Source organism: Allobosea sp. Root381, assembly GCF_001429395.1.
Taxonomy (GTDB): Bacteria; Pseudomonadota; Alphaproteobacteria; order Rhizobiales; family Beijerinckiaceae; genus Allobosea.
Genome location: NZ_LMJT01000009.1, coordinates 293 through 111,235, shown reverse-complemented (window position 1 = coordinate 111,235; position 110,943 = coordinate 293). Strand labels below are relative to the sequence as shown.

The following is a 110,943-nucleotide window of genomic DNA, read 5'->3' as shown; positions in this document are numbered from 1 at the left end:
GTCTTCCGCCAAGGCACTGAAGCTTCGCAAGCTCCCCTCCAGGCCCTCACGACGGGATGCTCAAAAAGCGTATCGATCGATGCAATCGACGCATCGTGAAGGGCCGCATCGGCAAACGAAAACGCTGCCGCACCGATGGGTGCGGCAGCGTCGAGGGTTCGCGGTGGTGACGCTCAGGCGGCGGCGCGCTCGCGCGTCGCGAATTCGCTCTTGTCCAGCTTTGCGACGAGGGCGGCGAGTTCCGCCGTCTCGCTCTCGGTGAGATCGGTCAGCGGGGTCCGCACCGGGCCGGAATCGCGCCCGATCACCTTCATGCCCGCCTTGATGATCGAGACGGCGTAGCCGCGCTTGCGGTTTCGGATCGCGATCAGCGGCAGGATGAAGTCGCGCAGGCCCGCTTGCACCATGTCGCGGTCGCGACGCCGCACGGCGGAATAGAATCTGGTCGAGAACTGCGGGACGAAGTTGAACACCGCCGAGGAATAGGTGGTCACGCCCATTTCGAGATAGGGCAAAGCGAAGGTCTCGGCCGTGGGCAGGCCGCCGATATAGGTCAGGCGGTCGCCCATGCGCAGATGGATGCGCGTCATCAGCTCGATGTCGCCGATGCCGTCCTTGTAGCCGACGAGGTTGGGATTGCGCTCGCAGAGCTTCGCCAGCGTCTCTTCGGTGATGATGGCGTTGTCGCGGTTGTAGACGATGACGCCGAGCTTCGTTGCCTTGCAGACCGCCTCGATATGGGCGGCGAGACCTTCCTGCTCGGAGAAGACGAGATAGGGCGGCAGCAGCAGGATGCCGTCAGCGCCGGCCTGCTCGACCCCGGCTGCCAATTCCGTCGCGATCTGGGTGCCATGGCCGACACCGGCGAGCACCGGCACGCGGCCTCGAGTCTCAGCCACGGCGGTTGCCACCACCTTCACGACCTCGGCAGGCGAAAGCGAGAAGAACTCGCCCGTGCCGCCGGCGGCGAAGAGGCCGGCGACCTCGTAGCCGCAGAGCCAGTCGAGATTGGAGCGGTAGCGCGCCTCGTCGAAGCTGTTGCCTGCCGTGAAGGGCGTGACGGGGAAGGAGAGCAGGCCGTTGCCGATATGGCGCGCCATCTCCTGCGGGGTCATCTTGCTCATGATCGGCTCCTTCGCTGAATTCCCCAGAGCAGTAGATCAAGAACGATGCCGAAAGTGACCAAATACTGTATCGGGCGATCCATTGATTGGATCGCTCTGCCGGAGCTTCACCGGGTCCTGCGCCACGCGTTTCGCCAGCGCGGCGACGATCGGGAGGAGCGGGTTGTCGTTGTCCTGGCGGCTGACGAAGAAGAGTTCGGCGGGGCGCTGCCGCGGCAGATCGACGGGGCGCAGCGCGACGCCGCTGAAATGCAGGTTCATCGCGGCTTCCGGCACCAGCGCGACGCCGACGCCGGAATGAACCATGGCCAGGATTGAATGGATTTGGGCGAGGTGCTGGACATAGTTCGGCACCAGTCCGGCGCGGGAAAACAGCTCGACCAGCAGATCGTGAAAGTAGCGGGCCTCGTAGGGCGCGTACATGATGAAGGGTTCGCTCGCGAGGTCCTCGATTGCGATCGTCGCGCAACGCGCCAGCGCGTGTCCGGCATTCACCGCCGCGATGAGCGGCTCGGCCGTGACGCGAAAGATGCTCAAGCCCGTGCGCGGAATCGGCGGCCGCAGCAGCCCGATGTCGATCTCGCCCGAATCTAGCCGCTTGAGCTGATCGCCGCTGACCATCTCCTTCAGCGAGATCTCGACATCGGGCATTTCGCGGCGGCAGGCCGCCACCAGCTCCGGCACATAGGAATAGGCAGAGGTCGCGGTGAAGCCGATATTGATCGAGCCCGCCTTGCCGTTGGCGACCCGCTTGGCCAACAGCGCCGCACTCTCGGCGAGCTTGAGCAGGCGGCGCGCCTCGGCCAGGAAGCTCTGGCCGGCCGGCGTCAGCTTCACCGTCCGGTTGCTGCGCTCCAGCAGCACAACGTCGAGAACCCGCTCGAGGATCTGGATCTGCCGGCTGAGCGGCGGCTGCGTCATGTTCAGACGCAGCGCCGCCCGGCCGAAATGCAGCTCCTCCGCGACGGCGACGAAGCAGCGTAGCTGGCTCAGCTCGAACATCCCCGGCCTTCCCTCACGCCGCCCTTGCTCCGATCCTGCCGAGGCAGGGCCTCAGTTCTGGATGGTGATCCCGGCCTTGTCGATGATGCTCTTGAACTTGGCGATCTCGCTCTGCGCTTTCGCCTTCGCCTCCGCCCCGGTGGAGGGCGTCGCCGCGGCGCCGAGTTCCTCGAAGCGCGCGACCACCGCCGGGTCCTTCAACACGGCCTGCATCTCGCCGGTGAGCCTGTCGCAGATCTCCTTCGGCGTCCCCCTGGGTGCGAGGAAACCGTTCCACGAGCTGATGTCGAAACCCGGCAACGTTTCGGCCAGGGCCGGAATCTCCGGGGCGATCTTGGCCCGCTCCGTCGAGGTGACCGCGAGCCCGCGCAGCGTGCCGGCCTTGTAGTGCGGATAGGGCGAGGTGAAGTTGTCAAAGGAGACCTTGACGTTGCCCGCGACCAGATCCTGCACCAGCGCACCCGAAGAGCGATAGGTGACGTGTTGCATCTTCACGCCGGCGAGCTGCATGAACAGCTCCCCGGAGAGGTGGATCGAGGTGCCGATGCCCGACGAGCCAAAATTCTCCTTGCCCGGATTGGCCTTCAGATAGGCGATGAATTCGGTGACGTTCTGCGCCGGGATCGAGGGGTGGATGCAGAGAAAGTTCGGCTGTGACGAGGCCAGCGAGAGGAACTCGAAATCCTCGAACGGCTTGAAGGGCAGCCTCTCCCTGTAGAGGTTGGGATTGATCCCGTGTGTCGAGGGCGTGGTCATGCCGATGGTATAGCCGTCGGGCGTGGCATGGGAGAGCGCGGCCACCCCCGTATTGCCGCCGGCCCCGGCGCGGTTCTCGATGATGAAGGCCTTCCCCATTTTCTGCGTCAGCTTCTCGCAGATGATGCGGCCGACGAGATCGGTCGTACCGCCGGCGCCGAAGGGAACGATGACCGTCACGGGCTTGACCGGATAGGCCTGGGCGAAGCTACCACGCGAAACCAGCGGTGCGGCGAGCGCGCCACCGGCAAGACTGAGCGCCGCACGGCGCGTGATCGATCGGCTCATCGTTTCCCTCCCAGGATCAAGGCGCGGCTTTTGCCGTCTGACCGTCAGAGTAGGCGGGAGCGGGATCCGGGCAAGTCCATTGGCGCTATCATGTGATCCAAAAAAGGTATGGTTCCATTGCCAATCTAACTCACCGGCGCATCGTGCCTGACCTATCCTGCGATGGACAAGGCAGCTTCCAAGACTGTCTGCGACCTCGGCCAGCGGGCCGGTCCGCACCCCACAGGAGGACACAGCATGAGCCCAACCCGTTTCCCGTTCCGTCTTGCCGCAGGTTCGCTGAAGGGCCTCGCCTTCGCGATGCTCGCCGGCGCCACGCTCGCCGCCCAGCCGGCCACGGCCCAGAATTTCGAGCGCCCCGTGCGCCTCGTCGTGCCGTTCGCGCCGGGCGGCACCTCCGACATCCTTGCCCGCTTGATCGGCCCCAAGCTCTCGGCCGCGATCGGCCAGCCCGTGGTGATCGAGAACAAGCCGGGCGCGGCCGGCAACCTCGGCGCCGATGCGGTCGCCAAGGCGCCGGCGGATGGCCACACTCTGCTGCTGATGGATGTCGGCTCGCTGGCGACCGCGCCCAGCCTGTTCTCGGACCTGACCTATGATCCGGCCAAGGACCTCGCGCCGGTGTCGATGGTGATGTTCGGCCCCTATGTGCTCGCCGTGCATGAATCCGTCCCGGCCAAGACGGCGCAGGAGCTGATCGCCTACGCCAAGGCCAACCCCAACAAGCTCGCCGTCGCCAACTCCGGCGTCGGCGCGGCCAACCACATCACGGCCGTGCAGATGGCCAAGGAACTCGGCATCCAGTGGAAGAACGTGCCCTACAAGGGCGGTGCGGCCGCCTCCCGGGCGGTCGTCTCGGGCGAGAGCGGGGTCATCATCAACGGCTCGACCGCGACGCTGCCCTTCGTCTCCAACAAGCAACTCGTCGGCTTGGCCGTCACCGGCGAGGAACGCGTCGCGGGGCTGCCGACCTTCAAGGAGGCCGGACTGCCCGGCGGTGACGCCGGCACCTGGCAGGGCATCCTGACCCGCGCCGGCACGCCACCCGCCATGATCACGCGCCTCAATGCCGAAATCGCCAAGATTCTGGAGACGCCCGACATCAAGGCGAAGATCGCCGAGCAGGGTGGCGTCGTGCGTCCCGGCACGCCGGCCGAATTCTCGACCTGGCTGCAGGACGCCACCACGCGCTGGGGTGGCATCATCCGCGAGGCCGGCATCAAGGGCAGCTAGGTGAGCCGCCCGATGACCCGTTCGCGGATCGACTGGCGGGATCTGCTGTTCGGCCTGTTCCTCGTCGCGGTCGCGGCGGGCACCCTGGTCGCGACCCGCAATCTCAATGTCGGCCATGCCGCCGATATGGGGGCCGGCTACATGCCGCGCGTCGTCTCGCTGGCGCTGCTCGCCTTCGGCCTGTTCTTCTGCGCGCGCAGCTTCTGGCGCGCAGGCCTGCTGCGGGCGAGACCGGTGCAAGCGATGCTGCCGATCGAGCCGGTGCAGTTGCGCCCGCTGCTCGCGGTGCTCGGCGCGGTCGGCGTCTTCGCGCTGACCGCGGAAAAGCTGGGGCTCGCCATCGCCTCGGTCGTCACCGTCATTCTCGCCAGCTACGCCACCCGTGAAGGGCGCCTGCGGGAAACGGTCCCGTTCGCGCTGCTGCTCTCGGGCGCCGCCGTCCTTCTCTTCATCAAGGTCCTGGCTCTGCCGGTGCCCGTCTGGCCGCGCTGAAAGCTGTCCGCCATGGACCTGTTCGACAATCTGCTGCTGGGGCTCTCGACGGCCCTCGAACTCAACAATCTCGGGCTCTGCCTGCTCGGGGTGCTGATCGGCACGGCCATCGGCGTGCTGCCGGGCATCGGGCCGATCCCGACGGTGGCGCTGCTGCTGCCCTTCACCTTCGGGCTGTCGCCGCCGGGCGCGATGATCATGCTCGCCGGCATCTTCTACGGCGCGCAATATGGCGGCTCGACCACCGCCATCCTGGTCAATGTGCCCGGAGAGACCTCGTCGGTCGTGACCTGTCTCGACGGCCATGAGATGGCCAAGCAGGGCAAGGCCGGCACCGCGCTCGCCATCGCCGCGATCGCCTCCTTCTTCGCCGGGACGATGGCGACCGTCGTGATCGCGCTGCTCAGCGTGCCGCTCTCGGTGCTCGCCCTCAAATTCACCGCGGTCGAGTATTTCAGCCTGCTCGTGCTCGGCCTGATCGCGGCCGTCGTGCTGGCGCATGGGTCGGTCGCGAAGTCGCTGGCGATGGTGCTGCTTGGGCTGCTGCTCGGCCTCGTCGGCATCGATGTCAGCTCTGGCGCGGCGCGCATGACCTTCGGCATCCCCGAGCTTTCGGACGGGCTCGATTTCGTGCCCATCGCGATGGGCCTGTTCGGGCTCGGAGAGATCATCGCCAATCTCGAGCGCCCGGCGGAACGGCGCGTCGTCAGCCAGAAGGTCCGCGATCTGATTCCCAGCCGGGTCGATCTCCGCGCCGCCTTCCCGGCCGTGCTGCGCGGCACCGCGCTGGGCTCGGTGCTGGGCGTGCTGCCCGGCGGCGGTGCCGCCCTGCCACCCTTCTCCTCCTACGCGCTGGAAAAGAAGCTGGCGAAGGATCCCTCCCGCTTCGGCAAGGGCGCGATCGAGGGCGTGGCCGGCCCGGAAGCCGCCAACAATGCCGGCGCGCAGACGAGCTTCATCCCCCTGCTGACGCTGGGCATCCCCGCCAACGCGCTGATGGCGCTGATGATCGGCGCGCTGATGATGCAGGGCATCCAGCCCGGACCTCAGATCATGACCGAACAGCCGAAACTGGTCTGGGGCGTGATCGCCTCGATGTGGGTCGGCAACCTGATGCTGCTGGTGATCAACCTGCCGCTGATCGGGCTCTGGGTCTCGATGCTGAAGATCCCCTATCGCCTGCTCTTCCCGGCGATCGTGCTGTTCTGCTGCATCGGCACCTATGGCATCGCCAACAACCTGTTCAATGTCTGGCTGATGCTGGGTTGCGCGGGGATCGGCTACTTCTTCATCAAGATCGGCGTCGAGCCGGCACCGCTGCTACTCGGCCTCGTGCTCGGGCCGCAACTGGAGGAGAATTTCCGCCGCGCCATGCTGCTCTCGGACGGCAATTTCGCGGTCTTCCTGTCGCGCCCGATCAGCGCCATCTTGCTGGGGGTCACCGCGGTGATGCTGCTCGCGATGCTGTCGCCCACGATTTTGCGAAGCCGCAAGGTGGCTCTCGCGGAGGAAAGCTGAGTCCCATTTCGCGTTTCGAATAACGTCGACAGGGAGGCCGATATCGTAGGTTAGCTGCGCCTGTCCTTCGGCGAAGCACGGTGTCGGCCAGTAGCCTGAATAAGGCGATTCAGCCGATCAGTCGCGGCTACCTTCCACCGCCGTCGCGGTCATGGCATCGGCCCCGCAATGCGGTTCATCCCGGCTCCGCGCGAAAATCGAAGAGCCGGACATGGTCGAGGAATGCCGCCATGGCTGCGCTGGGATGGCGACGGTTGGGGTAGTACAGAAACCAGCTCGGCAGGTCCGGCGACCAATCGCGAAGCAGTTCGACGAGGCGTCCCCGGTCGCAATGGGGCTTTGCATAGCTGTCGAAGACGTGCGCGATGCCCTGTCCCGCCAAGGCCGCCTGAAGCTCCTGATGGGCCGAGCTCAGCGTCAGCCGGCCTCCAGGCTTGATCTCCAGCGTCTCGCCGTCCTTCTCGAACTCCCATGACACCGTCGTCCCGCCGGGAAAACGTCGCCGGATGCAATCATGGTCGATCAGGTCCTGGGGCGTCGAGGGCTCACCTCTCGACGCCAGATAGCTCGGCGCGGCCACGATCGCATAGCGCAGCGGCGGGCCCAGCGGCAGCGCGATCATGTCCTGCTCGATCTGCCGGCCGAAGCGGACACCGGCGTCGAACCCCTGCGCCACGATGTCGATGATGGCGGCGTCGCTGACCAAATCGACCCTGACCTCCGGATAGACGCGCATGAAGTCGAAGGCCAGCGGGCACAGGATGTGATCGACAGCTGGCCCCGGCGCGTTGATCCGAAGCGTGCCCGACGGCTTCTGCCGCAGCTGGTCGAGATCAGCGATCGCCGCCCTGATGTCCTTCAAGGCGGGCGCAAGCCGTTCCAGGAGGCGCGCTCCGGCCTCTGTCGGCGCCACGCTTCGCGTCGTCCTGTTCAGCAGGCGGATTCCGAGCGTCGCCTCCAGGGCGCCGACGCTCTGGCTCAGCGCCGATGACGAAACGCCGCGCTCGATCGCGGCCGCGCGAAAGCCGCCGCACCGCACGATCGCGGCGAAGATGTCGAGGCTGTCGAGGCGCAGTCCATTCATTGCGAAGTCCAGCTTATCAAGTTGTCCGCCTTTGAATGACTTATCCGAGCGATGACGCGCTGTCATGGTGTTGCGACCCGACCGCACCGGTCTTTTGAAAGGTCTTGCTCATGGCTTTCCCGACAGCGACGCGCCGCAGGATCATGCTTGCGGCCACCATGGGCGGCGGCCTTCTGTTGGGACATGGCGGTTTCGGCAGCGCATTCGCGCAGACACAGGTGCCGGCCCCGGCGCCAAAGACAGGCAGCGGCAATGCCGGCCATTACCGCTTTCGCGTCGGCGAGATCGTCGCGACGGTGCTGAGCGATGGCGTCATCGGCGGGCCGCCGCGGATCTACGCCGGTGACGCGCCGGAGGTCGAGCTAGAGGAGGTTCTGAGGCGCGCCTTCCTGCCGACCGACCACCTGACGCTAAACCTGAACACCCTACTGATCGAGACAGGCGGGCGACGGATTCTGCTGGAAGCGGGAGCCGGGCAGACGATGGGCCCCCATGGTGGGCGCGTCTTCGCCAATCTGGCCGCGATCGGCCTCGACGCGAGCGATATCGACGTCATCGTCGTGTCGCATACCCATCCGGACCATGTCGGCAACCTCAGGGACGCCGCCGGCGCCAAGGCCTTTCCACGCGCGACGGTGTTCGCGCCGAAGGCGGACTGGGACTTCTTCGTGCGCGGCGAGCCCGATCTGTCCTACATGCCGGTGCCCGAGGCATTCCGGCGGCGATTCGGCGCCTCCATCAAGCGCAGCCTCGAGCCCGTGGCCGAAAGCGTCGAGCTCTACGAGGCCGGCAGGGAGATCGTGCCCGGCCTCACGACCATCGCCGCATCCGGCCATACGCCCGGCATGGTGAGTTTCCTCGTCCATTCGGGGAGCGACCAGCTGCTGCTGACCGCCGATCTCGCCTATCACCCGGTCGTCAACATAGACCGGCCGTGGCTGCCCGGCCCCGACCGTGACAAGGAGGCCGCCCTGGCCGCGCGCCGCCGGATCTTCGACCGCGCAGCGACCAACAGGATCCCGGTGCTGGGCTTCCACTACCCGTTCCCAGGCATCGGCCATCTCCTCAGGAACGGCCCGAACTACGCCTGGGTGCCGTCCGGCTGGCAATTCTGAAGTCCATCGGCCGCCAACGCGGGAGAGCGATGTCAGACCACTCGCCCTTCATCGATCGCCTCAGCTTCCTCGCAGCAGTCGGCGCCGCGACTCGCGATCTTAGGTGGAGCGCCCGATAAGCCTATCCTCGACATTCTGAAGGTGGCGGCGCACCGCATCGGCTGCTCCGGCAGGTTCACGGTGGGCTATGGCGTCGACGATGCGGGCATGGTCTTCGAAACTGTGGTGATCGGCAGGCGGGCTGCCCTGGCTCGGCCGGGGCCGCCCCCAGGTGACGGCGCGGCGCACGGCGTTCAGCGTATCGAACAGCGCAAGCAGGATCGGGTTGTGGGCGGCCTCGGCGATCTCATGGTGAAAGCGCGCGTCATAGGCCTCGTATTCGCGCCAGGTGGTCGAGGCGCGGCAGGCCGCGTTCAGCTCGGCTAGGGTGCTGATTTCGGCCGCCGTGGCATTGATCGCGGCCAGGCGGGCGAGCTCAGGCTCTATACCGATGCGCGCCTTCATCACCTGGATCGGGTTGCTGCGCTGCGCGAGGTCCGAGATATCCACCAGCTGCGGTGGCTTGGGCCCGACAAAGGTGCCCTTGCCGACATGACGCCAGACCTGGCCTTCGCGCTCGAGCACGGCCAGCCCCTTGCGTAGTTCGGCGCGTTTGACGCCGAGCAGTTCCGCGAGTTCCCGCTCCGGCGGCAGGCGCCCGTCATCGGGCAGCCGTGCCGCGGCCAGGAAGCCGTAGAGCTGCGTCAGCACCCCCGAGAAGGCGGCATCGGTAGTGGCGACGACTTTCTGATCCATCATATGGCGACTTGCAGCAGTTGACGGCGCCTTCATTCCACGGATCGCCGGCCGACGCAACCATTTATAATATTGGTTGAATCAATGCGATATCGACGTTGGAATTTCGGCTAATTTCGAAGGCAGAAGCGGCCTTGACAAGATCAAAGCTGAGATTGACATTGACCAAACTAAAATTGGTTGCGACCAGATTACAAAAACAAGCAAACAGAACTCTGGGAGGAGTCGAACCATGAAGCCCTTGGGAAGAAGGCTGTCCATTGTGCTCGCCGCCGCCTTTGCGGCCGCTGTCGCCATGATGTTCGGGAGCGTCGCCGCGCAGGCGCAAGGCAAGGTCCGCGTGGCGCTTGGCGACGTGCTGTCGACCGAAACGCTCGCCATGGTCATCGCGCTCGAACGCGCCAAGGAGAAGGGCGTCGACTATCAGGTGACGCATTTCTCGAAGGAGGACCTCGCCATCCAGGCCGTGATCAACGGCCAGGCGGATCTCGGCATCGGCACGCCCTATGCCGTCGTCCAGAAGAGCAAGGCGCCGCTGCGCGTGCTCTTCCAGGGCACGCGTCTGGTCTTCTTCCCGGTCGCCGACAAATCCTACAAGAGCTGGAAGGACATGAACGGGCAGCCGATCACTTTCCATGCCCGGGCGACCGGAACGGAGGCGATCGGCAACATCATCGCCAAGCGCGAAGGCATCCAGTTCGGCGAGCGCAGCTATGTGCCGGGGTCCGAGAACCGGATCATCGGGATGATGAAGGGCCAGATCAAGGCGACCGTCGTCGATCTCGCCAACAAGAACCTGCTGCTCGAGAAGGCGGGCGACCGCTTCCACGTCCTGCCCGGCGTCACCGCGCCCGCCTCCGACGAAACCTTGTTCGGGAACATCGAATGGATCCAGAAGAACGAGAAGCAGGTCGATGTCATCGTCACCGAATTCCTGCGGCTCTGGCAGGAGATGGCCGCCAACCCGGCGGTCGTCGAGCAAGAGCGCGTCAAGCGCAAGCTGATGGCCGACCAGCCGAAGGAGGTGCTCGAGGGCATCACCAGGTTCTACACCATGGCGACCAAGGAAGGCGTCTATGCGCCGGCCGGCGGCAGCGCCGAGATCGCGAAGGCCGATTTCGAGTTCTACACCGAGGCCGGGCAGATGCAGGGGCCGGTCGCGGAGCTGAAGGTCGAGGATTTCTGGTATCTCGCGCCGCTCGAGCGGGCACGCAAGGCGCTCGGCAGCTAGCGCCGAGCGCGCTCGCCAGCCGACCGGCATGCCGGTCGGCTGGCGACCCGGCATGCGCCCAGGATTTTTGCGTACCCAGGCTCTGGCCTCAAGCGGAGTGAACTCCCTTGCCGATTTCCGATCTTGCTACGGCTCTGCCCCGCCTTCGCGAAGCTCCGGCCCGGCGCTGGCGCGATGTGCTGATCCACCCGCTCGTCCTGCGCCTGCTCTCCTTCGCAGCGGTGTTCGCGCTCTGGGAATATGCCGGCCGGATTCCCTTGAGCCCGGCCTTCCCGACCTTTCTCGAAACGCTCGGTGGCCTCGGGGCGATCATCGCGGACGGGTCGCTCTTCAAGGCCTTCCTGATCACGCTTTATCCCCTCGTCATCGGCCTGGCCGTCTCGGTCCTGCTCGGCGTCGGCCTCGGGGTGCTGATGGGCCTGCACGAGCCCTCGGAATGGCTGATCGCGCCGGTCTTCATCATCGCGCAAGCCGCGCCGCTCGCCGCGCTGATCCCGATCCTGACCTTCGCCTATGGCATTGGGCTCACCGCCAAGATCATGACGGTCTGCATCATGGCGATGCCGGTCATCGTGCTGAACACACTCGGCGCGGTCCGCAACACGCCGAAATCGCTTCTGGAAATGGGCCGGTCCTTCCTCGCCAGCCGCAGCCAGAGCATCCGCCTCGTCATCCTGCCCGCGGCGAGCCCGATGATCTTCGCGGGCCTGCGGCTCGGCTGCGCGGCCGCCTTCATCGGCGTCATCCTCGCCGAACTGCTGATCACGCCGACAGGCATCGGCGACGTGATTTCCTACAACCAGTCGGTCGCCGATTATCCGAAGATGTACGCGGCGATTCTTTCCATCATCGCCTTCTCGGTCCTGTTCATCGAAGCGCTCGAAAGGATCGAGGTCACGCTGTTCCGGCCGGAGGCACGCGCATGACGCCTAACCTTGCAGCCGCCGCGCCGCGGCACATGACCGACCTCCCGTCGCCGCTTCTCACTGCCCGGCCGATCGTCGAGGTGAAGAGTGTCTCGAAGACCTATCCCGGCGGCATCGAAGCGCTCAGCGGCATCTCGCTGGATTTCCCGGAGGGCCGGCTGACGACCCTGCTGGGACCGTCCGGCTGCGGCAAGACCACGCTTCTCAAGATCATCGCCGGCCTGATCCCGGCCAGCGGCGGCCAGGTCTTCGTCGATGGCCGCGAGGTGAAGGGCCCCGGCCCCGAGCGTGCCTTCGTCTTCCAGGATTTCGCGCTGATGCCCTGGGCGAGCGTCATCCGCAACGTCGCCTTCGGGCTCGAACTGCGCGGCGTCGCCCATAGCGAGCGCGAGGCGATCGCCGAACGCCACATTGCGCGCGTCGGCCTCAAGGGCTTCGAGCGGAAATACCCGCACGAACTCTCGGGCGGCATGCGCCAGCGCGTCGGGCTGGCCCGCGCGCTCGCGGTCGATGCCAAGGTCGTGCTGATGGACGAGCCGTTCTCGGCCGTGGACGAACAGACGCGCCGCAAGTTCCAGGAAGAGCTGCTCGAACTCGTCGCCAACGAAGGCAAGTCCTTCATCTTCGTGACGCACAGCATCGAGGAGGCGGTCTATGTCTCGGACCGGATCGCGCTGCTCTCGCGCCGGCCGAGCCGCGTCTCGGCGATCATCGAGCCGAAGATCGCGCGCGACGACGACCCCGACAGGATCAGGCGCGACAGCGCCTATCTCGATGTCGTCGAAGAGATCTGGCAGCAACTCAAGCATTATCTGGACTAGGGGGCAGGCATGGTCATTTCCGGCATTCGCCTTCCCTTGATGACGTCGCTGATCGTCTGGGCCGTGATCTGGGAGATCGTCGGCCATACGGATGCCGGCTTCATCCTGCCGCCGCTGTCCAGCATCGTCGGGCGCGTCTTCGAGATCGTGCCGACGGCGTCCTTCCGCGACGCGCTGCTGATCACCGGCCGCGCCTTCCTGTTCGGCAACCTGATCGCGATCGGCATCGGCGTACCGCTCGGAATCCTGCTCGGCCGCTCCGTCATCGCGGATCGGCTTCTGCTGCCCTGGGTAAACCTCTTCCTATCCGCCCCGCTCAGCGCACTGGTGCCGGTGATCATGGTGCTGTTCGGCCTCGGCGAGACGACGATCGTGCTGACCGTCGTGCTGTTCTCGATGTGGATCGTCGTCCTCAACACGCGCGCCGGTATCCGGGCGATTTCGCCCTCGCTGGTCGAAATGGCACGCAGCTTCGGCGCCAGCCGCTGGCAGGCCTTCAGCCGGATCTATGTCTGGGCGGCTCTGCCGGAAATCCTTGCGGGAATCCGTCTCGGCATGATCCGCGCCGTCAAGGGCGTGGTCATCGGGCAGTTGCTGGTCTCGGTCGTCGGCTTCGGGACGCTGTTCGAGATCTACCAGTCGCACTTCCTGATGGAGCATTTCTGGGCGCTGCTGCTCGTGCTCTTCGCCTTCGCCTTCACCCTCAACGAATTGCTGGCCGGGCTCGAACGTCGGTTCGCCTATTACGCCGCCTCGCGCTGACCCAGCCTCTTGCCAACGCATCAACTTGCCAACGAAGGACGCCGCAAGATGAACATCGCCACGCCTCAGAACCATGTCATCCAGGCTCCGGCCCCGGTCTCGCTGCCGGTGCAGGGGACGCAAAGCCGCTTTCCCGTCCACCGCATCTATTGCGTCGGCCGCAACTATGCCGCCCACACCATCGAGATGGGCGGCGACCCGAACCGCGAGGCGCCCTTCTTCTTCCAGAAGAACCCCGACAACGTCGTCCTCGACGGCGCCGATTTCCCTTATCCGCCGCGCAGCAACAACGTTCACCACGAGATCGAAATGGTCGTCGCCATCGCCAAGGGCGGCAAGGACATTGCCCTCGAAAGCGCCCTCGATCATGTCTACGGCTATGCCGTCGGCCTCGACATGACCCGGCGCGACCTGCAGGACGAATGCAAGAAGGCGGGCCGGCCGTGGGAGATCGGCAAGGCCTTCGAGCACTCCGCCCCGATCGGCGAGATCGTTCCGGCCAGCGCGATCGGCCACCCCGCGAACGGCGCGATCTGGCTGAAGGTCAACGGCGAAATCCGCCAGCAGGGCGACCTCAACCACATGATCTGGAAGGTGCCGGAGATGATCTCCTATCTCTCCGGCCTGTTCGAACTCCATCCGGGCGACCTGATCATGTCGGGCACCCCGTCAGGCGTCGGCGCGATCGTGCGGGGCGACGTGATGGAAGGCTATGTCGAGGGCATCGGCACGCTGCAAGCCAAGGTGGCGTGACCGTCGACGGGGCGCGGGCTCGTCAAACGGCCCCGCCTGAGTAAACGTGATCACAGCCGGTGGGCCCGGTTCCGGCCGCCCATCGGCGAGGTGAAGCTTCGTCACATCCGCGATTTCTCTCTGCTGACCGATCTTCGCAGCATAGAGGCGACGGTCTCGTTCGTTCGGATGAGCAATCAATCGCGCAGGGCTGCCTTATCCTGCTCGGCAACCAGAAGGGCTGCGCCACGCAGCAACCTCGAGCGCCTCGCGCCGGCCGCGACGAACGACACCAGGCTGCGTTGGTTATGCCCTAGCGACGGGCCCCGGCGAGTGCGGAACTCGTTCAAAGCACGCAATCAGCATTTCCGTGAGGACCCGTATCTTGCGCGCGGGATGCTGGCCTGGTGGGCGGATGAGATAGACACCCGCCGGAGGTGGCGGATGGCGTGTCATGACCGGAACAAGCGCGCCGGATGCCACATACTCCTCCGTCACGCCGTCGGGGAGAAAACCTATTCCGAGCCCTGCCAGAGCGGCGGCAACCAAAGCCAGAGCGTTGTCGGCCTTGAAACGCCCCTGCGGACGGACCGTGACGAGCTTGTCGCCATCCATGAACTGCCAAGCTTCAGTTCCCTGCATGAGGGCCTGATGAGCACCGAGTTCCTCTGGCGTTTCGGGCGACCCATGCATCCTGATGTATTCAGGACTCGCGACCAGCCTCCCATAGATCGGTCCGACGCGTCTCGCGATAAGGGTTGAGTCCTGAATATAGCCAACCCGGATCGCGCAATCGTAACCCTCGGTGACGAGATCGACGAACCGATCACTGTAGCAGGTGTGGATGTGGAGCTGCGGGTGCCTTCGCGCCATTTCCGCTAGCACGGGCGCGAAATGCTTCGGGCCGAACGAAAGCGGCGCAGCAATGCGCAAGCGACCGCGAAGCTCCCCCGCGGGCAGGATCGTTTCCCTGGCAGCGTCGATCTCGGCGGAGGCTCTCGCTGCATAGTCTCGGAACAAGGCTCCGGCTTCCGTCAGGGCGGCCCCGCGGGTGGTGCGTGCGAGAAGCTGGACGCCGAGCGCCGCCTCGAGCCGGACGAGCCTGCGACTGACGATGGACTTGGAGACACCGAGCCGGCGCGCTGCGGGCGAAACGCCCCCGGCATCCGCAACCTCCACGAACGTCTGCAGATCCTCGAGCTCCAATTGGGCGTTCCTCATTCTGCGACACAGCTTCGCGCTCTGCGGCGCTACCGTAACGCTCAAAGGAACGTCAGAACAAGGCGGCGTGGCCGGGGAATCGCCCTGGAACACGCTCACGTTCCTGACGACATCAGAATAGGATAGTCATGACCTTTCGCAACGGCCTGAAGTCGCTTCTTCGCCCGGAAGACTCCGTCCTCGTCCTGATCGACCACCAGCCCTTCCAGCTCACCAACCTGAACAGCCACGACCCGCACATGGCGGTCAACAATGCAGCGGCTCTGGCAAAGGCCGCCAAGGCCTTTCGCGTCCCGACCATTCTCACGAGCGTCATCGCTGATCGAGGCGGGTTCATCTTCCCGCAGATCACCGATGTCTTCCCGGGCCAGGAGGTGATCGACCGGACGCTCATCAACACATGGGAGGACCGGAAGGTTGTGGACGCGGTCAAGGAGACCGGCCGCAAGCAGTTGATTATCGCAGGTCTGTACACGGAGATCTGCGTTGCAATGCCAGCGATTCAGGCTGCCGGCGAAGGCTGGGACGTGACGGTGATCACGGACGCCTGCGGCGCTGTGTCGGTCGAAGCCCATCAGGTGGCGATCCAGCGCATGATCGCGGCTGGCTGCAACATGATGACATGGCTGGCGCTTGCGTCCGAATGGCAGCGCGACCATGCGCGGACCGAGACCGGCCCTGCGTTCATCCAGATCCTCAAGGACCACATGGCCGGCAGCGGCATCGCGTTCCTGTGGGAGCAGCAGTTGCTCAACACGCCGGTGCCGCCCGCCGCTGGCTGATCGAGGCGGGATGGCGAGAAGCGGCAAGATGTGTTGCGAAACGCCGGGCCTGGTGTCGCGGCTCGCCATCCCCTTTGCGCCGACTGTAGCGAAGGCGATTTAGCCGGTGCTTTCGCGGACGTCTGCAACAGCTGTCGGCGCGGAAGAGGACCATCGCTTTCGCGGCGGCAGCGATGTCCCGCAGGCCTTCGATGGCTTCGATGCGAATGTGTCCGGCGGGCTCCGTCAGCGGATGGCGCTGTGTTTGCGTCCAGTCGATGCCGGCTGCACGATTTGATGGTCGGATCTCGCGCTGGAACCCGCTCTGGAACGTCAACGCAACGCGGTGGCTGAGCGCGACCCGCGCGATCGGCTTCGCATGGCGAAACATCGGTTCGGAGCGTGCGATCGTCCGTAGCTGAGAATCCCGCAACCGAGCACCCGGTGGGCGAATGGCTGCGAGCGCAGCTGCCCGGATCTCAGCCATCACCCCGCGCCGCCCAACGCGCCTGCAGGAGCACCCATGGAAATCGGCATCGACAGTTTTGCGGCCATCCTTCCCGATCCGGCGACGGGCAAGCTACCTTCGGCAACCGATCGCATGGCCGATCTCCTCGACGAAGTCGAGGTCGCCGACCGCGTCGGGCTCGATGTCTTCGGCATCGGCGAGCACCATCGCGCCGAGTTTCTCGATTCCGCGCCGGCGATCATTCTGGCCGCAGCCGCGGCCCGCACCAGCCAGATCCGATTGACGAGCGCGGTGACGGTGCTGAGCGCCGCCGATCCGGTACGGATCTTTCAGGGGTTCGCGACCCTCGATCTGATCGCCAAGGGGCGTGCCGAGATCATCGTCGGCCGAGGCTCGTTCGGCGAGGCCTATCCGCTGTTTGGTCTGGCCCCGCGGGACTATGACGAACTCTTCGCGGAGAAGCTTGATCTGCTCCTGAGGCTCAACGAGACGACCTACCCGATCTGGAAGGGTCGCTTCCGTGCGGCGCTGGAGGGTCAGGGTGTCTATCCGCGTCCCCATCAGCCGCGCCTGCCACTCTGGATCGGTGTCGGCGGCACGCCGCAATCCTTCGCTCGCGCCGGCACGCTCGGCCTGCCGCTGATGGTGGCGATCATCGGTGGCACCTTTGAGCGGTTCCGCCCGCTCGTCGATCTCTATCGCGAATCCGGCACGAGCGCCGGGCATAGCCCTGAACAGCTCAAGGTGGGCATCCACGCGATGGGCTTCGTCGGCGAGACCGACACGGCGGCCAGGGACGCGTTCTTCCCCGGCTGGGCGCATCTGACGGCGAGGATCGGCCGTGAACGCGGCTGGCCGCCGCCGACGCGCCAGCAGTTCGACGCCATGGCGAGCCCCGAGGGCGCGTTCCTGATCGGCGATCCGGCGACGGTCGCAGCCAAGATGCTCCAAGCCAGCGAGGCGCTCGGCGGCGTCTCGCGCATCACCTTCCAGATGAGCACCGCCTCGCTCGAAACAGCAGCGATGAAGCGGTCGATCGAACTGCTGGGAAGCGAGGTCGCGCCGATCGTGCGGGCGGCTCGGACAACGCCGCGAAAAGACTCTGCTCTTTGAGAAAGGACCACGGTGATGTCGTTGGAACATGTCCCCGTTGGACAACATCCTGAAGGACCGCGCTGACGATTCCCGAGCTGATACTGCGCGCACCGAATCTCAGAGGCAATCGCGCGGGCGCTCCGGCCGCTCACCTCTTGCCCGCGTAAGCCTGCTGCGCAACATGGAACGAGCGAAACGCCTCGATGTTGGCGCGACCGAAAGGAACCGCCTTCTCCAAGCGCTTCATGTCGTCGTTTTCGCGGAGCGTATCGATGACGCAGCCATTGGTCTTCGTGCCGGAGAGCGCGGTATTTGACCGGCCGAGACGCTAACCACGGGGCGGCCGCTACTGTTCAAACAAGCATCCACCTGATCATGTCTTGAACTCCCGATCGGAACACTTCACCGCTGTCGTCGGGGTGGTTCCAACGCCAAACACGGCCTTCCCCCTGACTGCTTCGGCGCTCAAGCGATTCCAATCATAGCCGTTGCGCGTGAGAGGGACTTGTCCTCAGGGACAATACGTCTGCCACGCGGCTTGTGTTGAACTTCAGCAGCGATGCACGCGTATCCGCGAACGCGACGATGTGCCCGCAGGCGTACCCGAAAGGCCTTACGGACGCAGGAAGGGATTTCGAGATGGACTCCATGGTTCGGGAATCGCGCTCGATCGACCACTTCTTTTCGGCACCTTCCGGCCGCACAGATCGCTGGCGGGAACTCCACGCAGTCGCTCGCTCCTGGGCCAAGGGCGACCAGGCCCGCGGCAAGGTCGAGACGGCCCTCGACGAGCTCGGCGCGATCGAAGAGTTTCACGCATTTCCGGGCCTCGAACTGATCGGCGCCCTGCGCGAACGCCTGCAGAACGACGATACCAGCGGCTTCCTCGCTCTCGCCAAGCGGATCTCGCTCGCGATCATCACGAGCAACTACAAGCATGACGCAAAGGAATGGCAGTCGGTCGACCTCTCACTGGCGGATCCGGTGGACGCGTTGCCCTCCTCGCTGGGGGACACGCATGCGCACCGCCCCTATTTCGAGATGCTGGCGGTGACGCCGGCACCGGCGGGACGCTGGCCGCATATGGCCGCCGAGTTCCGCAGGTTGCGGCGGTCGGAAGACGCCTTCGTCTACGAGACGGTCCTGGCCGGCAGCCTGGAGGATGCGGTCTGCGCCGCCGTACTTAACCCCGACATCGCCGCCGTCGTCATCTATGAGGGCTTCGCCCTGAAGTCGCGGCATGATGCTCCGGTCCTGCGCAGCGTGCTGGCCGCGCAGCAGCCGCTGCTAGACAAGGCTGACGAGGCCGATCTGGCGCTGCGCCTCGCGGCCGGGTTGAAGGCGATCCGGCCCGAGCTCGACATCTACCTGTTGTCGGACCGGCGCGTCGAGAAGCTTGCCGGCGATCCGAGGGCGGCCATGATCCGGCGCGTCATGTACCAGATCGAGGAGCCGCTCGAACTGCATCTCTCGGTGCTCGAGGGCATCAAGGCGCGCTACGAGACGCCGTTCTTCGACAATCTCAAGCTCTACGCGCAGCGACCCGTCGGCACCTTCCACGCGCTGCCGATCGCGCGCGGCAAATCCGTCTTCCGCTCGCCCTGGATCCGCGACATGGGCCATTTCTACGGCATCAACCTCTTCCTGGCCGAGAGCAGCGCCACGACCGGCGGCCTCGACAGCCTGCTGGAGCCCACGGGCAACATCAAGCGGGCACAGGAGATGGCTGCACGCGCCTTCGGCGCCGACCACGTCTTCTTCGTGACCAACGGCACCAGCACCTCGAACAAGATGGTGCTGCAGGCGCTGATCGCGCCCGGCGACATCGTCATTCTCGACCGGAACTGCCACAAATCGCACCATTACGGCCTGGTGCTGAGCGGCGCCCAGCCCTTCTATGTCGAAGCCTTCCCGATGCCGGAGCTCTCGATGTACGGGGCGGTGCCGCTGAGGACCATCAAGAAGGCACTGCTCGACCTCAAGGCCGAGGGCCGCCTCGACCGCGTCAAGATGGTCGACCTGACCAATTGCACCTTCGACGGCCACATCTACAACACCCGGCGCGTGATGGAAGAATGCCTCGCCATCAAGCCGGACCTCATCTTCCTGTGGGACGAGGCCTGGTTCGGCTTCGCGCGCTGGTCGCCCTTCCTGCGGCCTCGGACCGCGATGGGTGCGGCGGCTGACATCGAAGCCTCGATGGAGGAGCCGGACGCCATTGCGCACTTCGAAAAGCAGCAGAAGGAACTCGGCGCCGCGCCCTCCGTCGACAAGCTTCTGAACACGCGCCTCCTGCCCGATCCGCGCGCCGTCCGGCTGCGCGTCTACCAGACGAACTCGACCCACAAGTCGATGTCGGCGATCCGGCAGGGCTCGATGGTGCTCGTCAGGGACGTCGACTTCCACAAGGTCGAGGCGCAGTTCCACGAGGCGGTCTTCACCCATGCCTCGACCAGCCCGAACCAGCAATTGATCGCCAGCCTCGACGTCGCCCGCCGGCAGATGGAACTCGAGGGCTACGGGCTGGTGATGAACGCCATCGAGGTCGCGCTCGACATCAGGCGCGAGGTCGCGACTCATCCGGTCATCTCGAAATACTTCAGGGTCGTCGGTGCGGACGGGATGGTGCCGCAAAAGTACCGCAGCAGCGGCTTCGTCGACTTCCTGGCGCCGGATACGCGCTGGGACGACCAGTTGCGCAGCATGCGCGAGGACGAGTTCTGCCTCGACCCCACCCGGATGACGCTGGTCTGCGGCACGGCCGGCTTCGACGGCACCTCCTTCAAGGGCCTGCTCGCGTCGCAATACAACATTCAGGTCAACAAGACCTCGCGCAATTCGGTGCTGCTGCAATCCAACATCAACAACACCCGCAGCGACGTCGCGCTGCTGATCAGCGTCCTGCTCAAGATCAGCAACGAGATCGAGACGCGCCTGCGCCAGGGCGGCGAAGCCGAGCGCAAGGCCTTCGAGGCGCGCGTGCACAGCCTGATGAACGATGTGCCGGACCTGCCGGATTTCAGCCGCTTCGACGAGGCTTTCCGCGGCGACGCCGGCAAGACGACTCCGGAGGGCGACATGCGCACGGCCTTCTTCACAGCCTATGACGCCGAGAAGTGCGAGTACCTGCCGATCCACGGCGCCGAATGCGACCGCCGCCTGGAGAAGGGCCCGGCGCTGATCTCGGCCAATTTCGTCATCCCCTACCCGCCCGGCTTCCCCATCCTGGTGCCCGGTCAGGTCGTGACCCACGAGACGATCACCTTCATGCGCAAGCTCGATGTGAAGGAAATCCATGGCTACGAGAAGGCGAAGGGCCTGAAGTTGCTGAGGCGGGACGCCCTTGCCCGGAAGAAGAAATGACAACAGAGCGGCGGCCCGAGATTTCCCGGACCGGGCCGCAGGCAGGCGACACGCGAACACAAGACGGAGGGGATCTAAATGTTCGACTGGTTCGTCACGACGCTACGCAGCTACCCCGAGATCTCGCTCTTTCTCTCGCTGGCGATCGGATACTATGTCGGCGGCTTCTCCTATAAGGGCTTCAGCCTCGGCGCCGTGACCTCGACGCTGATCGCGGCGGTCGTCATCGGCCAGCTCGGCATCACCATCTCGCCGAATGTGAAGTCGACCTTCTTCCTCCTCTTCCTGTTCGCTGTCGGCTATGGCGTCGGACCGCAGTTCGTTCGAGGCATCGCCAAGGACGGCGCGCCACAGGCGATCTTCGCGGCGCTCGTCTGCGTCTTCTGCCTGGGTTCGGCGGTCGTGATCGCCAAAGTGGCCGGCTATCATCCGGGCTATGCCGCTGGTCTCTATGCGGGATCGCAGACGATCTCGGCCTCGATGGGGCTGGCGACCGACGCCATCAACCGTCTCGGCCTCTCCCCCGAGCAGACCAAGGAATATCTCGACGCGATGCCGGTCGCCTACGCCGTGACCTACATCTTCGGCACCGTCGGCTCGGCCGTGATCCTCGCCCAGCTCGGTCCCAAGCTGCTGGGGATCGACCTCGCCCAGGCCTGCAAGGATTACGAGGCCAAGCTCGGCGGGGGCAAGGAAATCGGTGGCCCCGGCTCGGTCTGGCGGCGGTTCGAACTGCGTGCCTTCCGGCTGCGAAGCGGCGCCAAGGTCGATGGCATGCGCGCTGTGGAAGCCGAGGCCCTGATTCCCGATGCGCGCGTCTTCGTCGAGCGCATTCGCCGCAACGGCGTCATCGAGGATGCCACGACGGATACGATCCTGCGGGAGGGCGACATCATCGCTGTCGCCGGGCCGCGCGAGACACTGGTCAACCTCATCGGCCACAATGCTGAGGAGGTCGAGGACCCCGAGCTTCTCGACCTGAAGGCAGAGGGCGTCGACGTCTACGTCACCAGCAAGGAGGTCGACGGCAAGACGCTGACGGAACTCTCTCGCATGCCGACGGCCCGCGGCGTCTTCCTGCGCAAGATCGTCCGAGGCGCGACGGCGGTCAACATCCCGATCCTGCCGGAGACGATCATCCATCGCGGCGACATCCTGACCATCGTCGGCCGCACTCAGGACATCGCTGCCGTCGCCAAGACTCTCGGCCATCCCGACCGCCCCAGCGATGTCGCCGACGTCGCTTTCATCGGTGGCGCGATCACGCTTGGCGCTCTGATCGGTGCTCTCGTGTTCAAGGTCGGCGGCGTCCCGCTGACGCTATCGACCGCTGGCGGCGCGTTGATCTCGGGCCTGGTCTTCGGCTGGCTCCGTTCCGTGCGGCCCGTCTTCGGCCGCATTCCGAGCTCGACCGTCTGGTTCATGAACTCGGTCGGCCTCAACATGTTCATCGCGGTCGTTGGCATCTCTGCGGGACCGGGCTTCGTCAAAGGACTGCAGACGCAAGGTGTCGGGCTCTTCCTGTGGGGCGCATTGGCCACGGCGATCCCGCTGATCCTCGCCATGTTCGCCGGCAAGTACATCTTCCGCTTCGACCCGGCGATCCTGCTCGGGGCTTGCGCCGGCGCGCGCACCACGACGGCAGCGCTGGGCATGATCTGCGAGACCGCCAAGAGTCAGGTGCCGGCGCTGGGCTACACCGTGACCTATGCGGTCGGGAACACGCTTCTGACGATCTGGGGCATGGTGATCATCATTCTGCTGACCTAGCGCATTCGCCTGGGGAGCAAAGTGCTCATTCCAGGAAATCATTGCGAAACAATCGTTTAGATCATCGGATGTGGCATCTATCCGATGATCCAACCCGCCGAACAGGTTTCGATTTTCAATTCTGGTTGGGAGAGCATCATGGATCCGGTCACCCTGCGCAGTTTCGAAAAACTCAGCCCCTTCGAGATCAAGGACGAACTCATCCGCCTCGCCAAGCTGACGGCGCAGAACTCCTCGATATCGATGTTGAACGCTGGCCGGGGCAACCCGAACTGGGTGGCGATGACGCCGCGGGAGGGCTTCTTCCTGCTCGGTCAGTTCGCGATCACCGAAAGTCGGCGGGTGATGAACAAGCCGGCGGGCATCGGTGGCATGCCTAAGGCCGACGGCATCGCCGCGCGGCTGGACGACTGGCTCGCGGAGCATAAGGATGCTCCCGGTGCTGGCTTCCTAAAGGACATGGTCGCCTTCGCGGTGAAGAAGTTCGACTTCAAGCCCGACGCCTTCGTCCATGAACTCGTCGACTCGATCATCGGCGACAACTATCCGGTGCCGGACCGCATGCTCGTCCACAACGAGCGCATCGTGCATGAATACCTGATGTGGGCGATGTGCGGCGAGCCGCGCCCCTCCGGCCAGTTCGATCTCTACGCCGTCGAGGGCGGCACGGCGGCGATGTGCTATCTCTTCAAGTCGCTCAAGGCCAACCGGCTGCTCAATGCCGGCGACACCATCGCGCTGGCGACGCCTATCTTCACGCCGTATCTGGAAATGCCGCATCTCGAGGATTACGGCCTCGACGTGATCTCGATCGCGGCCCCGCAAGAGAACCGCTTCCAATTCACCGACGCGGAGTTGAAGAAGCTCGAAGACCCGAAGGTGAAGGCCTTCTTCGTGGTCAACCCGGGTAACCCTTACGCGGTTGCGCTGAGCGAGGAGACCATCGCCAAGATCGTCAAGCTGGTCGAGACCAAGCGGCCCGACCTCCTGATCCTGACCGACGACGTCTACGGCACCTTCGTGCCGGGCTTCCGCAGCCTGCTCGGCGCCCTGCCCCGCAACACCATCGGCGTCTACTCCTACTCAAAGTATTTCGGCTGCACCGGCTGGCGACTCGGCGTCATTGCAATTCATCGCGAAAACATCTTCGACAAGGCGATCGCCGCCCATCCGGAAAAGACGCAGGCACTGCTCGACAAGCGCTACGGACCGCTGACACTGAAGCCGCGCGAGATGAAACTGATCGATCGCATCGTCGCCGACAGCCGCGACATCGCGCTCAACCACACCGCCGGGCTCTCCCTGCCGCAGCAGGTGATGATGTCGCTGTTCTCACTGTCCGAGTTGATGGACGAGGCCAAGCTCTATCAGAAGACCTGCATGGGGATCGTCAGAGCGAGAGCCGAGCGGATGATCGAGGGCCTCGGCATCGAGGTACCCGAGAACATGCTTCACGATCGCTATTATGGGCTCGTCGATTTCGAATTCTGGGCCAACAAATACGTCGGCCCGGAGGTCGTGGCCTATATGAAGGAGCACGTCCACCCGCTCGACATCGTGTTCCGGCTGGCCGAGGATCACGGCATCGTGCTGCTCAACGGCGGCGGATTCCATGCGCCCGACTGGTCGGTGCGAGTCTCCTTCGCCAATCTCGACGACGAGGTCTATGGGCAGATCGGCCGGGCGACGCGCGCCGTGGCACGCGGCTATCGCCAGGCCTTCGATGCCTACAACATGGCTCTGGGGACGAAGGCGCGGCCGACGGCGACCGTCGGCGAATAGGCGTTCGCGGCGGACGGACCACAACCTGATCCTCGGCCGCCCGCCGTATCGTCTGCCCAACCTTGCGCCGGCCCGAACGCCCGCAGCCCGGCGAGCGAGACCAGCCATGACATTCGTTATCGAAGCCCTGCGCAACAACCCGGAACTGGCCGTATTCCTGACGATAGCGCTCGGCTTTCTGATCGGCCGGGTCAAGTTCGGGAGTTTCAGCCTCGGCGTGGTCGTGGGTTGCCTGCTGGCAGGCGTTCTGGTGGGCCAACTGGACATCAAGGTTCCAACGGTCCTCAAGGCGGTGTTCTTCGATCTCTTCCTGTTCACGACCGGCTACAAGGTGGGCCCGCAGTTCTTTCGCGCCCTGAAGAAGGATGCCTTACCGCAAGTGGCACTGACGGTGGTCCTGTGTGTGACCTGCCTGCTCACGGCGTTGACCTTCGCAAAACTGCTGAACTACGACATGGGCACTGCGGCGGGACTGCTGGCAGGAGCCTTTTCGGAATCGACCGTCATCGGCACGGCCGGCGAGGCGATCCAGCGGCTCGACCTCCCCCAGGCGGAACGCACGGCTCTCGTCAACAACATCCCCGTGGCCTATGCCGTCACCTATCTGATCGGCACGGCTGCCCTGGTCTGGTTCCTGCCGAAGATCGGACCCAAGCTGATGGGGATCGACCTGCGCCAGGTCGCGGCCGCCCGGCGCGCAGAGGACGCCCGATCAGTCGCGGAGACGGAAGGGGTCGTCTCCGCCGCCCGCCTGTTCGACGTTCGCGCCTACCGGGTCGAGAATCCGCTCCTGCTCGGCAAAACGATCGCCGAACTGGAGGCGCTGCCAAAGCGGTCCCGTGTCTTCGTCCTGCGTGGGCGCAGCGGCGAAGTCCTGTTCGATCAGGCCTCGGAGCATCGGGTTCGGGCGGGGGACATCATCGCAGTCATGGCACGCTTCGAGGTGCATGCCGCGCGCGGCGATCTCATTGGCCCCGAGGTGAGCGACCCGGAGCTCCTGGACATTCCACTCGAAGCGCTCGACGTGATCGTGACCAGCCGCAGGATCGACGGCAAGTCACTGGCGGAGTTGGCCGAAGGCCAGTTTGCGCGGGGGGTCTTTCTCGCCAAGCTGACGCGTTCGGGCATCGCCATGCCGCTGCTCCCGACGACGCGCCTCGACCGGGGGGATGTCCTGTCCCTGATGGGGCCGATGGCGGAGGTCGAACGCGTCGCCATGGAGGTCGGCTACCCCGACAGGCGCACAGCGGCGACCGACATGGTCTTCGTCGGTCTGGGCATTTTCCTGGGCGGGCTCTTCGGTCTGCTTTCGGTCAACCTTTGGGGGATTCCGCTGACGCTGACCGCCAGCGGCGGAGCCCTGTTCATGGGGCTTCTCTTCGGATGGCTACGCTCTGCCTATCCGTTCTTCGGCCGAATTCCCGAACCCGCGATCTGGATCTTCGACACGGTCGGCCTGTGCATGTTCATCGGCATTGTCGGCCTCGGTGCGGGCCCGAGCTTCGTCGCCGGCCTGAAGGCGACGGGCATCAGCCTCGTCGCCGTCGGGCTGGTCTCCGCCCTGCTTCCGCACGTCGTCGGCATTCTGTTTGGTCGCTACGTCCTGAGGATGGACCCGCTGATCGTGCTGGGAGCGTGCGCCGGGGCCGGCACGATCACGGCGGCCTTGCGATCCGTTCAGGACGAGGCCCAAAGCAGCATCCCGGCACTCGGATACACCGTCCCCTACGCGATCGGAAACATTCTCCTGACGGCCTGGGGGCCGGTCCTGGTCGCCCTGATGGCCATGTGAGTCAGGCCAACGTTGAACGAAGCTCAGCTTGGCAACATTGCCCCCCCGGGGCAACGCGTCGCCCCCGCTTCAGCCACTGCATCAATTCCCGACCGGCCTTCCGAAAAGCGGACCTCGGCAGAATCAGTTTTTGGCTGGATCCGCCCGAAAGCGGAAATTTGCGGCCTGTCGATAAGCAGACATTCTCATGATCTGCGTGCTCGCGCGCTGTTCAAAGTCCCCAGGCGCGTGTGACTGACGTCCTGTTACGGATCGCGCAAAGGAGGGCGCAGCAGGTACAGCAAATCTTTTGTGAGACAGCGGCGTTCCTTTACGCTCTGGCACCCTCGACAATGCTCGCTCCAACGTTCATGCCTCTGCACTCGCTGGCAAGGCTTCAACGGGTATTCGTATGTCCACGACGACCCGCCATTCGATCCAACTCGCCGACGGGGATGCGCAATACAGGCTCGCTGCGTGGCAAGAGGTGATGAGCCCTTCCGGCGAAATCCGGATGACCTCGGAGGAAGCGGAACGTTTCACGACCACCGGCCGCTGGCGGCAGATCGGCCCGCTTCTGGTAGGGCATGTACAAGCGGGCGATTTCAGGCTCGTTCGCACAAAGGCGATGGCCAGGCGTATCGGCCTCGACCACGTCTTCATCAACGTCTTTCTGGCCGGCCGGGGCGAAGGCATCTGCGGACGCAGGCGCATGCATTTCGTGCCGGGCGCGATGTCGATCACCAAATTGTCGAGCCCGGCCGACTACCGGCTCGAAGGTATCACCCTCACGGCCCTGGTCGTTTCGCGTCGGCTCCTCGAGACCGCCATCGGAGCCGTCGCTCCTTTCGACGGGCGAGTATACGCCGCGACCTCGGTCGAGGCCCTTCTGGTAGGTGCGCATATCGATGCGCTCCTCGCTCTGCCGGATCCGCTGCCTTTCGCAAAGGGCTCGATCGCAAGCCGTAGCACCCTCATGCTGCTCGCCGCCTGTTTCGGCGGCGCATCCGTGCAGGACGCGGCGAAGACCGTCGACCTGCCGGATCCGGATGTCGAGCTCACGAAGGCCATCCGGCGCTACATCAAAGAACGACTGGGCGATCCCGATCTTGGCCCGGCCCTGATCTGCAGGGAGTTCGGGCTCTCCCGCGCCCGCCTCTATCGCCTCATGCATGACAGCGCGACGATTGCAACGGCCATTCGCCGGCTGCGCCTGGCGCGCGCCCATGGAGAGATTGCTGCGGGTGGCTATCCGAGTTCCACCGCGGCCGTGATTGCAGCCAAGCATGGCTTCCGACAGGAGCGCAGCTTTCGCCGCGCATTCGTTCAGGAATTCGGCATCTCGCCGGCCGCGCTACAAGCGCAAGCTCGAACGGGGCTGCGTATCCCGCTGCCCGCAGCCGGCCTGGTGATTGCTGAATGGTTCAACGAGCTTTGACTGAGGTTCGGAGCAGGTAGCGGCTGCCTTCAAGCATCGGCGACGCTCCGTTCTCGGGATCTTGACCATCAACTGCGGACAACCTGTTTCAAACGCATGCGTTAGGCGCAACAGATTGTCCGGGTGCGCTATGTCCCGTTGACGTTCTCTCATACTGCGCACAAGGCAGGCTTCAGAGCCGCTATCGCAAGGTCTGTGCGGGGCGAGCGACATCGAGAAACACGACACAGGCAACTCGATGCCCATCGGCCTCGGGCGGCCCATTTTGTCTGACGAAACATCTCACAGGACAGGAGTCCGGCAGGCATTTGCCTCGCCGGCGGCTCGGAGCACGGACATGGCACGTTTCGGCATCATAACGGCATTCGCCTTGCTCGCCGGCCCAGCCTTCGCGGCAGGCGAGATTCCTTTTGAGAAGGCCGGCGGCTGGGACGTCGAGCGCACCGCCAACGGCGCCGCCTGTCTGATGAGCAAGTCCTACAAAGACGCCGACGACGACAACGCCGAGAATGCTCTGGTCTTCGCCCTTGTGGGTGACAAGGCCGTGATGACGTTCGTCTATGAGCACTGGACCTGGGACAAGGACGAGAAGATCCGGGTTCCCCTCGTTCTGGACAAGGTGGTCGCCATCCCGAAGTCGCTTTGGATCGGCGACGGCCAGACGCTGACCGCCGAACTTCCGGAGAGCCTCGTGCCGGGGCTGCTGGCCGCCAAGATAATGGTTCTGAAGCTCGACGGCGCCGATGCGGATTTCAACCTTGCCGGCTTCCCGCAGGCCTACGAATCCCTGCGGCGATGCGAGAACACCCTCAAAGCGGCAGCGCCGGCGTCGGCGGCGGCCTCTACCCATATCGTACAGGCGATGACCTTTCCAGGCGACGGCGACGTCCCGCCTCGATCGACGTTCTCCGCCGACACACCGAAGATCGTGCTCGGCATCCAGATCCGCGGCCTCAAGCCGGGCGACAAGCTCACGGCGACCTGGGTAGCGGAGAAGACGGACGCCTCCGCATCGAATTTCGAGATCGTGACGAGCTCGATCCCATTGGGAGCCAGCGAGCTCGTATCCGCCAGCCTGACCAAGCCAAATGCAGGCTGGCCGCCCGGTCGGTATCGGGTCGACCTGCGCGTCAACGACGGCCCGGTCGAATTCCGCCACAACTTCGAGATCGAGGGATCAAAATGAACACGACTATATCGCGACTGACGGTTGCCGCCGTTCTCTTGCTCGGTGCTGCAGGTCCCTCGCAGGCGGCCGATTACCAGCGCCTCACGACGCAATGGAAGGGCGCCGGGATGTCGTTGGACATCGTCAACGGCGGCGCCCGGAACAACTTCGCACAGTTGGCGAAGACCGACGACGTTACCGGTCAGATGTGGAAGGTCACGGCCAACGATGGCTGGCTCAATCTGACGACGGAATTCCGTGGAGCCAAAATGTGCCTCGACGTCGAGAACGGCGGGAGCATGAACAATTTCGTCAGGCTCACGCCCTGCGAGAACAATTCCGGTCAATCTTGGAAGATGACGAAATCCAGCGAAGCCGGATTCGTCAAATTCACGACCGAGTTCCGCGGACCGAACATGTGCCTCGACATTGTGAACGGCGGCTCCCGCAACGGGATGGCGCAATTGATCAAATGCGAGGACGTGTCCGGGCAGCTCTGGAAGGTCGACTAGAACCCCGACGCTGCCATCCAGTCCTAAGCCGCGAACACGCGGCAAGCGCCGTGTCGCACCTCGCCGCGACCGGGCGGACCGCACAGACATTGGTCTTCGCAAGCAAGCCGTCGATCTCAGCCGCACAGGTAAGAAACGGGACCGGTTCGGAACAGGAATACGACGCGGCGAGAGATCGCCGCGTCGCCACGTTCAAAGGCCCGTCTGCTCCGAGATAATGAGAGCATCATCGACCTCGATACCCAGATAGCGCACGGTGCTCTCCAGCTTCGAGTGATCAAGCAGTAACTGGCGGGCTCGAAGATTTCCTGTGCGCTCGTAGGCGACCTTCGTTCTTCTCAAGCTGTGCGTCCCGTAGAGCCGGATCGAGACCGATCAGTGCAACCCAGTCGTCCAACGGACGTCCTTATCGACGTGTGGTGACATGATCGCCTGGCCGACTGCGGCTCGGAAAAAGCCACTCGCCCCTCTCACCTGGTCGCTTCTTTAGCCAGACCGTCAGCGCCTCGCGAGTCGGATCGGTCAGCTCGAAACGGGACCCTCATTTCTGTGAGATTCGAGCCTGCCTCAGTCTCATCGGGAATGAGACCCGACACCCTCACTGCCACTTCATCACCTGGATCGCCGCCGGCGTCATGATGACCACGAACAGCACGGGCAGGAAGAACAGGATCATCGGGACGGTCAGCTTCGGCGGCAGCGCCGCCGCCTTCTTCTCGGCTTCCATCATGCGCCGGTCGCGGCTCTCCTGCGCCAATGTCCGCAGCGCGGTGCCCAGCGGCGTGCCATAGCGCTCGGCCTGGATCAACGCGGTCGAGACCGATTTGACGCCTTCGAGCCCGGTGCGCGCGGAGAGGTTCTCGTAGGCCTGGCGGCGCTCCGAGAGATAGGACAGCTCGGCCGTGCAGAGCGCGAACTCTTCGGCCAGGGCAACCGACTGGCCGCCGATCTCGGTCGAAACCTTGCGGAAGGCGTGCTCGATCGACATGCCGGATTCGACGCAGATCAAAAGCAGGTCGAGCGCATCCGGGAAGGCCAGATTCATCGAGGCCTGGCGCTTCTGGATCTGGTTCGAGAGAAACAGCTCCGGCGCCTTAATGCCGAGATAGGCGCCGCCGACCGCCATGCCGATCCTGACGATCGCCGACTGGCCGAAATCCTTGACGAAGAAGACGTAGAACAGCGTGAACAGGAAGAGGCCGACGGGCATCACCAACCGGAAGAAGAGGAAGGCGATCTCTGCGTGCTGGCCGCGATAGCCGGCCATTGCCAGTTGCTTCTTCGCCGTCTCGGTGCCCAGCCAGTCACCCAGCTTGAACTGGTCGACGATGCGCCGCATGAACTCCTTCGGTTCCTGGCGCAGCGAGACCCGCTCGCTCTGGCGGTTCAGCCGCTCGCGCTCGCGGGCGCGGATCTTCTCGCGCTCGGTGGCGACGCTCTTCATGCGCTTCTGGAGATTCGAGCCCTCCGTCAGCGGAATTGCGATGGTCAGCACGGTCGCGGCCGCGGCGACCGCCACGAGAAGCGACAGCAGGAACTGGCTGTCGACGGCCTTTTCCGCGATCAAGGAGATCATCGCCGCGCCTCAGATATTGAAGTTGATCATCTTACGCATGATCAGGACGCCGATCAGCATCCAGACGGCGCTGGCGACGAGCGCGAACTTGCCCGCCTGGGTGAGCCAGAGCAGTTCGATGTAGCGCGGGCTCGTCAGGTAGACCATTCCGGCGACGGAGGGCGGCAGGCAGGCGATGATCGCCGCCGAGGCCTTGGCTTCCATCGAGACGGCGTTGATCTTGTCGCGCATCTTGCGGCGGTCGCGGATGACGCGGGACAGGTTGCCGAGCGTCTCCGAGAGATTGCCGCCGGTCTTCTGCTGGATCGCCAGGACGATGCCGAAGAAATTGGATTCCGCGCAGGGCATGCGCTCATAGAGCTTGGCCACCGCGTCGGTCAGTGGCAGCCCGAGCGCCTGGCTCTCGATGATCAGGCGGAACTCGGTCTTGACCGGCTCGGCCGCCTCGCTCGCGATGATGCGCAGGCAGTCGTTCAGCGGCAGGCCCGCCTTGATGCCGCGGGTGATGACGTCGATCGCGTTCGGAAATTCGTTGCCGAAGCGCTTGAGCCGGCGGTTCCGACAGGACTGCAGGAACCAGAGCGGCATGCCGAGCGCACCGATGAACAGCCCGACCAGGCCGAGCAGCATGCTGCCGCTCATCGCGAGCAGAAGGAGCCCGGTGCCGGCCGCCATGGCCGCGCTGACGAGGTAGTATTTCCGGCGGTCCCAGTTCAGCCCCGCCTGCGAGATGCGCTGCTCCAGGGTCAGCTTGTTGCGCGCGTTCTCGCGATTCTCGATCTCCTTCAGGCTCTGCGCGATCTGGCCACGCTTGGCCCTCGCCTGCGCCTCGCGGTCGAAGGTCCGGGCCGCGACGGGCGATGCGAATTCCTTGCGACGCTTCTCGGCCCGACTCTGCCCGCTGAGCGCCGGATAGAACAGCGCATAGGCGACGCCGCCCGCGGCCAGCGTCGCCAGCACGATGACGGCGATGAAGCTCAGATCCATGGCCGCCGACCCAGAGCATTGCGCGAAAACGTGGGAACCGGTTTTTCGCCGAAGCAATGCTCTAAAATTATAGAATCGATCACGTTTTTCGCATTCGGACGTTTCCGTCCGAATGCGACGTGATCGAGCCGCTCGACACCGTCAGGCCGCATTGGCGTTGCCCAGCTCGAGTTCGTCGATGGCGCCGGCAAGCCGCTGTTCCTCGCCGAAATAGCGCGCACGCTCCCAGAAGCGCGGCCGGCCGATTCCGGTGGCGCGGTGACGGCCGATCAGCTTGCCATGGGCGTCCTCGCCGAGGATGTCGTAGTTGACGATGTCCTGGGTGATGATGACGTCGCCTTCCATGCCCATCACCTCGGTGATGTGGGTGATGCGGCGCGAGCCGTCGCGCAGACGCTGCGCCTGGATGATCACGTCGATCGAAGAACAGATCATCTCGCGCAGCGTCTTCGAGGGCAGCGAGAAGCCGCCCATCGTGATCATCGACTCGATACGGCTGAGGCATTCGCGCGGCGTGTTGGCGTGAAGCGTGCCCATCGAGCCGTCATGGCCAGTGTTCATCGCCTGCAGCAGGTCGAAGGCCTCGGGTCCCCGCACCTCGCCGACGATGATCCGCTCGGGGCGCATGCGCAGGCAGTTCTTGACGAGATCGCGCATCGTAACCGCGCCGGTGCCTTCGAGATTGGGCGGGCGGGTTTCGAGGCGCACGACATGGGGCTGCTGGAGCTGGAGCTCGGCCGCGTCCTCGCAGGTGATGACGCGCTCGTCGTGGTCGATGTAGTTCGTCAGGCAATTGAGCAGCGTCGTCTTGCCGGAGCCCGTGCCGCCGGAAATCACGATGTTGCAGCGGACCCGGCCGATGATCTTCAGGATCTCGGCGCCCGGCGGCGAGATCGCGCCGAACCGCACCAGCTGATCGAGGGTCAGCTTGTCCTTCCTGAACTTGCGGATCGTCAGCGCGGGGCCGTCGATCGCCAGCGGCGGTGCGATGACGTTGACGCGCGAGCCGTCGGCGAGGCGCGCATCGCAGATCGGCGAGCTCTCGTCGACGCGCCGGCCGACCTGGCTGACGATGCGCTGGCAAATGTTCATCAGCTGCGCATTGTCGCGGAAGCGGATGTTGGTGAGCTGGATCTTGCCGCCGGTCTCGATGAAGGTCCGGCCGGCGCCGTTGACCATGATGTCGGCGATGTCGTCACGGGCCAGCAGCGGCTCGAGCGGGCCGTAGCCGAGCACGTCGTTGCAGATGTCGTCGAGCAGTTCCTCCTGCTCGGAGATGGAGAGCACGACGTTCTTCAGCGAGATGATCTCGTTGATGATGTCGCGGATTTCCTCGCGCGCCGACTCGCCGTCGAGCTTTGCGAGCTGCGAGAGGTCGATCGCCTCGATGAGAGCACCGAAGATCATGCTCTTCATCTGGTAATAATCTTCGGAGCGCGGCTGCTCGGCCGGTGCGGCCGGCGGCGGCGGGCGGCGCGCCTCGGCGGCGAGCGGCTCGGGCTGCCGCACCGGAGTGGCGGCCGCGCCCGGCGCCTTCAAGGCCGGAGCCGGAGCGGCCGCTGCGGAAGATCGCTTTCCGAACATCTCAACCCTCTTTCGCGCCGGCCTCAGGCTCTCCGCCGCAGCTTGGCGACGAGCGGCTCGAACAGACTGCGCTTGCCCCGCTTGGCTTCGCCGCGGCCCGTCAGGGCGCTGGCAATCTGGATGAACGCCTCGGTGACCTTGCCGCCTGGCTGGACCTCCGCGATCATCTGGCCGTTGTTCGCCGCCGTGCCGAAGAGCTGGGCGTCGAACGGGACAGAGGTCAGCACCTCGACGCCGAGTGCCTTGGCGAACTCGGACGCATCGATCTCCGGCCGCTTGGGCATGCCGACCTGGTTCAGCACCAGCCGCGCGCCGGAATCATTGGGGCGGCTCGCACGGGCGAGGTCGACCAGGTTCTTGGCGTTGCGCAGGGAGGCGAGTTCCGGGCCGGCGACCACGACGATCTCGTCCGCGCTCATCAGGACGCGCCTGGTCCAGCCGCTCCAGACATGCGGAACGTCGAGTACGACGCAGGGCACGCTGGCGCGCAGCAGGTCGAAGAGCGGCTCGAAGGCATCTTCCGACAGGTCGAGGGTGCGGTCGAGCACCGCCGGAGCGGCCAGCAGGGCGAGATTGTCGCTGCAGCGGGAGAGCAGCCGGTCGAGCAGGTTGGCGTCGAGACGCTCCGGGGCGAAGACGGCCTCGGCGATGCCCTGCGGCGGATCCTGGTTGAAGTCGAGCCCGGCCGTGCCGAAGGCGATGTCGAGATCGACGATGACGGTGGAAGCGTCGAGGTTGCGGGCGATCGACCAGGCGACGTTGTGCGCGACGGTCGAGGCGCCGACGCCGCCCTTGGCGCCCATCACCGCGATGATGCGGCCGAGATTGCGCGCGCCCGGCGCGACATAGAGCTCCGACAGCGTCCGCAGCACGTCGCGTGTCTCGAGCGGCGCGATCAGGTATTCGCTGACGCCGCGGCGGATCAGGTCGCGATAGAGCTGGACGTCGTTGACATGGCCGATGACGACGACCTTGGTGCCGGCGTCGCAACTCTCCGAGAGCAGGTCGAGATGGCCGATAAGGGCCGCCGGATCGGACACCGTCTCGAGCACGATGACGTTCGGGGTCGGCGCGGTGCGAAAGGCTTCGACCGCTGCCGCCGGGCCGCCCATCTGGATGCGTGCATGCGCCTTGTCCATGCGCCGGTCGGCGATCGCGGCCTGCATCGTCGCCGCGACGGCGGGCGTTTCGCAGAAGGCCTGCAAGGTGATGCGCGGCAGCGGCGCCACGACCTCCTCGCCCGCCACGTCGCCCGGCTGCGCCTCGAAATCCTGAACGGCGCTCATCAGCGACCTCCGACCGCGGAATTGATCTGCGGCGTTTCCTGGCGGTACTGGGTCGAGGGATCCCTGCCTTCGCGGATCTTGGCGATGGCGCCCATGCGCTTGGCGATGTCGGGGCGGCCCTCGCTGCGGGCGCGGACAAGATCGATCGGATCGGCCACCTGGGCGGCGAGCGTCGCCTGGCTGGAGCAGCCGAAGTTCCAGTAGGGTTCGTTCGCCATGTCGCCCTTCATGCTGGAAACCCCGAGATCGGCCGGCCACTGCCCGCAATCATGCGGCAGGCCCGCCTGCAGCGAGGCGAAGGTCAGACGGATCGGCGATGCCAGCTCCGGATCCTCGGCCTGATAGGTCCTGACCGAGAGCACCGCTCCCGGCACGCCGCCGCGGGCGAGCGCCGAGCGGATGCCGTTCAGCGTGTCGTGCGCCGCCAGCTCGCGCCGGGTTCCGGTCGGCACCTGGGCGACGAGGCCGCCCTTGCCCGAGCGCCGGTACTCCCTGGCGAAATCGGCGACATCTTCCGCCTGACGGGCGTCGAGGGCGCCGCCCGAGCGGCCGACGAAGACATCGAGCGAGCGGGGCGCGTCGCGCAGCACGATCGGGTGGCGCTCGCGCACATCGATGGGTGTGCCCGAATTGGCGAGATCGCCCTTGTTCGCGCAGGCGCCGAGCATCGTCGCCGCGGCGAGGAGGAGGCCGAGGCCGGCAGGACGAAGGCTGGTGGTCTGCAGTGATCGAGCCGTCATGGTCTCGCCATCCCTTGCGCGTGCGGCCTTGGCCATAAAATCTTGGCCATCAATCGGCGATGAAGCCGACGCGGCCCTTGTAGGCCTGCGGCACCGGCCCGCCGCTGGTTCCGTAGATCTTGTTCAGGCGCCCGAGCAGCACGGCCTGGGCGTCATGGGCCTCGACGAAACCGTCATCCGGCCGCTGGACCTGGTTGGGCTCCATCGGCCTGGCGATATAGGGCGTCGCCGTGATCATCAGCTCGGTCTCCTCGCGCTGGTAGTCGCGCGAACGGAAGAGCACGCCGATGATCGGCAGGTTCATCAGCCCGGGGAAGCCGTTGAGCGAGGATTTGGAGACGCGCTGGATCAGACCTGCCGTCGCCAGCGTGCCGCCGGAGGGCAGCTCGACCGTGGTGTCCGACTTGCGGACACGGAAGGCCGGCGCGTTGACGACCTGCTGGCCGCTGACGCGCGTGTCGCTGAGGCGCAGCTGGTTCTCGAAATCGAGTTCCGTGACCTCGGTGGCGATCCGCATGCTGATCTTGTTGTCGGACAGCACGATCGGCGTGAAGTTCAGCGCCACGCCGATCGCGCGGTACTGGATGCCGAGCGTACAAACATTGGCGCCGTCGCAGGTATAGCCGCTTGGAACCGGAACCTCGCCGCCGGCGGTGAACTTGGCGCTCTCGCCCGAGATCGCGGTGACCGTCGGCTCGGCGAGGACGCGGGAGAGGCCGGCGCGCTCCAGCGCGCGCAGGGTGAAATTCGTCGAGTTGCCGATGCCGGCCGTCACGGCCGTCGCCGCGAGCGCCTGCGGCTGCAGCGGCAACGGGTTGTCGATGGTCGGCATGATCGAGAAATTGCCGAGCTTCCACTCGCCGGTCGAGTTGATGCCGAGCTGCTTGATCGCCTTGCGCGAGACCTCGGAGACCACGACCTTGACCATCACCTGGTCGCGTCCGCGGATCGAGAGCGAGTTGATGACCGCGCCCTTGGAGCTGCTGAAGAGGCCGCCAGAAACGCCGACGAAGGCGTTGGCGATGTCGACGGCCTGTGTCGCCTCGGAGGCGTTCGAAACGTTGCCGACGAGCAGGATCGAATTGCCGGCCGGCTTGACCTCGATCTGCGCCTTGGGAAGCGCGGTCCGCAGCGTCTGGCGCAGCACGTTGAGGTCTCGCCCGACCGTTATCTCGAGCGCGGAGATCTGCCGGCCCTCGGCGTCGATCACGAACATCGAGGTCGAACCGTCGGCGATGCCGATGATGAAGAGCTTGCGCGCCGAGCGGACGACCGCGTTTGCGACCTTCGGATTGGCGACGAAGACCTCCTTCGCATCGCGCGGCAGCTCGACGATCAACGATCGGCCGATCGACAGGTCGAGCTTGCGAGCTATCGCATGCTCGCTCGTGCCGACGTTCAGCACCGGTGCTGGGGCGGCGGACTGCGCCACCGCCACGCCGGCCGGGAGCAGCGCCGAGGCGACCAGGAGGGCGACGGCGGGGAAGAGGTTAGCTTGCCGGCTCACTGGTTCGCACTCCTCATCGTGACGCCAAATTTGACGATCGTCATTGCGCCTTCGGCCAAGGGGCCCGCGGCGACCTCCCCGGCATCCTTGAGGCTGCGCAGCGCGAGCGACAGCGTCCCCATCTTCTGGGCGCGGAACAGCGTCTCGACTTGCGCGGGCTCGACCTCGAGCGTCGCGGTCTCGCCGATCACCACCTTCTCGCCGTTGCGCTCCTGAACGTTCTGGCCGATGGCGAGGACGCGCAGGTTCCGCAGGATCGTCTCGCTCAGGAAGGCTTCGCCCTCGCCCTCTGCCGCGTTCCCCTTCATGGTCACGACGACGTCGACGCGGTCGTTCGGCAAGATGAAGCCACCGGCCGTATTGGCGCCTCGGCTGTCGGTCGAGATCGCGACGGCGCGCATGCCCGAAGGCAGCACCGCCGAGAGAAAGCCGGTGCCGTCGGTCTTGATCAGCTTCTCACGCCTGACGGGCTCGGAAGCGAGGATGCCGAAGCGGGCGACCTGGCCTGTGAGCTCCTGCTCCGCCTGCGGGGTCTCGTCCCTGCGGATCACGCCGGCGGGCACGCTGGCCTTCGGCCAGTCGAGCCAGCGCAGATCGGCGGCGGCGACGACGTTGCCGACCGGAATGTCGGCGGCCGCGACCAGCACGGGAACCGTCGGGGCTGCCTCGACACGGGCGACCGGGGCAGGTCCCTGCGCCGGCTTCCTGATCAACAGGGCAGCGCCGACGCCGGCGACCAGCGCGACCAGGAGAATGATGATACGGGCGGGACTCATGGTGGCTGACCCTCAGCCAACCGAGTTGGCTCTCGGCAAGGATCGTGCCGCGGCATTCGTCAAATTATGGTTAACCGGACGTGTCTTTTTTGAATCCGGCTCAGACCGGCGGAAATATGCGCCAGCAACCCGCACCCGGAAGGCACTGCATCGAGACAATAGCCGCCGTGTTTCCGTAAGGACGCTGTTAGAGACCGACGGCGGCGCGCCAAAGCGTGGTGTCGGGCAAAACGAGAAGGGCCGCGAACGCCAGCGCGATGCCGTAAGGTACGCCCTCCTTCGGCGAATGCAGGCGGCGCGCCCAAGACCATTCGCTTGCGACCTGAGGCAGCGGGCCCGAGCGGAGCTTGAGCAAGACGAAGGTCAGGATGCCACCGCCGAGCGCGGCCCAGACGAGATAGGGCATCAACTGGTCGAAGCCGAACCAGAGCGCCGTCACGGCTGCGAGCTTGGCGTCGCCGCCGCCGATCCAGCCGGCGGCGAACATGCCGAAGCAGATCGTCAGGACCAGCCCGCCCGCGGCCAGATGCCAGCCGATCTGGTCCCAGCCCAGTCCAAGCGCCGCGGCGCAGACCGCGAAGGCTGCCAGCAGGACGAGGCAGAGCCGGTTCGAGATCGTCATCGAGACGAGGTCGCTCGCCGCCGCATAGGCCATGGCGGCCGGGAAGACGAAGAGCATGGCAATGAGCGGAAGCGACATAGAGGTGCCCTCGGGCTCGGCGGCGTGTCCGGCGATACTGGCGCGGGCGCCTCACCAAAACATTACTGCGATCAACACTGTTCCGGAGAGCGCCGCTTGCTGCCGAAAGCAGAACGCCCCGAACGAGCCGGGGCGTTTTGTTGTTGAGATCTGGAGCGCCTCGGCGCTCGCACCAGTCTTACTGCAGAGCAGCGTCGATCTCGGTGAAACGGGCGATGAGGCTCGAGCCGACCGTGCCCCAGATCGTGATACAAGCCACGGCGATCAGGGCGGCGATCAGGCCGTATTCGATGGCGGTCGCGCCGGACTCGTCCTTGGCGAAGCGAGCGAAAAGCTTGGACATGTTGAACTCCTATTGCACCACGGTTTGACTGCTGCCTTCGCTCTAGGTGGCTTCGGTCAGCGACAAATGGACATTACCCCGCCCCCCTTGCCGATCAGTTAAGGCGATCAAAGAATTCGCGCGTCGATACGGACATTTATCCGATGGTTACTCGATTTTTAAAGGACGAATTCAAGAGAAACTATCGACACCGTGTCAACAACAGAGATTAAATTCTAATTACTTCTATATGCAACACGCAGATTAACTGAATTTCCCCGCCGTTTCCGCGCCCGAAGGGCAACCCGCTGGCCAGATCTCTCCTTACGGCATCGACGCGAATGCAGAATCAATTCGGCCGCAAGCGCGGGATTAGGGATTGGTTCATCATTTTGCGCTTTTCTGGCGGCCTCGGAAATCTTGAGGCGCCGCCATGACGACTCTCTCGGCCGCTGCACGGCTTTGCCGCCCTCGCTCGCCCTGGGCAGGCCGGGCTCTCGCTGCAGCGGCGATGGGGACGATGCTGGCCGTCTCCGCACTGCCTGCCTCCGCCGCACCGCAGGCGGCGAAGGCCGACAGCGTCCTGGTCATGGTCGACCACGCCAAGGTCGTCAGGCTGCCTGAAAAGGCTCAGACCGTGATCGTCGGCAACCCCGCCATCGCCGATGTCGCGATCCAGAAGAACGGCGTGATGATCGTCACCGGCAAGAGCTTCGGCGTCACCAACCTGATCGCGCTCGATGCCAGCGGCACGCTTCTGGCGGAATCCCTCGTGCGCGTGGGCGCGGATTCCGATTCCGTGCTGACGGTGCAGCGCGGGCTCGAGCGGGAAAGCTACTCCTGCACCCCTGTCTGTCAGCCCTCGGCCCAGCTCGGCGACGCACAGAAATACTTCGGCGAGGTCGGCGGCCAGGCCTCAGCCCGCAGCGCCTCGGCCATGGGCGCCAGCAAGCGCTGAGCGACACCTCCCGCGCTTCTGCCGGGCGATAGATCGAATTGCCGCGCTGTTCCGTCATTCGGAGCGCTCCGGAACTCCGGCTGCGGTTCCTTCGCCACAAGGCAGCGCGCCACCTCCCAAGGTGAACGATCCGCTAACGCCCGCCCGACCGAGCCGCGACCGCCCCTAACGGATCGGAAATTCTTTGCCACTATGAGTTTTCCCGTCACCGGGGCCGACGCCGCGACCGGCGATGGCTGTCTCGACCGCCCGGCGGCGCGGATCTGCAAAGCGACAACGGACGCCCGACGTCATGCCCCCCGTCCCGATCGAAACCCTTGCGAAGGCGCCTGCTGAGGCGAGCCCACGGCGCCGTGGCCGGCTGATCTCGCGCTTCCGGCGCTCGCAGGACGGCGCCACCGCCGTCGAGTTCGCCTTCATCGCCTTTCCGTTCCTGTTCGTGCTCGCCGCGATCTTCGAGACGGCCCTGATGTTCTGGACCAGCCAGGTGCTCGACGAGGCGGTGTCGCGGACCTCGCGCCAGTTGCTCACCGGCGAGGCGAACAACCGCTTCACCGGCAACCCAGCTGCCAATACTGCCGCCTTCCGCAACGAGATCTGCGCGGAGGCGCGGATCCTGGTCGACTGCTCCAAGGTGACGATCGACGTCCGCAGCTTCTCCTCCTTCGGCGATGCCAAGAGCGGGGTCGACGCCAGCAACCCGATCTCCGCCGGCGGCCTCAACACGACCGGCTTCGGCTTCAACCAGCCGCAGGCCGAGCAGATCGTCGTGGTCCGCGCGGTGCTCGAATATCGGCTGATCTTCACCCTGTGGAGCGAAAGCCTGGTCAATATCGGCTCGGGCCGGCGCGGCATCGTCGCGACCACGGCCTTCCGAACCGAGCCCTTCGGGACATGAGGCCGGCGATGACGCGCGCGTTCTCGCTGAAACGCAACCGGGCCGCGCTGCGCGGCCTCGTCAGGCGGCTTCGCCGCAACCGCCGCGGCGTCGCAGCCGTCGAATTCGCGATGATCCTTCCTGTGATGTTGACGATCTATTTCGGCATCGTCGAGGTCGGGCAGGCTGTGATGATCGATCGCAAGGTCACGCAGCTGACGCGGACGCTGGCCGACCTTGCGTCACAATCCAAGGCAGCCATCGGCAATGCCGAGATCCAAAACATCTTCAACGCCGCACAGACCGTGATGATGCCCTACAACCGCGTGGCCCCGAAGATGTCGATCCATCACATCGTGATCGATGGCGCCGGCCTCGCGCGCGTCTGCTGGAGCGACGAAGACAATTCCACCAAGCTCGCCCGCGGCACGACCGTCAACTTGCCGGCCGATCTGCGCGTCCCGAACACTTCGCTGATCATGGCCCAGGCCAGCTATGCTTTCACGCCGGTCGTCGGCGAGATCATCAAGGACGGTGCGATCACGCTCGGCGACTCGCCGCTCTACATGCGCCCGCGGCTCGGCAAGGCCGGCGGCTCGGCCAGCATCGAGCAGATCGAGCGCACCGGCGTCGGGATGTGCCCCGGCTTCAACTAAGGCGTGACCTCGCCGTTCACGGTCTGGTTGCGCAAATGAGCAGGCTCTAGAGAAAGGCGTCTCCGACCAGCGCCTCGATCGCATCGCGGTGGGGAATGCTGGGTTGCGCGCCGGCCATCGTGCAGGCGAGCGAGCCGGCGGCGAGTCCGCGCTGCAGCGCCGCCGAGAAGCCGTAGCCGGCCGATAGGGCGGCGGCGAAGGCGCCGGTGAAACTGTCGCCGGCCGCGACCGTATCGACCACCGAAATGGCAGGGGCCGGGAGGCCGCGGCGGACGCCGCCATACCAGCCGATAGCGCCTTCCGCGCCGAGCGTGGCGATGCAGGCGATACCGCGTTCGGCATCGCAGCGGCGGGCGATCTCACCGGGCTCGCGCTCCGGCCAGCCGAGCGATTGCGCCAGGATCAGCGCCTCATGCTCGTTGACGACGAGGATATCGACACAGGCCAGCAGATCCTCGGCCGGTGGGCCTGCGGGGGCGAGGTTCAGGACAACCCTCCCGCCGGCGCGCTTCATCGCCCGGGCGGCGGCGATGCATTCGGCCTCGGGCACCTCGCGCTGCAGCAGCAGGATGTCCTTCTCGCCGAGTAGCAGCCTGCCGACCGCCTCGGCCCGGGCGAATGCGTTGGCGCCAGCCGCGACGACGATCTGGTTGTGGCCTGCCGCATCGACGGCAATGAAAGCTGCCCCCGTCGGAGCCTCGACCTCGCCGACATGGGAGAGTTCAACGCCGTCCGCTGCCAGCAACGACAGAGCTGCTTCGGCGAAGGCGTCACGACCCACGGCCCCGACCAGAACGACGTCGGCCCCGGCGCGGCGAGCGGCGAGCGCCTGGTTGGCGCCCTTGCCACCCGGATGCAGCGCATAGGCCGGGCCGATCACGGTCTCGCCGACGCCGGGCAGGCGCTCCACGGCTACGACCAGATCGACATTAAGCGAGCCGAAGACGACGATCATGCCGCGACGCGCTCCGCGAGACGGCGGACGCCTGCCACGAAGGCGGCTTCCGGCGTCGTCAGTGTCGCCTCGAGGCCGGCGGCGGCCAGCGCCGCTCCATAGCTTTGCGCCAGAACGCCGTCGGCGACGAGATGCACGCGCTGGCCGCGGCCGAACAGCGCCTGCGCGCCGGCAATCTCATGGCCGACGAGCAGTGCCGAGAGATAGGGACCAACGGCGCCGCCCGGCATGCGCCCGGCCAGCACCTCGGAGCGCGAGGCGAAGGCGGTGTTGAGCAACCCACCCGGCCGCGCCGCCGCGGCGAGGCCCAGCGCCGCCCCGCGAGGGGTATCGTCGCCCGAAGGTTCCTCGGCGAGGCGCGACAGGATCGAATGCTCCCGCAGCAGTCCGTAGATCTCGCCGGTCATGAAGCTCGCGAAGCGCACGATGCTGCCGTGCTCGACCAGCGCCCATTTGGAATGGGTTCCGGGAAGACAGGCGATGCCGTCATCGATGCGCAGGCCGACGATCAGCGTCTCCTCGCCGCGCATCACATCGAAGGCGCCCTCGTCGCAGGACAGGCCGGGCAGGATCGTCGCGGGCGTGCCATCCGCGAGCGTCGCGGTCATGCCGGCTGCGGCGATCGCGTCAGGCGAGGCCGGGCATGGCACGTAATGCGCCTCGATCCAGCCATTGCGGCTGCCGACCATGCCGGCCAGCACGATCGCGGCATCGGGCGCGGCCCGGCGCAGTTCGCCCGCGATCGTCTCGAAAGCCGCCGGAAACCCGCCGACGGGCACCGACTGGATGCCCTGATCGGCGCTGCGGCGCTCCAGCACTTCGCCGGCCGCCGAAATCAGGAAGGCGCGGGCGCGGGTCGTGCCCCAGTCGAGGGCAATGAGGGGTCTCGGCATGGACGGCTCCGGCAGAGGCTTCGTCATTCCCGGAGCGAAGCGGAGCCCAAGAATCCTCCGTGGTCGAGCCTTCGGTCAAGCCCGGACAACGCCGGCCGCGTCGATCTTGACACCTGAGCAGCCCATGCGCTTGTCGCTGGCGGGACGAACACCCGTCACCGACCTCCCGAAGGCCAAGGCAGTCATGCTCGAACTCCAGTCCGGCAACCTGACCGCGCGCATCCATCCTGAAATCGGGGGGATCATCGCCGCGCTGGAATGGCGCGGGCCGGACGAGCGGCGCCATCGGCTGCTGCGCTCGCCGGACGGGCTCGTGCCGAGCACGACCGCTCCCAACAAGATGGGCAGTTGGACGATGGTGCCTTTCGCCAACCGCGCCTTCGGCGGCATCGTCGACGATGGCCGCGAGCGCTTTCTCGTGCCGGACAACAATCCCTCGGGCGCCGGCAACATCCATGGCTTCGGCTGGCAGTCCGCCTGGGCCATACTCGGTCAGACCGCCAGGCATACCGTGCTGGAACACCGTCGCAGCGACGGCCCGGACCCTTATCGCTACCGGATCATCCAGGAAATTCGCCTCGACGAGGCGGGTATGACCGTCTCGCTTACGCTGACCAACGAGGCGTACCGGGCACTACCCTATGGTTTCGGCCAGCATCCCTGGTTCCCCTGCGCCGGCGATACGCGCCTCGAAATGCGCGCGGAGGGGGCGCTGATCCTCGGCGAAGGCTATCGCGCGACGGGATCGCAGCCGCTCGAAGGCGGCGGTCCCTATGCCGGAAAGCCGGTCTTCGCCCATGGGCGGGAGACCGCCTGGAGCTTCCTCGGCTGGGACGGCACCGCGCGGATCGAGACCCCCTCCACCGGTCTCGCCATCACCTTGACCGCGAGCGAAAGCCTGCGCTGCCCGGTCGTCTGGGCGCCGGCGGGAGCGGATTTCCTCTGCGTCGAGCCGCAGAGCCACGCGATCGGCTCGCCGAGCGAGCCGGCGGCGCGGAAGGTTGCGCCGCTCAGGCGATTGGAGCCCGGCGAGACGATGACCGGCTGGCTGCGGATCGCGCCGGAGGCGATTTGATCCCGATGGGATGAGGGCTCAGCGCCAGTAGCCGCCGCCGACCACGGGAGGCTGGTAGCTGCTGGGGTAATAGGGTTGATAGCCATAGGCCCCGGCTGGCAGCGCGGGACGCAGCAGGATCTGGTCGCGTGCCGAGTCCCAGTTCGGCGCCTTGCGGTTCTGGGCCACCGCTGCGCCGGGCTTCGTCTTGGCCTTGGCGATTTTCGTCTTCGCGCCACCGGAGGCCTTCGCGAATTTCGAGAGATTGTCCGGCGCCGCGCCGTTCAGCGCGATGCTCGTCTGGCCGGCGCCGTGCTTCCTGACCAGCGCGAAGAGCTTGGCGGCGTTGGCCGGATGCAGACGGATGCAGCCATGCGAGGCCGGTCGCCCGAGCGCGCCGACAGCGGCCGTGCCGTGGATGGCATAGCCGCCCCGGAAGAACACGGCGTTCGGCATCGCGCCGCCATATTTGCGCGAATACCAGTTCTTCTCGAGCCGCGTCGGCCGATAGAGGCCGTTCGGCGAGCGAAAGCCCTTTCGGCCGGACGAGATCGCCCAGTTATAGCTTTCGCCGTCAGTCGTGGTGACCTGCATGCGCTGACTGGCGATGTCGACCCGGACATTGACGCCCGCCTGGGCTGCCGCGATGCCGATGAAGGACAGGATGAAGGCGGCCAGGAGGCCGGACAAGCGACGCATCACACCACTCCACGACGCAAAACCGTTGCACGATGTGGCGTTGTCGAGCTTCGGCCCGGTCTTGCGCCCGAGCCCCAGCCGCCGCCATTCCCCTAGAGAATGCCCTTGGGGCAGCGCTTGTAAAGCGGCAAAGGCGAATTTCGGGTTCGTGCTCGCCCCTTGAGCCAAATGTCATGCTCGTTGCGAGCGACCCATGCGGAGGGAACACGGCGAAAGCGCGGCTGCAAAGGTGACGAAGCCGGCAAAATCCGGCATAGGCTGCCGGCTCTACGCACCGGGAACGGCCAACCCATGCTCAAGACCCGCATCATCCCCTGCCTCGACGTCAAGGACGGCCGCGTCGTCAAGGGCGTGAAGTTCCTCGACCTCGTCGATGCGGGCGACCCCGTCGAGGCCGCCAAGGCCTATGATGCGGCCGGCGCCGACGAACTCTGCTTCCTCGACATCACGGCGAGCCATGAGGATCGCGGCACGCTGCTCGACGTCGTCACCCGCACGGCTGCCGCCTGCTTCATGCCGCTGACCGTCGGCGGCGGCGTGCGCAAGGTCGAGGACATCCGCGCGCTGCTGCTGGCGGGCGCCGACAAGGTCTCGATCAACACCGCGGCCGTGACCAACCGGCAATTCGTCAAAGAGGCAGCGGAGAAGTTCGGCGACCAGTGCATCGTCGTCGCCATCGACGCCAAGGAGGTCTCAGCCAAGCGCTGGGAGATCTTCACCCATGGCGGGCGCAACCCGACCGGGATCGAAGCCGTCGCCTTCGCGCGCGAGGTCGTGTCGCTGGGCGCGGGCGAGTTGCTGGTCACCTCGATGGATCGGGACGGCACCAAGGTCGGCTACGATCTCGGCCTGACGCGGGCCATCGCGGACGCGGTCCAAGTACCGGTCATCGCGTCCGGCGGCGTCGGCGACCTCGACGACCTCGTCAACGGCGTGAAGGAGGGGCACGCCTCCGCCGTGCTTGCCGCCTCGATCTTCCATTTCGGCACCTATACGATCGGCCAGGCCAAGGCGCATATGGCGGAGGCGGGCCTCAGGATGAGGCTGGACTAAGCCGTGGTGCGGCTCCTTCCGCCTGTTATTCCGGGGCCACGCGTAGCGAAGGACCGGGAACCCACGACCGGGCGAACCGCCCTCGACCGGGCACGGGATGCCTCACCAAGTCGTGGGTTCCGGGTTCGCACCCAGGGCGCGCCCCGGAGTGACAGGAGTTCGTCATGACCTTCACCCTCGCCGATCTCGAAGCCCGCATCGCCGAACGCGCGGCGGCTTCCCCCGACGAATCCTGGACGGCGAAGCTCATCGCCGCCGGGCCCGAGCGTGCCGCCAAGAAGTTCGGCGAAGAAGCGATCGAGGCCGTCATCGCGGCGGTGAAGGGCGACCGCGACGAGCTGATCGCCGAAAGCGCCGACGTGCTTTATCATCTGCTCGTCATGCTGAAGTCGCGCGATATTGCATTGCAGGACATCTTGAGCCAGCTTGAGGCTCGCACCGTGCGCTCCGGCCTGGCGGAGAAAGCCGCACGACCCCGTTGAGGCTAGTCCTGCGTTGAACCTCGAAGCCTGGAATGCGGGCCGCCCCATGGACCAGCGTGTGATGCCGGCTCCGGTCAATCTGCCGCCCTCGCCCTATCGCAGCTTCACGCGCGACGAGTGGGCGCATCTGCGCGCCGATACGCCGCTGACGCTGGCCGTCGACGACCTCACCAAGCTGCAATCGATCAACGACCCGATCTCGCTCGACGAGATCGTCGCGATCTATCTGCCGCTCTCGCGCCTGCTCTCGCTCTATGTCGCGGCCACGCAGGGGCTGTTCAAGGCGACGCAGCGCTTCCTGCTGGCCGAATCCGAGGTCAAGGTTCCCTATATCATCGGCGTTGCGGGCTCGGTCGCGGTGGGCAAGTCGACGACGGCGCGCGTGCTGAAGGCGCTGCTCTCGCGCTGGCCGAACACGCCGAAGGTCGAGCTCGTCACCACCGACGGCTTCCTCCTGCCCAATGCCGAGCTGGAGCGCCGCGGGCTGATGCAGCGCAAGGGCTTTCCCGAGAGCTATGACGGCGCCGCGATCCTGCGCTTCCTCTCCGACGTCAAGGCCGGCAAGTCGCAGGTCACGGCGCCGGTCTATTCGCACCTGGTCTACGACGTCATGCCGGGCGAAACGGTCACGGTGGAGCGGCCCGACATCCTGATCCTGGAAGGGCTCAACGTGCTGCAGCCGGGGCGGATGCCCAAGGACGGCACGGTCATTCCCTTCGTCTCGGATTATTTCGACTTCTCCGTCTATCTCGATGCCGACGAGAACGACCTGCATCGCTGGTACGTCAACCGCTTCATGACGCTGCGCCAGACGGCCTTCCGCGACCCGCGCTCCTTCTTCCGCAAATATGCCGAGATCGGCGAGGAGGAGGCGCTTTCGATCGCGCAGGACCTTTGGACCGGCATCAATCTGCCGAACCTGCAGGAGAACATCCTGCCGACACGCCAGCGCGCCAGCCTGATCCTGACCAAGGGCGCGAGCCACCGCATCCAGCAGGTTGCGCTGCGCAGGCTTTGATGGCGCAGGAGGCTTTTTTCCGCCACGCCCCGCCTGCGCGCGAGCCATAACCGCATGGAAGCATTCTGGTCGCTCGCCGGGATGGCGAGCGCGGCCTTCGTCGCAGCGACGCTGCTGCCGGCCCAGTCGGAAGCGATCTTCCTCGGACTGCTGGCCGCCGGCACGGTCGATCCCGCCCTGCTCTTTCTCATCGCGAGCCTCGCCAATACCGCAGGCTCCGTGATGAACTGGTGGCTCGGCCGGCTGATCGCGCTGCATGGCATCGAAAGACTGCCGCGCAGGCTGCGGCCCGATCCGCGCCGGCTGGGGCAGGCGCAAGGCTGGTTCGCGCGCTTCGGCTGGCCCTCGCTGCTCTTCGCCTGGTTGCCGATCGCCGGCGACCCCCTGACCTTTGTCGCCGGGACGATGAACTATCCGCTCCGGCGTTTCGTGCTGCTGGTCCTGCTCGGCAAGGGCGCGCGCTATGCGATGCTCTGGGCCGGCTGGGCGGCGATCGCCTGACGCCGGAGCAGCCGGGCGCGGGCGGTTTCAGGGTTTGCGAAACGCTTCGGCTCGGGCTACCAGCTAACGCCCTTCTGCAGGAGATTTGATCATGAGCATTCAGCGTATCGGCGTGGGTCCGCGCATGTCCAAGGCCGTTGTCCATGGCGACACCGTCTATCTGGCCGGCCAGGTCGCAGACAAGGCCGCCGGCAAGAGCGTCGGCGAGCAGACCGCCGATATCCTCGGCATCATCGACGGGCTCCTGGCCGAGGCCGGCACCGACAAGACGAAGCTGCTGATGGTCAATATCTGGCTGTCCGACATGTCGACCTTCGCCGAGATGAACGCCGTCTGGGACAAGTGGATCGTCGCCGGCCAGACGCCGGGCCGCGCCACGGTCGAGGCGAAGCTCGCCGCGCCGCAGTTCACCGTCGAAATCGCGGTCATCGCGGCCAAGTAAGCCCTCTCGGTCGTTTCCGCGTTTCTCCGAAGCGCGGAAACGATCCGGCTATTTGTTATGACGCATTTTCTTCACGCGAACCGGCACCCACTTCGCTCGAAAATGCTTTAGGCCAGCCGGAGCAGGAGGCAGCCATCAGCCCCTCGGACGAGATTGCTCCGCTTCTGGCGCGCGTTTCCTTGCGCCACGGCATGCCGCCAGCCGCGCTGGCGGCGATGATCGCAGACTGGCTGCGCCGCCCCGACCCGACCTCCCCCGAGGAGGCCCTTCTCGACCGCAAGGCGGTCGATTTCCTCGCCCTGACCGACCGGCTCGCGCTGCCGCTGGGCGAGGAAGACATCCGGCGACTGCGCGCCACCGCGCTGGCCGCGCTCGTCGCCGGCCGGCTTGCCGATGCCGACAAGGCGCTCGCTCAGGCCGAGTTGCAGGCGATCGGCAAGGCGACCGATCTATCCACCCTTCCGGCCGAGCGCCGCCTGCTGATCGGCGAGAACCGCGCCGACCGGGCAGCCGTGAGCTTCCTGCGCACGACGGCCACCTCCTATCGCGAGGCCGCTTCCCGCTATGGCGAGGCTTCCGCCCTGATCGGCCTCGCCGCGATCGAACGCAGCCGTGCGACGGCGCTCGACCAGGCGGTGGCACTGGCCCGTATCAGCACCGATTTCGGCGGGCGCGACGGCTATGACACCGCCATCGCCGCGCTACGCCGCTTGCTCGAAGGGTTGGATGGCCTGACCGACGCGGTGGCCTATGCCGGCGTCCAGGACGCGCTTGCGGCTGCGCTGGAGGGCGTTGCCACCGTCAGCGGCGAGGCCAAGCGGCTGAACGAGGCCCTGACGCATTGCCGCGCCGGGCTGGAGGATCTGCGACGCGAGGCAGCACCCGCGCTCTGGCGGTCGCTGAAGCTGCGCTTCGGCCGGTTGGCGGTGACGCTCGGAGTCGCTCGAAAGGACGACGAACTGCTCGAGGAAGCGATCGCCGCCCACGCCAATGTCCTCTCCGTCTGGGATCGCGGCGACGACGAATCGCGCTGGCTCGAGGCCGAGCACATGATCTCGCGGGCACGGGCCACGCTCGGCCGGCGCCGGAGCGACCTGTCCCTGCTGGAACGCGCCTTCAATGGCATCAATCGCGTCGCAGCGGCGACGGACCGGGCCCGCGAACCGCTGCGCTGGGCCGAGCTTCAGGACCAGATGGGCGGCGTGCTCTCGGCGATGGGCGAGCGCTACAGCGAGCCGGTCGTGCTGGAGGAGGCGATCGCCTATTACGCCACCGCTCTGGAAGAGCGCCGGGTGGACAGGGCGCCGCTGCTGCGGGCGCGAACGCTCGCCAACCAGGCCGAGGCGATGCTGCAGCTGGCGCGGCGCACCAAGGACAAGGACCTCGCGCAGCAGGCCCTGGCGCAGCTGATGACCGCGATGGACACCGCCCGCACATCGCCGGATGGCGGCCCAACCACCGCCGAGTTGCAACAGCGGCTCGTTGCCGCCGGCGCCGTCGCGACCCAGCTGATCGGCAGCTGACCCCTCGCGTCAGCGCGGGCGGCGGCCCGTCAGTCGCTCCAGAGCGGCATCGAGGGTTGCGTCGCGCTTGGCGAAGCAGAACCGCACCACCGTCTTGACCGCGCCCTCGGCGTAGAAGGCACTGACGGGGATCGCGGCCACGCCGTTCTCCATCACCAGCCGCCTGCAGAAATCGACGTCGTCGCTCTCCCCGAGCGGGGCGATGTCGACATTGAGGAAATAGGTCCCGACGCTGGGCAGGACCTCGAAGCCCAGCCCCTTCAACCCTTCCGCGAAGCGATCGCGCGAGCGCTGGAAATCGGCCCGCATTCCCTCGAAATAGCCGTCCTCCTTGCCGAGCCCGTAGGCGACGGCCGCCTGCAGGTTCGGCGGGGTGGTGAAGGTGATGTATTGATGCGCCTTGGACAGCACCTTCATCAGCGGTGGGGCGGCCATGACGAGCCCGACCTTCCAGCCGGTGAGCGAGAAGATTTTGCCCGCGGAGGAAATCTTGACCGTGCGCTCGCGCATGTTGGGACGTCCGAGCACCGGAAGGTGGCGACGGCCGTCGAAGACGACATGCTCCCAGACCTCGTCGCAGATCGCGACGGCGTCGTGGCGCACGCAGAAATCGGCGAGGAGGTCGAGATCGGCCTCGCTGAAGATCGTCGCGGTCGGATTCAGCGGGTTGTTGAACAGGACCACTTTGGTCTTCGGCGAGAACGCCTTCGCCAGCGCTTCCTCGCTCAGCCCGAAATGTGGCGGCGTCAGCGTGACGAATTTCGGAATCCCGCCCGCGCGGCGCACCAGCGGGACATAGGCGTCGTACATCGGCTCGAACAGCACGACCTCGTCTCCCGGCGAGACCAGTGCCATGAGCGCGCCGGCGATCGCCTCGGTCGCGCCCGAGGTCACCATGATCTCGCTGTCGGGATCGAGATCGAGCCCCTGCCAGCGCTTGTAATGCGCGGCGGTGGCCTGGCGCAGCTCGGGCAGGCCCATCATTGGCGGATACTGGTTCCAGCCGTTCACCACCGCATCGGCCGCCTTCTGGCGCACGTCGAGCGGGCCCGGATCGTCGGGGAAACCCTGGCCTAAATTGACGGCACCGGTCTCGCGCGCAAGCTGCGACATCACTTCGAAGACACTGGTCGAGAGAGCGGAAAAGATCGGATTCATCGCGGTCCGTCGCCTGCTGTAAGACGAGCCGGCTTTAGCATGGGGTCCTGGCCGAAGCACGCCCGGAAGCCGTCTGTTCCGAATATGGAATGATGATTGTTGACATTCATCACCAATCATAGTCTAGTGAGTCGGCCGGTTCACGACGGGCGCCTGCTGCGACTTCGCCCCTTTGGCGTAGCGGGATTTGGCGTGAACCGGTGACCCTCCCCTTCTTGCAGCGAAAGCACGGCACTCCGGTTGCTCCGGATCGAGCCGCCGCCTATGCAGCCGCATGGGCACTCCGCGCACCCCCGCCGTGATGATCCTCGGTACCGGTTCGAACGTCGGCAAGTCGCTGATCGTCGCCGGGCTTTGCCGCCTGTTCGCCGATCGCGGGCTGAAGGTCAGGCCGTTCAAGCCGCAGAACATGTCGAACAACGCGGCCGCCACCGCCGCCGGCGAGATCGGCCGGGCGCAGGCCCTGCAGGCGCGCGCCGCCCGCATTCCGCCCCACCCCGACATGAACCCGGTTCTGCTCAAGCCCGAAAGCGAGGCCGGCAGCCAGATCGTGCTTCAGGGCAAGGTCGCGGGCCACCTGGCCTCGGGCGATTTCAGCCGGCGCGGCGATTTCCTGCCCAAGGTGCTGGAGAGCTTCGAACGGCTGTCGTCCGGGGCCGATCTCGTCCTCGTCGAGGGGGCGGGTTCGCCGGCCGAGACCAATCTGCGCGCCCGCGACATCGCCAATCTCGGCTTCGCGCATGCGGCTGGCGTCCCCGCCATCCTGGTCGGCGACATCGATCGCGGCGGCGTCATCGCCAGCCTCGTCGGCAGCCATGCGGTTCTGGACGAGGCGGATCGCGCGATGATCCGCGCCTTCGCGATCAACCGCTTTCGGGGCGAAGTCGCGCTGTTCCGCGACGGCGTCGAGACGATCCGCCAGGCCACGGGCTGGCCCTGCCTCGGCGTCATCCCCTGGTTTGCGGGCGCAGCGCGCCTTCCCGCGGAGGACGGGCTCGACCTGCGCCAGAGCGTCGCCAAACCCAATGCCGAGCTGAAAATCGCCGTACCGATCCTTCCAGGCATCGCCAATTTCGACGATCTCGATCCGCTCAGGCTCGAACCGGCGGTCGACCTCGATATGGTCCCGCGCGGCCGGGCGCTTCCGGGCGATGCCGACCTGATCATCCTGCCGGGATCGAAGACGACGCTCCGGGACCTCGCGGCCCTGCGCGCCGAGGGCTGGGACATCGATATCCTCGCCCACCGCCGGCGGGGCGCCCATGTCTTCGGACTCTGTGGCGGCTATCAGATGCTCGGCCGCGTTGTTCGCGATCCGCACGGGCTGGAAGGCCCTGCGGGCGAGGCGCCCGGCCTCGGGCTTCTCGATGTCGAAACCGTGCTGGAGGGCACGAAAACGGTGCGGGAGGTCGCGTTTTCCCATTCGGCGAGCGCGACTGCGGGCCGTGCCTACGAAATCCATCTCGGCCGGACGGAGGGCCCCGACCGGGTCCGCGCACCGTTCCGCGTCTGGGATCGGGCCGAGGGCGCGGCGAGTGCCGACGGACGCGTCATCGGCAGCTATCTCCACGGCGTCTTTGCGTCGGATGCGGTGCGTGCCGCCTGCCTGGCGGGGTTCGGGCGCCGTCGCCTGGCATCGACGCTCTCCTACGACAGTGATGTCGAAGCCACGCTCGACAGACTCGCCGCGCATCTGGAGAAACATCTCGACATCGAGGCCATCATCGGTCTGGCGCGCGCCCGTGCCGAACAGTCCTGATAGGCCGATCCGATACGGAACAGGCTCTCGGGCGGGACGTTCTTTCAGTCATCGGGCAGCGCCCTGCCTGGTTTCATCCAGATCAAAGCGTGTCGGGACGTGACAGGATATCGCGATGAAAGACCTTATTATCCATGATGTTGACGAATGACGAAATTCGTCATAATCATAAATTCCGCCACGCCTACGATGCAACGAAACAGGCAGAAGCCGTGAGTCTTCCAGAGCGCGACACCAGGCAAAGCATCGTCGATACCGCCGAGCGCTTCTTCCGGGACATCGGCTATCAGAAGACGACTGTCGCCGACATCGCAAAATCGCTGCGGATGAGTCCCGCTAACGTCTATCGCTTCTTCGACTCGAAGAAGGCGATCAACGAGGCCGTGCTGGAGCGCTACAAGCGCGAGCAGGAAGACGCCATCGCTGCGATCGCGGCCGAGCAGCGCCCCGCCGCGGGCCGGCTGCGCGACATCCTGGCCGTTTCCTTCCGTCTCAACGCGGCGCGCTATGCCGACCATCTGCGCATGCAGGAGATGGTCTGTGCAGCGATGGAGGAGAGCTGGGACGCCATTCTCGAGCATATCGAACGCTTCGACGCCGTGCTCCGGCGCGTCATCGCGGACGGCGTCGCCTCCGGGGAGTTCCGCGAAGTCGATCCATCGGATGCGACGCGTTGCGTGCGCACCGCCATGATGCGCTTCATGCATCCGCTGCTGATCACGCAATGCGAGCAGATGCCGGGACCGAGCGCCGACGAGTTGATCGCCTTCGTCCTGGCCGCGCTGGAAAGGCCCCAGGCCGGCAACTGAGCACGGGGCCCGGCGACGCCCCCTTGCGGAAGCCGCGTTGACAAGGCGCCGAGGGAACAGGATACCGCGCCTCATGGCCAGTCGCCCCACGCAGAATTTCAAGAAGCTCGCCGTCGTCACCCACGATCTCGTGGTGACGGCGCTGGCGATCTTGCTCGTCTTCATCGTGCGCTTCGAGGGCTGGCAGCTTGAAGAACACCTGCGCTACGTCCCGAGCTTCCTGCCGTTCTTCGTCGCCTATGCCGGGCTGGTCTACTGGTTCTTCTCGCTCTACCGCTCGAAATGGCGGTTCGCGTCGCTGCCGGACCTGTCGAACATCGTCAAGGCGGTCTCGATCCTGACGTTGACGCTGCTCGTCGCCGACTATGTGCTGGTCGCGCCGAATTTCTACGGCGCCTTCTATTTCGGCAAGATCACGATCGCGCTCTACTGGCTGGTGCAGATCGCGTTGCTCGGCGGCCCACGGCTCGCCTATCGCTATTTCAAATTCGCCCGCACCCGCCGGCACGCGGCGCGCGAAGCGACCCTGCCCGCCCTCCTGCTTGGCCGCGGGCTCGACGTCGAGATGGTGATCCGCGCGATGGAGGCCGGAACCATGCGCAAGCTGCGCCCGGCCGGCATCCTGACCCCGCGCAGCGACGACCTCGGCCAGTCGATCCGGGGCGTTCCGGTGCTCGGATTGCTGTCGGACATCGAGCGGGTCGCGACCGACGCCGCCGAGCGGGGCGAGGGCTTCCGGCGCATCGTCGCGACGCCGAGCTCGCTCCTGCCCGAGGCCGAGCCTGACAAATGGCTCGCACGCACGCGCAAGCTCTCCCTGCCGATCTCGCGCATCGAGACCCTCGGCGAGGGCGGCCGTGACACCGAGATCGCACCGCTCGAGATCGAGGATCTGCTGGTGCGCTCGACGGTCCGCATCGACCGCGACCGGCTCGGCGCCTTCCTGAAGGGCAAGCGCGTCATCGTCACCGGCGGCGGCGGCTCGATCGGCTCCGAGATCTGCCTGCGCTGCGCCACCTTCGGCGCGGCCGAGCTGCTGATCGTCGAAAGTTCCGAGCCTGCCCTGTTCCAGATCACGGAGCAGCTCGTCGCGCATGAGCATGACACGATCGTCTCGGGCGCACTGGCCGATGTCCGTGACCGGGCGCGGATCACGCCGCTCTTCGCGGGCTTCCGGCCCGACATCGTCATCCATGCCGCCGCGCTGAAGCATGTCCCCTATCTCGAGGCCGATTGGAGCGAGGGCGTCAAGACCAACATCTTCGGCTCGGTCAACGTCACCGATGCCGCCATCGCGGCCGGGGCGAAGATCTTCGTGCTGATCTCGACCGACAAGGCGATCGAGCCCGTCTCGATGCTGGGCGCGACCAAGCGCTTCGCCGAGATGTACGCCCAGTCGCGCGATGCGGAGTTCGTCGCGGCCGCCGCCGGGATGCGACTGGTGGCCGTGCGCTTCGGCAACGTGCTGGGCTCAGTCGGCTCGGTCGTGCCGAAATTCAAGGCACAGATCGCGCGCGGCGGGCCGGTGACGGTGACCAGCCCGGACATGATCCGCTATTTCATGACGATCCGCGAGGCCTGCGACCTCGTCCTGACCGCCGCCTCGCATGCTCGCTCCGACGGGCCGGAAGCCGAGCGCGCCGCGGTCTACGTCCTCAAGATGGGCCAGCCGGTCAGGATCATGGACCTCGCCGAGCGGATGATCCGCCTTGCCGGCTTCGAGCCCGGCGAGGATATCGAGATCGCGGTCTCCGGGGTCAGGCCGGGCGAGCGCATGAACGAGATCCTGTTCGCCCGCGACGAGCCGATGGCCGAGACCGGGCTGGACGGCGTGATGGCGGCGAAGCCGGTTTTCGCCAACCGCGTGCAGTTGCAGAGCTGGCTGGCGCAGCTGGAAGCGGCGCTGGAGGGCGATGACCGCGCAGCCGTCGATGCCGTGCTCGACGAGGCGATCCCGGATTTCAGCGAGCGCCAGAAGACGCCGCCAGGCGCTCCAGAGCAGCCCGCGTCTCGAGCGGCGGCCGCCAGCCTGCCCTGAGCAAGCCTTCGGGCGCGGCGACCAGGCTGCCGCTCAGCTTGAGGAACGCCTCCCCCCGGCCGGCGAGACGGGCTGTGCCGCGCAGCAGCGCCGGCGGCACCGCGATCAGCCCCGGATCGCGGCCGAGGCCCGCCCGCAGCGCCGTCAGGATGCCCGCCACGCTGATCGGCTCGCGATCGGAGACGGTGAAGGCGCGCCGCGCCGGGCATCGCGACGTCAGCGCGAAGAGGATGGCATCGGCCAGGTTCTCGACCGCGAGCAGCGAACGCGGCGCGGTCAGCGCGCCGAAGGGCAGCGGCACCGGCAAGCGCGCCAGCTTCAGCAGCGCCGCCATATTGGCCTTCACGCCCGGCCCGTAGACCAGCACGGGGCGCAGCGCGACCCAGTCGAGATCGACCCCGGCGAGCCCCTGCTCGGCGGCAAGTTTCGAGCGGCCATAGGCGTCGTCCGGCGCGGGTGCATCGTCCTCGCGCAACGGCGGGCCGTCGAAGGCGCCGGACTGCGCCTTGATCGAGGAGATGTAGACGAACCGCGAGACGCCGGCCCGATAGGCCGCCTGCGCGAGTTCGAGCGTGGCTTGCGTGTTGATGCGCCGGTAGAGCGACTCGTCCAGGCCGGGGCCAGCATGGGCGAGGCCCGCGAGGTGCACGACATGCGCCACGCCGTCGACCGCCCGGCTCCAGTCGACCGGCGCGGCGAGGTCCCCGGTGACCACGGCCTCAACGTCCTCGGGAACCGCAGCCGGGGCCCTCCGGGCCAGGCGCAGGCGATAGCCGGCCGCCATCAATGCCGCAACGACATGCGGCCCGACGAAGCCCCCGGCGCCGGTGACGAGGACGCGCTCGCCGTTCATGAGGTCATGGCCGGCCGGGAGAAGCGTCGCAGCAGGAGGCTGGTCAACAGGACCGCGACGACGAGGCAGCCGATCTGCGCTCCCGTTGCCGGCACCAGGATACTGACCGCTGCCAGCCCGGCCAGCACGACATTCAGCAGCGCGACCTGCGTCACGACCGCCATGACGCTCCAGCCATTGGCCGTGGCCTGCTGATAGAAATGCGAGCGATGCGCCTCCCAGACCTTCTCGCGCCGCGCGAGGCGGCGCAGCAGCGTGATGCTGGCATCCGCGACATGATAGAGCGGCAGGATCAAGGCCGCCGTGAGCGCGCCCGTCCCGGCCAGCCGGTAGAGCAGATAGGCTGTGACGAGCCCGATCGGCAGCGAGCCGACATCGCCGAGGAAAAGCCGCGCGGTCGGCCGGTTGAAGGGCGCGAACCCGATCAGGCCACCGCAAAGGGCGGCGGCAAGCAGCCCCGTCGCCGGGTCGATCAGGCCGATGCTCCCGGCCAGCATCAGCGCTCCGGCAAGAGGCACGAAGCCCGCAAGCGTGATCCAGTCGATGCCGTCCATGAAATTGGTCAGGTTGACGAACCAGACCCCGGCGAGCAGCGCGAGGCAGCGTTCCACCCCGAGCGGCAACTCCGGAAACAGCCTGACCTCCGGCGCGGCATAGACGATCACCACCGCGACGCAGAGCGCCTGCAAGCCGAGCCGCAGCCCGGCCGGGAGCGGCCTGATGTCGTCCCAGGCGCCGACGATCGCGAGCGCGACCGCGGCCACCATGACGAAGACGAGGCCCTCGGCGGCCGTCGATGCGAGCGGCGCCAAAAGGCATAACGCGACGAAGGCCCCCGCGAGCACGGCGATGCCCCCGCCCTGCGGCGTCGGTACGCGATGGCTCGAGCGGGCGTTCGGGCGCGCCAGCGCATAGCGCACCAGCAAAGGCCGGAGCAGGACGCAGAGCACCGCCGAAATGGCAGCCGCAGCAAAGAGGACGAGGAGGGCAGTGAGGGCGGTTTGCAAGGCGGGCAGCACCATGGCGGGTCGCCAATTTCCTAGAGCATGACGCCTGAAAGCGGGAGCCCGTTTTCTCCCTCAGGACGCGGAAAGCGAGCCAAACGCAGTCATTCCCTCTTGCATCGGTCCGGACAAAGAGAGAACATAAGCCATGCCGCTTGCCGACCCTGCCCTGAATCCGCCGCCGACGCGGCCCGACATCACCCGTGCGGTCTGCCGCGGCGCCGGGCGGCATCTGCGCGAGCGCGGCTATGCCATCGTCAAGGAGATGACCTTCGCCAATGGCCGCCGCGGCGACATCGTCGCCCTGTCGCCCGCCGGCGAATTGCTGGTGGTGGAGGTCAAGTCGGGGATCGAGGATTACCGCATCGACGGCAAGTGGCCGGACTATCGCGACTTCTGCGACGGCTTCCTATTTGCCGTGGCGCCGGAGTTCCCGGAAGAGATCCTGCCCGACGATGTCGGGCTGATCGTCGCCGACGCCTATGGCGGCGCGCTGATCCGGGAGCCACCGCGGCATCCCCTGGCCCCAGCCCGGCGCAAGGCACTGACCATCGCCTTTGCGAAGCTCGCAGCCGCCCGTCTGGCGCTGATCGAGGACCCGGGGGTCTGACGCCGCGCGGTCAGATCAAGTTGAAGCGCTGACCCCGTCATTGCGAGGCGTGCAAGCGACGAAGCAATCCAAGAGCGGCCGCGCTGCACGTCCCCCTGGATTGCGTCGCTGCGCTCGCAATGACGGCGAACCGGACGCCCATCTGATCGGAAAGCTCCCTAGCGCGGCGCGCGCTTGGCGAGGATGCGCTGCAGCGTGCGCCGGTGCATGCCGAGGCGACGCGCGGTTTCCGAGACATTGCGGTTGCAGAGCTCATAGACGCGCTGAATGTGCTCCCAGCGGACGCGGTCCGCCGACATCGGGTTTTCCGGCGGCTGCGGGCGGGAATCGCGGGCCGCGGCCAGGGCGGCGTGGATCTCGTCGGCATCGGCCGGCTTGGCGAGGAAATCGAAGGCGCCGAGCTTTACGGCGCTGACGGCGGTGGCGATATTGCCGTAACCGGTCAGGACGACGCCGCGCGCATCGGGGCGGCGCTCTTTGAGCCTGGCGATGACATCAAGCCCGTTGCCGTCGCCGAGGCGCAGATCGATCACTGCGAAGGCCGGGGCCGCCTCCTCGACCGCGGCAATGCCGGCCGTCACGCTTTCGGCGATGCGGACCGAGTAGCCGCGTCCTTCCATCGCCCGGGCGAGCCGGGTCAGAAAGGGCTTGTCGTCGTCGACCAGCAGCAGCGACATGTCGCTGTCCGTCTCGACCGGCGCGGCTTCGCTCAAGGTATCCTGCATCAGACTCTCCTTCCGGGCCTTGCCCGGCAGAATTGTAGCGCGGCTCCCGCCGCAGTGCATCCATCCATCATCCCATCCCATGTGGGATCGGCAATTCACGGTTTGTAGCCGAACCGCGGCAAATCGGCCTCGAAGACCTCGCGCGGCCAGCTCATCCGCACGCAGGCGCCGCTGGCGGGTGCCGGCAGGTTCGAGAATTCCATCGCCGCACCGCCGCGCTCGAGCAACGTCTTGGCGATGAAAAGCCCGAGCCCGAGGCCACCGCCGGCACGATTCTCGCCGGCGCCGTGGGTGAGATAGGGATCGCCGGCGCGCAGCAGCACGTCAGGCGGAAAGCCCGGGCCGTCATCGGCGATGGTCAGCACGACGCGTGCGGCCGTCCACTCGGCCGTGATGCTCACGGTCGAGCGGGCGAAATCGACGGCGTTGTCGACGATGTTGCCGAGTCCGTAGATCATGCCGGGATTGCGTCGGCAGACCGGCTCCGGCTTTTCGCCGGTCATCACGATTTCGAAAGGCACTCCGAAAGGGCGCTGCGGGCCGGCCGCCTCCTCGATCAGAAGGCGCAAGCCGAGCTGGTCGAGCGGGCCGGCATCATCGTCCTGGAGCGAGGCGAGCTTGCCAAGGATGCCGCGGCAGCGCTCGACCTGGTCGCGCAGCAAGGCGATATCCTCAGCCATCTCGCCATCGGGCGGGGCGAGCCGCGCCAGTTCGCGGGCGACCAGCGTGATCGTGGCCAGCGGCGTGCCGAGTTCATGGGCTGCGGCCGCGGCGAGGCCGTCGAGCTGCGAGAGATGCTGTTCGCGGGCCAGCACGAGTTCGGTGGCGGCGAGCGCATCCGAGAGGTCGCGCGACTCCTTGGCGACACGCCAGGCATAGATGCCGGTGAAGCCCAGCCCGAGCACGAGCGCCACCCAGCTGCCGAGCTGGTAATAGGGCGGCAGTACCGGTCGGTTGGGCCCGGCCCATGGCAAGGGCAAATAGGTGACGCTGACCAGGGTCGCCAGCGCGATCGCCAACCCGCCGAGCAGCAGCGTCCGCTGCGGCGGCAGGGCGGTGGCCGAGATCATAACCGGTGCGAGCAACAGGATCGAGAACGGGTTCTGCAGCCCTCCGGTGAGATAGAGCAGGGCCGCAAGCTGGATGATGTCGAAGGCGAGAAGCGTCGTCGCCGCACCGGCATGCAGCCGGTGGCTCAGGGGGAAGCGGATGCGCAACGCGATGTTGAGCCAGGCCGAGACCGCGATCGCGGTGAAGCACCAGCCGAAGGGCAGCGGGAAGCCAAGGCCGAAATGCACGCCCGCGACCGCCAGGCTCTGGCCGGCGATGGCGAGCCAGCGCAGCCGCACCAGCGTGTCGAGCCGCAGATGCCGGTTTGCGCGGTCGAGCGCCGGCGAGGCGAGATCCGGGAAGTTCATGGGGCGGCCCAGCTCATTGGAGGCACTCCGACGGCGCATTCGCTGTGGCAAAAACGGCGTCGGAGGGAATTCTTAGCCTTTTGCGGGATTGAATCAGAACAATTTAGCCCTAGGCTGCGTTCCTGCTGCAGCGCGCCATGGGATGGTGCGACGCACGAAGGACCGAATCGTATGTACGGGGCCGCCATGTCGTTTGCCTACCATGCCTATGAGACGGCTCACATGATGCTGAGCCCCGCGCGGGGCATGTCGGATGCGCTGCATCTGGCGTTCAAGAATCCGGCGAACCCGCTGAGCTACACGCCCTTCGGCCGCACCGTCGCCGCCTCCTGCGAGCTCTTCGAGCGCACCACGCGGCGCTACGGCAAGCCCGCCTTCGGCTTGGCCGAGACGACGATGAACGGCATCAAGGTCGCGGTCGAGGAGCGCGTGGTCTGGGAGCGCCCGTTCTGCCGGCTGGTCTATTTCGACCGCAAGATCGAAGGCCGCCGCAAGCCGCAGCCCAAGGTGCTGCTGGTCGCGCCGATGTCCGGGCATTACGCCACGCTGCTGCGGGGCACGGTCGAAGCCTTCCTGCCGGGACACGAGGTCTACATCACCGACTGGGTGGATGCCCGACTGGTCCCGCTGACTGCAGGCAGCTTCGATCTCGACGACTATATCGACTACGTCATCGCCATGCTGCAGATGCTGGGCCCGGAAACCCATGTCATGGCGGTCTGCCAGCCTTCGGTGCCGGTCCTTGCGGCCGCCGCCCGCATGGAGGCCGATGGTGACGACTGCGCGCCGCGCTCGATGACGCTGATGGGCGGGCCGATCGACACGCGCCGCTCGCCCACCGCAGTCAACCGGCTGGCGATGGAGCGCGGCACGGAGTGGTTCCGCCGCAACTGCATCACCAAGGTGCCGTTCCCGCATCTCGGCACCTTCCGGGACGTGTATCCCGGCTTCATGCAGCTGTCCGGCTTCATGGCGATGAACATGGACCGCCATGTCAGCGCGCATTACGAGATGTTCAAGCACCTCGTCGACGGCGACGGTGATTCCGCCGAGAAGCACCGCGACTTCTACGACGAATACATGGCGGTGATGGACCTGACCGCCGAGTTCTATCTCCAGACGGTCGAGACCGTCTTCGTCGAGCATGCCCTGCCCAAGGGCACGATGATGCATCGCGACAAGCCGGTCGACTGCACCGCGATCCGCCGCGTCGCGCTGATGACGGTAGAGGGCGAGAAGGACGACATCTCCGGCGTCGGCCAGACCCAGGCCGCCCATGACCTCTGCCCCAACATTCCCGACGACAAGCGCGTGCACTATCTCCAGAAGGGAGTCGGCCATTACGGCGTCTTCAACGGCTCGCGCTTTCGCTCCGAGATCGCCCCGCGCATCTCGGACTTCATGGTCAGCCTCGACATGGAAGCCGCCAAGCAGCGGCGCGACACGGGCGCCAGCGAGGCGCGGAAGGCTCTCAAGGTTGCCCGTTGAGGCTTGGGCCGTCTCCGCCGGCCACCAAAGCCTCTAGGAACCGCGTCGTCATCCGGACAAGCCGCGAAGCGGCGGCGCTACGGGATACGGCCCGGCGGCGCTCTATGATGGAACCTGGGACGACCTGCGGTTGCCCGTGATGACGACGCATTTCCACGGAATTCGCGGCTGCCTTACCGGAAGAAGAGCAGCGACTGCAGCAGGAAGATCGGGATCAGGATCGCGCCCGACCAGAGCATGTAGCCGAAGAAGCTCGGCATCGCGACCTTCCGGTCCTTGGCGATGGCATAGACCATGAAGTTCGGCGCATTGCCGATATAGGTGTTGGCGCCCATGAACACCGCACCGGCCGAGATCGCCGCCAGCGTCAGCGCGCCGGTCGTCATCAGGGCCTGAGCGTCGCCGCCGGCGAGTTCGAAGAAGACGAGATAGGTCGGGGCGTTGTCCAGGAACGAGGACAGGATGCCGGTCAGCCAGAAATAGGCGAGCGTGCTGTCGCTGCCGTCGGAATTGCTGACGAGGGAGACGAGGCCGGAGAAGGCGCCGTCCCGGCCGGCCTGCAGCATCGCCAGCACCGGAATGATGCAGACGAAGATCCCGGCGAAGAGCTTGGCGACCTCAAGGATCGGCCCCCAGGAGAATTCGTTGCCGGCCCGGACGGGCTTCGGGGTCAGCTTGAGCGACAATCCGGCCAAGGCGAGCAGGATCGCGTCGCGGGCGAGGTTCTGCAGCTCGACCTTCGAGCCCGCGACGTCGAACATGATCCCCGGCTTCCAGCTCGCCGACATCAGGATCGCCGCGATGACGCCGCCAAGCAGGACGATGTTGACCTTGCCGTAGAGCTTGATGGCGCGATCCGGCGTCGGGTCCCTCAAGGCCGGCAAGCCCTCCTCCTTGCGGAAGAGCCAGCTGTCGAGGGCGAAGAACAGCGCGAGCAGGATCGCCACGGCGAAGATCGTCGGAAACAGCAGGTGCGTCGTGGTCCAGAAGAAACTCACCCCGCGCAGGAAGCCGAGGAAGAGCGGCGGGTCGCCGAGCGGCGTCAGCGAGCCGCCGATGTTCGACACCAGGAAGATGAAGAAGACGACGACGTGGACGTTGTGGCGCCGGCTGTCATTGGCCCGCAGCACCGGGCGAATCATGATGATCGAGGCGCCCGTCGTCCCGACGAAGCTCGCCATCAGCGTGCCGATCGCCAGCAGGGCGGTGTTCGTCGCGGGCGTGCCGTGCAGGTTGCCCATGATCAGGATACCGCCGGCGATGGTGAACAGCGCGAAGAGCAGGATGATGAAGGGTAGGTATTCGAGCAGCGCGGTATGTGCGAGTGCGGCCAGCGTCGGCTCGAAGCCGCGCAGCAACACCAGGGGCACCAGCACCAGAGCGGCCCAGAAGGCGGCGAACCTGCCATAGCTCAGCTCCCACAGATGTGGGAACAGCACCGGCCCGAGCGCGATCGACAACAGCATGCCGGCAAAGGGCAGCGCCCAGAATACGCCCATCGAGGCGCCGCCGATGTCGCTTGCGGCAAGCGCGGCGCTCGAAGCAAGGCATATGGCCAGCGCCACGGCGAGCCGCGTCAGATTGCTTTTCAACGCCATGCCCCGCCTGCCCTTCATGCGTTCGATCCGGGCTACGGTTATAGGGAGGCTATGGGCGGGGCAATCGAGAACGCCACGTAGCCGCGCTCGGCCGTTATTCCGCCATTCATCGTCGGAGAATAATCTTCTGCACGCGGCGCCCCGCCGCGGCTGATTCGGGCAGCATCATGTGCCGTTTCCTTGCCTATTCCGGCGCGCCGGTCTTCCTCGAGGATCTTGTCGCGGCGCCCTGCCATTCGCTGATCCACCAGTCGCTGCACGCGGCCGAGGCGAAGACCGGCACGAATGGCGACGGCTTCGGCGTGGGCTGGTACGGCACCCGGCACGAGCCCGGCCAATATCGCGAGGTCCGGCCGGCCTGGTCCGACGAGAACCTGCTCTCGATCGCCCGGCAGGTGCGCTCGCACCTGTTCTTCGCCCATGTCCGGGCAGCGACTGGCACGGCGACGACCCGAGCGAACTGCCATCCTTTCGCCCATGGCCGCCATCTCTTCATGCATAACGGGCAGATCGGCGGCTACGGAGCGATCCGGCGCAGGCTCGAAGCCCTGATCCCCGATTCGCTCTATGCGGCGCGGGTCGGCACGACCGATTCTGAGGTGCTGTTCCTGCTCACCCTGGCACGCATCGAAGGCGGGCTGACGGCCGGCGAGGCGCTCGCCGCTTCGCTCGGCGACGCGCTCGCGCTGATGCGTCAGGCGGGCATTCGCGAACCGCTGCGCTGTGCCGCGGCGCTTGCGGATGGCGAAACCATCCATGCCGTGCGCTGGTCCTCCGATGCCCGGCCGCCGACCTTGTATCTTTGCCGCCGCGAGGACAGCGTCATCGTCGCGTCGGAGCCGATCGATGCGGAGCGCGAATGCTGGCGGGCCCTGCCCTGCAACACGCTCGTCTCGGTCCGCGGCGACACCGTCGCGCTGACGCCTTTCGAGGTTGGCCTCGACGAAGCCGCCTGAACCATCATCCCCGATCTGCCGGGCCTCGTTGAACCTCGAAGCCTCCTACCGCGACTGAATGATTGGGTCGCGCGTTTCGCGGCTCGCGTCTTCGCCGCCCCGGCTTTCCCAACCTCCCAAAGGCTGCCGGGGCGGCGATTGCACGCGTCGCCGTTGAGAAGACCAGGGTTGCGCGCGCCCGCCTTGACCGGCCTCGCCCATTCCTTCCACATTTCGGGCGGGGGGCCTCGAGGGTCCGATCATGCTGCGCGCCATCGCTCTCGCCATCGCCGTCCTAGCCCTACCGGCATCCGCCGGCGCCTATGACAACCCGCTCAGCCGCGGCCTCGCGGACTTCCTCAACATCTTCAGCGAGCAGTCGATCCCGCGGCAGTTCGTGCCATGGACTGGAAAACAGCCTGCCGGCACGGTCGTGATCTCGACGGGTCAGCGGCGGCTCTACTACGTCCTCGGCCAGGGGCGGGCGCTCCGCTACGGCGTCGGCGTCGGCCGGCAGGGCTTCAGCTGGTCGGGAACCAAGCGCGTCACGATGAAGCGAGAATGGCCGGACTGGCGCCCGCCCGCGGCGATGCTGAAGCGCCGGCCCGACCTGCCGCGCTATATGCCGGGCGGGATCGACAATCCGCTGGGCGCCCGGGCGATCTATCTCGGCTCCAGCCTCTACCGCATCCATGGATCGAACGAGCCGGACACGATCGGGGCGGCCGTGTCCTCCGGCTGCATCAGGATGACCAATCGCGACGTCACGGACCTCTATGAGCGCGTCAGGACAGGCGCGAAGGTCGTCGTCATGCGTTGATGCGGACAAGCATGACGGGTCACGCGGCGACGGCCAGCGTGATCCGGCACATGTCCTTTTGCCTGCCTAGCCAATCGCGACCGGCCCGCGGGGCAGTCTGCCGAAAGAGCGGGTCGTACAGGCCGGGCCAGGATACCGGAAGCGGAAACGGACGACGGCCGAGCCGTTTCAGGCGTTGCTATTCCGGGCCCGCCGAGCCCTCAATTCACGGCGACGGTTATACACCCCGCCAGGGTCACGCCCGGCGCCTTCGGGGTCGTATTGCTCGTGCAGAAGGTGTCCCTTCCCGTAAAGCCCTTGTTCGGGGTGTAGGTGAGCCCGCGTCCCGCCACGACGCCGACCTTCCCCGAGGCCGGGCCTCGCGTGATGGTGACGTTTGTCGCGGGAATCCGCGTACCTGCCCGATCGTCGACGATACCGGGAAAGCTGATCTGGCACGCCTTGTCGGCTGCCGTCATCTGGAAACTGCCGGACCCTTGTCCACTCCCCCAGCCTCGACCGTTGCTTCCGGTGCAAGCCGCTTCAGCGGCGGTGAGGGATACGCCGCTGCTTGCGACGATGGCGGTCATAGCGATCAAAAAACGCATATCGGCCCCCTTGCATGTTATGGCGGCATCATCTTGCGGCACACATGACGCAAGGGCAACCCGCCGAGCAGCGGCCGAATCGCTTGAGGATCGGGACGACAGCTGGCGTTCCAGCCTGTTTCGGTCCGTAGCAAGCTGCGCGATGTCGGGGCAAATGCCGGTGTAGCGGTCAAACCGCTTTCCAAGGCGTCAGCAAATCAGCACATGACGGGGGGAGATGGTGGAGCCAGGCGGAATCGAACCGCCGACCTCTTGAATGCCATTCAAGCGCTCTCCCAACTGAGCTATGGCCCCACTCTCAAGCGGCTGATCTGGGAGTCAGCCGGGGTATTTGGGCTACGCGCCACTCACCATCTGGCGAGGAAGGCCCGGAACCCGGGCGCCGCATCGGCGGCGCAGCGGCTCTATAGGCGGGAGCGGCGGAAGACACAAGCGCCTATTTGTCGCCTGATCGTCATTCTTTTTTTCACGCCGCCGCCGCAGAGGCTCAGACGTCCTCGTCGCCCTCGATGTCGCCATCGATCAGATCGGAAACGTCGTCCGAGCCTTCCTCGTCTTCTTCCAGGAAGGTGTCGTCGTCGTCGCTGGAGCCGTCGTCCTCGACCTCGATGTCGTCCTCGCTGGTGACGACCGTGTCCTTCTCGCTGGCCTCGGCGTCCGCCTCGTCGAGGGAGACGAGCTCGACGTTGCCGTCGGCGGCCTCCGCCTCTTCTTCGTCCTCAGCGGGCTTGGCCGCGACAGCAGCAGCCGCCGCCTTCGCCTGCGGCTCGAACACCGAGCGCGGGAAGGACTGTCCCGTATAGGGCGAGACGATGGGGTCCTTGTTCAGGTCGTAGAATTTGCGGCCCGTGGTCGGGCAAACGCGCTTCGTGCCAAGTTCCGTTTTCGCCACTGCGTCGGACCTTCAATCATGCATGTTCTGAAAAGCAGGCGCGTCCGTTAGTCGGGGTGAGCCGCCCTGTCAAATGTTGATTTCATGCTGGCGCGGCGCGGCGCAAAGGCCAAGCCCTGTTTTTCACCCGCCTGCCCCGGAGACTACGGAAAGCATGCCGGACGTGACGTGCAGCAAAGCGGCGTGCTAGGGCACGGCATTCCCGATCGAACAGCCGGCAGAAATCCAGTGGCCCACGCGCAGAACCCCGTCCCCGTCACCGCGCGCCGTTCCGGCCCGCTCCGCGGCAGCGTCCGCGTGCCAGGCGACAAGTCGATCTCGCATCGCGCGATGATCTTCGGCCTGCTCGCCATCGGCCAGACCAGGATCACCGGCCTGCTCGAGGGCGAGGACGTGCTGCGCACGGCCGATGCCGCGCGGGCACTGGGCGCCATCGTGCATCAGGACGGGCCGGGCGCATGGCGCGTCCAGGGCGTCGGCGTCGGTGGCCTGCGCCAGCCGGAAGGCGTGCTCGACTTCGGCAATGCCGGCACCGGCTCGCGCCTGATGATGGGCGTCTGCGGATCGCACCCGATCACCACGACCTTCGACGGCGACGCCTCGCTGCGCAAGCGCCCGATGCGCCGCATTCTCGATCCGCTCGCGCAGATGGGCACGGTGATCGTCTCGCAGGAAGAGGGCGGGCGCGTGCCGCTGACGCTGCGCGGGCCGAAGGAGGCACTGCCGATCACCTATCGCACGCCTGTCGCCTCGGCGCAGATCAAGTCGGCGGTGCTGCTGGCCGGCCTCGCCGCTCCCGGCGAGACCACGGTGATCGAGACCGAGGCCACGCGCGACCATACCGAGAAGATGCTGACCCACTTCGGCGCCGATGTCGTCGTCACGCCCGAGGGCGAGCACGGCAGACGGATCGTGCTGAAGGGCCAGCCCGAGCTGCGGGCGACGCCGATCGTCGTCCCGGCAGACCCGTCCTCCGCCGCCTTTCCGTTGGTCGCCGGGCTGATCGTGCCGGGCTCCGACATCCGGATCGAGAGCGTGATGACCAACCCGCTGCGCAGCGGCCTGCTGACGACGCTGCGCGAGATGGGCGCCGACATCACCGTCGAGAGCGAGGCCAATGAAGGCGGCGAGGCCGTCGCGACCCTGCGCATCCGCGCCTCCGCGCTGAAGGGCGTCACCGTTCCGCCCGAGCGCGCGCCCTCGATGATCGACGAATATCCCGTGCTGGCCGTCGCCGCCTCCTTCGCCACCGGCACGACCCGGATGCGGGGCCTGCAGGAACTGCGGGTCAAGGAATCGGACCGGCTCGCCGCCGTCGAGGCCGGGCTGAAAGCGGCCGGTGTCGATTGCGCGATCGACGGCGACGACCTCGTCGTCCACGGCTCGGGCGGGGAGGTCACGGGGGGCGGCACCGTCGCGACCCATCTCGACCACCGCATCGCGATGAGCTTCCTCGTCATGGGCCTGGCGACGCAGAAGCCGATGCAGGTCGATGACGGCGCCATGATCGCGACCAGCTTTCCGACCTTCACGGCCCTGATGAACGGGCTGGGAGCCGAGATCGGATGAGCGTTGCCCAGGCGCCGGCGGGTCTCGTCATCGCGGTCGACGGCCCGGCGGCTTCCGGCAAGGGCACGCTGGCGCGCCGGCTTTCGGCGCATTACCGCCTGCCCTATCTCGATACAGGCCTGCTCTACCGCATGGTCGCGCGCGCCATGCTCGACGCCGGTCACGACATCCGCGATGCGGACGCCGCAGGCCGGCTGGTCTTAACCTTCGATGACGGCGCCTTCGCCGAGGACAGCCTGCGCGGCAGGGAGATCGGCGAGGCAGCCTCGGTCGTCGCGGCGATGCCGGCGGTGCGCAGCGGGCTGATCGCGCGCCAGCGCCGCTTCGCCGCGCAGCCCGGCGGCGCCGTGCTCGACGGGCGCGACATCGGCACCGTGATATGCCCGCAGGCGCCGGCCAAGCTCTTCGTCACGGCGACGCCGGAGGTGCGCGCCGCGCGCCGCCACAAGGAGCTCGCCGGCCGGGGAGAGCCTGCCACCTTCGAAGGCATCCTCGCCGACATCCGCCGTCGCGACGCCCGTGATTCGGGCCGCAGCGACGCCCCACTGCGCGCGGCCGAGGACGCAGTGCTGCTCGATACATCGGCGCTGACCATCGACGAGGCGCTCGCCGCCGCCATCGCCATCGTGGAAAGCCGCAAGGCGCGATAATCGGCACCACCGCCCGTCATTCACGCTTGGCGCCCGTCTTTCTCGCTTGGAACGAATCGAAAGCCGGCGCACACTTCCCCTGCGATAGATGAGGGAGGTGGCGATGCGGCGCTGGCTGTTCGGTCTCTTGAGTCTGGCGGCGGCCGGTCTGTGGACCAGCGCGACGCCCAATGCCCAGCCGGCGGCCGGCCCGCCCGAGGAGGTCGACGTCGCGCTGGTGCTGGCGGTCGACGTGTCCTTCTCGATGGATCTCGACGAGCTGGCGCTGCAGCGCAACGGCTATATCGAGGCCTTCCGCTCGCGCGAGCTGCACGAGGCGATCGCCAAGGGCGCACTCGGCAAGATCGCGGTGACCTATTTCGAATGGGCCGGCGGACATTTCCAGCATGTCGTCAAGCCCTGGACCATCATCGACGGCCCACAGGCGGCGATCGCGCTGGCGGAGGAGCTCGGCGAGGCGCAGACCCGCCGCGGGCGCCGCACCTCGATCTCGGCCGCGATCGATCTCGGCGTGTCGCTGCTGGAACAGGCCAACGTCACGCCGATGCGCAAGGTCATCGACGTCTCCGGCGACGGCGCCAACAATGACGGGCGTCCGGTGACGCTCGCGCGCGACGAGGCCGGCGCCAAGGGCATCAACATCAACGGCCTTCCCGTGATGCTGAAGCAGGCGAGCTATTTCGACCTCGACAATCTCGACGTCTACTATCAGGATTGCGTCGTCACCGGGCTCGGCGCCTTCGTGATCCCGATCCGCGACAAGAGCCAGTTCGTCGATGCGACCCGGACCAAGCTGGTCCGCGAGATCGCCGAGATGCCGCGCCCCGACGCCCTGATGCAGAAGGCACAGGCCAGCGGCAACAACGCGACCTGCCTCGCCGGCGAGCGGCAATGGCGGGACCGGATGGGGAACTGAGAATCTTCGGCGAAGACTTCATCGTCATGGACGGGCTTGTCCCGACCATCCACGTCTTTGCCTGTCGAGCGTGGCGTTCAAGACGTGGATGCTCGCCACAGGGGCGAGCATGACGGCTTTGCCTCACGTCCCGCGCGGCTTGGCCCGGGTCGTCGGCGCGGCGGCTGCGGGGTCGTCCGGCCAGGGATGGCGCGGATAGCGGCCCTTCATCTCGGACTTCACGGCGGCCCAGGAGCCGCGCCAGAAGCCCGGCAGGTCGCGGGTGACCTGGACCGGCTTGTGGCCGGGCGAGAGCAGTTCCAGCACCAGCGGCACCCGCCCGCCGGCGAGCGCCGGGTGCTTCGACAGGCCGAAGAGCTCCTGCACCCGGACCGAGATCGTCGGCCCGGCCTCCGCGGCGTAATCCACCGCCAGGCTGGAGCCGGTCGGCGCGGTGAAATGCGTCGGCGCCTCGGCGTCGAGGCGGCGCTTCAGCTCCCAGGGCAGCAGTTCGGCCAGAGCGCCATCGAGATCGCCCGGCGCGATCGCGGCGAGCGAGGTCCGGCCGAGGATGTGCGGGGCGAGCCAAATTTCGGGCGCTTCCACGAGCCCGGCGTCCGAGAGGTCGGGCCAGCCCTGTTCGGGCTCGGCACGGCGCAGGAAATCGACGCGCTCGCGCAATTTCCGCTGCGCCCTGGTCCAGGGCAGGAGCTCGATGTCGATGCCGCCGATGCCCTGGGCGAGGATCTCGGCATTGGCGAGCGAGGCTTCCGCCGGCAGCGGCCGCTCCGCCAGTGCGAGCGCGCCATAGCGGCGCACGGCGCGGGCACGCAGGGCGCGGGCGCCGCGGTCGAACGCTGTCTCGCTGCGCTCCTGGATCGGGAAGGCGGCAAGCCCGTTCGCGGCGAGCCAGGCGATCTCGGCCTCGGTCAACGCAGCCGCCGACAGGATGCGCGACTGCTGCGCGACGCCGGTCATCTCGGCCACGACGATATGGGTCTCCCGCGCCAGGCGCTCGGTCGGCTCGAATGTCGCGCCGCGCCCGTTGGCGAGCAGATATTGCCCCGAGCCGGGCTTGCGCGCCTTGGCGACGCGATCCGGATAGGCAAAGGCGAGGAGCAGACCCGGGGCCAGCACTTCCGCCTGCTCGGGCCGGCCCGCGGCACGCTCGGCCGCACGAGCCCAGCCTTCGGCAAGACGACGCATGTCGCCGGCGCGGCCGCCGCGCTCTCGCCCGAAGCGTTCCAGCCTGTCCGAGAGATCAAGCGCATCGCTGCCGAGTCCCCGCTCGACCAGCAGCGCCGCGAGCAGGGCAGCCGTCTCGGCTTCGCCGAAACGCGCCGCCGCCACGACCATGCGGGCCAGGCGCGGCGGCAACGGCAGGAGCTGGAGCGTGCGCCCCTCCGGAGTGAGGCGCCCGTCACCATCGAGCGCGCCGATGCTGGCGAGAAGGCTGCGCGCCTCCTTCAAGGCGGGGGCTGGCGGCGGGTCGAGGAAGGCGAGCCGCGTCGGATCGGCAACGCCCCAGGCCGCGGAGTCGAGCAGCAGCGGGGCAAGGTCGGCGGCGAGGATCTCGGGGCGCGCGAAGGCTTCGAGCGCCCCGTTCCCAGCCTCTTCCCAAAGGCGGTAGCAGATGCCGGGCTCGGTGCGGCCGGCGCGGCCACGGCGCTGGTCGCAGGCCGCGCGGCTGGCACGGCGCGTCTCCAGCCGCGTGACGCCGAGATCGGGCTCGTAGACGGGGATGCGGGCGAGGCCTGAATCGATCACCACCCGCACGCCCTCGATGGTCAGCGAGGTTTCGGCGATGGCGGTCGCGAGCACGACCTTGCGGCGGCCCGCAGGCGATGGCAGGACGGCACGGTCCTGCTCCGCCTGATCGAGCGCGCCGTAGAGCGGGGCGACCTCCACCGCCTTGTCGCGGATGCGCTCCCGGAGCCGCTCCTCGACGCGCCTGATCTCACCCTGCCCCGGCAGGAAGACGAGTTGCGAGCCCGGCTGCTCATTGAGCGCCAGCATCACCGCATCCGCGACCTGATCCTCGATCCGCTTCAGCGGTTCGCGGCCGAGATAGCGCGTCTCGACGGGATAGGCGCGGCCCTCGCTCTCGATCACCGGCGCCTCGCCAAGCAGGTGCGCAACACGGGCGCCGTCCAGCGTCGCCGACATCACCAGGATGCGCAGGTCCTCGCGAAGGCCGGATTGCGCGTCGAGCGCGAGCGCCAGGCCGAAATCGGCATCGAGCGAGCGCTCGTGGAACTCGTCGAACAACACGGCAGCGACGCCTTCCAGCGCCGGATCGTCGAGGATCATCCGGGCGAAGACGCCTTCGGTGACGACCTCGATGCGCGTCTTCGGGCCGATCTTCGAGCCGAGCCGGACGCGCAGGCCGACCGTCTCGCCGACACGCTCGCCCAGCGTCTGCGCCATGCGATTGGCGGCGCCGCGCGCCGCGAGCCGGCGCGGCTCCAGGACGATCAGCTTGCCGCCTTTGGTCCAGGGCTCGTCGAGCAGGGCGAGCGGGACGCGCGTCGTCTTACCGGCGCCGGGCGGCGCGACGAGCACGGCGTTCGGTGCCGTGCGCAGCGCTGCGGCCAGCTCGCCGAGGACGGCATCGATCGGAAGGGGGGCGTCGAAGGCGCGCATAGCCCGCGATGTGGCGCAGCGCGCGCCCGCGCGCAACCCTCTCGCCAGCTCGGCCTCGTCATGCTAACCGCTCAGCCCATGACCGAACCCAAGACAGCCACCGGCCAGGATCGCATCCAGGCCCGCTTCCAGGCCTGCGCTGCGGAGAGCCGCGCCGCGCTGGTGACCTTCGTCACGGCGGGCGACCCCGATCTGGAAACCTCGAGCGCGCTCCTCGACGCGCTCCCGGGCGCCGGAGCCGACATCATCGAGCTCGGCGTGCCCTTCACCGATCCGATGGCCGACGGCATTCCGGTCCAGCTCGCCGGGCAGCGCGCGCTCAAGGCCGGCCAGACGCTGAAGAAGACGCTGGCGATGGTCGAAAGCTTCCGCGCCGCCGGCCACGACACGCCGATCGTGCTGATGGGCTACTACAACCCGATCTACGCCTATGGCGTCGAGCGTTTCCTGAAGGATGCGCGTAAGGCCGGCATCGACGGCCTGATCGTCGTCGACCTGCCGCCGGAAGAGGATGCCGAGCTTTGCCTGCCGGCGCTCGCGGCCGGCGTCAGCTTCATTCGCCTGGCCACGCCGACCACGGACGACAAGCGCCTGCCCAAGGTGCTGCAGAACACCTCCGGCTTCGTCTATTACGTCTCGGTGACCGGCGTCACCGGCGGCGCGATCGCCGATTACGGCGCGGTCGGCGACGCGGTCGCGCGCATCAAGCGCCACACCGATCTGCCCGTCGCGGTCGGCTTCGGCGTCAAGACGGCGCAGGACGCCATCCAGATCGCCGGAAGTGCGGACGGCGTCGTCGTCGGCTCGGCGTTGGTCGAGCGGGTCCGCCTCTCGCTCGACGCCGATGGCAAGGCCACGGAAAAGACGGTTTCGGCTGTCACCTCGCTGGTCGCCGAACTCGCCGCGGGCGTCCGCTCGGTCGCGAAGGCTGCGGCCTGAGGCTCGCAAGCCTCGCCCGCTGCTCGCACCAGAACCACAAGGATCGATCCATGAACTGGATTTCCGAAGTCGTCCGGCCGCGCATCAAGACGCTGTTCAAGCGCGAGAGCCCGGAGAATCTCTGGATCAAATGCCCCGATTCCGGGCAGATGGTCTTCCACAAGGATGTCGAGGCCAACGGCTTCGTCATTCCCGGCTCCGACCATCATATGCGCGTCACCGCGCAGGACCGGCTGCGCATGACCTTCGACGAAGGCAAGTGGCTCGACGTGCCGCTGCCCGAGGTCGCCGTCGATCCGCTGAAGTTCCGCGACGAGAAGCGCTATACCGACCGGCTCAAGGATGCCCGCGCCAAGACCGGCGCCGCCGATGCGTTCAAGGTCGGCTATGGCCGGGTCAAGGGCTTCGCCCTGACGATCGCGGTGCAAGACTTCCACTTCATGGGCGGTTCGCTCGGCATGGCGGCCGGCGAAGCCTTCATCAAGGGCGCGGAGACCGCGCTCGAGAAGAAGACCCCGTATGTCGTCTTCGCGGCCTCGGGCGGCGCGCGCATGCAGGAAGGCATCCTCTCGCTGATGCAGCTGCCGCGCACCACCGTCGCCATCCGCATGCTGCGCAAGGCCGGCCTGCCCTATATCGTCGTGCTGACCAACCCGACGACCGGCGGCGTCACGGCCTCCTACGCCATGCTGGGCGACATCCACATCGCCGAGCCCGGCGCGCTGATCGGCTTCGCCGGCCCGCGCGTCATCGAGCAGACCATCCGCGAGAAGCTGCCCGAAGGCTTCCAGCGCTCGGAATACCTCAAGGATCACGGCATGGTCGACATGGTGGTGCACCGCCACGACCTGCCCGAGACCCTGGCGCGGCTCGGCCGGCTGCTGACGAAGCAGAAGCTGCCGGCCAAGGACGCCGCTCCCGCGGCTGCTGCCGCACCCGCCACGGCGCCCCAAGCCCTTACCGAAGCGGTCTGAAGCTGCGGCGCGCGCGACCATGAGCTCGTCCGATACGGTTCTGGCGCGCCTGCTGGCGTTGCATCCGAAGCTGATCGACCTTTCGCTCGGGCGCATCCTGACCCTGCTGGAACGGCTCGGCGACCCACAGAAGCGCCTGCCGCCGGTGATCCATGTCGCCGGCACCAACGGCAAGGGCTCGACCATCGCCTTCATGCGGGCGATTCTCGAGGCGGCCGGCTTGTCCGTCCATGTCTATACCTCGCCGCATCTGGTGCGCTTCCATGAGCGCATAAGGCTCGGCGCGCCGGGCGGCGGGCGCTTCGTCGACGAGGCCGTGCTGGTCGAGGCGCTCGAACGCTGCGAGCGCGCCAATGCCGGCGACCAGATCACCTTCTTCGAGATCACCACCGTGGTCGGGCTCCTGCTCTTCGCCGAGCACAAGGCCGATGTCGTGCTGCTCGAGGTCGGGCTCGGCGGGCGCTTCGACGCGACCAACGTCATCGCCCATCCAGCCTGCACCGTGGTGACGCCGGTCTCGCTCGACCATTCGGAGTATCTCGGCGACACCGTGACGAAGATCGCCGGCGAGAAGGCCGGCATCTTCAAGCGCGGGGCGCCTGCCGTGATCGCACCGCAGGAACCGGAGCCGACCGCCGTCCTGGAAGCCGCGGCCGAACGCGCGGGCGCCTCGAAGATCCTGATCGGCGCCCAGGATTTTGCCGTCCACGAGGCCGGCGGGAGGCTGGTCTACGAGGATGGCGACGGGCTGCTCGACCTGCCGCTGCCGCGCCTCGCCGGGCGCCACCAGCACGTCAATGCCGGCACCGCCATCGCCGCGCTGCGCGCCGCCGGCTATGGCCGCCTGCCGGCAAAGGCCTTCGAGCAGGGCATGCGTGACGCCGACTGGCCGGCGCGGCTGCAGCGGCTGGCGCGCGGCCGGCTGGCCGAGCTCGTACCCGCCGGGGCGGAGCTCTGGCTCGACGGCGGCCACAATCCCGATGGCGGCCGCGTGCTCGCCCAGGCCATGGCCGATCTCGCCGACCGCAATCCAGCCCCGCTGGTGATGATCGCAGGATTGCTCTCGACCAAGGACGCGCAGGCGACGCTCGGCCATTTCAAGGGCCTGGCACAGCTGCTGCTCGCGGTGCCGATCCACAACCAGATTGCCGCCCGGCCGGCCGAGGAGGTCGCGGAGCTCGCCCGTACGGCCGGGCTCGCCGCGGATGTTTCCGGCTCCGTCGAGCAGGCGCTGCGCGAGATCGCGGCGCGAGGCTGGTCCGCCCCGCCCCGCATCCTGATCTGCGGCTCGCTCTACCTCGCCGGCGAGGTGCTTTCCGCCAATGGGACGCCGCCGGCCTGACAGGGAGAGAAACATGTCGTTCAGCAGCGGATGGTCCGGTGCGCTCCTCACCGGCCTCATGCTCGGTGGCTGCGTCGCGACGAGCGAATCGGCAAAGCTCGCCGACGAGGTCGACCAAATCCGCAGCGGCCACCCGACCTTCATGCAGCGCACCTTCATGACCATGGACGAGCAGTGCCGCTCGACGCGACGCCCGACGACGACCGTGGTCGAAGCGCCGAAGCGCGGCCGGGTCGAGGCGGTGACGCAGAACGCCACCGCGATCTACGAATCCGGCCCCTACGCCCATTGCAACGACCGCGTAGGCAAAGCGCTGGCCTTCCGCTACACCTCCCAGCCCGAATATCGCGGGACGGACAGCTTCAGGGTGCGCGTGCGCTATGCCGATGGCGAGATCCGCCATGCCCGCTACAACATCGAGGTCTACTGAACAGGAGACGAGGATGGCGGCGAGCTTCGGCAAGGGCGGCCCGCAGGTTGCGGCGATCGGCCAGGGCAGCTGGTACAGCGAGCAGGGCGACCGCGCCGAGACGATCGCCGCGTTCGGCGCGGGCTCGATTTCGGCCTGGACCATATCGGCACCGCCGAGATGTACGGCGACGGCCGCTCGGAGGCCGTCATCGGAGAGGCCATCGCCGGGCGACGCGACGAGGTCTTTCTCGTCTCCAAGGTGCTGCCGCATAATGCCTCCAAGGCCGGGACAAGGGCCGCCTGCGAGCGCTCGCTGCGGCACCTCAATACCGACCGGCTTGATTGCTACCTGCTGCATTGGCGCGGACCGCACCCGTTGCCCGAGACCTTCGCCGCCTTCGAGGCGCTGAAGGCCGAGGGCAAGATCCTGTCCTGGGGCGTCAGCAATTTCGACGAGGACGATCTCGACGAGGCCCTCTCCGCCGCCGGCCCGGGCCGGATCGCTTGCAACCAGGTGCTCTACCATCTGCGCGAGCGCGCTATCGAGCACGCTGTCATCCCGTGGTGCGAGCGCAACGGCGTCGCCGTGACCGCCTACAGCCCCTTCGGCCATGACGATTTTCCGGCGCCGGGCAGCGCCGGCGGCCGGATCTTGGCCGAGATCGCGGCGGGTCATGGCGCCACGGCGCGGCAGATCGCGCTCGCCTTCCTGACGCGCCGGGCCAGCGTCTTCGCGATTCCGAAGGCTGGCCGCGTCGCCCATGTCGAGGACAATGCGGGCGCCTTGCAGATCAAGCTGACGGCCGCCGATCTCGCCCGCATCGACGCGGCCTTCCCGCGGGGAGCCAAACCGCATTCGCTACCGATGCTGTAGCAGCGCTCAAGCGGCGCGCGCGAGGCGTTCCAGCGCAGCGCGCGGGTCGATGCGGCCGTCATAGAGCGCGCGGCCGGTGATCGCGCCTTCGAGGATCGCGGCGTCGGGAGCGGTGAGGCGCTCGATATCGGCCATCGAGGCGAGGCCGCCCGAGGCGATGACGGGGATCGTCAGCGCCTTGGCCAGCCCGATCGTGCCGTCCCAGTTGATGCCCTGGAGCATGCCGTCGCGGGCGATGTCGGTGTAGACGATCGCGGCGACGCCGGCATCCTCGAAGCGCCGGCCGAGATCGTCGGCCGCCAGCGCCGAGGTTTCGGCCCAGCCCTCGACGGCGACGAAGCCCTCTCGCGCATCGATGCCGACCGCGACCTGTCCCGGGAAGGCCTTGGCCGCCTCGCGCACGAAGGCGGGATCGCGCACCGCCGCCGTGCCGATGATGACGCGGCGGATGCCCTTGGACAGCCAGCCCTCGACCGTCTTCATGTCGCGGATGCCGCCGCCGAGCTGCACCGGGAAGGCAACGCCGGTCAGGATGGCCTCGACGGCGGCCGCGTTCATCGGCTTGCCGGCGAAGGCGCCGTCGAGATCGACGACATGCAGCCACTGGAAGCCCTGCGCCTCGAACGCCGCGGCCTGGGCGGCCGGATCGTCATTGAAGACGGTAGCCTGGTCCATGTCGCCCTGTTTCAGGCGGACGCACTGGCCGTTCTTCAGATCGATGGCGGGGAAAAGGATCACGGCTTCCAACCCAGGAAATTGGCGATCAGCTTCAGCCCGAGCTTCTGGCTCTTCTCGGGATGGAACTGGGTGCCGGCAATGTTGTCGCGCCCGACCATGGCGGTGAGCGGGCCGCCATGGTCCGTCACGGCGACCACGTCGCCCGGCCGCTCGGCCGCCAGCGCGTATGAATGGACGAAATAGGCGTGCAGCCCGTCCGGCCCTGTCTCGATGCCGTCGAGCAGCGCATGCTCCTGCCGCTGGTCGAGCGTATTCCAGCCCATATGCGGAATCTTGAGGTCTTCGCCATCGGGCACGACCAGCGCGACATCGCCGGGAATCCAGCCGAGTCCCGCAGTCGTCGTGTATTCGAGCCCGCGCGAGGCCAGGAGCTGCATGCCGACGCAGATGCCGAGGAAGGGCCGGCCCCTGCCCCGCACGGTCTCCTCAAGCGCCTCGACCATGCCGGGTACGGCATCGAGCCCGCGCCGGCATTCCGCGAAGGCCCCGACGCCCGGCAGGACAATTCTGTCGGCGGCACGGACCGCATCCGCATCGCTGGAGACGCTGATCGTCGAAGCGATGCCGGATTCGGCGGCGGCGCGCTCGAAGGCCTTGGCGGCCGAGTGCAGATTGCCCGAGCCGTAATCGATGATGACGACGGACTGGCTCATCGGCCGCGCGCCTCGGGAAAGAGCCCGATGATCGGCACCGGCCCGGCCGGCTGCGGACGGGCAAGCCCCGGTACCGGGAGGCGCTGCGGTGCGGCATCGCTGGCGAGCGCTCGCTCGAAATAGCGGCGCTCCGCCTCGGGCAGATCGCGCGCCTCAACCACGTCGGCGAGGCGCCAGCCGCTGCGGGCAAGCTTGCGGGCGACGAGAGCCTGCCCCTCGAAGCCGAGGAACAGCGCAACTGCGAAATGCGCGGCCAGCAGCGATCCACCGCTCAGGCCGAAGCGGTTGCTCGCATAGAGCAAGGCGCCCCAGAGCAGGACGTAAAGCAGCGTCGCCAGCCAGAGGCGCTTTCCGAGAAGCCAGAGCCCCGCCAGGACGAAGGCCGGCCAGGAGAAAGTCTCCGGCAGGAGCCGCGCCTGTTCGATCTCGTCACGCGCGCCTCCGGAGCCGGGAGGCGGGATCATCACGGTATAGAATGCCATGCTCCGCTCTCCCTTCAGAGGGCACCCTTGGTCGAGGGCACGCGGCCGCCTTCTCGCGGATCGACCTCCAGCGCCTGGCGCAGCGCGCGCGCCAGGCCCTTGAAGCAGCTCTCGGCGATATGGTGGGCGTTGTCGCCATAGAGCGTCTCGACATGCAGCGTGATGCCGGCGTTCATCGAGAAGGCCTGGAAGAACTCGCGCACCAGCTCGGTGTCGAAGGTACCGATCTTCTGCGCCTCAAACCGTGTCCGGAAGACGAGGAAGGGCCGGCCCGAGACATCGACGGCGACGCGGGTCAGCGTCTCGTCCATCGGCAGGTGGACGTCGGCGTAGCGGCGGATGCCCTTCTTGTCGCCGAGCGCCTGCTTCAGCGCCTCGCCGAGCGCGATGCCCGTATCCTCGACCGAATGATGGTCGTCGATATGGGTATCACCCTTCACCGCGACCTTGAGGTCGATCAGCGCATGGCGGGCGAAGAGGTCGAGCATATGGTCGAAGAAGCCGACGCCGGAGGCGATCTCGGCCTTGCCGGTGCCGTCGAGGACGAGCGAAACCGTGATGTCGGTCTCGTTGGTGCGGCGCTTCACTTCGCCCGAACGCATGCTGGCCTCTCAAGCCATTTCAGGAACGGGCCCGCTTTAGCAGGGGCCGGCGGGGAAGGCCACCATCGCGGCAACAGCTCGCCGGCTTCCACAGCCGTCATGCTCGGGCTTGCCCGAGCATGACGGCTAGCGGCCTCAGACCTTGGCCAGAGCTTGCTCGAGATCGGCGATGAGGTCGTCCGGGTGCTCGAGGCCGATCGAGAGCCGGATCATCCCGTCCGTCACACCCATTGCGGCGCGGACCTCCGGCGTGAAGCGCTGATGCGTCGTAGTCGCCGGGTGAACGATCAGGCTCTTGGCGTCGCCGAGATTGTTCGAAATGCGGATCAGCTTGCAGGCGTCGAGCAGGCGGTAAGCACCTTGCTTGCCGCCCGGAACCTCGAAGGCGATCAGGGTCGAGGGGCCGCTCATCTGGCGGGCGATGATCTCGGCCTGGGGGTGGCCGGGGTGGCCGGGGAAGATCACCTTGAGGGGCTTGGTCTGCGCGGCGAGCCAGTCGGCCACGCGCGTGGCGTTCTGGGCCTGCTTCTCGACGCGCAGCGGCAGGGTTTCCAGCGACTTCAGCATCACCCAGGCGTTGAACGGCGAGAGGCTCGGGCCGGTCTGGCGCAGGAAGTTCTGGATGTCGGCCTCGATCAGTTCCTTCGATCCGAGGATGAGCCCGCCGAGACATCGGCCCTGCCCGTCGATGTGCTTGGTCGCCGAGTAGACGACGATGTCGGCACCGAGTTCGAGCGGGCGCTGGAAGAGAGGCGTGGCGAAGACGTTGTCGACGACGAGCTTCGCGCCCGCCTCCTTCGCGACCGCGGCGACGGCGGCGATGTCGATCACCTCCAGCGTCGGATTGGACGGGGATTCGAGGAAGAACAGCTTGGTGTTGGGCCGCACCGCCTTGCGCCAGGACTCGATATCGGTGCCTTCGACCAGCGTCGTTTCGACGCCGTAGCGCGGCAGATGGTCCTCGATGATGTAGCGGCAGGAGCCGAACAGTGCGCCAGCCGCGACGACATGGTCGCCGGCCCGCAACGGCGCCATCACCGCCGCCGTCACCGCCGCCATGCCGGTCGCGGTGGCGCGGCACACTTCAGCGCCCTCGAAGGCGGCCATGCGGTTTTCCAGCATCGCCACGGTCGGGTTTGACAAGCGCCCGTACTGGAAGCCGGGATCGGTGTTGAGGAAGCGCCCTTCCGCCTGGGCGGCGTTGTCGTAGACATGGCCCTGGGTCAGGAACAGCGCCTCGGAGGTCTCGCCAAATTGCGAGCGCACGGTGCCGCCATGGACAAGGCGCGTTTCGGGGTGAAGGCTGGCCACGCCGCCGTCCGATGCCGACATGATAGGAGCTCCAAAGCGTTCGATATAACGAACCACTGCGGTATCATCCTCCGCGTCGTTCGTAAAGACGAACAAACTTTCGACTGGGCGGACAAAGGCGCGGGTTCGTTCCGGGCGAACGGAGGCAGCGTCGCACCGCGCCTCAGCGCGTGCCCTCACCCGCCGCCAGCGGCGTCAGGAAGCCGGTCAGGTCCGAGGTGATGTGGTGGACATGGCCGGCCTCGACCGCCACCTGCTCCCAGGCTTCGCGGAAGGGATCGGGCGTCCGCGGGATGATCAGCACCGTCTTCATCCCGAGCGCGCTCGGGATGAAGAGGTTCTTCTCGATGTCCTCGAACATCGCCGCCCGGCCGGGATCGACGGCATGCTTTGCGAGAAAGAGCTCGTAGGTCGAGCGTTCCGGCTTGGGCGTGAAGCCGGCGGCGACGATGTCGAAGACGTCCTCGAAATGCTGGAGGATGCCAAGCTTGCCGGCGACGTTGCGGGCATGGCCGACCGAGCCGTTGGTCAGGATCAGCTTGCGTCCGGGCAGCGCGGCGATCGCGGCGCCCAGCGCAGGATCGGGCTCGAGCAGGCTGAGATCGATGTCGTGCGCGAAGTCGAGAAAGTCGTCCGGCTCGACCCCATGTTCGGTCATCAGCCCGTTCAGGGTCGTGCCGTAGCGATGGTAGTAGTAATTCCGCAGGGCGTGCGAGGAGAGGCCGTCGAGCCCGAACAGCTCCTGCAGGAACAGGGTGATGCGCTGGTTGACCTGCGGCCAGACCTGACACTCATGCGAGTAGAGCGTATTGTCGAGGTCGAAGACCCAGTGGTCGACATGCGCGAAGGCCTCCGCCTGCAGCGGCGGCGTCGCGACGGGAATGGGAGCATGCGTGTTCATGGGACGGACTCATGTGGCGAGCCGATCCTGACATGCAAGAGTGCTGCCGGCGGTTAACGGGCGACGAACTCTACGATGGATTCCGGAGCGGCGCCGCTTCGCGCCTTGTCCGGAATGACGGCAGCGGATATTCGCCCCGAATTACCGCCGGATGATCGTGCCCGAGCCCGTATCGGTGAAGAGCTCGATCAGAGCCGCATGCGGGATCTTGCCGTCGAGAATCACGACTGCCTCGACGCCCTTTTCCAGCGCGTAGATGCAGGTCTCGATCTTCGGGATCATGCCGCCCGAGATCGTGCCGTCCGCGATGAGGTGGCGGCATTCCTCGACAGTGAGCTCCGGGATCAGTTCCTTGTCCTTGTTCAGGACGCCGGGAACATCGGTCAGCAGCAGCAGGCGCTTGGCGTTCAGCGCGCCGGCGATGGCGCCGGCGAAGGTGTCAGCGTTGACGTTGTAGGTCTGGCCGTCGTCGCCGGCGCAGACCGGCGCCAGCACCGGGATCAACTCGGCCTTGAGCACCGAGTCGAGCACGGAGGTGTCGACCTTGTCCGGCTCGCCGACGAAGCCGAGATCGAGCACCTCCTCGATCTTGGAGTCGGGATCGACGATCGTGCGCGTCACCTTGCGGGCAGAGACCATGTTGCCGTCCTTGCCGCACAGCCCGATCGCCCTGCCGCCCTCGCGCGAGATATAGCCGACGATCTCCTTGTTGACCGAGCCGGCGAGCACCATCTCGACGACATCGACCGTGGCGGCATCGGTGACGCGCAGCCCCTGCTTGAACTCGGACTTGATGCCGAGCTTGCCGAGCATGCGCGCGATCTGCGGGCCGCCGCCATGGCAGACGACCGGCTTGAGGCCGGATTGCTCGAGCAGCACGATGTCCTCGGCGAAATCCTCGGCGGTCGCCGCGTCGCCCATGGCGTTGCCGCCATACTTGATCACGATGATCTCCTGATCGTAGCGCTGCATATGCGGCAGCGCCTGGACGAGCAGGTCGGCGGCTTGCGACGGGGTCAGGTGGGCGGGGGTGATCATCGGGCAGGCTCCGCGGAAGCGCGGGCAAGCGACCGCGCGTGAGCGCCTTCTAGCGGACTGAGCGGCACGCCGAAAGACCTCTCGCGACGTTGGCGGGCTGCTCGGGTCGACGCATCGCAGCCGATCGGAGCGATCGCGCTCGCCGCGAGGCGCCCTCCCTTCCGGAACCATGATGGCCAGGCGGGCCGCTCAAGCCTATCATCCCGCCGGATCCTCGAAACGGGGAGATCGGTCGATGAGCGATACCCGATCCTTGCTCGACGTTCTGCGCCATACGGTATCGGCCGATATCGCCGATGAGATCGAAAGGCTCGCCGCGACCGCTCCCGATCGAAAGCTCAATCGCATTAACGTGCTGGCATTCGCCGCCGAGCGAGGCCTCGACGAAGAGAAGGTCATCGCCGGGTTCCTGCACGCCTCTCGGCTCGGGCTCTTCGAATTCTCGTGGAATATTCTCTGCCCGGGCTGTGGCGGGGTCCTCGATGCCGGCGCTTCGCTGAAGCATGTTCACAGCGAGGCTTACACCTGTGCGCTGTGCGCCGCCGGCTACGAGCCTTCGCTCGACGAACTGGTCGAGGTGACCTTCACGGTCAGTCCCAAGCTCAGGCGCATCGAGGCTCATCACCCGGACCAGCTTCCAGCCGCCGAGTACTTCCGCCAGATATACTGGAGCTCGGGCGTCGATCTGCCGGAAGACGATTACGAGGCGATGCTCGACGAATTCATCGTCGAGGCGCTGGAGCTTCCGGCCGGCGAGAAGGCCGTCATATCGATCCAGATCGCCGAGTCCTTCCTCATCGTCTTCGAGCCGGTAACCCACGCCGCGCAGTTCATCGAGGTGAAGGGGGAGCCGACGAAGGAGCGGCAGGCTCTGTCGCTGGTGTTCGACCGGTCGCACCGCCACCATGAGACGCTGGTGATGCATCCGGGCGCCTTGCGCATAGCGGTCGAAAGCCATGTCGACGTCCGCACCTTGCCGTCCGTCTGCGTCGCGAACGACGCATTGCATCAGATGCTCGGCAGGCGCCGCCCGTTCCTGACCGCAAAGCGGGTCCTTTCGAACCAGACCTTCCGGGATATCTATCGCGCCGACACGCTCGACGTCGACCAGCGTTTCAAGATCGCCAGCCTGACTTTCCTGTTCACGGACCTCCGCGGATCGACCGAGCTCTATGAACGCGTCGGCGACCTCGTCGCGTTTGATCTGGTACGGGCGCATTTCAAGGTCCTGAGCGAGATCGTGGCGTCCGAAACGGGCGCCGTGGTCAAGACGATCGGCGATGCGGTCATGGCGTCGTTTCCTGCGCCCGCCCGCGCCCTCGCGGCAGCCGTTCGGATGCGCGATGCGATGCATTGCCTCAACCGGGAGCGCGGAAAAGAGGACATGATCCTCAAGATCGGACTCCACGAAGGGCCCTGTATCGCGGTCAATCTCAACGAACGGCAAGACTATTTCGGGCAGACCGTGAACATTGCGTCCCGCGTGCAGCATCTCGCTGCCTCGAACGAGATCTTCACCACCGATGCCGTGCTCGGCGACCCGCACGCCAGCGCTCTGCTCGTCGAACTGGGATTGCAGCCGTTGCGGCGAGACGTCGGGCTGCGCGGCGTCTCCAGGGAGATCGGGGTCTTCGTCATCCCGTAGCGGCTCTGGCCCGGCCGCGAAGACGCGACCTGGCGAGCCTCAGGCCCGCTTCGCGAACAAGGCCGACAGCGCGAGCAGCAGCCAGCCGCCGAGCATCATGAAGCCCCCGGTGGGAGCGGCGCGCGGGAAGAGCCCCTCATTGGCAAAGCCGCGCCGGGCAAGATCGGCCGCGAACAGCGCCGATCCGAGGATGATGAGCGAGAGCGCGATCCGCGCGGCGAGATCGGCGAGATGACCGCCCTGGCGGGCAGCCGTTGCGCCGAAGATCACCGATGCGTGGAACAACAGCATCTGGCCGGCGATCTGGACATTGGCGGTGCCCGTCACATGGGCGGCAGCAGCCAGCAGCGCGACGCCGGCCAGTCCCATCAGGGCAGCAAGCGTGAGATGGATCTTCGCCGCGCTCATCGCCGTCAACCCCGCTCCGCCAGCACGCGGCTGACCGCCGCGCGCAGCTCGGGGATGCCGAGCCCAGACTCGCTCGAGGTCAGCAGCACCTCGGGGAAGGCGGCGGGGCGGCGCTTGATCTCGTCATAGGTCGCCTCGCACATGAACTGCTGGTCGGCCTTCTTGATCGCGTCGCCCTTGGTCAGCACGACCTGATAGGAGACCGCCGCCTTGTCGAGCGTCTCGAGCACGGCGTTGTCGACATCCTTGAGGCCGTGGCGCGCATCGATCAGCAGGTAGACCCGCATCAGATTGGAGCGGCCGCGCAGATATTCGTGGATCAGGTTGGTCCAGGAGGCGACCTTGGCGCGGCCGACGGCCGCGTAGCCGTAGCCCGGCATGTCGACGATCGTCAGCCGCTCGTCGGCGCCGACCTGGCGGAAGAAGTTCAGCTGCTGCGTGCGGCCCGGCGTGTGCGAGGTCCGCGCCAGCGCGTTCCGGCGCGTCACCGCATTGATCAGGCTCGACTTGCCGACATTGGAGCGGCCGGCGAAGGCGATCTCCTGGCCCACCATCGGCGGCAGGTCGTCGACATGGGTCGAGGCCCAGACGAAATCCCACGGCCCCTCGAAGAGCTTGCGGGCGGTTTCGATCTCATCTTCGGTGAAGGGTTTCGTCGTGCTCGTGGTCATGGCGATACGCCTACACCGCGCGACGCAGCGCGTCGATGTCGGCGCCAGCGATCGCCGCGACGTTGCGGGCGATCTTGTCCGCCTCCCAGTCCCACCAGCGGATCGCGAGGAGCGCGGCCACGGTCGCCTCGGCGAAGCGCAGCTTCATGACCCGGCCGGGATTGCCGACGACGACCGCATAGGGCGGCACGTCCTTCACGACCTGCGCCCGGGTGCCGACGATCGCGCCGTCGCCGATGCGGACGCCCGGCATCACCACCGCCTCGCGACCGATCCAGACATCGTTGCCGATGACCATGTCGCCGCGATGCGGCTTTGCGGTGACGTCGGGCGCGCCTTCGACGCCGAACATCTGGAACGGATAGGTCGAGAAGCCATCCATCGGGTGGTTGGCGCCGTTCATGACGAACTGCGCGGCCTGAGCGATCGCGACGAACTTCCCGATGATCAGCCGGTCGCCGATGAAGTCGAAATGGTAGCGCACGCAGCGGCCGACGAAATGCTCCGGGCCACGCGAGTCGTCATAATAGCTGTAGTCGCCGACCTCGATCAGCGGATGGTCGACCACTGCCTTGAGAAAGGCCGTGCCCTTCCAGCCGGGAATGGGGTGGCGCGTGAGCGGATCGGGCAATGGCATCGCATCAAAGGCGAAGGGCGGGGAAGCCCCGCCCTTCGCACTCTCACTTCTTGTTGCTGTTGGCTGGCTTGCCGGGTGCGGGAGCCGGCGAGGGCGATGCCGCAGCGGGCGTCGCCTTCTTGCCGAACATGCCCTTGAGGTTGTCGAACAGCTCGATCTTCACCCCGTGCTTGCGCATGATGTAGCCCTGCTGCATCACCGAGAGCAGGTTGTTCCAGCTCCAGTAGATCACCAGGCCGGCCGGGAACGAGCCGAGCAAGAAGGTGAAGAACACCGGCATCCAGGTGAACATCATCTTCTGAATCGGATCCGGCGGCTCCGGGTTCATCTTCATCTGCACGAACATCGTGATGCCCATGATGATCGGCCACAGGCCGAGATGCAGCATCGAGGGCGGCGTGAAGGGCAGCAGCCCGAACAGGTTGAACAGGTTCGTCGGATCCGGCGCCGCGAGGTCGCGGATCCAGCCGAAGAACGGCGCGTGCCGCATCTCGATGGTGATGAACAGGATCTTGTAGAGCGCGAAGAAGACCGGGATCTGCACCAGCACAGGCCAGCAGCCGGCGAGCGGGTTGATCTTCTGCGACTTGTACAGCTCCATCAGCGCCTGCTGCTGCTTCATCTTGTCGTCGGCATAGCGCTCGCGGATCGCCATCATCTCCGGCTGCACCGCCTTCATCTTCGCCATCGAGGCGTAGGACTTGCTGGCGAGCGGGAAGAAGACACCCTTGAGGATCAGCGTGACGATCAGGATCGCGATGCCGAAGTTGCCGACATGCTTGAAGATCCAGTCGAGCAGGAAGAACATCGGCTTGGTGATGAAATAGAACCATCCCCAGTCGATCATCAGGTCGAAGCGCTTGATGCCGAGGTTCTTCTCATAGCCGTTGATGGCCGCGACTTCCTTGGCGCCGGCGAAGAGATGCGCGTTGCTCACGGCGTTGGCGCCGGGGGCGACCGTCACGGCCTCGGCGAGGAAGTCGGCCTGATAGGTGCGCTGGGACCCGGTCTGGACCGACGAGAAGCGGCCCTCGTATTTGCGCGACTGGTCGGGAACGACGGTGGCCGCCCAGTACTTGTCGGTGATGCCGATGAAGCCGCCGACGGCGTCCTTCCAGACCCGGCCGTTGGTGCCGGGCGCGAGCAGCGGCTCCTTGTCGACATGGTCGTAGGTGAATTCCTGCAGGCCATGCTCGCCGAGAACGCCGATCAGGCCCTCATGCAGCACGTAATAGCCGAGCGTCGGCGGGCGGCCATGACGCACGACCTGGGCGTAGGGGAAGAGCGTGACGGGGCCAGCGCCCTTGTTCTCGACCTCGTCCCGGACCGAGAACATCGCGTTGTCGTCAATGGTGACGACGCGGCGGAACAGCAGGCCCTGACCGTTGTCCCATGTCAGGTTCAGCGGCTTGGCCGGCGTGAGCACCTGCGCATCGGCCGTCCAGACCGTCGAGGCGTTCGGCAACGCGACATCGGTGCCCGGTGCGGCGACCCAGCCGAAATCGGAATAATAGCCGTTCGGACCGCCGAGCGGCGAGAGCAGCACGATGATCGGGCTGTTCGGATCGACCGTTTCGCGGAAGCCCTTGAGCGAGATGTCGTCGATGCGCGCGCCGGTCAGCGAGATCGAGCCGATGATCTTGGGCGTGTCGATGCGGACCCGCGGGCTCGCCGCCAGCGCCTGGTCGCGCGTCATGGCGACCTGCGTCGTCGGCGCCGCTCCGGGGACGGAGGACGCGGGCTGGCCGGGCGCGGCCGTCGGGGCCGGTGCGGCGCCCGGCACGGGGGCGCCGGTCTGCGTCTGCGTCTGCTGGTTCTGCTGCGCGATCTGCTTCTGCTTTTCCATCTGCGGCACGCCGTAGAAGTACTGCCAGCCGAACAGGACGACGACCGAGAGCACGATCGCCAGAAGCAGGTTGCGGTTGTCTTGTTTCATCATGATCGGAAACGGATCTCGCTTGGTCCGGCAGGTTCTGGGCGCAACAGGTCAGGCAGGCGTCGGCGCCACGCGCTTGTCGCGCGGGCGGCGCCGGTCGGCAGAGGATGCCCCGCGCGGCTTTTGAGGCCTCGCCCGGTCGATGGCAATGGAAAGATCGGCCACGAGCGCCTGAAAATCTGCGCCCAGCACCTCGGGGCGGGCAACGATCACGATGTCGCAGGGCCTGGCGGCCTGGTCGCGCAGGGCCTGCGCGGCGGCGGCGCGCAGGCGGCGACGGATGCGATTGCGCTTCACGGCGTTGCCGGTCTTGCGGGAGGCGGTCAGCCCCAGCCGAAGGCCGCCCCGCTCTTCTTCGGGCGTGGTGTCGCGCACCTGCGCCGTAAAGGCAGGCGAACGAAAACGGCGGCCTTTATCGGCCGCCGCCAAAAATTCCTTGCGTTGCGTCAGACGGGCGAGGCGCATGGCGATTGGCCAGTCTTCCGGAACAGGCGCGCAAGTGTCACGCGCCTTTAGCTCAGGCCGACAGGCGCTTGCGGCCGTGCGCGCGACGGGCGGCGATGACCTTGCGGCCACCCTTGGTCGCCATGCGAGCGCGGTAGCCGTGGCGGCGCTTGCGAACCAGCTTGCTGGGTTGGTAGGTTCTCTTCACGGTCCGTCTCCGGGGCCTTTGTCAGCGCGTCCGCCGTGGCTTCCGTGGGAAGCGTGGCCGACCGAGCCTGTCATGCGATAAGGTTCCGCGCCGCCCCGAGGGCTGCGCAAGTCGCGGGCTTATGGCGGATGACCCGCTTCAAGTCAATGCCGAAGCAGCGCCTGCGACGAAGCTGCGCGTCGATTTTGCTATCCCGCCCGCGGCGCCGCGCTTGCGCTCGAACTTCTTATCACCGATATAGCGGCCGGGAGGTTGGCGAGGGACGTCTCACTCGCCAACCGGGTCAGGTCCGGAAGGAAGCAGCCCTAACGAGACCGAACGGGTCTTCGTCCAGCCTCCCACCTTTGCGCCCTTGATTTTCGCGCTCGGGCAACGGGCGCGGCCTTGCCGCCGAAGTGCAGCGGCCTCCGCCAAGCGGTGTCGCGGCCCGGAAATCGGCCGTTGACCCCCGCGCGACGAAACGCCAAACCAGACCGATGAGCGACGACACGCACGCAGCGCCCCCGGCCGACGAACCGGGTTTCGCCGGTTTCGATCCGGCCCCCGCGCCCTCTGCCGCGCCCGCGTCGAACGCCGCCTCGCCCTATCGCGTGCTGGCACGCAAATACCGCCCCGCGCATTTCGGCGACCTGATCGGCCAGGATGCGATGGTGCGGACCCTCACCAATGCCTTTGCGGCCGGGCGCATCCCGCAGGCCTGGATGCTGACCGGCGTCCGCGGCGTCGGCAAGACCACGACCGCCCGCATCCTCGCCCGCGCCCTGAACTACCAGACGCCGGATGGCGGCGGCGGGCCGACCACCGACCTGCGTGAGTTCGGCGTACATTGCCGCGAGATCATCGAGGGCCGGCATATCGACGTGCAGGAGATCGACGCCGCCTCGAACAACGGCGTCGACAATATCCGCCAGATCAACGACGCCGTGCGCTACGCGCCCGTCTCGGCCCGCTACAAGGTCTATATCGTCGACGAGGTGCATATGCTCTCGACCGGCGCCTTCAACGCCTTCCTGAAGACGCTGGAGGAGCCGCCGCCGCATGCGCGCTTCATCTTCGCGACCACCGAGATCCGCAAGGTGCCGGTGACGGTGCTGTCGCGCTGCCAGCGCTTCGACCTGCGCCGGGTCGATGCGAGCCTGCTGGTCGAGCATCTCTCGCGGATCTGCGCGGCCGAGGACGTCTCGGCCGAGGAGGAGGCGCTGGCCGCCGTCGCCCGCGCCGCCGAGGGCTCGGTGCGCGACTCGCTCTCGATCCTCGACCAGGCCATCGCCCATGCCGCCGGCACGATCACGCTCGAGGATGTGCGCTCGATGCTCGGCCTTGCCGACCGGGCCCGCGTCATCGACCTGTTCGAAAGCGTGATGAAGGGCGACATCGCCGCGGCGCTGGGCGAGCTCAGGGCGCAGTACGACGCCGGCGCCGACCCAACCGTGGTGCTGACCGATCTCGCCGAGTTCACCCATCTGGTGACACGGCTCAAGCTCGTGCCCGATGCGGTCAAGGACAACAGCCTCGCCCAGGCCGAGCGCGTCCGCGGCGGCGACTTCGCCCAGCGCCTGTCGATCCGCATCCTCGCCCGCACCTGGCAGATACTGCTCAAGGGGCTGGGCGAGGTGAAGCAGGCCGACCGGCCGATCATGGCCGCCGAGATGGTGCTGGTGCGCCTCGCCCATGCCGCCGACCTGCCGACTCCGGACGAGGCGCTGCGGATGCTGCGCGACGGCTCGGGCGCCGTGCCTTCGGGCCAGGGCGCTCCGTCCGCCATGCCGCGCCCGCCCTCGGGCGGCGGCAACACCGCGCTTGCCGCGCGGCCGATCCTCGCCAGCGCCAATCCGATGCCCGCGCCGGTCGCGCGCGCGGTCGCGGCCCCGGCCGCGATCGTCGCCTCGCTGGAAGACGTGGTCGCGCTCGCCTCGCAGAATCGCGACATCACGTTGAAGATCGCGCTCGAGCGCGATATCCGGCCCGTACGCTTCGAGCAGGGGCGGATCGAGTTTTCGCTCGTCGAGGGCGCCTCCCGCACGCTGGCGCAAGACCTCTCGCGCCGCCTCAAGGAATGGACGGGCCAGACCTGGATGGTCGCGGTGGTCAACGCCGAAGGCGGCGCGACCATGCGCGAGCAGGCCGTGGCGGCGAAGGACCAACGCGAGAACGACGCGGCGGCGCATCCTGCGGTCAAGGCGGTGCTCGAGCGCTTTCCCGGCGCCCGCATCGTCGATGTCCGCGACCCGCGCGCGGTCGCCGCGGCGGCGAATGCGGCGGAGCTTCCGGCGGCGGACGAGTACCTGCCCGACGGCGAGCCGCTGTTCGACGATGCCGAGCCGGATTTCGACGGCATCGATTTCTGAGATTCTCAAGGGAGACGAAACGCCATGCGCGACATCATGGGCCTGATGAAGCAGGCACAGGACATGCAGCAGAAGATGGCCGATGTGCAGGCCGAGCTCGACACGATCGAGGTCGAGGGCGCGGCCGGCGGCGGCATGGTCACCGTGACGATGACGGCCAAGGGCGTGCTCAAGGCGGTGAAGATCGACTCGTCGCTGATGGTGGCCGACGAGCGCGAGATCCTCGAGGACCTCATCGTCGCCGCCAGCAGCGACGCCCGCACCCGCGCCGACCGCGTGATGCAGGAGCGCATGGCCGAGATCACCAAAGGCCTGCCGATCCCGCCCGGCATGAAGCTGTTTTGAACTCACCATGTCATTCCGGGGCTTCGCGGAGCGAAGAACCCGGAACCCACGACCTGGTGCCGAGGCCCTTCTAATAAATTCGCCCGTACGGGGCGCCCGGTCGTGGGTTCCGGGTTCGGCCTGCGGCCGCCCCGGAATGACAGGTCAGGTCCATGTCCCGCGCCATCGCCGGCCCCGAGATCGAGCGGCTGATCCAGCTGTTGTCCAAGCTGCCGGGCCTCGGGCCGCGTTCGGCGAGGCGCGCGGCACTGCATCTCGTCAAGAAACGCGAGGCCCTGCTCGGGCCGCTGGCCGAAGCGATGGCGGTGGCGAAGGAGCGCATCGTCGTCTGTTCGAGCTGTGGCAATGTCGACACCAGCGACCCCTGCTCGCTCTGCCGCGACCCGCGCCGCGAGGACGGGCTGATCGTGGTCGTCGCCGATATCGGGGACCTCTGGGCGCTGGAGCGGTCGGGAGCCGTTCCGGGCCGCTATCACGTGCTCGGTGGCGTGCTTTCCGCGCTCGACGGTGTCCGGCCGGAGCACCTCTCCTTCGACCAACTGGTCAAGCGAGCCTCCGATCCGGCGGTGAAGGAGGTCATCCTGGCACTCAGCGCGACCGTCGATGGCCAGACCACCGCGCATTTCATCACCGAGCTGCTCGCGCATCTGCCGCTCAAGGTGACGAAGCTCGCCCATGGCGTGCCGGTCGGTGGTGAACTCGACTATCTCGACGACGGCACGCTCGCCGCCGCGATCCGGCAGCGCACGGGGTTCTGACGCGCGATCAGAACTTGTAGGCGACGCTCGCGCGCAAGGCGTGCGTATCCGCCTCGTGATGCACGCTCAGCCCCTGGAATGGGCCGCCGAAGGCATGGCCGACCTTGCCGAAATCGGTGTAGCGGTACTCGGCGCCGAGGATCAGGTTGTCGGTGTAGGCGAAGTTGACGCCGAGCCCGGCCGCCCAGCCGGTCTTCGAGCGGCTGGTATTGGCCGCCAGCCCGGTCGCCGGATCGAGGACACGATAGTCGAAATCGGTGAAGGCGGCGCCGCCGGTCGCATAGATCATGAAGCGGTCCATGGCGAAGCCGACGCGCCCACGCAGCGAGGCCTGCCAGTCGCGCCTGACCCGGGCCGAGATACCCGGGGCGACCATGGTCTCGCTGGCATCGAGTGCCTCGACATCACCCTCGACGCCCAGCACGATGCTGCCGACCTGATAGTTGAAGCCGGCCTGGGCACCGCCGAGCGCCGTGTCCGCCCCGTGGCGGAAGCGGGCGCCGCTGACGGCACGCCCGAAGGTGTCGGAGAAGCGCGTCCGCTCCTGCCCCCAGGAATAGCCGGCCTGCACGCCGAGATAGGCCCCGGTCCAGGAATAGAGGGCAGGCAGCGGCGGAGCCGGCGGCAGCAGTCCGTGAGCCGGCATGTCCGCCGCGGCGGCAGTTCCGATGCCGCAGAGGGCACCGCAGAGAAAGGCCAGGCCCGTCATACTCGCCTTGGGATGCATCGCCGTCACGCCTCTACGCGTCAAAGGAACCGGTCATCACGCCGCGAGAGACGGCGCGCATGCCTTTGATAAGAAAGCATTAAGGTTAATGATCGACTAACTGCGGCCGGAACGGGCCCCGCTGCGGGAACATTTCGCGGCGACCTGCGGTTGCTTCGGAGCGTTGCCATGACGAAGCTGGGCGCGGCAGCGGAGACGGTCCTGAATGTCCCTCCTGAAACGGATCACTGGCGCGGCCGGCGTGGGACTCGCGCTCGGGTATGTCACGGAGCTGGTCGGCTCGCGCCGTTCCCGCCAGAAGCACCAAGCCGCGCGGGGCCGTCTCGCCCGGACGCCGCTGCAGATGCCCTGGCTTGGCTGGAAGGACGTGCTGCTGCGCTTCGGCGGCAATGTCGCCGACAACCGGCTGAGCTCGCTCGCCGGCGCCGTGGCCTTCTTCACGCTCTTGTCCCTGGTGCCGGCGCTCTCGCTGCTGGTCACGCTCTATCGCTTCTTCACCGATCCGGCGACGATCGCCGGGCAGCTCGATGCGGTGACCACCGTGCTGCCCGCAGCGGCGCGCGACCTGATCCATGAACAGGCGATGCGGCTTGCGCTGCAGCCGGCCGTCACCCTGTCGCTGACCTTCACGGTCAGCCTGCTCGTCGCCGTGTGGTCGGCGAACGCCGCGGTCAAGGCGCTCTTCGATGCGCTGAACATCATCTATCGCGAGCAGGAGAAGCGCAGCTTCGTCTGGCTGAACATCATCTCGCTGATGACCACGCTGAGCGGCGTCGTGCTGCTCGTGGTTGCCCTCGTGGTCATCGCGAGCGTGCCGGTGGTCACGGCGTTGTTCCCCTTCGCCACCGAGCTCGAACGCCTGCTGCGCATCGTGCGCTGGCCGGCCTTCTACGTCTTCGCCACCCTCTCCATCGCCTGCCTGTACTGGATCGGGCCGAGCCGCGAGCGGGCCCGCTTTGTCTGGGTGATGCCGGGCGCGCTCGCGGCCGCGCTGCTCTGGGCCACCGCCTCCTGGGCTTTTTCCTGGTATGTCGGGACGCTCGGCAACTACACGGCAACCTACGGGTCGCTCGCAACCGTCGTCGTCTTCATGACCTGGCTCTGGCTGTCGGCGATGATCGTACTCGGCGGCGCCGAGCTGAACGCCGAGCTCGAGCACCAGACCGCGCATGACACGACAACCGGCCGGCCCAGGCCGCTCGGCAGCCGCGGCGCCACCATGGCCGACAAGATCGGCCCTCCGGCCGCCGGATAGGAGCCCTTCCCGACCATGCTCGATCCGGAAAGCACCCGCCAGGATGATCTGCGCAGCGGCCGCAGTCCCTGGCTTGCGGGCCCGCCGCGGCCGGCGAGCCAAGGGCTCGACCGCGACATCCGCTGCGACGTCGTCATCGTCGGCGGTGGTATCACCGGCGCGCTCGCCGCCGAGCATCTGACCGCGCTCGGGCATGACGTGGTGGTGGTCGACCGCGAGCGCGAGGGCTTTGGCAGCACGGCGGCCAGCACCGCCATGCTGCAATGGGAGCTCGACCTGCCGCTGCGCCGGCTCGCGGCGCTCTATGGTTTCGAGAAGGCGGCCGATGTCTATCGCCGCAGCTTCCAGGCGGTCGCAGGGCTGCGGGAGCGGGTCGCGACGTTGGAGCTGGGCTGCGCATTCCTGGCGCGGGACACGGTCTATCTCGCCGCCGGCGAGGTCGGTCCGCGCGAATTGCAGGACGAATATGAGCTCCGCAGGAAGGCCGGGCTGCCGGGCACACTCCTTCCGCATGCGGCACTGCTCGGCGCCTTCGGCCTCGACCGGGCGGCAGCCATCGTCTCGCCCGGCTCCGCCGAGGCCGACCCACTCTGCCTCTGCCATGCGCTGCTGGGCGTCGCCACCCGGCGCGGGGCGCGGCTGATCCGCGACGAGGCCATCTCCTTCGACGCGACGTCCAGGAGCGCGGCCGTGCTACTCTCGGGCGGGCGGACGATCGAGGCCGGTCATCTCGTGCTCGCCACCGGCTACGTCATGCCCGATGGCGTGAGCAGCGCGTTACATCGTGTCGCTTCGAGCTGGGCGATCGCCACCCTGCCGCAGCCGCCATCCGCGCTCTGGCCGGGCCCGGCCCTCATCTGGGAGGCATCGGAGGATTACGTCTACTGCCGCACCACGACCGATGGCCGCATCATCATCGGCGGCGAGGACGAGGAAACGGACGATCCGGAGCGGCGCGAGGCAATGGGCCCGGCGAAGATCCAGGCCCTGCTCGGCAAGCTGCGTGCGCTGGTTCCGGGTGCGGAGCCCACGCTCGGCCATGCCTGGTCCGGCGCCTTCGGGCAGACGGTCGACGGATTGCCGCTTATCGGGGCCGTGCCGGGCTTCCCGCGCATGCTCGCCGCCTATGGCTATGGCGGCAACGGCATCACCTTCAGCTTCCTGGCTTCGCGCCTGATCGGAGCCATGATCGGCGGGGCGGAGGCTCCCTGGTTCCGACATTTCGCCCTCGACCGTCCGAACCCTGCCCGGCTCTGAGCATCGCGATTGCGACGCTGCAATCGTCACCTTGCGAGCGGCGGGGGAGACAAGCGGGACGAAGGCGCCCATCTCTTGCGGGAGCGGCTAGGCGCCGCGATCGAACGGAGATTGCCATGCCTGCGGGCCATGACCACCAAACCGCCACACGCGTCTCGCTGGAAGCGCTCGATGCGCCTTTCCATATCGGCGCGGTGACGCTTCGGGTTCACGATCTTCCCCGGCTGATCGCCTTCTACCGCGACAGTATTGGGCTATCTGTGATCGAGCAGAGCACGGACAGCGCAATGCTCGGGATCGATGGCGAGGTGCTGGTGCGGCTCAAGACGGGCGCGACGCGACCGACATCGCCGGCCGGCCTTTTCCACCTGGCGATCCTGCTGCCGTCGCGAGTCGATCTCGCCGACTGGCTGGCCCATGCCGCCGTGTCTCGCGTCCCGATCGAGGGCGCGTCCGACCATCTCGTCAGCGAGGCCCTCTATCTCTCCGATCCGGAAGGGAACGGCATCGAGATCTATCGCGATCGCCCGCGTGCCGAGTGGCCGCGCCGCGACGGGGTGATCCAGATGGCGACCGAGCGGCTCGATCTCGACGCGCTGCTGGCAGAGGCCCGGCCCGGCGCCTATGGCGGCATGCCGAACGGCACCCGGATGGGCCATATCCATCTGCGCGTCGGCGACACCGCCGAGGCGGAACGCTTCTACGCCGACAAGCTCGGCTTCGATCTGATGGTGCGCTATCCCGGCGCGAGCTTCCTCGCCAGCGGCGGCTATCACCACCATATCAGCGGGAATATCTGGAGCAGCCGGGGAGCCGGTGCGCGGCAGCCGGGGGAAGCGGGGCTCGACAGCTTCGAACTGATCGCCCGCGAGGCTGCGGATTTCGACGCGATGAGGCAGCGCATCCTCGCAGGCCACGGCACCGAGACCGAGCAAGGCCCGGCCATCGCCGACCCCTGGGGCAACCGGATGGTCCTCAGGCGCTGATAAACCGCGAGAGCTGCGCGAGCCCTTACAAGCCGTTCGGCTAGCGTCTTTGATTGAGCAGACCGTCATTGCGAGCGCAGCGAAGCAATGACGGGAAAGTTGGTGGGCGCCGGGCCAGCGCTCAGCCGACGGCGGGGCGCGCCTGCTCGGCCACGACGCCGGAGATGAAGCTTGCGATCTCATGGGTGGAGAACGGCTTGCGCAGGAAACGCACCCTGCGCAGCGCCTCAGGCACCTCGCCCGGCGAGGACCCGGACACGAATGCGAAAGGAGTGCCGCTCGCAAGCAACCTCGCCGCCACGTCAAAGGTCTTGCCACCCTCGACATCGATGTCGAGCAGGGCGCAGGACAGCTTCATCGCCGACGCGCGACGGGCCTGGCTGACGGATCCGACGACGATCAGTTCCGCCTCTTCGCCAAGCTGGTCGGCGACGGCGAATTCGATGTCCATGGCGATGAACGGATCATCTTCGACAATCAGGACGCGGATATCAGACATTGTGTCTCGCCGCCTTTCCTACTTTACGCTTCTAACACTGTGATCCGGACAACTGGACAGGGTTGGCGTTGTTCCCCAATCATATCAGAACCACTGTCTTCTTTCGTCGAATTCGACTTAATTTGTCCCGACAAGGTTAGCGAATGGTAAGCCAGGCTCCAGGCGTCGCGCTCCTGTCAGCGCCGCCTGCCGGGGCGCACGAGGGACAGTTCGAGGCCGGTGACACCCAGCGCGACATTCACGCCGCGGGCCCCCTGCAGGGACAGCGGCTGCAAGGTGACCTCGTTGTTGTTGCCCCCCAGCAGCAGGTTCGCGCTGCCTCCGACCCCCGCCGAGGCTCCGGCCGTCGCGCCGCCATAGACGCCCGAAAGCGCCCCCAGTGGCGCGCGGGCGTAGGGACCGAACACGCGCCACGACATCGTGGTGCTGCGAATGGTGCCGAGATCGATCCCGAAATTGCGGACAACGCCGACATAGCGCTGCGCCGGCCCACGCCGCGGCGTGAAGGTGCAGTTCATCGGCCGTTTCGAGGTCACGACGAGGCCGAGACCGCTCCCGACATTACAGGTGAGGCGGCCGGCCGGAGGCCCCGACTGTGCAAATGAAGGAATGCTCGAAACCAGGAGGCCCGCCACCGCGACAACAGCAGCATGGAATGGCCGGGAATGCCGAATAATCATTGCGAGCTCCTGACATGAAAAATGACCATCAACGCCGCAGCGCCACCACAGTTCCGCGCAAGCTGGAACTAGTTAACGTTTATCGCGTTGTCGCGTCACTATCGCATTCGGAAAGCCGATGATCGTGAGCCAGAACCGGGCCGCCAACCTCATCCCCCTGCTGCCCGGCAGCGGCGACCCAGCTTGCCCCACGCCCTTCTGGGAGCTGGAGGAGTTGATCGAATCCGGCCTCGAACGCGACCAGGCTCTCGGGGTGATGTCGGTCAGGCGCGGGGAGAAGCCTTCCACACAGGAGGTGGAGGCGACCGCAGCGCCAGCGCAGCAGGGTGGCGAACTCGTCGCCGGCCCGTAGGGCGCGCTAGCGTTTGCGGAAAGGCACTGTCCCGGGGCAAGCCGGGCTGACGCGCGGTTACGGGAAAACCAGCATTCTCAAGGATAACGCTCTAAATAGCTTCTACCGCGCCGTCCCTCATTGACAGAATCGGCTCGACGCCGCGCGACGCATGCGGATGTCGACATGAAGATGGTCGGCATGGGCGGCATCGGAGCCAGGACCGAGGCTCGTCGCGAAGGCCCCGCAGGCCGATTGGCGCACCGCCGCGAGGAAGCGTTCATGGGTAGCGCCTTCCGGCTTCGCGACCACGACCGTCGCGTCAGCCTTGGCCCCCTCGGGCTTGGTCGCCTCCGGCTTGCCTTCGCCGGTCTTCGCTTCGTTAGCCTTGCCTTCGCTGGGCTTGCCCCCATTCGCCTTTGCTTCGCCGAGTACGAAGGCGAAAATGTCAAGTGCGCTGCCGGTGGCGTGCTCGCTCTGCGGGCCGTTTGCCGATCGGTTGCGACGCCTGCATTCGTGGCCGCCACCGACCCTCAGCGCGGTCAGTTCGCGCGCGAAATGCCCCTGCGCCAGCGGCGCCACGCTGGTTTCGAGCCAGTGGGCGACCACCGTCGCCGTGGCGCAGCTGAGCGTCGGCGGCGGCTGCAGCGCGATCTTTCGCGAACCGCCATTCGTGCGAACGGTCATCGCCTCGACGACCACAGGCTCGGCCACGACGCAGGCAGCGTCCTGCGCCGCCGGGTTCTCCGCCGCGCGCACGCCGCTGCCATGGGCGGCCGTCAGGGCGGCTAGACAGGCCGGATCGGCCGGGCGGGCAGCCTCCGCGGCCGGCTGATCGGCAGGCGCCGGCTTCGGCGCCTCCGGAACGGTCGGAGGAGGGGCGGGCAGATCCGCTGGGCGGCGGGGCGGCAGGCCCGACTGCTCGGCCTGCGGCTGCGCCCATCCTTCGGACGGGGTGGACATCAGGAATCCAAGCAGGACGGCGGCACAGGAGCGGTACCGGGCCGCCGAGCGGCTGCTTTTCCGGAGATCAGCTGTCAAGAGCCGAAGCGCTGGCCACTGCGATCGCGGTGGCGCCCGCCAGCGCGAGCGACAGGAGCTCGGAAATCAAGGCGCCTGGCGTTATGACGCCGCTGAACAGCGCTCCACCAATCGAGGTCGCGGCGACGGATGCGGCAATGCAGGTCATGGCCATGATCACACCTCCCCATATGACGAACCTCAACTCGACTCCGAACCAGCCGCTGAAACGCGGGGTACGGCTGCTTGTTCCGCCTCTCCAACGCCGGAATCGCCGCGGGCCGGGCGCAGAGCCGCCCGCGGCAGGAAGCCGAAAAGCCGCCGATCCCGGCCGACTCAGGCGGCCTTGCGACCGGCACGCCGGTCGAAGAACAGCGCCTGGCTGATCGCGGCCTTCACGGCCTCGGGCTGGAACGGCTTGGTGATGAGGAAGGCCGGTTCCGGACGATCCCCGGTGAGCAGCCGCTCCGGATAGGCGGTGATAAAGATCACCGGAACATCGATGCTGGTGAGGATCTCGTTGACCGCATCGAGGCCCGAGCTGCCATCGGCGAGCTGGATATCCGCGAGAACGAGGCCCGGGCGCTTCCTGGCGACGAGGGCGATCGCCTCGCGCTGGGTCCGCGCGACGCCGGTCACGGTATGGCCGAGCTCCTCCACCATCGTCTCGATATCGAGAGCGATGATCGGCTCGTCCTCGATGATCAGGACATCGGTCGCGACCTGTTCGGCGATCTCCTGGCCCGCCGCCTGGATGAGCCCGGCAGCATCGGCCGCGGACACCTCGATGATCGCGGCGACCTCGTCGATCGTGAACCCCTCGACCGTGCGCAGCAGGAAGGCCTGCCGCGGAAGCGGCGTCAGCGCCTCGAGATTGCGTTCGGCGGGGGAACGGCTCAGCGAGACGCCGGCGCCCGGCTCCACGGTGTTGATGGCGACTGAAGACCACAGCTTCAGGAAGATGCGGTACAAGGCGAGGCGGGGATTGAGGTCGCGCGGGAACGCGCTTGGGTCGAGCACCAGTGCTTCCAGCATGGCAACGACATAGGCGTCGCCGCTGTTCTGCGTCCCGGTCAAGGCGCGTGCAAATCGCCGCAAATAGGGCAGATGCGGCGCGATTTCCTTGGCGATGGACATCGAATATATCCTTTCAAAATGTGCCGAAAATGAGCACCTGCAGCGGCTTGCTGACAAGCAATTTATTTTTCGCGACAGCCGGAACCTTTTGACGAAACTGCCGTTGATAGGGAGTACGAGTGTCGGTATCGCCCATCGCGAGGCATTCCGGCTGGAATGGAAGACGTCCGGATCGGCTGGAAAAGCCGGCCGGAGCACCGGCGCGAGGGCTGACATGAACAATGTGGATTTAGCGATGGCCGCGACAGATGCAGGGGGGGATCCAGACGGCGAGGTAACCCTCGACCCAAAAGTGCAGGAGTCGATCGGGCGATCGCTGAGGGCACATTACGATGACATCGTGAATTCACCCGTGCCAGACAAGTTTCTGGTGCTGCTCGCCCAGCTCGAGGCAACCGAACATCGTGCTGCCGGAGCGTCGAACGATGAGCGCAACTGACTTCAAGGACGGCCTGATCAAGGAAATTCCGAATCTGAGGGCGTTCGCAGCGTCCCTTTCGGGATCTATGCAGCTGGCCGACGACCTGGTTCAGGACACCTTGCTGAAGGCGTGGGGGAACTCCGAGAAGTTCGAGCCCGGCACGAGCCTGCGCGCCTGGCTCTTCACCATCCTGCGCAATACCTACTACTCGCTCTATCGCAAGCGCGGCCGCGAGGTGCAGGACAGCGAGGGCACCTATGCCGAGCGCATGGCGACCCATGGCAATCAGGAGAGCCATCTCGATCTGGCCGACTTCCGCAAGGCTTTAGCGAAGCTTCCCGAGGAACAGCGCGAAGTGCTGATCATGGTCGGCGCCACCGGCCTCTCTTATGAGGAGACCGCCGAGATCTGCGGGGTCGCCATCGGCACCATCAAGAGCCGCGTCAACCGGGCCCGCACGAAGCTGGCCGAGCTTCTTTCGATCGGGAGCCTCGACGATCTCGGGCCGGACCGCCACAGCGCGGCCGCCATCCAAAAGGTCGCCTCCGAAGTCGCCGGGACGTAATGCGGCTCACGCGCTTCAGCACGGTACGGGCGCGCCTTCTGGCTCTGCTCGTAGCGATCGCATTGCCGATCGCCGGCCTGACCGCGCTCGCAGCCATCACCACCTACCAGACCGTGGTCACCGCGATCGAGATCGCACAGGCGCGCACGGCGGACGATTTCGCCGTGCGCGTGCGCGTCTGGAGTCGCGGCGCATTGCGCGCCCTGATTTCGGCCGGCTCCATGATCGCCAGCACCGGCCTGAACGGCGAGACCTGCCGGGCGCCCGCGCGCGAGATGCTGAATCGGATACCGGGCTACCGCGCGTTCCGGATCGTGCTTTCGGACGGCAGGGTCTGCTCCGCCTCGCTGGATTCGAGCGTCACCGACACCGAGCTCGCCGCGGCCTCGGGACAGCTCGCGGCCTTGCCGCAATCCATCACCTCGCCGGGGTCACGTCTTCCAGGAACGCGCTACGACTATGTCCGGGTGGGCGGGCGCGACCATCTCGCCATCCATTTCCGGGGCGGCGATGGGCTGCAGGAAGGGCTCCTGCTTGTCGATCCGGGCTTGCTGGACCAGGTCTTCGAGCTCGACAGCAGCAATGACGGGATGAATGTCGCCTTGGTCTCCAGCGGCGCCGCCGTCGTGGCGCATCGCGACCAGAACGGCAGCGATGCGTCCTGGCTCCCCGCCCATGAGGTCGTTCCGGCCAATTCGGAGCGCTGGGAAGCGGAGAGCCGCGCCGGCAAGTCGCGGACCTATGCGGCACGCCTGATCACCACGCCCGATTTCTACGTCATCGCCAGTTTCGACGACGGGCCCGAGCGCGCGGCCCGGATGCAGTTTCTCGCACTGCTCCTCGCCCCCCTGCTCACCCTGCTCCTGCTCGGCGTCGTCTATCTGCGCGCGATCGACAGGCACTGCGTGCGCTGGCTGCGCGGCATCGAGACCGCGGCGCGGGCGCCATCAAACCGGAGCGGGGCCCGAGCGGTCATCGCCGACGAGATGCCGTCCGACATGCGCAGCGTCGCCGAGGCCTTCAATACGATGGTCGACGAGCAGGAGGTGCGCCGGCGGCGGCTCCAGACCGCGCTCGACGACAACCGCTTCCTCGTGCGCGAACTGCATCACCGTGTGAAGAACAGCCTCCAGGTGGTGCAGAGCTATATCGGGCTCACCAAGCGCGACTATCGCGACGATGCGCGGCTGGCACTGGCCGATGCGGAATGCCGCGTCCATGTCCTTTCCGCCGCCTACCGCTTCACGCTGGCCGATGGCGAGATGCAGCCGGTGCGCGTGGATCTGTTCATCGAAGACGTGGTCACGATGATCGCCAATCTCCTGCGTCGCCGCGACCAGTGGGTTTCGAGCCGGCTCGACACAGCCGCCACACTCTCGGTAGACCGGATCATCCCGCTCGGCTTCCTGGTCGTCGACGTCGCCTCGCGCGTGCTGCGGGAGTCGCCGGGCGTCAGCATCACGATCATTGTCCGCGACATCGACGAAGCCACGCTCGAGGTCGCGCTCGAGGCGGATCGCGATATCGTGCCGAGCGAGCCTCCCAGACTGTTCGCCGGCCTCGTCGCGCAGATCGAGGCGGTCCAGGCCGAGCGCGCCGTGGGGCACAGGCTCGGCAGCTGGCATGTCAGGCACAAGGCCTGAAATCAGCCTCGGTCGCCCGGTGGAGCTTCGACCGGCTCGATCGTCACGCCGACGCCGAGGCCGAGGAACGAGCCGTCCGGCCCCGTGAAGCTTCCCGCGACCGGTGACGCATCCTCGGGAACGCGGGCAACGGCGACCCTCAGGAGCTGCCGATCGGCGACGAGGTCATTGGTCGGGTCGAATTCGACCCAGCCATCCCCCGGGATGAAAACCTCGGCCCAGGCATGGGTGAGACCGACCGTGGAGATCAGCCCCGCAGCGTCGGGGGTGCGGTCATGGATATAACCGGTGACGAAGCGGGCCGCGAAGCCCATGCGCCGGGCGAGCTCGATGAACAGCCAGGCATAGTCGCGGCAGGACCCTGCGCGCAGGCCCAGCGTGTCGACAGGGTGCTGCGTGCCCTCGTCGTAGCGAACGGCATAGCCCAGCCCGGCATGGAGCGCATGGGCGAGGTCCCGCAGCAGATGGCCGCTCCCCTGCCCGATGCGGGCCCGGAAGTCGGCGAGCCACTGGTCGAGAACGCCATCGGGGTCCGCGGCTGCCAGACAGAGATAGGGCTGCAGCACGGCCTGTTCCCCCGCGCTGTAGACCACTCCGGTGATCCCCGCGGCGGACTTGATCTCGGTGTTGGGGAGCGCCGAATCGAAACGCTCGATAACGAGTTCGCTGATGATGTCGAGCGTATCGGCCGGGGCATCGAAATGCGCGACGGCGACCGAGTTGCCATAGGCGTCGTGCATCCAGCGCAACTGCGCCGTGGGCGAGATCGAAAGCGCCGTGTCGAGCACGCGAAGGTCGAAGCTGTCGCGTGGGCGCAGCATCAGCCGATGCGGCCCAAACATCACCGGCACAGCATAGCGGTAGGTCGTTGAATGCCGGATGCGCAGACGCATCGATCCTCCCCGGCGCGTTCTGGCCGCCTAGTCGATGGCCCGCCCGCCAAAAAACAAGCCGCCCAAGGGCGGCTTTAGAGTAGGGCGCGCGAGTTGCACCGCTTGCTCAATGCACGAGGCAGCGAAAGGTTCCGCGTGCCGGGCCGCCGAAGCGAAGGCACCGGTTTAACCCGGCCGCCTCAGCGCAGGACCGCCTCAGCGCAGGACCGCGCGGTTCGCGTTAGACAGCATCGCCTGCTGCGAGCCGCCGATGGCGCGCTTGGCGACGTCGTCCGAGCGCTGCGAGGGATCGACAGCGGCGAAACGCGCATCCGTAGGCAGCTGACGTTCGATCTTTGCCTGCGCGACGGCAGACGAACTGTCGGAATTGGTTTCCTGAAGGCCGGCTCCCAGGGTCAGGGCGAAGACTGCCGCCCCCATGAAGCCGAAGAACAGGCCGGCGCGCTTGATGGGGGCAAGGCTGTTATTCAACATCTGTCTCTCCCGACGCCTTGGCCGGACAAGGATCGCCCGGCTTCAGGAGAGAAACGCCGCGAGGCCGGGCGGGTTCCGACGTGGCGCGAGAACCGCGCGATCACATCGGCGAGAGCGCATCGGTTCAGGCGGCTTCGTCATTGGCCGCTGTTCGGGTCTTGAACAGACGCCAGAGCGATTTGCCGAGCCGCCGCGAGGTTAAGTGAGCGCCGGCGAGGTGCTTCTCCAGCGTGATCTTGCGGTCGTGGAAATCCTCGAGGCCGGGGCGATGGCCGACGCTGATGACCGTCGCATGGGCGAGATCGCTTTCGAACAGGGAGAGCAGCGCGGTCTGGCTGTCCTCGTCGAGCGCCGACGTGGCCTCGTCCATGATGATGATATCGGGCCGATGGATGAGAAGCCGCGCGAAGGCGACGCGCTGGCGCTCGCCACCCGACAGGATGCGGTCCCATTTGTCCTCGTCGTCGAGCCGCTTGGCGAGATAGCCCAGGCCGCATCGTTTGAGGGCTGCGACGATGGTTTCGTCGGGCACCGGCGTGGCCGCTTCCGGATAGAGCAGCACGCTGCGCAGGTTGCCCATCGGCAGATAGGGTTTCTGCGGGACGAAGGCGACCGTCTTGCCGCGCGGCATCGCGATAGAGCCCGAGCCCCAGGGCCAGAGACCCGCAAGCGCGCGGATCAGCGTGCTCTTGCCCGTGCCGCTTTCGCCGACGATCAGCACCTTCTCGCCGAGGCCGATCAGCACCGTCGCGTCCGCGATCACGATCCGGCCATTGCTGTGGGCGATCGAAAGCCCGTTGAGCTGGATCGCACCATCATCGCTCTCGGTATGCTCGACCCGCGTCTCGTCAGCCATGATGGTGCCGATGTCGAGGCCTTCGAGCGCCTCCTGCAATTCGTCGACGCGCGTCACCGAGGCGAACCATTCGGCGAGGCGGACGACGTTGTCGACGAACCAGATCAGCGCGGCCTGCACGGCGCTGAACGCCGCCACCACCTGCATCACCGCGCCTAGCGACACCTCGCCGGCGAGATATTTCGGTGCGATCAGCAGCAGCGGCACGATCGGGAAAAGAGCGCCATTTGTGTTGAGCACCAGGGCGATGACCCCCTGCTGCTTGATCACCCGCAGCCAGGCGGCGACGACGCGGCGGTAATTCTCGCCGACGGAGCTGCGCTCGTCCGCATCGCCGCGGATCAGCGCGATGCTCTCGGCATTCTCGCGCAGCCGCGTCATCTCGGCTCTGAACTGCGCCTCGGTCTCGTTCTTGGCGGCGATGCGCGCGACCAGCGGCCGCCCCGTCAGATAGGCGGCGAGCGAGGCCAGTGCGGCATAACCGATCGCGGAGATTGCCATGTAGCTGGGGATCACGATCTCGGTGCCCGCCAGCACGAAGTGGGCGGAGCCGGCGACATGCCACAGGATCGCGGCGAACGTCGCAGCCGTGACGGCCGCGCTGATCAATCCGATCGCGAATTCGACGAGGGGCTCGATCGCGAGGCGGACATCCTCGGCGATGCGGTATTCCGGTGCCGCCTGCTCCTCGGCGACGAATTGCAGCCGATAATAGCGCTGGTCGGCGATCCACCAGCCGGCGAGACGGTTCGTCAGATACTCGCGCCACCGCATCTGAAGCAACATGCGGCTGATCACCAGAGCCGAGAGGCTCAGCGCGGAAGCAGCGACCAACAGTGGCAGCCATCCCGCGGCGCCCCAGGCTGCGGCGGCATCGCGCTTTTCGAGCGCATCGAAGAACAGCCGGTTCCAGGTATTGACACCGACGGCGGCGCCGAGTTGGGCGCCGACGAAGACAAGCACCGCGATCGTCAGCCCCCAGGCCCGGAGCCGCGTCTTGCCCTGCCAGAAGGGTAGCGCCGCCGCGAAGAAGCGGCGCATGCGCGAACGGCGGGCGAAGCGCGCTCTCTCAGTCATGCAAATCGCAACTCCAGCGCTGCATCCAAGAGCCACCTAGCGGCGTGGCTTGCCGGGAACGCTTGCCCGTCGCGACGGTTCCCCCGGCGTTGGGAATGCGAGCTCCGTGGAGGAGGGCTTCAAGGCCGAAAGGAGGGAGGCGGCGCCCTGATCGGGCGGGTTTCTGCGGGTTGCCCCCCGGCAATCTCAACAGGCGGCGGCATCAGGGCTTGGCTCAGGAGCACTCTTGACCCCATATGACGCGCAGGTAACGTTCGCACGGCGCCATGGCCGTGCCTCCTTCCGTCAGGGGAAACATGTCAGCCACGTCCCACCGCCGGCCCTCGCAGGGGCGATCGCTGGCCGCTCGCCTCGGGCAGTCGCGCGTCGCCTCGCGCCTCGAGGACGAGGTGCGGGTCACGGCCGCCGATCTGGTCGACAGCGTCGCCGAAGCCCGGCTGAAGGTCGCGGCCGTGCGCTACAAGGTGCAGGACGAGGTCCGCAATAGGACCGAGAAGCTGCGCAGCAGGGTGAGCGAGGCTCGCAACAAGCTCGGCGACGAGGCGCGCTTCATCAAATCCTGGATCGACGACCCGCTCCGCACCGGCTCGGTCACGCCGTCGAGCCCGGCCCTGGCGCGGCGCATGGCATCCTTTGTCGACCCCGCGCTGCCCGGCCCCGTCATCGAGATCGGCCCCGGCACCGGGCCGGTGACCGAGGCGCTGATCGAGCGTGGCATCAGCGAGGACCGGCTGATCCTGGTCGAATACAGCCCGGAATTCTGCAAGCTGCTGCGGCAGCGCTTCCCGCGCGCCACGATCGTCGAGGGCGATGCCTACGCGTTGTCGACGACCCTTGCCGGGTATCTGCAGGACAAGGCCATCGCGGTCGTCTCGAGCCTGCCCCTGTTCAACCAGCCCCCGGTGATGCGGACCGCCTTGGCAAAGGATGCCTTCACCCTGCTGATCGACGGCGCGCCCTTCATCCAGTTTACCTATTCGGTGGTCTCTCCCGTGCCGCGCAAGGGTTCCGGCCTGAAGAGCTTCGTTTCGGACTGGGTTTTGCGCAACATCCCACCCGCCCGCGTCTGGGTCTACCGCCAGACGGGCTGAGACTTCCCCGGCCAGGATTGCCCAGCCAGGATTGCCCAGCCAGGAATTGCGCACGCCGCGCATGATCGCGCAACGATCGCAGCCGGCACCAACCCAATCGTAATACTTCCTTTCTAAGAACCCCTCGAGACCGCGGCGGCGCGAACGAGGACACTGCACCGAAAATGAAAGGCGAGGCACCGCGTTTCAGCCTGCCGCGATGGCGCTTCACCCGCTGGCTGGCGGATGCCGGGACGGATGTGCCTACCGAGATCCGGGTCGCGCTCGTCGGCGGCCTCTACGGCACGCTTCCGATCTTCATCGGCGGCGTGGCGAACACAGTGGCGGTGTCGCTGCTGATCTCGCTGCGAATCCCGACCTGGCCATTCATCCTTTGGTGCGTCTTCGAGGTGGTCTGCTGCGCCACCCGCCTCGTGGTACTGCTGATCGCCCAACGCCGCGCCGCACGGCACGAGCCGACCCCGACCGATCTCTATCTCCTTCTTGGCGTCGCATGGGCCGCGGGCGTCGGCTTCGGCACCTTCATCAGCCTGACCAGCGGCGATTGGGTGGTCGCGTCGCTGGCCTGCCTCTCCGCCGCAGCCATGGTCGGGGGCATCTGCTTCCGCAATTTCGGCGCGCCGCGCATGGCCGGGCTGATGATCTTCATGACGCTCGGCCCCTGCTGCTTCGCGGCACCGTTCCTGGGCGAGCCGATCATGCTGATCGTCTTCCTGCAGATCCCGTTCTACCTCTACAGCATGACCAAGGCTGGTTACCGGCTCAACGCCATGCTGGTTACGACGATGCAAGCCGAGCGCGACCACGCTTTCCAGGCCAGGCACGACATGCTCACCGGCTTGTCGAACCGCGCCGGGCTGGCCCAGGCGCTCGATGCAAGCCTCTCCCGCTCCGCGGACGGGCCGAGCCTCGCCTTCATCTATCTCGACCTCGACGGCTTCAAGGCCGTCAACGACACGCATGGCCATATGGCCGGCGACCAACTCCTGCAGCTCGTATCGGAGCGCCTGCGCCGTTTGATCCGCACGGGCGACCTTGCGGCGCGGATCGGCGGCGACGAATTCATCGTGCTGTCCGACCAGGTCGGACGCGCCCAGCTGAAGCGGTTCGGCGAACGTCTGGTCCGCGACATCTCGCAACCCTACGACCTCGACGACCGCACGACACTCCGGATCGGCGTGTCGGTCGGGATCGCGCTCGCACCCGAGCACGGCAGCGACATGGAAAGCCTGATGAGCGCCGCCGACAACGCGCTCTACCAGGCCAAGTCGGGCGGCAAGTCGCGCTGCGTGATTGCGACCGCCGCGATGCTCGCCGCTCCGCGGCGCGCGCTCGCCCGAGACGCGGAGCGGCTGCAGTGAGCCTTTGGCTGCTCGCGCGTCCCGTCATGCGGCATCGCCGGGTCGCGCCATTGCCCCTGAGGCACTCTCCGATGCCGAAAATATCAGCAGCGCGCTCGCCGGAAAGAGAAAATCTTAATCATAGCGACGCAAGCTCCGCGACAGGATAAATCGGCAACGTCGCAGCATCCAATCATGTGGCGCGCGGACGCCGCCTTGACCCGGATGGTGCCTGTGCAGTTCTTCCCCGCCTCGATCAAGAATTACCTCGTCGCCACCATGGCCTGCCTCTGCGTTCCAGGGGTCGGCGCGCTGACCTATCTGGCCGCACAATCCTGGGGCGAGGTGCGCACCAATATGCGCCTGGCCGACCTCGTCGAGGCCGATCGCGCCTTGCTGCTCACCGGCAACCTGATCCGGAGCAATCGCGGCCAGGCGCAGACCGCGATCCAGGCGCTCGACGATCCCAAGCCCGTCGTCGCGAGGATCGAGCAGGCGAACCGCGGCGAGGTGGCGAATGCCGTGGCACGGCTGAAGACCACCGATCTTGCCGAGCGTGACGCCCTGGCCGAGGCGATCCTGCGCCAGGACAAGGCGACCGAGGCAAAACTCCCCGACATCCACGCCGAGGCTGCCAAGCCGAAGGCGCAGCGCAGCCTCGCCGCCACCATGCCCTGGTACAACGGCGTCGGCGACATCGAAGGCGCGCTGGTGAAAGCTTCGAACGCGACCGCCAATGCGGTCAGGCTGGCCGACCCGGTACTTGCGGACCTGCAGGCATTCAAGGCGGCAGGCTGGCGCGTCCGCTCCAGCTACGGGACCCAGTGCTCGGTACTGCGCCCGGCGCTGGGCTCCGGCAAGGCGCTTGAACCCAGCCAGTGGCGTGCGATGGGTGAGCTGCGCGGCGCGTCCAGCGCCGGCGTCTCCCAGCTCCAGCAGCTTGCTGCACGCCCGGGCGTCGGGGCCGAGCTGGTGCGCAAGGTCGGCGCGATGTCGACCGAGGTCCAGGCTGCCAACCGCTTCATGGACGATCTGATCGGACGCCTGGGCGCGGGCACCGGCCCGGTGATCTCGCCCGAGGAATGGACCAAGCAATGCAACGGCCCCTTCGCCGGGATCGTCGCCGCGGTCGAGCAGTCGCTCGACGACATGGCGCAGACGACGCAGGCCAAGCTCGACCGGGCCTGGCTCGGGCTTTCCGTCATCGGCGCGCTGCTGGCGGCCCTGCTCACCGTCTGCGTCGTCAGCTGGCGCGGTGTCCAGCGCCGCATCACCAGGCCGGTCGTCGCGCTGAAATCGGCGCTCGACGTGATGCAGGCCGGCGATTTCTCGCAGCCGATCCCGAAAACCGCCTCTCCCGACGAGATCGGCGCGCTGAGCGGCGCTCTCGAAGCCTATCGCGAGAACGCGCTGGCGCTCGACGCCAGCCGGCGCGACCGCGAGCTGGCGATGCTGGCCGACAGCCAGCAGGCCGCCAATGTCCAGAAACTGCTGGGCGAGGTCGCGACCATCGTCGCGGCTGCCCAGGCCGGCGACTTCTCCGGGCAGGCCCGCGTCGGCGATGTCGGCGGACCGCTCGGCGATCTGGTCGCGGGGATCAACGAGATCAACGCGGTGGTGGATTCGGCGACGAACGAGTTCTCGCGGGCGCTGTCGGCGGTGGCCGGGGGCGACCTGACGGTGCGGGTGGATTCGGCCTATCGCGGCAAGNGCGGTGGTGGATTCGGCGACGAACGAGTTCTCGCGGGCSCTGTCGGCGGTGGCCGGGGGCGACCTGACGGTGCGGGTGGATTCGGCCTATCGCGGCAAGTTCGCCGAGCTGAAGGGCGCGATCAACGAGACGGTCGACCGGCTGTCCTCGACGGTGCGCACGATCCAGGTGACCTCGGCCGATGTGGGCTTAGCCGCCCGCGAGATCAACATGGGTGCCGACGACCTCTCGATGGCCGGGGGCGACCTGACGGTGCGGGTGGATTCGGCCTATCGCGGCAAGTTCGCCGAGCTGAAGGGCGCGATCAACGACACCGTCGACCGGCTGTCCGCGACGGTGCGCACGATCCAGGTGACCTCGGCCGATGTCGGGCTGGCCGCCCGCGAGATCAACATGGGTGCCGACGACCTCTCGAAGCGCACCGAGGAGCAGGCCTCGAGCCTGGAAGAGACCGCCGCCACCACCGAGGAGCTCGCGGCCTCGGTCAAGGCCTCGGCCCAGGCCTCGAAGGAGGCCGCCGCCATCGCCGACGATGCGATGCAGGCGGCGCAGTCGGGCGGGCTGATCGCCGGCCAGGCGGTCGAGGCGATGGCGCGCATCGAGAGCGCCTCGACCAAGATCTCCGACATCATCCGGGTGATCGACGACATCGCCTTCCAGACCCTGGAAGAGACCGCCGCCACCACCGAGGAGCTCGCGGCCTCGGTCAAGGCCTCGGCCCAGGCCTCGAAGGAGGCCGCCGCCATCGCCGACGATGCGATGCARGCGGCCCAGTCGGGCGGGCAGATCGCCGGCCAGGCGGTCGAGGCGATGGCGCGCATCGAGAGCGCCTCGACCAAGATCTCCGACATCATCCGGGTGATCGACGACATCGCCTTCCAGACCAACCTGCTGGCGCTGAACGCAGCCGTCGAGGCGGCCCGTGCTGGCGATGCCGGCAAGGGCTTCGCGGTCGTGGCCTCCGAGGTGCGCACGCTGGCGCAGCGCTCCAGCGCCGCCGCCAAGGACATCTCCGGCCTGATCTCGTCCTCGAACATGGAGGTCGG

107 protein-coding genes, 1 tRNA gene, 1 other RNA gene and 2 pseudogenes are annotated in these 110,943 nt (G+C 66.9%); 59 read left to right on the top strand and 52 right to left on the bottom strand.

The window, feature by feature from the left end:
* Positions 1 to 173: 173 nt before the first annotated feature.
* The 3 genes from kdgD to ASE63_RS09965 are packed head-to-tail and all read right to left on the bottom strand — an operon-like array spanning position 174 to position 3,170.
* A complete protein-coding gene (gene kdgD, locus ASE63_RS09975; protein ID WP_056800386.1) occupies positions 174 to 1,124 on the bottom strand; it encodes a 5-dehydro-4-deoxyglucarate dehydratase in 951 nt (316 codons plus the stop codon).
* A 36-nt stretch (positions 1,125 to 1,160) separates the two neighbouring features.
* Positions 1,161 to 2,126: a LysR substrate-binding domain-containing protein gene (locus tag ASE63_RS09970; RefSeq protein ID WP_056800384.1), complete on the bottom strand. Its 966-nt coding sequence runs from the start codon at positions 2,124 to 2,126 to the stop codon at positions 1,161 to 1,163.
* Positions 2,127 to 2,177: 51 nt separating this feature from the next.
* Positions 2,178 to 3,170 carry a tripartite tricarboxylate transporter substrate binding protein gene (locus ASE63_RS09965; RefSeq protein ID WP_056800382.1) on the bottom strand — a complete coding sequence of 331 codons (993 nt, stop codon included), beginning with the start codon at positions 3,168 to 3,170 and terminating at the stop codon, positions 2,178 to 2,180.
* Between the two features lie 237 nt (positions 3,171 to 3,407).
* Here ASE63_RS09965 and ASE63_RS09960 point away from each other — a divergent pair, with 237 nt between their 5' ends.
* The 3 genes from ASE63_RS09960 to ASE63_RS09950 are packed head-to-tail and all read left to right on the top strand — an operon-like array spanning position 3,408 to position 6,413.
* Positions 3,408 to 4,403 carry a tripartite tricarboxylate transporter substrate binding protein gene (locus ASE63_RS09960; protein WP_244491357.1) on the top strand — a complete coding sequence of 332 codons (996 nt, stop codon included), beginning with the start codon at positions 3,408 to 3,410 and terminating at the stop codon, positions 4,401 to 4,403.
* A 12-nt stretch (positions 4,404 to 4,415) separates the two neighbouring features.
* The gene (locus tag ASE63_RS09955; protein WP_056800378.1) at positions 4,416 to 4,895 is read left to right on the top strand and encodes a tripartite tricarboxylate transporter TctB family protein; all 480 of its coding nucleotides are present in this window, start codon (positions 4,416 to 4,418) and stop codon (positions 4,893 to 4,895) included.
* A 12-nt stretch (positions 4,896 to 4,907) separates the two neighbouring features.
* Positions 4,908 to 6,413, top strand: coding sequence for a tripartite tricarboxylate transporter permease (locus ASE63_RS09950; RefSeq protein ID WP_056800376.1), 1,506 nt, complete (start codon positions 4,908 to 4,910; stop codon positions 6,411 to 6,413).
* A 175-nt stretch (positions 6,414 to 6,588) separates the two neighbouring features.
* Here ASE63_RS09950 and ASE63_RS09945 read toward each other — a convergent pair whose 3' ends face one another.
* Positions 6,589 to 7,563 (bottom strand): LysR family transcriptional regulator, encoded by a 975-nt coding sequence (locus tag ASE63_RS09945; protein ID WP_082609802.1) that lies wholly within the window; start codon positions 7,561 to 7,563, stop codon positions 6,589 to 6,591.
* 44 nt (positions 7,564 to 7,607) lie between these two features.
* On the opposite strand from ASE63_RS09945, the gene ASE63_RS09940 reads away from it, so the two are divergent.
* Entirely contained in the window at positions 7,608 to 8,612 is a 1,005-nt protein-coding gene (locus ASE63_RS09940; RefSeq protein WP_056800372.1) for an MBL fold metallo-hydrolase, read from the top strand.
* A gap of 99 nt (positions 8,613 to 8,711) precedes the next feature.
* Here ASE63_RS09940 and ASE63_RS09935 read toward each other — a convergent pair whose 3' ends face one another.
* Positions 8,712 to 9,410: an FCD domain-containing protein gene (locus tag ASE63_RS09935; RefSeq protein ID WP_056800370.1), complete on the bottom strand. Its 699-nt coding sequence runs from the start codon at positions 9,408 to 9,410 to the stop codon at positions 8,712 to 8,714.
* A gap of 229 nt (positions 9,411 to 9,639) precedes the next feature.
* On the opposite strand from ASE63_RS09935, the gene ASE63_RS09930 reads away from it, so the two are divergent.
* The 5 genes from ASE63_RS09930 to ASE63_RS09910 all read left to right on the top strand — a co-directional run bounded on the left by ASE63_RS09930 (position 9,640) and on the right by ASE63_RS09910 (position 13,900).
* Positions 9,640 to 10,638: an ABC transporter substrate-binding protein gene (locus ASE63_RS09930; protein ID WP_056800367.1), complete on the top strand. Its 999-nt coding sequence runs from the start codon at positions 9,640 to 9,642 to the stop codon at positions 10,636 to 10,638.
* Between the two features lie 107 nt (positions 10,639 to 10,745).
* On the top strand, positions 10,746 to 11,564 hold the full coding sequence (locus ASE63_RS09925; protein ID WP_244491356.1) for an ABC transporter permease subunit: 819 nt from the start codon (positions 10,746 to 10,748) through the stop codon (positions 11,562 to 11,564).
* 32 nt (positions 11,565 to 11,596) lie between these two features.
* Positions 11,597 to 12,385: an ABC transporter ATP-binding protein gene (locus ASE63_RS09920; protein ID WP_056800360.1), complete on the top strand. Its 789-nt coding sequence runs from the start codon at positions 11,597 to 11,599 to the stop codon at positions 12,383 to 12,385.
* Between the two features lie 9 nt (positions 12,386 to 12,394).
* Positions 12,395 to 13,147 carry an ABC transporter permease subunit gene (locus ASE63_RS09915; RefSeq protein WP_056800358.1) on the top strand — a complete coding sequence of 251 codons (753 nt, stop codon included), beginning with the start codon at positions 12,395 to 12,397 and terminating at the stop codon, positions 13,145 to 13,147.
* A gap of 48 nt (positions 13,148 to 13,195) precedes the next feature.
* Positions 13,196 to 13,900 carry a fumarylacetoacetate hydrolase family protein gene (locus tag ASE63_RS09910; protein WP_056800355.1) on the top strand — a complete coding sequence of 235 codons (705 nt, stop codon included), beginning with the start codon at positions 13,196 to 13,198 and terminating at the stop codon, positions 13,898 to 13,900.
* 285 nt (positions 13,901 to 14,185) lie between these two features.
* Here the strand turns inward: ASE63_RS09910 and ASE63_RS09905 are convergent, their stop codons facing one another.
* Positions 14,186 to 15,085, bottom strand: coding sequence for a LysR family transcriptional regulator (locus tag ASE63_RS09905; protein WP_056800657.1), 900 nt, complete (start codon positions 15,083 to 15,085; stop codon positions 14,186 to 14,188).
* A 143-nt stretch (positions 15,086 to 15,228) separates the two neighbouring features.
* Between ASE63_RS09905 and ASE63_RS09900 the strand changes: the two genes are divergently transcribed.
* Positions 15,229 to 15,882 (top strand): isochorismatase family protein, encoded by a 654-nt coding sequence (locus ASE63_RS09900; RefSeq protein WP_056800352.1) that lies wholly within the window; start codon positions 15,229 to 15,231, stop codon positions 15,880 to 15,882.
* Here the strand turns inward: ASE63_RS09900 and ASE63_RS27180 are convergent.
* Positions 15,851 to 16,252, bottom strand: a complete 402-nt coding sequence (locus ASE63_RS27180) for a hypothetical protein (protein WP_156410286.1) — start codon at positions 16,250 to 16,252, stop codon at positions 15,851 to 15,853. The genes ASE63_RS09900 and ASE63_RS27180 overlap by 32 nt on opposite strands.
* Positions 16,253 to 16,384: 132 nt before the next feature.
* Here ASE63_RS27180 and ASE63_RS09895 point away from each other — a divergent pair, with 132 nt between their 5' ends.
* The 9 genes from ASE63_RS09895 (at position 16,385) to ASE63_RS27725 (ending at position 29,229) form a co-directional block, all read left to right on the top strand.
* On the top strand, positions 16,385 to 17,443 hold the full coding sequence (locus ASE63_RS09895; protein ID WP_056800348.1) for an LLM class flavin-dependent oxidoreductase: 1,059 nt from the start codon (positions 16,385 to 16,387) through the stop codon (positions 17,441 to 17,443).
* 37 nt (positions 17,444 to 17,480) lie between these two features.
* Complete coding sequence (locus tag ASE63_RS27175; protein WP_156410285.1) at positions 17,481 to 17,741, top strand: hypothetical protein; 261 nt, start codon at positions 17,481 to 17,483, stop codon at positions 17,739 to 17,741.
* A 332-nt stretch (positions 17,742 to 18,073) separates the two neighbouring features.
* Positions 18,074 to 20,788 (top strand): decarboxylase, encoded by a 2,715-nt coding sequence (locus tag ASE63_RS09890; RefSeq protein ID WP_082609825.1) that lies wholly within the window; start codon positions 18,074 to 18,076, stop codon positions 20,786 to 20,788.
* Between the two features lie 78 nt (positions 20,789 to 20,866).
* Positions 20,867 to 22,558, top strand: coding sequence for an aspartate-alanine antiporter (gene aspT / locus ASE63_RS09885; protein ID WP_056800343.1), 1,692 nt, complete (start codon positions 20,867 to 20,869; stop codon positions 22,556 to 22,558).
* A gap of 138 nt (positions 22,559 to 22,696) precedes the next feature.
* Complete coding sequence (locus ASE63_RS09880) at positions 22,697 to 24,340, top strand: bifunctional aspartate transaminase/aspartate 4-decarboxylase (protein ID WP_056800655.1); 1,644 nt, start codon at positions 22,697 to 22,699, stop codon at positions 24,338 to 24,340.
* A complete protein-coding gene (aspT, locus tag ASE63_RS09875; protein ID WP_082609801.1) occupies positions 24,225 to 26,132 on the top strand; it encodes an aspartate-alanine antiporter in 1,908 nt (635 codons plus the stop codon). Before ASE63_RS09880 ends, aspT (ASE63_RS09875) begins: the two co-directional genes overlap by 116 nt.
* A gap of 391 nt (positions 26,133 to 26,523) precedes the next feature.
* Entirely contained in the window at positions 26,524 to 27,549 is a 1,026-nt protein-coding gene (locus ASE63_RS09870; RefSeq protein ID WP_056800336.1) for an AraC family transcriptional regulator, read from the top strand.
* Positions 27,550 to 27,787: 238 nt separating this feature from the next.
* Positions 27,788 to 28,735: a hypothetical protein gene (locus tag ASE63_RS27730; RefSeq protein ID WP_162261746.1), complete on the top strand. Its 948-nt coding sequence runs from the start codon at positions 27,788 to 27,790 to the stop codon at positions 28,733 to 28,735.
* A 38-nt stretch (positions 28,736 to 28,773) separates the two neighbouring features.
* The gene (locus ASE63_RS27725) at positions 28,774 to 29,229 is read left to right on the top strand and encodes a ricin-type beta-trefoil lectin domain protein (protein WP_162261745.1); all 456 of its coding nucleotides are present in this window, start codon (positions 28,774 to 28,776) and stop codon (positions 29,227 to 29,229) included.
* Positions 29,230 to 29,421: 192 nt separating this feature from the next.
* Here ASE63_RS27725 and ASE63_RS28325 read toward each other — a convergent pair.
* From ASE63_RS28325 to ASE63_RS26495, 10 genes and pseudogenes are all read right to left on the bottom strand, one after another.
* A pseudogene (locus tag ASE63_RS28325) lies at positions 29,422 to 29,761 on the bottom strand (tyrosine-type recombinase/integrase); the annotation flags it as partial.
* A gap of 66 nt (positions 29,762 to 29,827) precedes the next feature.
* Positions 29,828 to 30,805, bottom strand: coding sequence for a type II secretion system F family protein (locus tag ASE63_RS09855; RefSeq protein WP_056800325.1), 978 nt, complete (start codon positions 30,803 to 30,805; stop codon positions 29,828 to 29,830).
* A gap of 9 nt (positions 30,806 to 30,814) precedes the next feature.
* Entirely contained in the window at positions 30,815 to 31,792 is a 978-nt protein-coding gene (locus ASE63_RS09850; RefSeq protein ID WP_056800321.1) for a type II secretion system F family protein, read from the bottom strand.
* Between the two features lie 141 nt (positions 31,793 to 31,933).
* A complete protein-coding gene (locus ASE63_RS09845; RefSeq protein WP_056800319.1) occupies positions 31,934 to 33,376 on the bottom strand; it encodes a CpaF family protein in 1,443 nt (480 codons plus the stop codon).
* 23 nt (positions 33,377 to 33,399) lie between these two features.
* Positions 33,400 to 34,662: a P-loop NTPase gene (locus ASE63_RS09840; protein ID WP_056800314.1), complete on the bottom strand. Its 1,263-nt coding sequence runs from the start codon at positions 34,660 to 34,662 to the stop codon at positions 33,400 to 33,402.
* On the bottom strand, positions 34,662 to 35,402 hold the full coding sequence (locus tag ASE63_RS09835; RefSeq protein ID WP_056800653.1) for a CpaD family pilus assembly protein: 741 nt from the start codon (positions 35,400 to 35,402) through the stop codon (positions 34,662 to 34,664). The genes ASE63_RS09840 and ASE63_RS09835 overlap by 1 nt, the downstream gene beginning before the upstream one ends.
* 49 nt (positions 35,403 to 35,451) lie before the next feature.
* Positions 35,452 to 36,909 (bottom strand): type II and III secretion system protein family protein, encoded by a 1,458-nt coding sequence (locus ASE63_RS09830; protein ID WP_056800311.1) that lies wholly within the window; start codon positions 36,907 to 36,909, stop codon positions 35,452 to 35,454.
* Complete coding sequence (gene cpaB, locus ASE63_RS09825) at positions 36,906 to 37,685, bottom strand: Flp pilus assembly protein CpaB (protein WP_056800308.1); 780 nt, start codon at positions 37,683 to 37,685, stop codon at positions 36,906 to 36,908. Before cpaB ends, ASE63_RS09830 begins: the two co-directional genes overlap by 4 nt.
* A gap of 187 nt (positions 37,686 to 37,872) precedes the next feature.
* On the bottom strand, positions 37,873 to 38,385 hold the full coding sequence (locus ASE63_RS09820; protein WP_056800305.1) for a prepilin peptidase: 513 nt from the start codon (positions 38,383 to 38,385) through the stop codon (positions 37,873 to 37,875).
* Positions 38,386 to 38,563: 178 nt separating this feature from the next.
* Positions 38,564 to 38,728, bottom strand: coding sequence for a Flp family type IVb pilin (locus tag ASE63_RS26495; protein ID WP_082609799.1), 165 nt, complete (start codon positions 38,726 to 38,728; stop codon positions 38,564 to 38,566).
* 499 nt (positions 38,729 to 39,227) lie between these two features.
* Between ASE63_RS26495 and ASE63_RS09815 the strand changes: the two genes are divergently transcribed.
* The 3 genes from ASE63_RS09815 (at position 39,228) to ASE63_RS09805 (ending at position 41,198) form a co-directional block, all read left to right on the top strand.
* Positions 39,228 to 39,665 carry a pilus assembly protein N-terminal domain-containing protein gene (locus ASE63_RS09815; RefSeq protein WP_244491366.1) on the top strand — a complete coding sequence of 146 codons (438 nt, stop codon included), beginning with the start codon at positions 39,228 to 39,230 and terminating at the stop codon, positions 39,663 to 39,665.
* 292 nt (positions 39,666 to 39,957) lie between these two features.
* Entirely contained in the window at positions 39,958 to 40,563 is a 606-nt protein-coding gene (locus ASE63_RS09810) for a TadE/TadG family type IV pilus assembly protein (protein WP_056800298.1), read from the top strand.
* 8 nt (positions 40,564 to 40,571) lie between these two features.
* Positions 40,572 to 41,198 (top strand): TadE/TadG family type IV pilus assembly protein, encoded by a 627-nt coding sequence (locus tag ASE63_RS09805; protein WP_162261744.1) that lies wholly within the window; start codon positions 40,572 to 40,574, stop codon positions 41,196 to 41,198.
* A 46-nt stretch (positions 41,199 to 41,244) separates the two neighbouring features.
* On the opposite strand, the gene ASE63_RS09800 is transcribed toward ASE63_RS09805, so the two are convergent.
* Both ASE63_RS09800 and ASE63_RS09795 read right to left on the bottom strand, forming a co-directional pair.
* A complete protein-coding gene (locus ASE63_RS09800) occupies positions 41,245 to 42,153 on the bottom strand; it encodes a ribokinase (RefSeq protein WP_056800292.1) in 909 nt (302 codons plus the stop codon).
* Positions 42,150 to 43,046, bottom strand: coding sequence for a 2-dehydro-3-deoxygalactonokinase (locus ASE63_RS09795; protein ID WP_162261743.1), 897 nt, complete (start codon positions 43,044 to 43,046; stop codon positions 42,150 to 42,152). Before ASE63_RS09795 ends, ASE63_RS09800 begins: the two co-directional genes overlap by 4 nt.
* Positions 43,047 to 43,170: 124 nt before the next feature.
* Here ASE63_RS09795 and ASE63_RS09790 point away from each other — a divergent pair, with 124 nt between their 5' ends.
* Complete coding sequence (locus tag ASE63_RS09790; RefSeq protein ID WP_056800286.1) at positions 43,171 to 44,121, top strand: hypothetical protein; 951 nt, start codon at positions 43,171 to 43,173, stop codon at positions 44,119 to 44,121.
* Positions 44,122 to 44,139: 18 nt separating this feature from the next.
* Here the strand turns inward: ASE63_RS09790 and ASE63_RS26490 are convergent, their stop codons facing one another.
* On the bottom strand, positions 44,140 to 44,799 hold the full coding sequence (locus ASE63_RS26490; RefSeq protein ID WP_082609797.1) for a L,D-transpeptidase: 660 nt from the start codon (positions 44,797 to 44,799) through the stop codon (positions 44,140 to 44,142).
* A gap of 291 nt (positions 44,800 to 45,090) precedes the next feature.
* Here ASE63_RS26490 and hisF point away from each other — a divergent pair, with 291 nt between their 5' ends.
* The 6 genes from hisF to ASE63_RS09755 all read left to right on the top strand — a co-directional run bounded on the left by hisF (position 45,091) and on the right by ASE63_RS09755 (position 49,818).
* Complete coding sequence (gene hisF, locus ASE63_RS09780; RefSeq protein WP_056800283.1) at positions 45,091 to 45,852, top strand: imidazole glycerol phosphate synthase subunit HisF; 762 nt, start codon at positions 45,091 to 45,093, stop codon at positions 45,850 to 45,852.
* 164 nt (positions 45,853 to 46,016) lie between these two features.
* A complete protein-coding gene (locus ASE63_RS09775; RefSeq protein WP_056800281.1) occupies positions 46,017 to 46,334 on the top strand; it encodes a phosphoribosyl-ATP diphosphatase in 318 nt (105 codons plus the stop codon).
* Between the two features lie 46 nt (positions 46,335 to 46,380).
* Positions 46,381 to 47,352, top strand: coding sequence for a type I pantothenate kinase (gene coaA / locus ASE63_RS09770; RefSeq protein WP_056800278.1), 972 nt, complete (start codon positions 46,381 to 46,383; stop codon positions 47,350 to 47,352).
* A 54-nt stretch (positions 47,353 to 47,406) separates the two neighbouring features.
* A complete protein-coding gene (locus ASE63_RS09765) occupies positions 47,407 to 47,853 on the top strand; it encodes a VTT domain-containing protein (protein WP_056800275.1) in 447 nt (148 codons plus the stop codon).
* Positions 47,854 to 47,944: 91 nt separating this feature from the next.
* The gene (locus ASE63_RS09760; RefSeq protein WP_056800272.1) at positions 47,945 to 48,295 is read left to right on the top strand and encodes a RidA family protein; all 351 of its coding nucleotides are present in this window, start codon (positions 47,945 to 47,947) and stop codon (positions 48,293 to 48,295) included.
* Between the two features lie 191 nt (positions 48,296 to 48,486).
* Positions 48,487 to 49,818 carry a hypothetical protein gene (locus ASE63_RS09755; protein ID WP_056800270.1) on the top strand — a complete coding sequence of 444 codons (1,332 nt, stop codon included), beginning with the start codon at positions 48,487 to 48,489 and terminating at the stop codon, positions 49,816 to 49,818.
* Between the two features lie 9 nt (positions 49,819 to 49,827).
* Here ASE63_RS09755 and ASE63_RS09750 read toward each other — a convergent pair whose 3' ends face one another.
* Entirely contained in the window at positions 49,828 to 50,976 is a 1,149-nt protein-coding gene (locus ASE63_RS09750; protein ID WP_056800267.1) for an aminotransferase, read from the bottom strand.
* A gap of 274 nt (positions 50,977 to 51,250) precedes the next feature.
* Here ASE63_RS09750 and ASE63_RS09745 point away from each other — a divergent pair, with 274 nt between their 5' ends.
* The 3 genes from ASE63_RS09745 (at position 51,251) to ASE63_RS09735 (ending at position 55,582) form a co-directional block, all read left to right on the top strand.
* On the top strand, positions 51,251 to 52,735 hold the full coding sequence (locus ASE63_RS09745) for a cobyric acid synthase (RefSeq protein ID WP_244491355.1): 1,485 nt from the start codon (positions 51,251 to 51,253) through the stop codon (positions 52,733 to 52,735).
* A 212-nt stretch (positions 52,736 to 52,947) separates the two neighbouring features.
* A complete protein-coding gene (locus ASE63_RS09740) occupies positions 52,948 to 53,544 on the top strand; it encodes a TetR family transcriptional regulator (RefSeq protein WP_056800650.1) in 597 nt (198 codons plus the stop codon).
* A gap of 73 nt (positions 53,545 to 53,617) precedes the next feature.
* On the top strand, positions 53,618 to 55,582 hold the full coding sequence (locus ASE63_RS09735) for a nucleoside-diphosphate sugar epimerase/dehydratase (protein ID WP_056800263.1): 1,965 nt from the start codon (positions 53,618 to 53,620) through the stop codon (positions 55,580 to 55,582).
* On the opposite strand, the gene ASE63_RS09730 is transcribed toward ASE63_RS09735, so the two are convergent.
* The gene (locus tag ASE63_RS09730; RefSeq protein WP_056800261.1) at positions 55,506 to 56,435 is read right to left on the bottom strand and encodes an NAD-dependent epimerase/dehydratase family protein; all 930 of its coding nucleotides are present in this window, start codon (positions 56,433 to 56,435) and stop codon (positions 55,506 to 55,508) included. The genes ASE63_RS09735 and ASE63_RS09730 overlap by 77 nt on opposite strands.
* Positions 56,432 to 57,457 carry a glycosyltransferase family 4 protein gene (locus ASE63_RS09725; RefSeq protein WP_056800258.1) on the bottom strand — a complete coding sequence of 342 codons (1,026 nt, stop codon included), beginning with the start codon at positions 57,455 to 57,457 and terminating at the stop codon, positions 56,432 to 56,434. The genes ASE63_RS09730 and ASE63_RS09725 overlap by 4 nt, the downstream gene beginning before the upstream one ends.
* A 130-nt stretch (positions 57,458 to 57,587) precedes the next feature.
* Here ASE63_RS09725 and ASE63_RS09720 point away from each other — a divergent pair, with 130 nt between their 5' ends.
* On the top strand, positions 57,588 to 58,049 hold the full coding sequence (locus ASE63_RS09720) for an MmcB family DNA repair protein (RefSeq protein WP_056800257.1): 462 nt from the start codon (positions 57,588 to 57,590) through the stop codon (positions 58,047 to 58,049).
* 158 nt (positions 58,050 to 58,207) lie between these two features.
* Here the strand turns inward: ASE63_RS09720 and ASE63_RS09715 are convergent, their stop codons facing one another.
* Complete coding sequence (locus tag ASE63_RS09715; RefSeq protein ID WP_056800254.1) at positions 58,208 to 58,774, bottom strand: ActR/PrrA/RegA family redox response regulator transcription factor; 567 nt, start codon at positions 58,772 to 58,774, stop codon at positions 58,208 to 58,210.
* 95 nt (positions 58,775 to 58,869) lie between these two features.
* Positions 58,870 to 60,192: an ActS/PrrB/RegB family redox-sensitive histidine kinase gene (locus ASE63_RS09710; RefSeq protein ID WP_056800249.1), complete on the bottom strand. Its 1,323-nt coding sequence runs from the start codon at positions 60,190 to 60,192 to the stop codon at positions 58,870 to 58,872.
* Between the two features lie 186 nt (positions 60,193 to 60,378).
* On the opposite strand from ASE63_RS09710, the gene phaZ reads away from it, so the two are divergent.
* On the top strand, positions 60,379 to 61,680 hold the full coding sequence (gene phaZ / locus ASE63_RS09705) for a polyhydroxyalkanoate depolymerase (RefSeq protein WP_056800647.1): 1,302 nt from the start codon (positions 60,379 to 60,381) through the stop codon (positions 61,678 to 61,680).
* A 173-nt stretch (positions 61,681 to 61,853) separates the two neighbouring features.
* Here phaZ and ASE63_RS09700 read toward each other — a convergent pair whose 3' ends face one another.
* A complete protein-coding gene (locus ASE63_RS09700) occupies positions 61,854 to 63,296 on the bottom strand; it encodes a sodium:proton antiporter (protein WP_156410284.1) in 1,443 nt (480 codons plus the stop codon).
* A gap of 149 nt (positions 63,297 to 63,445) precedes the next feature.
* Between ASE63_RS09700 and ASE63_RS09695 the strand changes: the two genes are divergently transcribed.
* On the top strand, positions 63,446 to 64,234 hold the full coding sequence (locus ASE63_RS09695) for a class II glutamine amidotransferase (RefSeq protein ID WP_056800243.1): 789 nt from the start codon (positions 63,446 to 63,448) through the stop codon (positions 64,232 to 64,234).
* Positions 64,235 to 64,475: 241 nt separating this feature from the next.
* Positions 64,476 to 65,033 (top strand): L,D-transpeptidase, encoded by a 558-nt coding sequence (locus ASE63_RS09690; protein WP_056800239.1) that lies wholly within the window; start codon positions 64,476 to 64,478, stop codon positions 65,031 to 65,033.
* Between the two features lie 200 nt (positions 65,034 to 65,233).
* Here the strand turns inward: ASE63_RS09690 and ASE63_RS09685 are convergent, their stop codons facing one another.
* The 3 genes from ASE63_RS09685 to ASE63_RS09675 form a co-directional block, all read right to left on the bottom strand.
* Positions 65,234 to 65,620: an Ig-like domain-containing protein gene (locus ASE63_RS09685; RefSeq protein WP_056800236.1), complete on the bottom strand. Its 387-nt coding sequence runs from the start codon at positions 65,618 to 65,620 to the stop codon at positions 65,234 to 65,236.
* A 218-nt stretch (positions 65,621 to 65,838) separates the two neighbouring features.
* A tRNA-Ala gene (locus tag ASE63_RS09680) sits at positions 65,839 to 65,914 on the bottom strand.
* Between the two features lie 193 nt (positions 65,915 to 66,107).
* The gene (locus ASE63_RS09675) at positions 66,108 to 66,512 is read right to left on the bottom strand and encodes a TIGR02300 family protein (RefSeq protein WP_056800233.1); all 405 of its coding nucleotides are present in this window, start codon (positions 66,510 to 66,512) and stop codon (positions 66,108 to 66,110) included.
* A 228-nt stretch (positions 66,513 to 66,740) separates the two neighbouring features.
* Between ASE63_RS09675 and aroA the strand changes: the two genes are divergently transcribed.
* From aroA to ASE63_RS09660, 3 genes are all read left to right on the top strand, one after another.
* Positions 66,741 to 68,081: a 3-phosphoshikimate 1-carboxyvinyltransferase gene (gene aroA, locus ASE63_RS09670; RefSeq protein ID WP_056800231.1), complete on the top strand. Its 1,341-nt coding sequence runs from the start codon at positions 66,741 to 66,743 to the stop codon at positions 68,079 to 68,081.
* Positions 68,078 to 68,731 (top strand): (d)CMP kinase, encoded by a 654-nt coding sequence (gene cmk / locus ASE63_RS09665; protein ID WP_056800228.1) that lies wholly within the window; start codon positions 68,078 to 68,080, stop codon positions 68,729 to 68,731. Before aroA ends, cmk begins: the two co-directional genes overlap by 4 nt.
* A gap of 103 nt (positions 68,732 to 68,834) precedes the next feature.
* On the top strand, positions 68,835 to 69,647 hold the full coding sequence (locus ASE63_RS09660) for a DUF1194 domain-containing protein (protein WP_056800645.1): 813 nt from the start codon (positions 68,835 to 68,837) through the stop codon (positions 69,645 to 69,647).
* Positions 69,648 to 69,770: 123 nt separating this feature from the next.
* Here ASE63_RS09660 and hrpB read toward each other — a convergent pair whose 3' ends face one another.
* Complete coding sequence (hrpB, locus tag ASE63_RS09655) at positions 69,771 to 72,269, bottom strand: ATP-dependent helicase HrpB (protein ID WP_056800226.1); 2,499 nt, start codon at positions 72,267 to 72,269, stop codon at positions 69,771 to 69,773.
* A gap of 78 nt (positions 72,270 to 72,347) precedes the next feature.
* Here hrpB and trpA point away from each other — a divergent pair, with 78 nt between their 5' ends.
* The 5 genes and pseudogenes from trpA to ASE63_RS09630 all read left to right on the top strand — a co-directional run bounded on the left by trpA (position 72,348) and on the right by ASE63_RS09630 (position 76,809).
* The gene (trpA, locus tag ASE63_RS09650) at positions 72,348 to 73,208 is read left to right on the top strand and encodes a tryptophan synthase subunit alpha (RefSeq protein WP_056800223.1); all 861 of its coding nucleotides are present in this window, start codon (positions 72,348 to 72,350) and stop codon (positions 73,206 to 73,208) included.
* Positions 73,209 to 73,258: 50 nt separating this feature from the next.
* Positions 73,259 to 74,182 (top strand): acetyl-CoA carboxylase, carboxyltransferase subunit beta, encoded by a 924-nt coding sequence (gene accD, locus ASE63_RS09645; protein WP_056800219.1) that lies wholly within the window; start codon positions 73,259 to 73,261, stop codon positions 74,180 to 74,182.
* Positions 74,183 to 74,201: 19 nt separating this feature from the next.
* On the top strand, positions 74,202 to 75,524 hold the full coding sequence (locus ASE63_RS09640; protein WP_056800216.1) for a folylpolyglutamate synthase/dihydrofolate synthase family protein: 1,323 nt from the start codon (positions 74,202 to 74,204) through the stop codon (positions 75,522 to 75,524).
* Positions 75,525 to 75,537: 13 nt separating this feature from the next.
* Entirely contained in the window at positions 75,538 to 75,954 is a 417-nt protein-coding gene (locus tag ASE63_RS09635) for a hypothetical protein (protein ID WP_056800214.1), read from the top strand.
* Positions 75,955 to 75,967: 13 nt separating this feature from the next.
* Positions 75,968 to 76,809, top strand: a pseudogene (locus ASE63_RS09630) (aldo/keto reductase).
* A gap of 6 nt (positions 76,810 to 76,815) precedes the next feature.
* Here the strand turns inward: ASE63_RS09630 and hisA are convergent.
* From hisA to argB, 7 genes are all read right to left on the bottom strand, one after another.
* Positions 76,816 to 77,556: a 1-(5-phosphoribosyl)-5-[(5-phosphoribosylamino)methylideneamino]imidazole-4-carboxamide isomerase gene (gene hisA / locus ASE63_RS09625; RefSeq protein ID WP_200962546.1), complete on the bottom strand. Its 741-nt coding sequence runs from the start codon at positions 77,554 to 77,556 to the stop codon at positions 76,816 to 76,818.
* Positions 77,544 to 78,200 carry an imidazole glycerol phosphate synthase subunit HisH gene (gene hisH / locus ASE63_RS09620; RefSeq protein ID WP_056800211.1) on the bottom strand — a complete coding sequence of 219 codons (657 nt, stop codon included), beginning with the start codon at positions 78,198 to 78,200 and terminating at the stop codon, positions 77,544 to 77,546. Before hisH ends, hisA begins: the two co-directional genes overlap by 13 nt.
* Positions 78,197 to 78,682 (bottom strand): DUF2628 domain-containing protein, encoded by a 486-nt coding sequence (locus tag ASE63_RS09615; RefSeq protein ID WP_056800207.1) that lies wholly within the window; start codon positions 78,680 to 78,682, stop codon positions 78,197 to 78,199. Before ASE63_RS09615 ends, hisH begins: the two co-directional genes overlap by 4 nt.
* A 14-nt stretch (positions 78,683 to 78,696) precedes the next feature.
* The gene (hisB, locus tag ASE63_RS09610) at positions 78,697 to 79,284 is read right to left on the bottom strand and encodes an imidazoleglycerol-phosphate dehydratase HisB (protein ID WP_056800204.1); all 588 of its coding nucleotides are present in this window, start codon (positions 79,282 to 79,284) and stop codon (positions 78,697 to 78,699) included.
* Between the two features lie 135 nt (positions 79,285 to 79,419).
* Positions 79,420 to 80,616 carry an O-succinylhomoserine sulfhydrylase gene (metZ, locus tag ASE63_RS09605; RefSeq protein WP_056800201.1) on the bottom strand — a complete coding sequence of 399 codons (1,197 nt, stop codon included), beginning with the start codon at positions 80,614 to 80,616 and terminating at the stop codon, positions 79,420 to 79,422.
* A gap of 142 nt (positions 80,617 to 80,758) precedes the next feature.
* Positions 80,759 to 81,496, bottom strand: a complete 738-nt coding sequence (locus tag ASE63_RS09600) for a pyrimidine 5'-nucleotidase (protein ID WP_056800198.1) — start codon at positions 81,494 to 81,496, stop codon at positions 80,759 to 80,761.
* A gap of 141 nt (positions 81,497 to 81,637) precedes the next feature.
* Positions 81,638 to 82,534, bottom strand: coding sequence for an acetylglutamate kinase (gene argB, locus ASE63_RS09595; RefSeq protein ID WP_056800195.1), 897 nt, complete (start codon positions 82,532 to 82,534; stop codon positions 81,638 to 81,640).
* Positions 82,535 to 82,769: 235 nt separating this feature from the next.
* Between argB and ASE63_RS09590 the strand changes: the two genes are divergently transcribed.
* Complete coding sequence (locus ASE63_RS09590) at positions 82,770 to 84,179, top strand: adenylate/guanylate cyclase domain-containing protein (RefSeq protein WP_056800190.1); 1,410 nt, start codon at positions 82,770 to 82,772, stop codon at positions 84,177 to 84,179.
* A gap of 39 nt (positions 84,180 to 84,218) precedes the next feature.
* Here the strand turns inward: ASE63_RS09590 and ASE63_RS09585 are convergent, their stop codons facing one another.
* From ASE63_RS09585 to rpmH, 6 genes are read right to left on the bottom strand one after another with little or no spacing between them, the layout of a single operon-like run.
* Positions 84,219 to 84,587: a DUF423 domain-containing protein gene (locus ASE63_RS09585; RefSeq protein ID WP_056800187.1), complete on the bottom strand. Its 369-nt coding sequence runs from the start codon at positions 84,585 to 84,587 to the stop codon at positions 84,219 to 84,221.
* Positions 84,588 to 84,592: 5 nt separating this feature from the next.
* Positions 84,593 to 85,258, bottom strand: coding sequence for a ribosome biogenesis GTP-binding protein YihA/YsxC (gene yihA / locus ASE63_RS09580; protein WP_056800184.1), 666 nt, complete (start codon positions 85,256 to 85,258; stop codon positions 84,593 to 84,595).
* A 10-nt stretch (positions 85,259 to 85,268) separates the two neighbouring features.
* A complete protein-coding gene (locus ASE63_RS09575; protein ID WP_056800181.1) occupies positions 85,269 to 85,895 on the bottom strand; it encodes a CatB-related O-acetyltransferase in 627 nt (208 codons plus the stop codon).
* Between the two features lie 43 nt (positions 85,896 to 85,938).
* Positions 85,939 to 87,831: a membrane protein insertase YidC gene (gene yidC / locus ASE63_RS09570; RefSeq protein WP_056800179.1), complete on the bottom strand. Its 1,893-nt coding sequence runs from the start codon at positions 87,829 to 87,831 to the stop codon at positions 85,939 to 85,941.
* A 51-nt stretch (positions 87,832 to 87,882) separates the two neighbouring features.
* A complete protein-coding gene (gene rnpA, locus ASE63_RS09565) occupies positions 87,883 to 88,296 on the bottom strand; it encodes a ribonuclease P protein component (RefSeq protein ID WP_056800177.1) in 414 nt (137 codons plus the stop codon).
* Positions 88,297 to 88,348: 52 nt separating this feature from the next.
* Positions 88,349 to 88,483: a 50S ribosomal protein L34 gene (rpmH, locus tag ASE63_RS26485; protein ID WP_038364779.1), complete on the bottom strand. Its 135-nt coding sequence runs from the start codon at positions 88,481 to 88,483 to the stop codon at positions 88,349 to 88,351.
* A gap of 246 nt (positions 88,484 to 88,729) precedes the next feature.
* Here rpmH and ffs point away from each other — a divergent pair.
* The 4 genes from ffs (at position 88,730) to recR (ending at position 91,934) form a co-directional block, all read left to right on the top strand.
* Positions 88,730 to 88,826: signal recognition particle sRNA small type (ffs, locus tag ASE63_RS26480), an RNA gene on the top strand.
* A 133-nt stretch (positions 88,827 to 88,959) separates the two neighbouring features.
* On the top strand, positions 88,960 to 90,831 hold the full coding sequence (locus ASE63_RS09560; RefSeq protein WP_056800173.1) for a DNA polymerase III subunit gamma/tau: 1,872 nt from the start codon (positions 88,960 to 88,962) through the stop codon (positions 90,829 to 90,831).
* 24 nt (positions 90,832 to 90,855) lie between these two features.
* Positions 90,856 to 91,176, top strand: a complete 321-nt coding sequence (locus ASE63_RS09555) for a YbaB/EbfC family nucleoid-associated protein (protein ID WP_056800170.1) — start codon at positions 90,856 to 90,858, stop codon at positions 91,174 to 91,176.
* Positions 91,177 to 91,328: 152 nt separating this feature from the next.
* Positions 91,329 to 91,934: a recombination mediator RecR gene (gene recR / locus ASE63_RS09550; RefSeq protein WP_056800167.1), complete on the top strand. Its 606-nt coding sequence runs from the start codon at positions 91,329 to 91,331 to the stop codon at positions 91,932 to 91,934.
* 7 nt (positions 91,935 to 91,941) lie between these two features.
* Here the strand turns inward: recR and ASE63_RS09545 are convergent, their stop codons facing one another.
* The gene (locus ASE63_RS09545; protein WP_162261742.1) at positions 91,942 to 92,580 is read right to left on the bottom strand and encodes an outer membrane protein; all 639 of its coding nucleotides are present in this window, start codon (positions 92,578 to 92,580) and stop codon (positions 91,942 to 91,944) included.
* A 286-nt stretch (positions 92,581 to 92,866) separates the two neighbouring features.
* On the opposite strand from ASE63_RS09545, the gene ASE63_RS09540 reads away from it, so the two are divergent.
* The 3 genes from ASE63_RS09540 to ASE63_RS09530 all read left to right on the top strand — a co-directional run bounded on the left by ASE63_RS09540 (position 92,867) and on the right by ASE63_RS09530 (position 96,159).
* Positions 92,867 to 93,916, top strand: coding sequence for a YihY/virulence factor BrkB family protein (locus ASE63_RS09540; RefSeq protein WP_056800162.1), 1,050 nt, complete (start codon positions 92,867 to 92,869; stop codon positions 93,914 to 93,916).
* A gap of 15 nt (positions 93,917 to 93,931) precedes the next feature.
* The gene (locus ASE63_RS09535) at positions 93,932 to 95,173 is read left to right on the top strand and encodes an FAD-dependent oxidoreductase (RefSeq protein WP_056800159.1); all 1,242 of its coding nucleotides are present in this window, start codon (positions 93,932 to 93,934) and stop codon (positions 95,171 to 95,173) included.
* Between the two features lie 116 nt (positions 95,174 to 95,289).
* Positions 95,290 to 96,159, top strand: a complete 870-nt coding sequence (locus ASE63_RS09530; protein ID WP_056800156.1) for a VOC family protein — start codon at positions 95,290 to 95,292, stop codon at positions 96,157 to 96,159.
* Between the two features lie 121 nt (positions 96,160 to 96,280).
* On the opposite strand, the gene ASE63_RS09525 is transcribed toward ASE63_RS09530, so the two are convergent.
* Together ASE63_RS09525 and ASE63_RS09520 are read right to left on the bottom strand one after the other, a co-directional pair.
* Complete coding sequence (locus ASE63_RS09525) at positions 96,281 to 96,610, bottom strand: hypothetical protein (RefSeq protein WP_156410282.1); 330 nt, start codon at positions 96,608 to 96,610, stop codon at positions 96,281 to 96,283.
* A 224-nt stretch (positions 96,611 to 96,834) separates the two neighbouring features.
* The gene (locus tag ASE63_RS09520) at positions 96,835 to 97,338 is read right to left on the bottom strand and encodes a DUF992 domain-containing protein (RefSeq protein ID WP_082609796.1); all 504 of its coding nucleotides are present in this window, start codon (positions 97,336 to 97,338) and stop codon (positions 96,835 to 96,837) included.
* A 118-nt stretch (positions 97,339 to 97,456) separates the two neighbouring features.
* Between ASE63_RS09520 and ASE63_RS09515 the strand changes: the two genes are divergently transcribed.
* A complete protein-coding gene (locus tag ASE63_RS09515) occupies positions 97,457 to 97,690 on the top strand; it encodes a hypothetical protein (RefSeq protein WP_056800146.1) in 234 nt (77 codons plus the stop codon).
* A 117-nt stretch (positions 97,691 to 97,807) separates the two neighbouring features.
* Here the strand turns inward: ASE63_RS09515 and ASE63_RS09510 are convergent, their stop codons facing one another.
* The 3 genes from ASE63_RS09510 to ASE63_RS09505 form a co-directional block, all read right to left on the bottom strand.
* The gene (locus ASE63_RS09510; protein ID WP_056800143.1) at positions 97,808 to 98,632 is read right to left on the bottom strand and encodes an extensin family protein; all 825 of its coding nucleotides are present in this window, start codon (positions 98,630 to 98,632) and stop codon (positions 97,808 to 97,810) included.
* A gap of 67 nt (positions 98,633 to 98,699) precedes the next feature.
* The gene (locus tag ASE63_RS27170) at positions 98,700 to 98,864 is read right to left on the bottom strand and encodes a hypothetical protein (RefSeq protein WP_156410281.1); all 165 of its coding nucleotides are present in this window, start codon (positions 98,862 to 98,864) and stop codon (positions 98,700 to 98,702) included.
* Positions 98,865 to 99,025: 161 nt separating this feature from the next.
* The gene (locus tag ASE63_RS09505) at positions 99,026 to 99,826 is read right to left on the bottom strand and encodes a response regulator (protein ID WP_056800141.1); all 801 of its coding nucleotides are present in this window, start codon (positions 99,824 to 99,826) and stop codon (positions 99,026 to 99,028) included.
* Here ASE63_RS09505 and ASE63_RS28320 point away from each other — a divergent pair.
* Genes ASE63_RS28320 through ASE63_RS09495 form a run of 3 tightly spaced genes read left to right on the top strand, consistent with a single transcriptional unit; the run spans position 99,819 to position 102,455 of the window.
* A complete protein-coding gene (locus ASE63_RS28320; protein ID WP_244491354.1) occupies positions 99,819 to 100,265 on the top strand; it encodes a NepR family anti-sigma factor in 447 nt (148 codons plus the stop codon). The two genes, ASE63_RS09505 and ASE63_RS28320, sit on opposite strands and share 8 nt — an antisense overlap.
* Positions 100,252 to 100,812 carry a sigma-70 family RNA polymerase sigma factor gene (locus ASE63_RS09500; RefSeq protein ID WP_056800139.1) on the top strand — a complete coding sequence of 187 codons (561 nt, stop codon included), beginning with the start codon at positions 100,252 to 100,254 and terminating at the stop codon, positions 100,810 to 100,812. Before ASE63_RS28320 ends, ASE63_RS09500 begins: the two co-directional genes overlap by 14 nt.
* On the top strand, positions 100,812 to 102,455 hold the full coding sequence (locus tag ASE63_RS09495; RefSeq protein ID WP_056800135.1) for a sensor histidine kinase: 1,644 nt from the start codon (positions 100,812 to 100,814) through the stop codon (positions 102,453 to 102,455). Before ASE63_RS09500 ends, ASE63_RS09495 begins: the two co-directional genes overlap by 1 nt.
* Before the next feature lie 2 nt (positions 102,456 to 102,457).
* Here the strand turns inward: ASE63_RS09495 and ASE63_RS09490 are convergent, their stop codons facing one another.
* The 3 genes from ASE63_RS09490 to ASE63_RS09480 all read right to left on the bottom strand — a co-directional run bounded on the left by ASE63_RS09490 (position 102,458) and on the right by ASE63_RS09480 (position 105,755).
* Positions 102,458 to 103,348, bottom strand: coding sequence for a transglutaminase family protein (locus tag ASE63_RS09490; RefSeq protein ID WP_056800134.1), 891 nt, complete (start codon positions 103,346 to 103,348; stop codon positions 102,458 to 102,460).
* A gap of 195 nt (positions 103,349 to 103,543) precedes the next feature.
* Positions 103,544 to 103,822, bottom strand: coding sequence for a hypothetical protein (locus tag ASE63_RS09485; RefSeq protein ID WP_056800131.1), 279 nt, complete (start codon positions 103,820 to 103,822; stop codon positions 103,544 to 103,546).
* A 124-nt stretch (positions 103,823 to 103,946) separates the two neighbouring features.
* Positions 103,947 to 105,755, bottom strand: coding sequence for an ABC transporter ATP-binding protein/permease (locus tag ASE63_RS09480; RefSeq protein WP_082609794.1), 1,809 nt, complete (start codon positions 105,753 to 105,755; stop codon positions 103,947 to 103,949).
* Between the two features lie 296 nt (positions 105,756 to 106,051).
* On the opposite strand from ASE63_RS09480, the gene ASE63_RS09475 reads away from it, so the two are divergent.
* The 3 genes from ASE63_RS09475 to ASE63_RS27715 form a co-directional block, all read left to right on the top strand.
* Positions 106,052 to 106,846: an rRNA adenine N-6-methyltransferase family protein gene (locus ASE63_RS09475; RefSeq protein ID WP_156410280.1), complete on the top strand. Its 795-nt coding sequence runs from the start codon at positions 106,052 to 106,054 to the stop codon at positions 106,844 to 106,846.
* 164 nt (positions 106,847 to 107,010) lie between these two features.
* Entirely contained in the window at positions 107,011 to 108,207 is a 1,197-nt protein-coding gene (locus ASE63_RS09470) for a GGDEF domain-containing protein (protein ID WP_056800126.1), read from the top strand.
* Between the two features lie 1,690 nt (positions 108,208 to 109,897).
* Positions 109,898 to 110,943, top strand: a 1,046-nt coding sequence (locus tag ASE63_RS27715) for a methyl-accepting chemotaxis protein (RefSeq protein WP_244491353.1), incomplete at both ends; no start/stop codon positions are given.

Bases quoted from the DNA above. Each gene is read 5' to 3' on its own strand.
- ASE63_RS26495 (WP_082609799.1), bottom strand. From the start codon at position 38,728: ATGTCCAAGCTTTTCGCTCGCTTCGCCAAGGACGAGTCCGGCGCGACC.
- ASE63_RS09515 (WP_056800146.1), top strand. From the start codon at position 97,457: ATGATCGTGAGCCAGAACCGGGCCGCCAACCTCATCCCCCTGCTGCCC.
- ASE63_RS27170 (WP_156410281.1), bottom strand. From the start codon at position 98,864: ATGGCCATGACCTGCATTGCCGCATCCGTCGCCGCGACCTCGATTGGT.
- hisB (WP_056800204.1), bottom strand. From the start codon at position 79,284: ATGCGTTCGGGCGAAGTGAAGCGCCGCACCAACGAGACCGACATCACG.
- ASE63_RS09930 (WP_056800367.1), top strand. From the start codon at position 9,640: ATGAAGCCCTTGGGAAGAAGGCTGTCCATTGTGCTCGCCGCCGCCTTT.
- ASE63_RS09545 (WP_162261742.1), bottom strand. From the start codon at position 92,580: ATGCCGGCTCACGGACTGCTGCCGCCGGCTCCGCCGCTGCCTGCCCTC.
- ASE63_RS27730 (WP_162261746.1), top strand. From the start codon at position 27,788: ATGCCCATCGGCCTCGGGCGGCCCATTTTGTCTGACGAAACATCTCAC.
- ASE63_RS09765 (WP_056800275.1), top strand. From the start codon at position 47,407: ATGGAAGCATTCTGGTCGCTCGCCGGGATGGCGAGCGCGGCCTTCGTC.
- ASE63_RS09735 (WP_056800263.1), top strand. From the start codon at position 53,618: ATGGCCAGTCGCCCCACGCAGAATTTCAAGAAGCTCGCCGTCGTCACC.
- ASE63_RS09720 (WP_056800257.1), top strand. From the start codon at position 57,588: ATGCCGCTTGCCGACCCTGCCCTGAATCCGCCGCCGACGCGGCCCGAC.
- ASE63_RS09585 (WP_056800187.1), bottom strand. From the start codon at position 84,587: ATGAGCGCGGCGAAGATCCATCTCACGCTTGCTGCCCTGATGGGACTG.
- ASE63_RS09730 (WP_056800261.1), bottom strand. From the start codon at position 56,435: ATGAACGGCGAGCGCGTCCTCGTCACCGGCGCCGGGGGCTTCGTCGGG.
- ASE63_RS09800 (WP_056800292.1), bottom strand. From the start codon at position 42,153: ATGATCGTCGTCTTCGGCTCGCTTAATGTCGATCTGGTCGTAGCCGTG.
- ASE63_RS09575 (WP_056800181.1), bottom strand. From the start codon at position 85,895: ATGCCATTGCCCGATCCGCTCACGCGCCACCCCATTCCCGGCTGGAAG.
- rnpA (WP_056800177.1), bottom strand. From the start codon at position 88,296: ATGCGCCTCGCCCGTCTGACGCAACGCAAGGAATTTTTGGCGGCGGCC.
- ASE63_RS09530 (WP_056800156.1), top strand. From the start codon at position 95,290: ATGCCTGCGGGCCATGACCACCAAACCGCCACACGCGTCTCGCTGGAA.
- ASE63_RS09940 (WP_056800372.1), top strand. From the start codon at position 7,608: ATGGCTTTCCCGACAGCGACGCGCCGCAGGATCATGCTTGCGGCCACC.
- ASE63_RS09635 (WP_056800214.1), top strand. From the start codon at position 75,538: ATGTCGTTCAGCAGCGGATGGTCCGGTGCGCTCCTCACCGGCCTCATG.
- ASE63_RS27180 (WP_156410286.1), bottom strand. From the start codon at position 16,252: ATGTTTCGCCATGCGAAGCCGATCGCGCGGGTCGCGCTCAGCCACCGC.
- ASE63_RS09690 (WP_056800239.1), top strand. From the start codon at position 64,476: ATGCTGCGCGCCATCGCTCTCGCCATCGCCGTCCTAGCCCTACCGGCA.
- ASE63_RS09755 (WP_056800270.1), top strand. From the start codon at position 48,487: ATGCCGCCAGCCGCGCTGGCGGCGATGATCGCAGACTGGCTGCGCCGC.
- ASE63_RS09845 (WP_056800319.1), bottom strand. From the start codon at position 33,376: ATGTTCGGAAAGCGATCTTCCGCAGCGGCCGCTCCGGCTCCGGCCTTG.
- recR (WP_056800167.1), top strand. From the start codon at position 91,329: ATGTCCCGCGCCATCGCCGGCCCCGAGATCGAGCGGCTGATCCAGCTG.
- ASE63_RS09895 (WP_056800348.1), top strand. From the start codon at position 16,385: ATGGAAATCGGCATCGACAGTTTTGCGGCCATCCTTCCCGATCCGGCG.
- cmk (WP_056800228.1), top strand. From the start codon at position 68,078: ATGAGCGTTGCCCAGGCGCCGGCGGGTCTCGTCATCGCGGTCGACGGC.
- yihA (WP_056800184.1), bottom strand. From the start codon at position 85,258: ATGACCACGAGCACGACGAAACCCTTCACCGAAGATGAGATCGAAACC.
- ASE63_RS09870 (WP_056800336.1), top strand. From the start codon at position 26,524: ATGTCCACGACGACCCGCCATTCGATCCAACTCGCCGACGGGGATGCG.
- ASE63_RS09480 (WP_082609794.1), bottom strand. From the start codon at position 105,755: ATGACTGAGAGAGCGCGCTTCGCCCGCCGTTCGCGCATGCGCCGCTTC.
- ASE63_RS09745 (WP_244491355.1), top strand. From the start codon at position 51,251: ATGGGCACTCCGCGCACCCCCGCCGTGATGATCCTCGGTACCGGTTCG.
- ASE63_RS09660 (WP_056800645.1), top strand. From the start codon at position 68,835: ATGCGGCGCTGGCTGTTCGGTCTCTTGAGTCTGGCGGCGGCCGGTCTG.
- ASE63_RS09935 (WP_056800370.1), bottom strand. From the start codon at position 9,410: ATGATGGATCAGAAAGTCGTCGCCACTACCGATGCCGCCTTCTCGGGG.
- ASE63_RS09470 (WP_056800126.1), top strand. From the start codon at position 107,011: ATGAAAGGCGAGGCACCGCGTTTCAGCCTGCCGCGATGGCGCTTCACC.
- ASE63_RS09795 (WP_162261743.1), bottom strand. From the start codon at position 43,046: ATGCCGAGACCCCTCATTGCCCTCGACTGGGGCACGACCCGCGCCCGC.
- ASE63_RS09775 (WP_056800281.1), top strand. From the start codon at position 46,017: ATGACCTTCACCCTCGCCGATCTCGAAGCCCGCATCGCCGAACGCGCG.
- ASE63_RS09485 (WP_056800131.1), bottom strand. From the start codon at position 103,822: ATGTTGAATAACAGCCTTGCCCCCATCAAGCGCGCCGGCCTGTTCTTC.
- ASE63_RS09535 (WP_056800159.1), top strand. From the start codon at position 93,932: ATGCTCGATCCGGAAAGCACCCGCCAGGATGATCTGCGCAGCGGCCGC.
- ASE63_RS09500 (WP_056800139.1), top strand. From the start codon at position 100,252: ATGAGCGCAACTGACTTCAAGGACGGCCTGATCAAGGAAATTCCGAAT.
- hisH (WP_056800211.1), bottom strand. From the start codon at position 78,200: ATGAGCCAGTCCGTCGTCATCATCGATTACGGCTCGGGCAATCTGCAC.
- ASE63_RS09965 (WP_056800382.1), bottom strand. From the start codon at position 3,170: ATGAGCCGATCGATCACGCGCCGTGCGGCGCTCAGTCTTGCCGGTGGC.
- ASE63_RS09910 (WP_056800355.1), top strand. From the start codon at position 13,196: ATGAACATCGCCACGCCTCAGAACCATGTCATCCAGGCTCCGGCCCCG.
- ASE63_RS09510 (WP_056800143.1), bottom strand. From the start codon at position 98,632: ATGTCCACCCCGTCCGAAGGATGGGCGCAGCCGCAGGCCGAGCAGTCG.
- ASE63_RS09750 (WP_056800267.1), bottom strand. From the start codon at position 50,976: ATGAATCCGATCTTTTCCGCTCTCTCGACCAGTGTCTTCGAAGTGATG.
- ASE63_RS09970 (WP_056800384.1), bottom strand. From the start codon at position 2,126: ATGTTCGAGCTGAGCCAGCTACGCTGCTTCGTCGCCGTCGCGGAGGAG.
- ASE63_RS09505 (WP_056800141.1), bottom strand. From the start codon at position 99,826: ATGTCCATCGCCAAGGAAATCGCGCCGCATCTGCCCTATTTGCGGCGA.
- ASE63_RS09640 (WP_056800216.1), top strand. From the start codon at position 74,202: ATGAGCTCGTCCGATACGGTTCTGGCGCGCCTGCTGGCGTTGCATCCG.
- ASE63_RS09850 (WP_056800321.1), bottom strand. From the start codon at position 31,792: ATGGATCTGAGCTTCATCGCCGTCATCGTGCTGGCGACGCTGGCCGCG.
- hisF (WP_056800283.1), top strand. From the start codon at position 45,091: ATGCTCAAGACCCGCATCATCCCCTGCCTCGACGTCAAGGACGGCCGC.
- ASE63_RS09590 (WP_056800190.1), top strand. From the start codon at position 82,770: ATGAGCGATACCCGATCCTTGCTCGACGTTCTGCGCCATACGGTATCG.
- ASE63_RS09490 (WP_056800134.1), bottom strand. From the start codon at position 103,348: ATGCGTCTGCGCATCCGGCATTCAACGACCTACCGCTATGCTGTGCCG.
- ASE63_RS09475 (WP_156410280.1), top strand. From the start codon at position 106,052: ATGTCAGCCACGTCCCACCGCCGGCCCTCGCAGGGGCGATCGCTGGCC.
- ASE63_RS09760 (WP_056800272.1), top strand. From the start codon at position 47,945: ATGAGCATTCAGCGTATCGGCGTGGGTCCGCGCATGTCCAAGGCCGTT.
- argB (WP_056800195.1), bottom strand. From the start codon at position 82,534: ATGATCACCCCCGCCCACCTGACCCCGTCGCAAGCCGCCGACCTGCTC.
- aspT (WP_056800343.1), top strand. From the start codon at position 20,867: ATGTTCGACTGGTTCGTCACGACGCTACGCAGCTACCCCGAGATCTCG.
- ASE63_RS09900 (WP_056800352.1), top strand. From the start codon at position 15,229: ATGACCTTTCGCAACGGCCTGAAGTCGCTTCTTCGCCCGGAAGACTCC.
- ASE63_RS09820 (WP_056800305.1), bottom strand. From the start codon at position 38,385: ATGTCGCTTCCGCTCATTGCCATGCTCTTCGTCTTCCCGGCCGCCATG.
- ASE63_RS09600 (WP_056800198.1), bottom strand. From the start codon at position 81,496: ATGAACACGCATGCTCCCATTCCCGTCGCGACGCCGCCGCTGCAGGCG.
- ASE63_RS09920 (WP_056800360.1), top strand. From the start codon at position 11,597: ATGACCGACCTCCCGTCGCCGCTTCTCACTGCCCGGCCGATCGTCGAG.
- ASE63_RS09695 (WP_056800243.1), top strand. From the start codon at position 63,446: ATGTGCCGTTTCCTTGCCTATTCCGGCGCGCCGGTCTTCCTCGAGGAT.
- ASE63_RS09835 (WP_056800653.1), bottom strand. From the start codon at position 35,402: ATGACGGCTCGATCACTGCAGACCACCAGCCTTCGTCCTGCCGGCCTC.
- ASE63_RS09880 (WP_056800655.1), top strand. From the start codon at position 22,697: ATGGATCCGGTCACCCTGCGCAGTTTCGAAAAACTCAGCCCCTTCGAG.
- ASE63_RS09520 (WP_082609796.1), bottom strand. From the start codon at position 97,338: ATGATTATTCGGCATTCCCGGCCATTCCATGCTGCTGTTGTCGCGGTG.
- ASE63_RS09525 (WP_156410282.1), bottom strand. From the start codon at position 96,610: ATGGACATCGAATTCGCCGTCGCCGACCAGCTTGGCGAAGAGGCGGAA.
- ASE63_RS09810 (WP_056800298.1), top strand. From the start codon at position 39,958: ATGCCCCCCGTCCCGATCGAAACCCTTGCGAAGGCGCCTGCTGAGGCG.
- ASE63_RS09555 (WP_056800170.1), top strand. From the start codon at position 90,856: ATGCGCGACATCATGGGCCTGATGAAGCAGGCACAGGACATGCAGCAG.
- yidC (WP_056800179.1), bottom strand. From the start codon at position 87,831: ATGAAACAAGACAACCGCAACCTGCTTCTGGCGATCGTGCTCTCGGTC.
- kdgD (WP_056800386.1), bottom strand. From the start codon at position 1,124: ATGAGCAAGATGACCCCGCAGGAGATGGCGCGCCATATCGGCAACGGC.
- ASE63_RS09915 (WP_056800358.1), top strand. From the start codon at position 12,395: ATGGTCATTTCCGGCATTCGCCTTCCCTTGATGACGTCGCTGATCGTC.
- ASE63_RS09890 (WP_082609825.1), top strand. From the start codon at position 18,074: ATGGTTCGGGAATCGCGCTCGATCGACCACTTCTTTTCGGCACCTTCC.
- cpaB (WP_056800308.1), bottom strand. From the start codon at position 37,685: ATGAGTCCCGCCCGTATCATCATTCTCCTGGTCGCGCTGGTCGCCGGC.
- accD (WP_056800219.1), top strand. From the start codon at position 73,259: ATGAACTGGATTTCCGAAGTCGTCCGGCCGCGCATCAAGACGCTGTTC.
- ASE63_RS09815 (WP_244491366.1), top strand. From the start codon at position 39,228: ATGCTGGCCGTCTCCGCACTGCCTGCCTCCGCCGCACCGCAGGCGGCG.
- coaA (WP_056800278.1), top strand. From the start codon at position 46,381: ATGGACCAGCGTGTGATGCCGGCTCCGGTCAATCTGCCGCCCTCGCCC.
- phaZ (WP_056800647.1), top strand. From the start codon at position 60,379: ATGTCGTTTGCCTACCATGCCTATGAGACGGCTCACATGATGCTGAGC.
- metZ (WP_056800201.1), bottom strand. From the start codon at position 80,616: ATGTCGGCATCGGACGGCGGCGTGGCCAGCCTTCACCCCGAAACGCGC.
- hrpB (WP_056800226.1), bottom strand. From the start codon at position 72,269: ATGCGCGCCTTCGACGCCCCCCTTCCGATCGATGCCGTCCTCGGCGAG.
- ASE63_RS09945 (WP_082609802.1), bottom strand. From the start codon at position 7,563: ATGACAGCGCGTCATCGCTCGGATAAGTCATTCAAAGGCGGACAACTT.
- trpA (WP_056800223.1), top strand. From the start codon at position 72,348: ATGACCGAACCCAAGACAGCCACCGGCCAGGATCGCATCCAGGCCCGC.
- ASE63_RS09560 (WP_056800173.1), top strand. From the start codon at position 88,960: ATGAGCGACGACACGCACGCAGCGCCCCCGGCCGACGAACCGGGTTTC.
- ASE63_RS09710 (WP_056800249.1), bottom strand. From the start codon at position 60,192: ATGAACTTCCCGGATCTCGCCTCGCCGGCGCTCGACCGCGCAAACCGG.
- ASE63_RS09700 (WP_156410284.1), bottom strand. From the start codon at position 63,296: ATGAAGGGCAGGCGGGGCATGGCGTTGAAAAGCAATCTGACGCGGCTC.
- ASE63_RS09725 (WP_056800258.1), bottom strand. From the start codon at position 57,457: ATGGTGCTGCCCGCCTTGCAAACCGCCCTCACTGCCCTCCTCGTCCTC.
- ASE63_RS09950 (WP_056800376.1), top strand. From the start codon at position 4,908: ATGGACCTGTTCGACAATCTGCTGCTGGGGCTCTCGACGGCCCTCGAA.
- ASE63_RS09790 (WP_056800286.1), top strand. From the start codon at position 43,171: ATGCGCTTGTCGCTGGCGGGACGAACACCCGTCACCGACCTCCCGAAG.
- ASE63_RS26490 (WP_082609797.1), bottom strand. From the start codon at position 44,799: ATGCGTCGCTTGTCCGGCCTCCTGGCCGCCTTCATCCTGTCCTTCATC.
- ASE63_RS09955 (WP_056800378.1), top strand. From the start codon at position 4,416: ATGACCCGTTCGCGGATCGACTGGCGGGATCTGCTGTTCGGCCTGTTC.
- aspT (WP_082609801.1), top strand. From the start codon at position 24,225: ATGGGCAGATCGGCCGGGCGACGCGCGCCGTGGCACGCGGCTATCGCC.
- ASE63_RS09540 (WP_056800162.1), top strand. From the start codon at position 92,867: ATGTCCCTCCTGAAACGGATCACTGGCGCGGCCGGCGTGGGACTCGCG.
- ASE63_RS09960 (WP_244491357.1), top strand. From the start codon at position 3,408: ATGAGCCCAACCCGTTTCCCGTTCCGTCTTGCCGCAGGTTCGCTGAAG.
- ASE63_RS09685 (WP_056800236.1), bottom strand. From the start codon at position 65,620: ATGCGTTTTTTGATCGCTATGACCGCCATCGTCGCAAGCAGCGGCGTA.
- ASE63_RS09615 (WP_056800207.1), bottom strand. From the start codon at position 78,682: ATGGCATTCTATACCGTGATGATCCCGCCTCCCGGCTCCGGAGGCGCG.
- ASE63_RS28320 (WP_244491354.1), top strand. From the start codon at position 99,819: ATGGACATCGAATATATCCTTTCAAAATGTGCCGAAAATGAGCACCTG.
- ASE63_RS09805 (WP_162261744.1), top strand. From the start codon at position 40,572: ATGACGCGCGCGTTCTCGCTGAAACGCAACCGGGCCGCGCTGCGCGGC.
- ASE63_RS09840 (WP_056800314.1), bottom strand. From the start codon at position 34,662: ATGAGCGCCGTTCAGGATTTCGAGGCGCAGCCGGGCGACGTGGCGGGC.
- ASE63_RS09495 (WP_056800135.1), top strand. From the start codon at position 100,812: ATGCGGCTCACGCGCTTCAGCACGGTACGGGCGCGCCTTCTGGCTCTG.
- ASE63_RS09715 (WP_056800254.1), bottom strand. From the start codon at position 58,774: ATGCAGGATACCTTGAGCGAAGCCGCGCCGGTCGAGACGGACAGCGAC.
- ASE63_RS09855 (WP_056800325.1), bottom strand. From the start codon at position 30,805: ATGATCTCCTTGATCGCGGAAAAGGCCGTCGACAGCCAGTTCCTGCTG.